This window comes from Bradyrhizobium tropiciagri, from assembly GCF_018130505.1.
Taxonomy (GTDB): Bacteria; Pseudomonadota; Alphaproteobacteria; order Rhizobiales; family Xanthobacteraceae; genus Bradyrhizobium; species Bradyrhizobium tropiciagri_B.
In genome coordinates this window covers 173,015-281,418 of record NZ_JAFCKH010000001.1, presented here as the reverse complement: position 1 = coordinate 281,418, position 108,404 = coordinate 173,015, and the positions used below count along the sequence as shown (strand labels likewise).

129 protein-coding genes, 1 pseudogene and 1 riboswitch (2 of these 131 running past the window's edge) are annotated in these 108,404 nt (G+C 62.8%); of the genes and pseudogenes, 61 read left to right on the top strand and 69 right to left on the bottom strand.

Going from position 1 to position 108,404, the window contains the following annotated elements:
• The 5 genes in view from JQ633_RS01335 to JQ633_RS01315 are tightly spaced (each overlapping or abutting the next) and all read right to left on the bottom strand, a layout consistent with a single transcriptional unit that may run on beyond the window.
• On the bottom strand, positions 1-403 hold the 5' portion of the coding sequence (locus tag JQ633_RS01335; protein ID WP_211981534.1) for a c-type cytochrome. 125 nt of this gene lie to the left of the window's left edge; only the first 403 of its 528 coding nucleotides appear in the window; its start codon is at positions 401-403; its stop codon lies beyond the left edge, outside the window.
• A complete protein-coding gene (locus tag JQ633_RS01330) occupies positions 400-930 on the bottom strand; it encodes a DUF3341 domain-containing protein (RefSeq protein WP_211981533.1) in 531 nt (176 codons plus the stop codon). The genes JQ633_RS01335 and JQ633_RS01330 overlap by 4 nt, the downstream gene beginning before the upstream one ends.
• Entirely contained in the window at positions 923-2,278 is a 1,356-nt protein-coding gene (nrfD, locus tag JQ633_RS01325) for an NrfD/PsrC family molybdoenzyme membrane anchor subunit (protein WP_211981532.1), read from the bottom strand. Before nrfD ends, JQ633_RS01330 begins: the two co-directional genes overlap by 8 nt.
• Positions 2,275-5,160: a TAT-variant-translocated molybdopterin oxidoreductase gene (locus JQ633_RS01320; RefSeq protein ID WP_283812729.1), complete on the bottom strand. Its 2,886-nt coding sequence runs from the start codon at positions 5,158-5,160 to the stop codon at positions 2,275-2,277. The genes nrfD and JQ633_RS01320 overlap by 4 nt, the downstream gene beginning before the upstream one ends.
• Positions 5,157-5,813, bottom strand: a complete 657-nt coding sequence (locus tag JQ633_RS01315; protein WP_211981530.1) for a cytochrome c3 family protein — start codon at positions 5,811-5,813, stop codon at positions 5,157-5,159. Before JQ633_RS01315 ends, JQ633_RS01320 begins: the two co-directional genes overlap by 4 nt.
• A 116-nt stretch (positions 5,814-5,929) precedes the next feature.
• On the opposite strand from JQ633_RS01315, the gene JQ633_RS01310 reads away from it, so the two are divergent.
• From JQ633_RS01310 to JQ633_RS01290, 5 genes are read left to right on the top strand one after another with little or no spacing between them, the layout of a single operon-like run.
• The gene (locus JQ633_RS01310) at positions 5,930-6,283 is read left to right on the top strand and encodes a hypothetical protein (protein WP_211981529.1); all 354 of its coding nucleotides are present in this window, start codon (positions 5,930-5,932) and stop codon (positions 6,281-6,283) included.
• Positions 6,284-6,305: 22 nt separating this feature from the next.
• Entirely contained in the window at positions 6,306-7,247 is a 942-nt protein-coding gene (locus JQ633_RS01305) for a cytochrome c oxidase subunit II (RefSeq protein ID WP_211981528.1), read from the top strand.
• Positions 7,244-8,851 carry a cytochrome c oxidase subunit I gene (gene ctaD, locus JQ633_RS01300; protein WP_211981527.1) on the top strand — a complete coding sequence of 536 codons (1,608 nt, stop codon included), beginning with the start codon at positions 7,244-7,246 and terminating at the stop codon, positions 8,849-8,851. The genes JQ633_RS01305 and ctaD overlap by 4 nt, the downstream gene beginning before the upstream one ends.
• Positions 8,844-9,488: a cytochrome c oxidase subunit 3 gene (locus JQ633_RS01295; protein ID WP_211981525.1), complete on the top strand. Its 645-nt coding sequence runs from the start codon at positions 8,844-8,846 to the stop codon at positions 9,486-9,488. Before ctaD ends, JQ633_RS01295 begins: the two co-directional genes overlap by 8 nt.
• The gene (locus JQ633_RS01290) at positions 9,485-9,766 is read left to right on the top strand and encodes a cytochrome C oxidase subunit IV family protein (RefSeq protein ID WP_211981523.1); all 282 of its coding nucleotides are present in this window, start codon (positions 9,485-9,487) and stop codon (positions 9,764-9,766) included. The genes JQ633_RS01295 and JQ633_RS01290 overlap by 4 nt, the downstream gene beginning before the upstream one ends.
• Before the next feature lie 20 nt (positions 9,767-9,786).
• Here the strand turns inward: JQ633_RS01290 and JQ633_RS01285 are convergent, their stop codons facing one another.
• The gene (locus JQ633_RS01285) at positions 9,787-9,942 is read right to left on the bottom strand and encodes a hypothetical protein (RefSeq protein ID WP_211981521.1); all 156 of its coding nucleotides are present in this window, start codon (positions 9,940-9,942) and stop codon (positions 9,787-9,789) included.
• Complete coding sequence (locus JQ633_RS01280; RefSeq protein WP_211981519.1) at positions 9,939-12,263, bottom strand: FdhF/YdeP family oxidoreductase; 2,325 nt, start codon at positions 12,261-12,263, stop codon at positions 9,939-9,941. Before JQ633_RS01280 ends, JQ633_RS01285 begins: the two co-directional genes overlap by 4 nt.
• A 110-nt stretch (positions 12,264-12,373) precedes the next feature.
• Between JQ633_RS01280 and fdhD the strand changes: the two genes are divergently transcribed.
• The 7 genes from fdhD to JQ633_RS01245 all read left to right on the top strand — a co-directional run bounded on the left by fdhD (position 12,374) and on the right by JQ633_RS01245 (position 18,501).
• A complete protein-coding gene (fdhD, locus tag JQ633_RS01275) occupies positions 12,374-13,204 on the top strand; it encodes a formate dehydrogenase accessory sulfurtransferase FdhD (RefSeq protein WP_249158677.1) in 831 nt (276 codons plus the stop codon).
• 168 nt (positions 13,205-13,372) lie between these two features.
• Positions 13,373-13,861 carry a ferritin-like domain-containing protein gene (locus JQ633_RS01270; protein ID WP_211981517.1) on the top strand — a complete coding sequence of 163 codons (489 nt, stop codon included), beginning with the start codon at positions 13,373-13,375 and terminating at the stop codon, positions 13,859-13,861.
• 11 nt (positions 13,862-13,872) lie between these two features.
• Positions 13,873-14,409, top strand: a complete 537-nt coding sequence (locus JQ633_RS01265; RefSeq protein ID WP_211981514.1) for a DUF4142 domain-containing protein — start codon at positions 13,873-13,875, stop codon at positions 14,407-14,409.
• A gap of 219 nt (positions 14,410-14,628) precedes the next feature.
• Positions 14,629-15,756, top strand: a complete 1,128-nt coding sequence (locus JQ633_RS01260; RefSeq protein WP_249158675.1) for an MFS transporter — start codon at positions 14,629-14,631, stop codon at positions 15,754-15,756.
• Positions 15,757-15,829: 73 nt separating this feature from the next.
• Complete coding sequence (locus tag JQ633_RS01255; RefSeq protein WP_211981510.1) at positions 15,830-17,077, top strand: DUF763 domain-containing protein; 1,248 nt, start codon at positions 15,830-15,832, stop codon at positions 17,075-17,077.
• 2 nt (positions 17,078-17,079) lie between these two features.
• Positions 17,080-17,832, top strand: coding sequence for a DUF72 domain-containing protein (locus JQ633_RS01250; protein ID WP_211981508.1), 753 nt, complete (start codon positions 17,080-17,082; stop codon positions 17,830-17,832).
• 51 nt (positions 17,833-17,883) lie between these two features.
• Positions 17,884-18,501 carry a flavodoxin family protein gene (locus JQ633_RS01245; protein WP_211981507.1) on the top strand — a complete coding sequence of 206 codons (618 nt, stop codon included), beginning with the start codon at positions 17,884-17,886 and terminating at the stop codon, positions 18,499-18,501.
• 991 nt (positions 18,502-19,492) lie between these two features.
• Here JQ633_RS01245 and JQ633_RS01240 read toward each other — a convergent pair.
• The 4 genes from JQ633_RS01240 to JQ633_RS01225 form a co-directional block, all read right to left on the bottom strand.
• Positions 19,493-19,693 carry a hypothetical protein gene (locus JQ633_RS01240; RefSeq protein ID WP_211981506.1) on the bottom strand — a complete coding sequence of 67 codons (201 nt, stop codon included), beginning with the start codon at positions 19,691-19,693 and terminating at the stop codon, positions 19,493-19,495.
• Between the two features lie 111 nt (positions 19,694-19,804).
• On the bottom strand, positions 19,805-20,710 hold the full coding sequence (locus JQ633_RS01235; protein ID WP_211981505.1) for a ribonuclease Z: 906 nt from the start codon (positions 20,708-20,710) through the stop codon (positions 19,805-19,807).
• Between the two features lie 758 nt (positions 20,711-21,468).
• Entirely contained in the window at positions 21,469-21,900 is a 432-nt protein-coding gene (locus tag JQ633_RS01230; RefSeq protein ID WP_211981504.1) for a pyridoxamine 5'-phosphate oxidase family protein, read from the bottom strand.
• A 169-nt stretch (positions 21,901-22,069) separates the two neighbouring features.
• Positions 22,070-23,191 carry an AI-2E family transporter gene (locus JQ633_RS01225; protein WP_349631500.1) on the bottom strand — a complete coding sequence of 374 codons (1,122 nt, stop codon included), beginning with the start codon at positions 23,189-23,191 and terminating at the stop codon, positions 22,070-22,072.
• A 363-nt stretch (positions 23,192-23,554) separates the two neighbouring features.
• On the opposite strand from JQ633_RS01225, the gene JQ633_RS01220 reads away from it, so the two are divergent.
• The 3 genes from JQ633_RS01220 to JQ633_RS01210 all read left to right on the top strand — a co-directional run bounded on the left by JQ633_RS01220 (position 23,555) and on the right by JQ633_RS01210 (position 26,080).
• Entirely contained in the window at positions 23,555-23,950 is a 396-nt protein-coding gene (locus JQ633_RS01220) for a hypothetical protein (protein ID WP_249158673.1), read from the top strand.
• On the top strand, positions 23,947-24,894 hold the full coding sequence (gene ligD / locus JQ633_RS01215) for a non-homologous end-joining DNA ligase (protein ID WP_211981502.1): 948 nt from the start codon (positions 23,947-23,949) through the stop codon (positions 24,892-24,894). The genes JQ633_RS01220 and ligD overlap by 4 nt, the downstream gene beginning before the upstream one ends.
• Before the next feature lie 88 nt (positions 24,895-24,982).
• Positions 24,983-26,080, top strand: a complete 1,098-nt coding sequence (locus JQ633_RS01210) for a DNA topoisomerase IB (protein ID WP_211981500.1) — start codon at positions 24,983-24,985, stop codon at positions 26,078-26,080.
• Here the strand turns inward: JQ633_RS01210 and JQ633_RS35050 are convergent.
• Together JQ633_RS35050 and JQ633_RS01205 are read right to left on the bottom strand one after the other, a co-directional pair.
• Entirely contained in the window at positions 26,055-26,420 is a 366-nt protein-coding gene (locus JQ633_RS35050; RefSeq protein ID WP_349631515.1) for a hypothetical protein, read from the bottom strand. The two genes, JQ633_RS01210 and JQ633_RS35050, sit on opposite strands and share 26 nt — an antisense overlap.
• A gap of 12 nt (positions 26,421-26,432) precedes the next feature.
• Entirely contained in the window at positions 26,433-27,290 is an 858-nt protein-coding gene (locus tag JQ633_RS01205) for an SDR family oxidoreductase (protein ID WP_211981499.1), read from the bottom strand.
• 227 nt (positions 27,291-27,517) lie between these two features.
• Here JQ633_RS01205 and JQ633_RS01200 point away from each other — a divergent pair, with 227 nt between their 5' ends.
• The 3 genes from JQ633_RS01200 (at position 27,518) to JQ633_RS01190 (ending at position 28,660) form a co-directional block, all read left to right on the top strand.
• Positions 27,518-28,132 (top strand): cysteine hydrolase family protein, encoded by a 615-nt coding sequence (locus tag JQ633_RS01200; RefSeq protein WP_211981497.1) that lies wholly within the window; start codon positions 27,518-27,520, stop codon positions 28,130-28,132.
• Between the two features lie 75 nt (positions 28,133-28,207).
• Positions 28,208-28,396: a hypothetical protein gene (locus JQ633_RS01195; RefSeq protein WP_211981496.1), complete on the top strand. Its 189-nt coding sequence runs from the start codon at positions 28,208-28,210 to the stop codon at positions 28,394-28,396.
• A 6-nt stretch (positions 28,397-28,402) separates the two neighbouring features.
• Positions 28,403-28,660 (top strand): SemiSWEET family sugar transporter, encoded by a 258-nt coding sequence (locus JQ633_RS01190; protein ID WP_211981495.1) that lies wholly within the window; start codon positions 28,403-28,405, stop codon positions 28,658-28,660.
• A 256-nt stretch (positions 28,661-28,916) separates the two neighbouring features.
• Here JQ633_RS01190 and JQ633_RS01185 read toward each other — a convergent pair whose 3' ends face one another.
• Entirely contained in the window at positions 28,917-31,436 is a 2,520-nt protein-coding gene (locus JQ633_RS01185) for an excinuclease ABC subunit UvrA (RefSeq protein ID WP_211981493.1), read from the bottom strand.
• 385 nt (positions 31,437-31,821) lie between these two features.
• On the opposite strand from JQ633_RS01185, the gene JQ633_RS35485 reads away from it, so the two are divergent.
• The 4 genes from JQ633_RS35485 (at position 31,822) to JQ633_RS01165 (ending at position 36,490) form a co-directional block, all read left to right on the top strand.
• A complete protein-coding gene (locus JQ633_RS35485; RefSeq protein ID WP_349631499.1) occupies positions 31,822-32,226 on the top strand; it encodes a hypothetical protein in 405 nt (134 codons plus the stop codon).
• A gap of 32 nt (positions 32,227-32,258) precedes the next feature.
• Positions 32,259-32,444, top strand: coding sequence for a hypothetical protein (locus tag JQ633_RS01175; RefSeq protein ID WP_211981491.1), 186 nt, complete (start codon positions 32,259-32,261; stop codon positions 32,442-32,444).
• A 702-nt stretch (positions 32,445-33,146) separates the two neighbouring features.
• Entirely contained in the window at positions 33,147-35,507 is a 2,361-nt protein-coding gene (locus JQ633_RS01170; RefSeq protein ID WP_211981489.1) for a hybrid sensor histidine kinase/response regulator, read from the top strand.
• 626 nt (positions 35,508-36,133) lie between these two features.
• Positions 36,134-36,490: a PRC-barrel domain-containing protein gene (locus tag JQ633_RS01165; RefSeq protein ID WP_211981487.1), complete on the top strand. Its 357-nt coding sequence runs from the start codon at positions 36,134-36,136 to the stop codon at positions 36,488-36,490.
• 744 nt (positions 36,491-37,234) lie between these two features.
• On the opposite strand, the gene JQ633_RS01160 is transcribed toward JQ633_RS01165, so the two are convergent.
• Positions 37,235-37,630: a response regulator gene (locus tag JQ633_RS01160; protein ID WP_211981485.1), complete on the bottom strand. Its 396-nt coding sequence runs from the start codon at positions 37,628-37,630 to the stop codon at positions 37,235-37,237.
• Positions 37,631-37,718: 88 nt separating this feature from the next.
• On the bottom strand, positions 37,719-37,907 hold the full coding sequence (locus JQ633_RS01155) for a hypothetical protein (RefSeq protein ID WP_211981483.1): 189 nt from the start codon (positions 37,905-37,907) through the stop codon (positions 37,719-37,721).
• A 262-nt stretch (positions 37,908-38,169) separates the two neighbouring features.
• Between JQ633_RS01155 and JQ633_RS01150 the strand changes: the two genes are divergently transcribed.
• The 3 genes from JQ633_RS01150 (at position 38,170) to JQ633_RS01140 (ending at position 39,559) form a co-directional block, all read left to right on the top strand.
• Complete coding sequence (locus tag JQ633_RS01150) at positions 38,170-38,616, top strand: hypothetical protein (RefSeq protein WP_211981481.1); 447 nt, start codon at positions 38,170-38,172, stop codon at positions 38,614-38,616.
• Between the two features lie 235 nt (positions 38,617-38,851).
• Positions 38,852-39,115 carry a hypothetical protein gene (locus JQ633_RS01145; protein WP_211981479.1) on the top strand — a complete coding sequence of 88 codons (264 nt, stop codon included), beginning with the start codon at positions 38,852-38,854 and terminating at the stop codon, positions 39,113-39,115.
• An 18-nt stretch (positions 39,116-39,133) separates the two neighbouring features.
• Complete coding sequence (locus JQ633_RS01140) at positions 39,134-39,559, top strand: hypothetical protein (RefSeq protein WP_211981477.1); 426 nt, start codon at positions 39,134-39,136, stop codon at positions 39,557-39,559.
• A gap of 1,938 nt (positions 39,560-41,497) precedes the next feature.
• On the opposite strand, the gene JQ633_RS01135 is transcribed toward JQ633_RS01140, so the two are convergent.
• The 31 genes from JQ633_RS01135 to JQ633_RS00985 all read right to left on the bottom strand — a co-directional run bounded on the left by JQ633_RS01135 (position 41,498) and on the right by JQ633_RS00985 (position 66,658).
• The gene (locus JQ633_RS01135) at positions 41,498-42,082 is read right to left on the bottom strand and encodes a DUF2939 domain-containing protein (protein ID WP_211981475.1); all 585 of its coding nucleotides are present in this window, start codon (positions 42,080-42,082) and stop codon (positions 41,498-41,500) included.
• A gap of 137 nt (positions 42,083-42,219) precedes the next feature.
• Positions 42,220-42,546: a hypothetical protein gene (locus JQ633_RS01130; RefSeq protein ID WP_211981473.1), complete on the bottom strand. Its 327-nt coding sequence runs from the start codon at positions 42,544-42,546 to the stop codon at positions 42,220-42,222.
• 12 nt (positions 42,547-42,558) lie between these two features.
• Entirely contained in the window at positions 42,559-42,927 is a 369-nt protein-coding gene (locus JQ633_RS01125; protein ID WP_249158670.1) for a hypothetical protein, read from the bottom strand.
• A gap of 14 nt (positions 42,928-42,941) precedes the next feature.
• Positions 42,942-43,430 (bottom strand): hypothetical protein, encoded by a 489-nt coding sequence (locus tag JQ633_RS01120; RefSeq protein WP_211981466.1) that lies wholly within the window; start codon positions 43,428-43,430, stop codon positions 42,942-42,944.
• The gene (locus JQ633_RS01115) at positions 43,427-44,140 is read right to left on the bottom strand and encodes a hypothetical protein (protein ID WP_211981465.1); all 714 of its coding nucleotides are present in this window, start codon (positions 44,138-44,140) and stop codon (positions 43,427-43,429) included. Before JQ633_RS01115 ends, JQ633_RS01120 begins: the two co-directional genes overlap by 4 nt.
• Positions 44,141-44,177: 37 nt before the next feature.
• On the bottom strand, positions 44,178-45,551 hold the full coding sequence (locus tag JQ633_RS01110) for a hypothetical protein (protein ID WP_211981464.1): 1,374 nt from the start codon (positions 45,549-45,551) through the stop codon (positions 44,178-44,180).
• Positions 45,548-46,078, bottom strand: coding sequence for a hypothetical protein (locus JQ633_RS01105; RefSeq protein WP_211981462.1), 531 nt, complete (start codon positions 46,076-46,078; stop codon positions 45,548-45,550). Before JQ633_RS01105 ends, JQ633_RS01110 begins: the two co-directional genes overlap by 4 nt.
• The gene (locus JQ633_RS01100) at positions 46,078-48,123 is read right to left on the bottom strand and encodes a C1q-like domain-containing protein (protein ID WP_211981461.1); all 2,046 of its coding nucleotides are present in this window, start codon (positions 48,121-48,123) and stop codon (positions 46,078-46,080) included. Before JQ633_RS01100 ends, JQ633_RS01105 begins: the two co-directional genes overlap by 1 nt.
• Positions 48,120-48,467, bottom strand: coding sequence for a hypothetical protein (locus tag JQ633_RS01095; RefSeq protein ID WP_211981460.1), 348 nt, complete (start codon positions 48,465-48,467; stop codon positions 48,120-48,122). The genes JQ633_RS01100 and JQ633_RS01095 overlap by 4 nt, the downstream gene beginning before the upstream one ends.
• The gene (locus JQ633_RS01090; protein ID WP_211981458.1) at positions 48,467-48,985 is read right to left on the bottom strand and encodes an HNH endonuclease; all 519 of its coding nucleotides are present in this window, start codon (positions 48,983-48,985) and stop codon (positions 48,467-48,469) included. The genes JQ633_RS01095 and JQ633_RS01090 overlap by 1 nt, the downstream gene beginning before the upstream one ends.
• A 4-nt stretch (positions 48,986-48,989) precedes the next feature.
• Entirely contained in the window at positions 48,990-50,117 is a 1,128-nt protein-coding gene (locus JQ633_RS01085) for a hypothetical protein (protein ID WP_211981457.1), read from the bottom strand.
• Between the two features lie 75 nt (positions 50,118-50,192).
• Positions 50,193-51,659 (bottom strand): hypothetical protein, encoded by a 1,467-nt coding sequence (locus tag JQ633_RS01080; RefSeq protein ID WP_211981455.1) that lies wholly within the window; start codon positions 51,657-51,659, stop codon positions 50,193-50,195.
• Entirely contained in the window at positions 51,644-53,173 is a 1,530-nt protein-coding gene (locus JQ633_RS01075; protein ID WP_211981453.1) for a hypothetical protein, read from the bottom strand. Before JQ633_RS01075 ends, JQ633_RS01080 begins: the two co-directional genes overlap by 16 nt.
• Complete coding sequence (locus tag JQ633_RS01070) at positions 53,173-54,015, bottom strand: hypothetical protein (protein WP_211981451.1); 843 nt, start codon at positions 54,013-54,015, stop codon at positions 53,173-53,175. Before JQ633_RS01070 ends, JQ633_RS01075 begins: the two co-directional genes overlap by 1 nt.
• A gap of 33 nt (positions 54,016-54,048) precedes the next feature.
• Positions 54,049-54,354 carry an HNH endonuclease gene (locus JQ633_RS01065; protein ID WP_211982718.1) on the bottom strand — a complete coding sequence of 102 codons (306 nt, stop codon included), beginning with the start codon at positions 54,352-54,354 and terminating at the stop codon, positions 54,049-54,051.
• Positions 54,351-54,590, bottom strand: coding sequence for a hypothetical protein (locus JQ633_RS01060; protein ID WP_211981450.1), 240 nt, complete (start codon positions 54,588-54,590; stop codon positions 54,351-54,353). Before JQ633_RS01060 ends, JQ633_RS01065 begins: the two co-directional genes overlap by 4 nt.
• Positions 54,591-54,809: a hypothetical protein gene (locus JQ633_RS01055; RefSeq protein WP_211981448.1), complete on the bottom strand. Its 219-nt coding sequence runs from the start codon at positions 54,807-54,809 to the stop codon at positions 54,591-54,593.
• Positions 54,809-56,245: a hypothetical protein gene (locus JQ633_RS01050; RefSeq protein ID WP_211981446.1), complete on the bottom strand. Its 1,437-nt coding sequence runs from the start codon at positions 56,243-56,245 to the stop codon at positions 54,809-54,811. The genes JQ633_RS01055 and JQ633_RS01050 overlap by 1 nt, the downstream gene beginning before the upstream one ends.
• Positions 56,246-56,584: a hypothetical protein gene (locus JQ633_RS01045; RefSeq protein ID WP_211981444.1), complete on the bottom strand. Its 339-nt coding sequence runs from the start codon at positions 56,582-56,584 to the stop codon at positions 56,246-56,248.
• Positions 56,584-56,889, bottom strand: coding sequence for a hypothetical protein (locus JQ633_RS01040; RefSeq protein ID WP_211981442.1), 306 nt, complete (start codon positions 56,887-56,889; stop codon positions 56,584-56,586). The genes JQ633_RS01045 and JQ633_RS01040 overlap by 1 nt, the downstream gene beginning before the upstream one ends.
• A 52-nt stretch (positions 56,890-56,941) precedes the next feature.
• A complete protein-coding gene (locus JQ633_RS01035) occupies positions 56,942-57,367 on the bottom strand; it encodes a hypothetical protein (protein ID WP_211981441.1) in 426 nt (141 codons plus the stop codon).
• Between the two features lie 59 nt (positions 57,368-57,426).
• Positions 57,427-58,623, bottom strand: a complete 1,197-nt coding sequence (locus JQ633_RS01030; protein ID WP_211981439.1) for a DUF4043 family protein — start codon at positions 58,621-58,623, stop codon at positions 57,427-57,429.
• A gap of 89 nt (positions 58,624-58,712) precedes the next feature.
• The gene (locus tag JQ633_RS01025) at positions 58,713-59,561 is read right to left on the bottom strand and encodes a hypothetical protein (RefSeq protein WP_211981438.1); all 849 of its coding nucleotides are present in this window, start codon (positions 59,559-59,561) and stop codon (positions 58,713-58,715) included.
• Positions 59,562-59,651: 90 nt separating this feature from the next.
• Complete coding sequence (locus tag JQ633_RS01020) at positions 59,652-61,646, bottom strand: cell envelope integrity protein TolA (RefSeq protein WP_211981437.1); 1,995 nt, start codon at positions 61,644-61,646, stop codon at positions 59,652-59,654.
• 75 nt (positions 61,647-61,721) lie between these two features.
• Entirely contained in the window at positions 61,722-63,989 is a 2,268-nt protein-coding gene (terL, locus tag JQ633_RS01015; protein WP_211981436.1) for a phage terminase large subunit, read from the bottom strand.
• Complete coding sequence (locus JQ633_RS01010; RefSeq protein ID WP_211981435.1) at positions 63,913-64,251, bottom strand: hypothetical protein; 339 nt, start codon at positions 64,249-64,251, stop codon at positions 63,913-63,915. The genes terL and JQ633_RS01010 overlap by 77 nt, the downstream gene beginning before the upstream one ends.
• A 62-nt stretch (positions 64,252-64,313) precedes the next feature.
• Positions 64,314-64,508, bottom strand: coding sequence for a hypothetical protein (locus JQ633_RS01005; RefSeq protein ID WP_211981434.1), 195 nt, complete (start codon positions 64,506-64,508; stop codon positions 64,314-64,316).
• On the bottom strand, positions 64,505-65,116 hold the full coding sequence (locus JQ633_RS01000; protein ID WP_211981433.1) for a transcription termination/antitermination NusG family protein: 612 nt from the start codon (positions 65,114-65,116) through the stop codon (positions 64,505-64,507). The genes JQ633_RS01005 and JQ633_RS01000 overlap by 4 nt, the downstream gene beginning before the upstream one ends.
• Positions 65,117-65,119: 3 nt before the next feature.
• Positions 65,120-65,701 carry a hypothetical protein gene (locus tag JQ633_RS00995; RefSeq protein ID WP_211981432.1) on the bottom strand — a complete coding sequence of 194 codons (582 nt, stop codon included), beginning with the start codon at positions 65,699-65,701 and terminating at the stop codon, positions 65,120-65,122.
• On the bottom strand, positions 65,625-66,356 hold the full coding sequence (locus JQ633_RS00990) for a hypothetical protein (RefSeq protein ID WP_211981430.1): 732 nt from the start codon (positions 66,354-66,356) through the stop codon (positions 65,625-65,627). The genes JQ633_RS00995 and JQ633_RS00990 overlap by 77 nt, the downstream gene beginning before the upstream one ends.
• 29 nt (positions 66,357-66,385) lie before the next feature.
• Positions 66,386-66,658, bottom strand: a complete 273-nt coding sequence (locus JQ633_RS00985) for a DUF2312 domain-containing protein (protein WP_211981429.1) — start codon at positions 66,656-66,658, stop codon at positions 66,386-66,388.
• Positions 66,659-67,077: 419 nt separating this feature from the next.
• On the opposite strand from JQ633_RS00985, the gene JQ633_RS00980 reads away from it, so the two are divergent.
• Positions 67,078-67,221 carry a hypothetical protein gene (locus tag JQ633_RS00980; protein ID WP_211981428.1) on the top strand — a complete coding sequence of 48 codons (144 nt, stop codon included), beginning with the start codon at positions 67,078-67,080 and terminating at the stop codon, positions 67,219-67,221.
• A gap of 190 nt (positions 67,222-67,411) precedes the next feature.
• Here JQ633_RS00980 and JQ633_RS00975 read toward each other — a convergent pair whose 3' ends face one another.
• The gene (locus JQ633_RS00975) at positions 67,412-67,681 is read right to left on the bottom strand and encodes a hypothetical protein (protein WP_211981427.1); all 270 of its coding nucleotides are present in this window, start codon (positions 67,679-67,681) and stop codon (positions 67,412-67,414) included.
• Between the two features lie 58 nt (positions 67,682-67,739).
• On the opposite strand from JQ633_RS00975, the gene JQ633_RS00970 reads away from it, so the two are divergent.
• Together JQ633_RS00970 and JQ633_RS00965 are read left to right on the top strand one after the other, a co-directional pair.
• Complete coding sequence (locus JQ633_RS00970; protein ID WP_211981426.1) at positions 67,740-68,108, top strand: hypothetical protein; 369 nt, start codon at positions 67,740-67,742, stop codon at positions 68,106-68,108.
• 209 nt (positions 68,109-68,317) lie between these two features.
• Entirely contained in the window at positions 68,318-68,620 is a 303-nt protein-coding gene (locus JQ633_RS00965; protein ID WP_211981425.1) for a hypothetical protein, read from the top strand.
• Between the two features lie 5 nt (positions 68,621-68,625).
• Here the strand turns inward: JQ633_RS00965 and JQ633_RS00960 are convergent, their stop codons facing one another.
• Positions 68,626-68,886, bottom strand: a complete 261-nt coding sequence (locus tag JQ633_RS00960; protein ID WP_211981424.1) for a hypothetical protein — start codon at positions 68,884-68,886, stop codon at positions 68,626-68,628.
• Positions 68,887-68,985: 99 nt separating this feature from the next.
• On the opposite strand from JQ633_RS00960, the gene JQ633_RS00955 reads away from it, so the two are divergent.
• From JQ633_RS00955 to JQ633_RS00855, 23 genes and pseudogenes are all read left to right on the top strand, one after another.
• The gene (locus tag JQ633_RS00955) at positions 68,986-69,618 is read left to right on the top strand and encodes a S24 family peptidase (RefSeq protein WP_211981422.1); all 633 of its coding nucleotides are present in this window, start codon (positions 68,986-68,988) and stop codon (positions 69,616-69,618) included.
• A complete protein-coding gene (locus JQ633_RS35580) occupies positions 69,615-69,971 on the top strand; it encodes a Rap1a/Tai family immunity protein (RefSeq protein WP_433995616.1) in 357 nt (118 codons plus the stop codon). The genes JQ633_RS00955 and JQ633_RS35580 overlap by 4 nt, the downstream gene beginning before the upstream one ends.
• 79 nt (positions 69,972-70,050) lie before the next feature.
• Positions 70,051-70,392 carry a hypothetical protein gene (locus tag JQ633_RS00950; RefSeq protein ID WP_211981420.1) on the top strand — a complete coding sequence of 114 codons (342 nt, stop codon included), beginning with the start codon at positions 70,051-70,053 and terminating at the stop codon, positions 70,390-70,392.
• A complete protein-coding gene (locus JQ633_RS00945; protein WP_211981419.1) occupies positions 70,392-70,604 on the top strand; it encodes a hypothetical protein in 213 nt (70 codons plus the stop codon). The genes JQ633_RS00950 and JQ633_RS00945 overlap by 1 nt, the downstream gene beginning before the upstream one ends.
• Complete coding sequence (locus JQ633_RS00940; RefSeq protein WP_211981416.1) at positions 70,604-70,882, top strand: hypothetical protein; 279 nt, start codon at positions 70,604-70,606, stop codon at positions 70,880-70,882. Before JQ633_RS00945 ends, JQ633_RS00940 begins: the two co-directional genes overlap by 1 nt.
• Entirely contained in the window at positions 70,882-71,589 is a 708-nt protein-coding gene (locus tag JQ633_RS00935; RefSeq protein WP_211981415.1) for a hypothetical protein, read from the top strand. Before JQ633_RS00940 ends, JQ633_RS00935 begins: the two co-directional genes overlap by 1 nt.
• Complete coding sequence (locus JQ633_RS00930; protein ID WP_211981413.1) at positions 71,589-71,984, top strand: recombination protein NinB; 396 nt, start codon at positions 71,589-71,591, stop codon at positions 71,982-71,984. The genes JQ633_RS00935 and JQ633_RS00930 overlap by 1 nt, the downstream gene beginning before the upstream one ends.
• Positions 71,981-72,367, top strand: a complete 387-nt coding sequence (locus tag JQ633_RS00925; protein WP_211981409.1) for an HNH endonuclease — start codon at positions 71,981-71,983, stop codon at positions 72,365-72,367. Before JQ633_RS00930 ends, JQ633_RS00925 begins: the two co-directional genes overlap by 4 nt.
• Positions 72,364-72,513 (top strand): hypothetical protein, encoded by a 150-nt coding sequence (locus tag JQ633_RS00920; RefSeq protein ID WP_211981408.1) that lies wholly within the window; start codon positions 72,364-72,366, stop codon positions 72,511-72,513. Before JQ633_RS00925 ends, JQ633_RS00920 begins: the two co-directional genes overlap by 4 nt.
• 33 nt (positions 72,514-72,546) lie before the next feature.
• Positions 72,547-72,990, top strand: coding sequence for a hypothetical protein (locus JQ633_RS00915; RefSeq protein ID WP_211981406.1), 444 nt, complete (start codon positions 72,547-72,549; stop codon positions 72,988-72,990).
• A 35-nt stretch (positions 72,991-73,025) separates the two neighbouring features.
• Positions 73,026-73,325, top strand: a complete 300-nt coding sequence (locus JQ633_RS00910) for a hypothetical protein (protein WP_211981405.1) — start codon at positions 73,026-73,028, stop codon at positions 73,323-73,325.
• 44 nt (positions 73,326-73,369) lie between these two features.
• On the top strand, positions 73,370-73,561 hold the full coding sequence (locus JQ633_RS00905; protein ID WP_211981403.1) for a hypothetical protein: 192 nt from the start codon (positions 73,370-73,372) through the stop codon (positions 73,559-73,561).
• On the top strand, positions 73,561-73,812 hold the full coding sequence (locus tag JQ633_RS00900; RefSeq protein ID WP_211981402.1) for a hypothetical protein: 252 nt from the start codon (positions 73,561-73,563) through the stop codon (positions 73,810-73,812). The genes JQ633_RS00905 and JQ633_RS00900 overlap by 1 nt, the downstream gene beginning before the upstream one ends.
• Positions 73,809-74,864, top strand: coding sequence for a hypothetical protein (locus JQ633_RS00895; protein ID WP_211981401.1), 1,056 nt, complete (start codon positions 73,809-73,811; stop codon positions 74,862-74,864). The genes JQ633_RS00900 and JQ633_RS00895 overlap by 4 nt, the downstream gene beginning before the upstream one ends.
• Positions 74,861-75,172: a hypothetical protein gene (locus tag JQ633_RS00890; RefSeq protein WP_211981399.1), complete on the top strand. Its 312-nt coding sequence runs from the start codon at positions 74,861-74,863 to the stop codon at positions 75,170-75,172. The genes JQ633_RS00895 and JQ633_RS00890 overlap by 4 nt, the downstream gene beginning before the upstream one ends.
• Positions 75,169-75,441 (top strand): hypothetical protein, encoded by a 273-nt coding sequence (locus JQ633_RS00885; protein ID WP_211981397.1) that lies wholly within the window; start codon positions 75,169-75,171, stop codon positions 75,439-75,441. The genes JQ633_RS00890 and JQ633_RS00885 overlap by 4 nt, the downstream gene beginning before the upstream one ends.
• Entirely contained in the window at positions 75,434-75,772 is a 339-nt protein-coding gene (locus JQ633_RS00880) for a hypothetical protein (RefSeq protein WP_211981396.1), read from the top strand. Before JQ633_RS00885 ends, JQ633_RS00880 begins: the two co-directional genes overlap by 8 nt.
• On the top strand, positions 75,769-76,023 hold the full coding sequence (locus JQ633_RS00875; protein ID WP_211981394.1) for a helix-turn-helix domain-containing protein: 255 nt from the start codon (positions 75,769-75,771) through the stop codon (positions 76,021-76,023). Before JQ633_RS00880 ends, JQ633_RS00875 begins: the two co-directional genes overlap by 4 nt.
• Before the next feature lie 40 nt (positions 76,024-76,063).
• Entirely contained in the window at positions 76,064-76,381 is a 318-nt protein-coding gene (locus JQ633_RS00870; protein ID WP_211981393.1) for a hypothetical protein, read from the top strand.
• Positions 76,309-76,899: pseudogene (locus tag JQ633_RS35575) on the top strand (DNA cytosine methyltransferase); the annotation flags it as partial. The gene JQ633_RS00870 and the pseudogene JQ633_RS35575, both read left to right, overlap by 73 nt.
• A gap of 270 nt (positions 76,900-77,169) precedes the next feature.
• Entirely contained in the window at positions 77,170-77,541 is a 372-nt protein-coding gene (locus JQ633_RS35040) for a hypothetical protein (protein ID WP_249158669.1), read from the top strand.
• Positions 77,542-77,795: 254 nt separating this feature from the next.
• Positions 77,796-78,971, top strand: coding sequence for a tyrosine-type recombinase/integrase (locus JQ633_RS00860; RefSeq protein ID WP_211981389.1), 1,176 nt, complete (start codon positions 77,796-77,798; stop codon positions 78,969-78,971).
• A gap of 392 nt (positions 78,972-79,363) precedes the next feature.
• The gene (locus JQ633_RS00855; RefSeq protein WP_211981387.1) at positions 79,364-79,561 is read left to right on the top strand and encodes a hypothetical protein; all 198 of its coding nucleotides are present in this window, start codon (positions 79,364-79,366) and stop codon (positions 79,559-79,561) included.
• Positions 79,562-79,965: 404 nt separating this feature from the next.
• On the opposite strand, the gene cobF is transcribed toward JQ633_RS00855, so the two are convergent.
• Genes cobF through cbiE form a run of 6 tightly spaced genes read right to left on the bottom strand, consistent with a single transcriptional unit; the run spans position 79,966 to position 85,077 of the window.
• Positions 79,966-80,709, bottom strand: a complete 744-nt coding sequence (gene cobF, locus JQ633_RS00850) for a precorrin-6A synthase (deacetylating) (protein ID WP_211981385.1) — start codon at positions 80,707-80,709, stop codon at positions 79,966-79,968.
• A 7-nt stretch (positions 80,710-80,716) separates the two neighbouring features.
• Entirely contained in the window at positions 80,717-81,445 is a 729-nt protein-coding gene (gene cobA / locus JQ633_RS00845; RefSeq protein WP_211981383.1) for a uroporphyrinogen-III C-methyltransferase, read from the bottom strand.
• Positions 81,442-82,752: a cobyrinate a,c-diamide synthase gene (locus JQ633_RS00840; protein WP_211981375.1), complete on the bottom strand. Its 1,311-nt coding sequence runs from the start codon at positions 82,750-82,752 to the stop codon at positions 81,442-81,444. Before JQ633_RS00840 ends, cobA begins: the two co-directional genes overlap by 4 nt.
• Positions 82,749-83,534 carry a precorrin-4 C(11)-methyltransferase gene (cobM, locus tag JQ633_RS00835; protein ID WP_211981373.1) on the bottom strand — a complete coding sequence of 262 codons (786 nt, stop codon included), beginning with the start codon at positions 83,532-83,534 and terminating at the stop codon, positions 82,749-82,751. Before cobM ends, JQ633_RS00840 begins: the two co-directional genes overlap by 4 nt.
• On the bottom strand, positions 83,531-83,899 hold the full coding sequence (locus JQ633_RS00830; protein ID WP_211981371.1) for a cobalamin biosynthesis protein: 369 nt from the start codon (positions 83,897-83,899) through the stop codon (positions 83,531-83,533). Before JQ633_RS00830 ends, cobM begins: the two co-directional genes overlap by 4 nt.
• Positions 83,896-85,077 carry a precorrin-6y C5,15-methyltransferase (decarboxylating) subunit CbiE gene (gene cbiE, locus JQ633_RS00825; RefSeq protein ID WP_211981369.1) on the bottom strand — a complete coding sequence of 394 codons (1,182 nt, stop codon included), beginning with the start codon at positions 85,075-85,077 and terminating at the stop codon, positions 83,896-83,898. The genes JQ633_RS00830 and cbiE overlap by 4 nt, the downstream gene beginning before the upstream one ends.
• On the opposite strand from cbiE, the gene JQ633_RS00820 reads away from it, so the two are divergent.
• Complete coding sequence (locus JQ633_RS00820) at positions 85,076-85,825, top strand: cobalt-precorrin-6A reductase (RefSeq protein WP_211981367.1); 750 nt, start codon at positions 85,076-85,078, stop codon at positions 85,823-85,825. The genes cbiE and JQ633_RS00820 overlap by 2 nt on opposite strands.
• On the opposite strand, the gene cobJ is transcribed toward JQ633_RS00820, so the two are convergent.
• Genes cobJ through JQ633_RS00785 form a run of 7 tightly spaced genes read right to left on the bottom strand, consistent with a single transcriptional unit; the run spans position 85,801 to position 93,701 of the window.
• Positions 85,801-86,535 carry a precorrin-3B C(17)-methyltransferase gene (cobJ, locus tag JQ633_RS00815; RefSeq protein WP_211981365.1) on the bottom strand — a complete coding sequence of 245 codons (735 nt, stop codon included), beginning with the start codon at positions 86,533-86,535 and terminating at the stop codon, positions 85,801-85,803. The genes JQ633_RS00820 and cobJ overlap by 25 nt on opposite strands.
• Positions 86,532-87,260 carry a precorrin-2 C(20)-methyltransferase gene (locus JQ633_RS00810; protein WP_211981363.1) on the bottom strand — a complete coding sequence of 243 codons (729 nt, stop codon included), beginning with the start codon at positions 87,258-87,260 and terminating at the stop codon, positions 86,532-86,534. Before JQ633_RS00810 ends, cobJ begins: the two co-directional genes overlap by 4 nt.
• A 1-nt stretch (position 87,261) precedes the next feature.
• Positions 87,262-87,891 carry a precorrin-8X methylmutase gene (locus tag JQ633_RS00805; protein ID WP_211981361.1) on the bottom strand — a complete coding sequence of 210 codons (630 nt, stop codon included), beginning with the start codon at positions 87,889-87,891 and terminating at the stop codon, positions 87,262-87,264.
• Entirely contained in the window at positions 87,891-89,054 is a 1,164-nt protein-coding gene (cobG, locus tag JQ633_RS00800; protein ID WP_211981359.1) for a precorrin-3B synthase, read from the bottom strand. The genes JQ633_RS00805 and cobG overlap by 1 nt, the downstream gene beginning before the upstream one ends.
• Complete coding sequence (gene cobN / locus JQ633_RS00795; RefSeq protein ID WP_211981357.1) at positions 89,051-92,296, bottom strand: cobaltochelatase subunit CobN; 3,246 nt, start codon at positions 92,294-92,296, stop codon at positions 89,051-89,053. Before cobN ends, cobG begins: the two co-directional genes overlap by 4 nt.
• Positions 92,296-93,330 (bottom strand): cobalamin biosynthesis protein CobW, encoded by a 1,035-nt coding sequence (gene cobW, locus JQ633_RS00790; protein ID WP_211981355.1) that lies wholly within the window; start codon positions 93,328-93,330, stop codon positions 92,296-92,298. Before cobW ends, cobN begins: the two co-directional genes overlap by 1 nt.
• The gene (locus tag JQ633_RS00785) at positions 93,327-93,701 is read right to left on the bottom strand and encodes a DUF1636 family protein (protein WP_211981353.1); all 375 of its coding nucleotides are present in this window, start codon (positions 93,699-93,701) and stop codon (positions 93,327-93,329) included. The genes cobW and JQ633_RS00785 overlap by 4 nt, the downstream gene beginning before the upstream one ends.
• A 93-nt stretch (positions 93,702-93,794) precedes the next feature.
• Positions 93,795-94,009, bottom strand: a riboswitch (cobalamin riboswitch).
• 36 nt (positions 94,010-94,045) lie between these two features.
• Here JQ633_RS00785 and cobO point away from each other — a divergent pair.
• Both cobO and JQ633_RS00775 read left to right on the top strand, forming a co-directional pair.
• On the top strand, positions 94,046-94,687 hold the full coding sequence (gene cobO, locus JQ633_RS00780) for a cob(I)yrinic acid a,c-diamide adenosyltransferase (RefSeq protein WP_211981351.1): 642 nt from the start codon (positions 94,046-94,048) through the stop codon (positions 94,685-94,687).
• Between the two features lie 7 nt (positions 94,688-94,694).
• On the top strand, positions 94,695-96,143 hold the full coding sequence (locus tag JQ633_RS00775; protein ID WP_211981343.1) for a cobyric acid synthase: 1,449 nt from the start codon (positions 94,695-94,697) through the stop codon (positions 96,141-96,143).
• A 96-nt stretch (positions 96,144-96,239) separates the two neighbouring features.
• On the opposite strand, the gene cobD is transcribed toward JQ633_RS00775, so the two are convergent.
• Positions 96,240-97,217, bottom strand: coding sequence for a threonine-phosphate decarboxylase CobD (gene cobD / locus JQ633_RS00770; protein ID WP_211981342.1), 978 nt, complete (start codon positions 97,215-97,217; stop codon positions 96,240-96,242).
• 11 nt (positions 97,218-97,228) lie between these two features.
• Positions 97,229-98,170, bottom strand: a complete 942-nt coding sequence (gene cbiB / locus JQ633_RS00765) for an adenosylcobinamide-phosphate synthase CbiB (protein WP_349631498.1) — start codon at positions 98,168-98,170, stop codon at positions 97,229-97,231.
• A gap of 127 nt (positions 98,171-98,297) precedes the next feature.
• Between cbiB and cobU the strand changes: the two genes are divergently transcribed.
• The 5 genes from cobU (at position 98,298) to JQ633_RS00740 (ending at position 100,726) form a co-directional block, all read left to right on the top strand.
• On the top strand, positions 98,298-98,801 hold the full coding sequence (gene cobU, locus JQ633_RS00760; RefSeq protein WP_211981341.1) for a bifunctional adenosylcobinamide kinase/adenosylcobinamide-phosphate guanylyltransferase: 504 nt from the start codon (positions 98,298-98,300) through the stop codon (positions 98,799-98,801).
• Positions 98,802-98,832: 31 nt separating this feature from the next.
• Positions 98,833-99,465: a 5,6-dimethylbenzimidazole synthase gene (gene bluB / locus JQ633_RS00755; protein ID WP_211981340.1), complete on the top strand. Its 633-nt coding sequence runs from the start codon at positions 98,833-98,835 to the stop codon at positions 99,463-99,465.
• Positions 99,466-99,532: 67 nt separating this feature from the next.
• Positions 99,533-99,778: a hypothetical protein gene (locus JQ633_RS00750; protein ID WP_349631497.1), complete on the top strand. Its 246-nt coding sequence runs from the start codon at positions 99,533-99,535 to the stop codon at positions 99,776-99,778.
• Entirely contained in the window at positions 99,775-99,969 is a 195-nt protein-coding gene (locus JQ633_RS00745) for a CbtB domain-containing protein (RefSeq protein WP_211981338.1), read from the top strand. The genes JQ633_RS00750 and JQ633_RS00745 overlap by 4 nt, the downstream gene beginning before the upstream one ends.
• Before the next feature lie 10 nt (positions 99,970-99,979).
• Positions 99,980-100,726 (top strand): CbtA family protein, encoded by a 747-nt coding sequence (locus JQ633_RS00740; protein WP_211981337.1) that lies wholly within the window; start codon positions 99,980-99,982, stop codon positions 100,724-100,726.
• Here the strand turns inward: JQ633_RS00740 and JQ633_RS00735 are convergent.
• Complete coding sequence (locus JQ633_RS00735; RefSeq protein WP_211981336.1) at positions 100,709-101,536, bottom strand: dienelactone hydrolase family protein; 828 nt, start codon at positions 101,534-101,536, stop codon at positions 100,709-100,711. The genes JQ633_RS00740 and JQ633_RS00735 overlap by 18 nt on opposite strands.
• 95 nt (positions 101,537-101,631) lie before the next feature.
• On the opposite strand from JQ633_RS00735, the gene JQ633_RS00730 reads away from it, so the two are divergent.
• A complete protein-coding gene (locus tag JQ633_RS00730) occupies positions 101,632-102,558 on the top strand; it encodes a GlxA family transcriptional regulator (protein WP_211981334.1) in 927 nt (308 codons plus the stop codon).
• A gap of 27 nt (positions 102,559-102,585) precedes the next feature.
• Here the strand turns inward: JQ633_RS00730 and JQ633_RS00725 are convergent, their stop codons facing one another.
• A complete protein-coding gene (locus tag JQ633_RS00725; protein ID WP_211981332.1) occupies positions 102,586-103,281 on the bottom strand; it encodes a DUF4336 domain-containing protein in 696 nt (231 codons plus the stop codon).
• A 202-nt stretch (positions 103,282-103,483) separates the two neighbouring features.
• Between JQ633_RS00725 and JQ633_RS00720 the strand changes: the two genes are divergently transcribed.
• The gene (locus JQ633_RS00720; protein ID WP_211981330.1) at positions 103,484-104,779 is read left to right on the top strand and encodes a glycosyltransferase family 87 protein; all 1,296 of its coding nucleotides are present in this window, start codon (positions 103,484-103,486) and stop codon (positions 104,777-104,779) included.
• 668 nt (positions 104,780-105,447) lie between these two features.
• Here the strand turns inward: JQ633_RS00720 and JQ633_RS00715 are convergent.
• The 3 genes in view from JQ633_RS00715 to mmsA are tightly spaced (at most 56 nt apart) and all read right to left on the bottom strand, a layout consistent with a single transcriptional unit that may run on beyond the window.
• Entirely contained in the window at positions 105,448-106,281 is an 834-nt protein-coding gene (locus JQ633_RS00715) for an inositol monophosphatase family protein (protein ID WP_211981328.1), read from the bottom strand.
• 56 nt (positions 106,282-106,337) lie between these two features.
• Positions 106,338-107,528 (bottom strand): multiple monosaccharide ABC transporter permease, encoded by a 1,191-nt coding sequence (gene mmsB, locus JQ633_RS00710; protein WP_211981320.1) that lies wholly within the window; start codon positions 107,526-107,528, stop codon positions 106,338-106,340.
• Positions 107,525-108,404 carry the 3' portion of a multiple monosaccharide ABC transporter ATP-binding protein gene (gene mmsA, locus JQ633_RS00705; protein WP_211981317.1) on the bottom strand. It continues 695 nt past the right edge of the window, so 880 of the gene's 1,575 nt are visible here — the last part of the coding sequence; its start codon lies beyond the right edge, outside the window — the gene reads right to left on this strand; its stop codon occupies positions 107,525-107,527. The genes mmsB and mmsA overlap by 4 nt, the downstream gene beginning before the upstream one ends.

Here is a 108,404-nt window from a genome sequence, read left to right as displayed (position 1 = left end):
CGCCGTAGGAAAACATCGCGCCATAGCCATTGGTGATGACATCGAAGAAGTGCTGGTCTTCCTCGTTCCGCAGCCGCTCGGCATGGTAGCTGGTCGGCGACGGCATGCCGCGCTCGACCACGAAGCCGTTGCCGTCGCCATTGGCGCCATGACACGGCGAGCAGAAGATATCGAAACGCTGCTGACCACGCTCCAGCAAAGCCGCGTTCAAGGGAGGCTTGTTACGCACCGCGGCCTGCTCAGCCAACGCGTTGCGATCCACCACGCCCGCCGGCGCCTTGCGCAGTACGCTGCCGCGAAACAGCGGCGCGCGGCCATATTCGCTGTAGCGAGGTTGCACGTCCATGTTCTGGTCGCATCCCGCGAGCAGCAAGGCCAATGCAAGAAGCCATGCCCGTGTCATGACGGTACGAGCTCTATCGACAACGCGCCCGCGTCCTGCAGGAAGACGGCCGTTCTGTCCGCATCGAACGCTGCGTCATCAGCGAGGACGCACAGGAAGAACCGATCCTTGCTGGCGCGCTCGATGTGGCGGGCGCCGAACACCGGATGATTGAGCCGCGGCAGGCCGTTCTGCCAGAGCATCGCCATAATCATCGCGAGCGCCGACACCAGGATCGTCAGCTCGAATACGACGACGGCGAACGCCGAGAGCGCGTACAGCGGCCGCCCACCGACATCGAGCGGATAATCGTAGTTTACGTAGAACTGCATGAGCAGCGCCAGCGCGGCGCCGGTCAAGCCGCCGACCAGTCCGACGACGGATATCCGGGGTGTCGGCAGGCGCAGGATCTTCGCAAGCCCCTCGATTGGAAACGGCGTGAAGGCATCGAGCTTGCGATAGCCGGCCTCGCGGGCCTTGCGTGCAGCCGCGAGCAGCGCCTCCGGATTTTCGAACTCGCCGAGCAGGCCGAATGAGCGCTTAGCCACGACGCGCCTCCTGCTCCTCGTGCAACAGCTCCTCGCTCTCGAAGATCGAGATCATGGGAATGAACCTGATGGCCAACAGGAACGGAACGAGGAACAGACCAATCGTGCCGAGATACGTCGACCAGTCCCAGAAGGTCGGAGTGAATGCCCCCCACGACGACACCACGAAGTCGCGATAGAGGCTGGTGACGAGGATCATGTACCGCTCCAGCCACATCCCGATCACGACGGAGATCGAGATCAGCAGCAGCATCCATCCGCTGCGCCGAATCGTCCGCCACCACAATCCCTGCAGCGGTACGAAATTGAAGACGATCGCTCCCCAATAAGTCCAGGCGTAGGCGCCGATGAGGCGGTCCGACAGCGTCTGCATCTCGTGCGCCCCGCCGGAGTAGAGCGCGTCGAAGACCTCGAAGAGGTATCCGTAGCCGGTCATCAGCCCGCACGCGAGCAGCACCTTGCCGAGCACATCGAGGTGATCGTCGGTGACCAGATTGCCGAGACCGAACAGGGACCGCAGCGCGATCGCGATGATCGCGACCATCGCAAAGCCCGAGAACGCCGCGCCAAGCACGAAGTAAGGCGGAAAGATCGTCGAGTGCCAGCCGGGGATCTGGCCGGCAGCGAACAGCAGCGAGACCTCGCTGTGCACGGATACCACGAGCGGCACCGCAAGGCCTGCGGTGAGCCGGTAGGCCTGCGACCAGCGCTGCCAATGCGGGGCCGAACCGCGCCAGCCTAGCGCTGTGATGCCAAAGAAGATCTGCCAGCCACGCCTCTTCGCCCGGTCGCGGGCGGCGGCAAGATCGGGTATGAGGCCGGTGTACCAGAATGCCAGCGACACCGTGAGATAGGTCAGCACCGCCCAGATGTCCCACTCCAGCGGACTGCGAAACTGCGGCCATACTCCCATCGTCGCGGGATACGGGAACATCCAGTACAGGTACCAGGGACGGCCGAGATGCAGCACCGGGTAGATGCCGGCGCAGATCACCGCAAACAGCGTCATGGTCTCGGCAAAACGATTCAGCGAATTGCGCCATTCGCTGCCGGTCAGTAACAGCAACGCCGAGATCAACGTGCCGGCATGGCCGATGCCGAGCCACCAAACATAATTGTGGATCGCGAACGCCCAGTTGACGGGGATATTGATACCCCAGATACCGACACCACGGGTGAACAACGCAGTCGTGGAGATCACGAGAAGAAGCAGCAGTCCAGATGCGACGATCATCGCGATCCACCAGCGGCGGCGCGCCGGGAAATGCAGGGGAATGCCGGTGAGCTGATCGCTGACCCGACCGAGGCTCTGATCCGGCGGCAGGATATCGGCGATGCGATCGGTCACCCCTGCCCCTCCGCCGACTTCCAGCGCGCGAGATACGTTGTGCGCGGACGCGTTCCTTGCTCTTCCAGGAGGACGTAGTGACGGCCGTCACGGCGCAGGCGAGAGACGTCGGACGCGGGATCATTGATGTCGCCGAACACGATCGCCCTGGTCGGACATGCGCTCTGGCAGGCGGTCACGATTTCGCCGTCGCGCAACGGACGGTTTTCCTTGTCGGCCGCGACATGCGCGGCCTCGATCCGTTGCGTGCAATAGGTGCACTTCTCCATCACGCCGCGCGAGCGCACCGTGACGTCGGGGTTGTGCGCAGCGTGCTCCGGCGCATCCGACGCAAGGCGATAGTCGAAGAAATTGAACCGGCGGACCTTGTACGGGCAGTAGCTCGAGCACGTCCGGGTGCCGATGCAGCGGTTATAGACCATTTGGTTGACGCCCTCGGGGCTGTGCGTTGTCGCATGGACCGGGCAACCCATCTCGCAGGGCGCCTGCTCACAATGCATGCAGGGCACCGGCTGGAAAAAGCTCCGCGGCTCCTCTACCTCGCCCGTGTAGTAGCGTGCGATGCGCAGCCAGTGCATTTCGCGGCCAACCTTAACTTCTGCACTCCCGACCACCGGCACATTGTTCTCTGCCGTGCAAGCCGCCACGCACGCGTTGCAGCCGATGCAGGAATCGAGGTCGATCACCATGCCCCAGGCGTTTGGCGCCGACGGCTTTGCCGGATAGAGGCTCGGTTGAGGCGCTTCGGCCTTTTGATGGCCGATCTCGGCGGCGGTCACCTCGCGGACGAAGTCGAACCCCTCCATGCGGTGATGCAATTGCGTGACGGCCAGCGTCTCGCTTGTGCCGAGCTTGTGTAGACTTCCCCTGGTCTGCCAGGGCTGATCGACGGGCCTCACGTCATAGGCGTTGTAGCCGAGGCCATCGCCGACACGCCCCGCTTTGCTCCGGCCGTAGCCCAGCGAGAGCGCGACGGTGTTCGCGGCCTGGCCCGGCAAGATCCACGCTGGCCCGGTAATCGAACGATCCCTGATTGTGACCTTGACGTGATCACCGTTGGCCAAACGCTTTAGTTTGGCCAACGCCGGGCTGATTGAGACCACGTTGCTCCAGGTCAACGTAGTCAGCGGTTTTGGTAGCTCCTGCAGCCAGCCATTATTGGCGAAGCTGCCGTCCCACACCGTGGGATCGGGCCGAAAGACAATGTCCAACCCGTCATCCGGGAATGGCGGTGCAACGGCGGTTGCGGCCGCTTCGATACTCGGTGCAGGACTTTTCTGCTCCGGAACATGTCCATCGCGCAGGCAACTCGTCCATTTAGTCTCGAAATCGTCGCCGAGGGTCGCGCGCCATGTGTCGCGAACCAGCGTCTCCGGCGTCGGGTCCAACTGGCCCAAGAGCAGCGCCATGACCTGATGAACGGTGCGGACGTCGTAGAACGGTGCAATGGTGGGCTGGACGATTGTGGCCGTTCCGTCGACCGACCGCGCGTCACTCCAGCTCTCCAGCGCATGCGTCAATGGCAGCTGCCATTCGCAAAGATCACCTGTCTCATCGCGATGTGTGCCGAGGTGCAGCGAGGATCTGACCTTCTGCAGAAGATCCTTGAATCCAAGCTCCCCGGGCGCGGTATAGGCCGGATTCGCCTCAATGATGACGAGCGTATCAACCGCACCGCTGCCGATATCCCTTGCCAACTCGCTCAGGGCCCCGGCATTCGCGGCACCGGGCGCAGGTTTTGCGGCCCCAATCAGGGCATTCGCGCCGAGCAACGCGTTGGTGCGTGCGACCCACGAGGCAGTTGCGTCGCTGCCGAAATGGCTGGAGGTCACAAGCGCCCGGCCGCGCGCAGATCGGCACGCATCGGCCGCACGCTCGAGCCATCGTTGTTCCGCTGGCGAAACATCCGCCGCCTCGGCACCGGCGACGCCGCATGCATGGGCGAGACCGCGCGCCATCAGCCAGACGCGCGAGGCGTCGACTGCCACGCGCGCTTCCGCCATCGCCCCGGTCGCGGACGGAACGGCTTCCGCCACGTACAGCGCAAGACCCGGCTTGTCGGCGCTACGATGCCGCGCAGCCGACCAGGCACGCGCATTGGCGACTTGCTGAGGTCCGACGCCAAGGAAATCATCGTCGAGACTAACGACGACATCGCAGTCTTCGAAGCTGGCATGCAGCTGCACCGGCTGGCCATATGCCGCCGTCGTCAAGTCAGGGCGGCGCCCGTCACCAATCGCTGCGTGCTCGTAGATGCGGGCCTTGGGAAACTCCGTGACGAGGGCTGCAATCTGGCGAGTGAGCGTCGGCGACGTCGAATGGCCGAGCAGCATTGCGAGTCCCTCACCCTCGCTTTGACTCCACCGCGCGCGGAGCAGCTCGACCTGGTGTTGAACGTCGTTCCAGGTCACCGGCTCTCCGCGGTGCGTGGGTGCTTGGGCGCGATCGGGATCATAAAGACCGAGCACCGCCGCCTGCATGAACACGTCGCTGCGCCCTTGTACCATTGGATGATCCGGGTTGCCGTCGAGCTTGGTCGGCCGCCCGGAATAGACCGTCGCGATCACCGGCTGCGCATAGCCTTCGAGGGTCACAGCCGTGGCATAGTATTTGGGAACGCCGGCGGTCGAACCTTGCGGCTGCTCGACATAGGGTAGCGCGGCGACGAACGGGCTCTTCTCGCACCCGGTCAGCCCGGCAAGTGCGAAAGATGCGCCCATCAATTTGAGGAAGGTCCGCCGCGCCGTCGGGCCCAGGGTTGCGGCGGCCGGATATTCTGCATTGACCCATGCCTCAAATGCCGGGTCACCGGACAATTCCTCGACGCTCGACCAGAGCGCAGGTCCGCGCGGAGTATTCGGCCTCGTCGCATCGCCCCTCATCTGTGGCACACATAGCAGTGCGTGAGCTGCCCGAACCGAATGCCTTCATGCGCGGTAATCTTCTCCCCGCTCGCGCTGGCGTCAGTGCCGGCCTGCCACGTCATATCGGCGATGTGATCCTTCGGCCGAAGATGCGGCACGGGATCGCGATGACAGTCGAGACAGAACTCCATCGTAAATGCCTTGGCGCGATAGGTCAGCGGCATGGCGTCTATGCGGCCGTGACAGGTCTCGCACCCCACGCCCTTCGCGATGTGAATGTCGTGGCGGAAGAACACGTAGTCTGGCAGCTTGGCTACACGCGTCCAGATGATGGGCTTGTCGTCGGCGAGGCTTTTTCTGATCGGTGCTAGCATCGTGGCATTGGTCCAGATTTGCGAATGGCAGGTCATGCAGGTCGCTGTCGGCGGTAACCCGGCCTGAGGGCTGGTCTCCGCGCCCGTATGGCAGTAGCGGCAATCAATGCCGAGCTCGCCGGCATGGTGCTTATGGCTAAACGGAACCGGCTGATGTGGACGGACATCCGTCGATGTCTCATAGGCCGAGTGCGCAAATCCGATCAGACCCACGAGACCTCCGCTCGACAGGGCAAGGCCGCCGACCATGAAGAGCCGCAGCCAGGTATCCGCCGCAGGAGTGAAAATTTGGGTCATCCGGTCGCCGGACCGCATCGGGGCACATTTTTCCCAATGCCGGCACAACGGGATCGTTCCTTATTTGGAACGTGCGCCCCACTTTCGCATTGACCTCGCGCGTTTCGGATCCCGCCATGACTGACAGCACCGATACCGGCTACGAGCGGTCCGACGTTGATCCCAAGCTAGTGGGCAGGCTGGCGCTTGGGCTTGGACTGTTCGTGGTCGCAACGCCGCTCCTCATGCCTCTCTTCTTCCCGCAGTCGATTAATCGCGGCAATCCCGTGGCGCGCCCTGCCCTCAGCTCCGAGGCGCCGCCGCTTGCGCTCGATCCGGCGAATGAGCTGCGCCGGCAACGGGAACAAGATCGCCAATTTGCCGACAGTTACGGCTGGGTCGATCGTGAGCACAATGTGGCCCGGATTCCCGTTGCCCGCGCGATGGAGCGGTTGGTGCAGACGGGATTACCGGGATGGCCCGCTCGATGACCAGCGCAGGCGCCTGAGCACGATGTGGCGCGAATGGATTCCATTCTGGAAGCCCGGGCTGTCGCCCTATGGCGGCGATGTCGATTTGCTGTTTGCGGGGCTGCTACTGGCGAGCTCCCTGGTACTCGGCTTGCTGATCTTCCTGCTGCTCTTGTTCTGTGTGCGATACCGGGCCGGCAATCCAGTCGACCGCGGCAATCATGACTCCAAGAGCTGGCACTGGGAGGTCGGCTGGACATCGGCCTCGCTGGTAATCTTTCTCCTGCTGTTCGTCTGGGGCGCCAGCGTGTTTCTCGAGATTTACCGGACGCCGCAGGGCGAGCTATCGGTCTTTGTCGTCGCCAAGCAGTGGATGTGGAAGGTCCAGCACACCGGCGGGCAGGCCGAGATCAACAGCCTACATATGCCAGTCCATCGCCCGATGCGGCTGGTGATGGCGTCGCAGGACGTCATCCATAGCTTCTTCGTTCCGGCGCTGCGTCTCAAGCACGACGTCGTGCCCGGCCGTTACCAGAGCCTCGAGATCGAGGCGGTCACGGCGGGCCACTATCATCTGTTTTGCGCTGAATATTGCGGCACCGACCATTCCGGCATGATCGGCGAGATCGTGGCGATGGAGCCGGCGGACTACGCCAAATGGCTGAACGACCAGGCACCCGCCAATTCGCTGGCCCGTGAAGGAGGCGCGCTGTTTCGCGAGTTCGGATGCAGTGGCTGCCATGGCGCCAACAGCAGCGTGCATGCACCCCCGCTGGAGGGGCTTTACGGCAAGCCGGTGCCGCTCGCGGACGGCTCCATAGTGACCGCTGACGACAAATACATCAGGGATTCGATCCTGTTGCCGCGCAGCCAGGTTGCCGCCGGATACCAGCCGCTGATGCCGTCCTTCGAAGGCAAGGTCAGTGAAGATCAGCTGTTGCGGCTCGTCGTCTACATCAAATCGCTTGCGGATCACGCGCCATGACCGAACCCGATTATCTCAATTCCTCCTACACTCTACGCTCGTGGTTCCTGACCACCGATCACAAGCGCATCGCGATCCTGTATTTCGCGAGCCTGATCGCCTTCTTCTTCATCGGCGGCGCGGCCGCCACCGCAATCCGGATCGAACTCGCCACGCCGCAGGCCGATCTCGTCTCGTCCGACACCTATAACCGGCTCTTCACCATGCACGGCGTTATCATGGTGTGGTTCTTCTTGATCCCCTCGATCCCGAACACGCTCGGCAACTTCATCGTGCCGCTGATGATCGGCGCGCGCGACCTCGCCTTCCCGCGCCTCAACCTATTGAGCTGGTACCTGTTCGTCGCCGGGGGATGTGTAACGCTGTTCGCGATCGTAGCCGGCGGCATCGACACAGGATGGACGTTCTACACGCCCTTCTCGACCCTCTATTCCAACAGCTACGTGATCATCGCGGTGACCGGAATCTTTATCGCAGGGTTCTCGTCGATCCTGACGGGCCTGAATTTCATCGTCACCATCCACCGGCTGCGCGCGCCGGGCCTGACCTGGTATCGGCTGCCGCTGTTTGTCTGGTCGCTCTATGCAACGTCGGTGATCCTCGTGCTGGCGACGCCGGTGCTCGCGATCACGCTGGTCCTGCTCGCGACCGAGCGTTTCTTCGGCGTCGGCATCTTCGATCCCAAGATCGGTGGCGATCCACTGCTGTTCCAGCACCTGTTCTGGTTCTACTCGCACCCGGCCGTCTACATCATGATTCTGCCCGGCATGGGCGTCGTTAACGAGCTGATCTCCTGCTTCTCGCGCAAGCCGGTGTTCGGCTACAAGTTCGTCGCCTGGGCGAGTCTTGCAATCGCGGCCGTCGGCTTTCTGGTCTGGGGTCACCACATGTTCGTCAGTGGCCAGTCGCTGCTCGCGAGTCTCGTGTTCTCCTTCATGAGTTTCATCGTGGCGGTCCCATCGGCGATCAAGGTGTTCAACTGGACCGCCACGCTGCACAAGGGCTCGCTCCGTTTCGACGCGCCGATGCTTTATGCGCTGGGGTTTCTCGGTCTGTTCACTATTGGTGGCCTGACCGGCCTGTTCCTCGCCTGCCTCGCCTTCGACGTGCACGCGACGGACACATATTTCGTGGTGGCGCATTTCCACTACATCATGGTCGGCGGCATGGTGACGGCGTATTTCGGCGGTTTGCATTACTGGTGGCCCAAGATCACCGGGCGGCTGTATTCAGAGTATTGGGCGCGCACCGCCGCCGTATTGATCTTCTTCGGCTTCAACCTGACATTCTTCCCGCAATTCGTACTGGGTGCCGAAGGTATGCCGCGCCGTTACCACGTCTATCCTCCCGAGTTTCAGGTGTGGAACGTGCTATCCTCCGGCGGCGCGACCATCCTGGCAGCCGCCTATCTGCTGCCGATGTTCTATCTCGGCTACTCCCTGTTCTTCGGCTCCCGTGCGCCGGCGAACCCGTGGGACGCGCCAGGGCTGGAGTGGCAGACGTCGTCTCCTCCGCCTGAGCTCAATTTCGAGTCGCAGCCCGTCGTGACACGCGCGCCGTATCAATATCGGACCGATTTTACCGCGGAGCCGCAGAATGCCTGAGGGCCGCGGCTTCGCTCCGCAATACGCCTCCGTTCAGCATCGCGATGAAGCCGCCGAGATCGGCATATGGGTATTTCTTGCAACCGAGCTGCTGCTGTTCGGCGGGCTGCTTTTTGCCTATTTTGTCTACCGGCATGCCAACCCGGCTGCGTTCGCTGCGGCCAGCCGCCACACGGACATCGTCATCGGCACCGCGAACACTGCGATCCTGCTGACTTCGAGTTTCCTCGTCGCCTGCGCAGTCGATGCCCTGCAGGCCGGCGCGCGCCGGATCTGCATTATGTTACTGATCGGCGCCATGCTGCTCGGATTGCTGTTCCTCAGCCTGAAAGCAACCGAATATGCCGGCGAGTATCACGAGCATCTCGTCCCCGGCATCAACTTCAGCTTTGCTCCGCCGCTGGCCGACGGCGCCGAACTTTTCTTCACCATCTATTTTGTCGCGACGTCGATCCACGCCATCCACATGATGATCGGTATCGCCGTGCTGGCGGCGCTTGCCATCATGTTGCGCCGTACCGCGAGCACGCGCCTGTGCGCCGCGCTCCGTACGGCAGCGTTGTATTGGCATTTTGTCGATGCGATCTGGATTGTGCTGTTCGCCCTGATCTACTTGCCCGGACGGAGCGGCGCATGATGGGCTGGCGTCCACCGCTTGTGCTCGTTGCGTCCTGGCTCGGCCTGCTTGCGCTGCTCGCGCTGACGGTCACCCTGGCCTATCTGCCGTTCGGCTCCCTCAATTCCACGGTCGCGATCGTGATTGCCGCGATCAAGGCCGCCATCATCGCGGCATTCTTCATGGAGCTGTGGGATCGCGGTCCGCGGCTCCTGATCTTTGCCGGTGCTGGGTTGTTCTGGCTCGGTCTGCTGCTGTGGCTGGGCTTGATGGACTTCATCACGCGCGCGCCGGCGTGATGTGAAGCGATGATCCCGCCTCACTCCTGCGTTGGCGGAGGCGTCGAGCCCTGCGGCTTCACCAGATCGGGCTGATCGCCCTCTGGCTTGGGCTCGGGCTTCGGCATTCCCTTCTGCCCGCCCTGCTCCTGCTGTCCTTCGAGATCGTTGTCCGTGGTCGTGACGCTTCTGCTCACTCGACCGTGGTTATGGGAATCTCATGTTCGTCCGTTAGCTCGGGCACGGGATCGCGGCTGATGCGCACCGGAACCGACTTGGCCGCCGGGACCTTGCTGCCTTCAGCGAAGTGCCAGAGCGGCACCAGGACGTTGCACTCAGGATAATACCCTACGATGCCGCCGCGCGGGATGTCGTAGGGAACGACCTGTAGTCCTCCGAGCCGACGCTCGATCCCGTCATCCGCCGCCGTCTCCAGCGTCACGAGATCACCCTGGGCGAGGTCCAGCCCGGCCATGTCGTCGGCGTTCATCAGCACGACCTCCCGGCTACCGTAGATCCCGCGAAAGCGGTCGTTCTCGTTATAGATCGTCGTGTTGAACTGGCCGTCGGCGCGGATCGTCATAAGCTCGAAAACCCCGTCGCGGATCTGAGGGGCATCGAGCGCGGATTTCGGAATGGTGAAATTGGCCTTCCCGTTGGGCGTCTTCCACTTTCGCTCGCGGGCACCCAGCGGTCGCGGAAAGCCGCCGGGCTCGAACATGCGCTTGTTGAAATCCTTGAATTGATCCGGGTAGGTCCGCTCGATGGCATCGCGCACTAGCGAATACTCACCGACCCAGGCATCCCAGTCGAGGCTTGAATTGGGCGGCAGCGTCGCCTTCGCCATCTCGGCGATGATCCGGGGTTCGGAGAGCAACCCGTCCGCAACCGGCTTGCGCTGTCCACGCGAGCCATGGATGCAGGCCGTCGAATCCTCCATCGCCACGGCTTGGGGGCCGGTCGCCTGCTGGTCGATCTCGATGCGGCCGAGGCAGGGCAACAGGTAGGTCACCTTGCCCGGCACGAGGTGGGTCCGGTTGAGTTTGGTCGCGATCTGCACTGACAGCCGCAGCTTGGTCCAAGCGGGCTCCATCAGCGATCGCTCGGGAATGCAGCGGACGAAATTGCCACCGAGGCCGACGAAGCCGCGCACCTCGCCTTTCAGGATTCCGTTGCAAGCGTCCACTGTCGTCAAACCGTCCCATTGCGGCGGCTCGAAGCCGTAGATCTCCTTGAGCTTGTCAAGCGGGACCAGCTTGGTCTTTTCGGAGATGCCGACGGTGCGCTGGCCCTGCACGTTGGAATGGCCGCGGATCGGCGAAATTCCGGCGCCGGGCTTGCCGATATTGCCGCGCAACAGTAGCAGATTGACGATCATCTTCACGGTTTCGACGCCGTGCCGGTGCTGGGTCACGCCCATGCCATAGTTTGCGATCACGGCGTTCGCGGCCATGTAGGTGCTCGCCGCCTGAAACATCGCCGCCTGGCGCAACCCGGATGTCTGTTCCAGGTCGATCCATGACTGCCTGCGACAGAACTCGGCGAAGGCGTCGAATCCCTGCGTATGCTGCTCTATGAAGCCAACGTCGAGAATGCGCGCGTGCCCGGCGGCTCGCGCCTCGTCATCCGCCTCGATCACGGCCTTGCAGATTCCGATAATGGCCGCTGCGTCACCGCCGTACCTCACCTGATGATACTCCGAGCTGATGCGGGTGCCGCCGGCCACCATCTGGACCGGGTTCTGCGGATTGGTGAAGCGCTCCAGGCCGCGCTCACGCAGCGGATTGAACGTGACGATCGGAACACCGCGCTGTGCAGCCTCCTGCAGAGGATGCAGCATCCGCGGCGCGTTGGTGGTCGTGTTGTGACCGAAGAACAGGATGCAGTCAGTCTGTTCGAAATCCTTCAGCAGCACGGTGCCGACAGGCACGCCAATCACCGGCGGCAGCGCCACCGACGTGCTTTCGTGGCACATGTTCGAGCTGTCGGGAAAGTTGTTGGTGCCGTACATCCGGCCGAACAGCTGATACATGTAGCTCGCTTCGAGCGAGGCGCGGCCGGAGGTGTAGAAGACAACGGCGCGTGGATCGAGCGCGTTCAGTTCGCGGCCGATCTCCTGGAAGGCGTCCGACCAGTTGACCGGCGCATATTTGTCCGACGCCGCGTCGTAGCGCATTGGCACCGTCAAACGTCCCTGCTCCTCGAGCGCGTGATCGGACCAGCCGCGCAGTTCTGCAAGCGTGTGCTTTGCAAAAAAGGCGGCATCGACTGTCTTATTCGTGACTTCCCAGGCTGTGGCCTTGGCGCCGTTCTCGCAAAACTCGAACGGACGGGGCTTTGCCGGCTTCGCCCAGGAACAACTCACGCACATGTAACCGTCGGCCTTGTTCTGCTTGAGCAATATTACACTGCCGAGAAGCGCCACCTCCTCCTGCGTGAGAATGCCCGCAACGGCCTTGAGCGACCCCCATCCGCCGGCCGGTCCATCATAGGGCTTCACTGTCACTTTTTGCTTCATAGCTGATCTCGTTCGGGGAGGTTTAAGGCAGAAACCAGCGCTGGCATCGGAAGTTCCTCGCGCGAAGGAACCTCGGAAGTTTCCGGGCGTCGTCCTCGCAAGGAGCATTCATGCAGCGATCCTCAATCTCCAATGATGACTTCAGTCATCTGCCAGCACCCTCCGTCGAGATGCTGCGGAGAGATCAGGATGGAATGGAGGCGCGGCGGGTTCTCGCGGAAGAGTGTCCCGTTGCGCTGGTCTATAACGGCACGACTGCCGCCGTTACGATGGCTACTCCCGCTGATCTTGACGACTTCGCGCTGGGCTTCAGCCTGACCGAGGGCATCATTGACGATGTCAATGACCTGCAATCCCTCGATATCATTCCAGGGGCGTCTGGCATCGAGCTGCGCATGTGGCTAGCCAACGGCAGCGAAGACCGATTCAAACGGCGCCGACGGCGACTGGTCGGTCCGACCGGCTGCGGCCTTTGCGGCATCGAGAGCCTTGCGGATGCCGCGCGTCCGATGCCGCTGCTGACGCTGCGGCCTGTCGCTATCCGAACTGGGCAGATCGAGGGCGCCCTGCTCGCGTTGTCAAACGCCCAGGCACTCAACCATGCGACCCACGCCACGCACGCGGCCGGATTCTTCCATCTTGATCGAGAAATGGTTGCGATCCGTGAAGATGTCGGCCGTCACAATGCTTTGGATAAACTCGCAGGGGCTCTCACCTCGGTCGGCGTTCCCGGCCACGAAGGCGCAATCGTCCTCACCAGCCGGGTCTCCATCGAGCTTGTACAAAAGGCCGCCGCCATCGGTTGTTCCATGCTAGTCGCCATGTCGGCCCCGACGGCCCTGGCGGTCCGCACCGCCGAGGCGTGCGGAATGACCTTGATTGCCGTCGCGCGCGGCAGCGCATTCGAAGTCTTCAGCCATTCGGATGCGATCAGCGGCTGAACGCCCCAGCTCCGCGAGGTGGTCGCCCTGCGTGACCGGTTGCATACGTCTCGTTCCCAGTTAGCGCTGCGCCGCATTGGCCGACCGGGACGAACGGTCGCAATTAGGAACTTGGCTATGCAGCCCATGTTGTGGGTACACAGCAACTCTCACCTACGGAGTCGACTCATGCCAGAGAAGGATCTCAGCGCCCTCTTCCTCGATACCCTGAAGGACATCTACTACGCCGAAAAGCAGATCTACAAGGCGCTGCCGAAGATGGCCAAAGCGGCCTCCTCAGATCAACTCCGCGCCGCATTCGAGAAGCACCATGACGAGACCGAAGGCCATATCGAGCGGCTTGAGCAGATCTTCGAGCTTATGGGCAAGCCTGCGCGCGGCAAGAAGTGCGATGCCATCGAGGGCATCATCGATGAAGGCAAGGAAATCATGGACGAGTACGCCGACACGCCGGCGCTCGATCCAGGACTGCTCGCCGCGGCGCAGGCGGTCGAGCACTACGAGATTTCTCGCTACGGTACATTGAAGGCATGGGCGACCAAGCTGAGCATGAAGGACGCCGTCAAGCTCATTGACCAGACCTTGGCCGAGGAAAAGAAGACAGATGAAGCGCTGAGCAAGCTTGCCATCAACGCCATCAATGCCGAGGCGGCCTAAGGAAAGCTGTGATGAAACGAGTTATTCTGGCAATCGTCATGGTCGGCGCGCTGAGTTCCAGTGCGTCGGCCCAGTCGGTCAGTGAAAAGACCGGCGTCAATTCCGTACTGGGCGTCGCGCCAAAGACCGAGGATTTTGTCAAGGAAGCCGCGACCAGCGACATGCTCGAAATCGAAGCGGCCAAGATCGCCGAGCAGAAGGGCAACGCCGACGAGAAGAAGTTCGCGGGCACCATGGTCGCGGATCACACCAAAACCAGTGCCGATCTGAAAAGCATGGTGCCCACCGGCAAGCAGAACGACATCCCGACCACGCTCGACGATAGCTCGAAGAAACAGCTCGACAAGCTGCGCGATGCCAAGCCTGAGGATTTCGCTTCCGTCTACGATCCGATGCAGGTGAGTGCGCACAAGGATGCGGTCTCCCTGTTCGAGCGCTACGCGAAGAACGGTGACGACCCCAAGCTGAAGGAGTGGGCCGGCAAGACCCTGCCTGCGCTCCGGCATCATCTCGAGATGGCTCAGGACCTGAACAAGAACCGGAAATAGCGGCCTGCAGGTTGACCCGGTCTGGCTCCTTCCCGTCGAGGAAACGGAACGGAGGGAGTTGACCGTGTCGCCTCCGATCGCTGGAACGAACCGGAGCGCCGCGTATTGCCCCGCCGTCTAAGGCAATTTGAGGTCGGTTGGATGGCGCAGGTTGATGCGACGCATCCCCAGCGGATTGAGCTTCGCCGGACAGCAGCACTGGTTGCGGTCGGAACTCTCTTGGCGGTCGCGTTCGGCCTCAGCACGCTGATGACACCGCTCTATTTGCTCTATCAGAAGGCGTTCGGCTACTCGCAGATCACGCTGACGCTGATCTACGCGGCCTATGCGATCGGCAACGTCGCCGCGCTGTTGTTGCTCGGACGCGTCTCCGATCGCGCCGGCCGGCGCGTCACGGCGCTCGGCGGGATCGCGGCTTTGATCGCTGCGACTTTCGTCTTCCTGTTCGCCCGCGGCACCATCTCCCTCTATGCCGGGCGAATCCTCAGCGGCCTAGGCATCGGCGTGGCCAGCGGGACGGCCAATGCGTGGCTCGCCGAACTGGTCGACAACAACGACCGAGGCCAGGCCGCCATCATCGGCACTAGCACCAATTTTGTCGGTCTCGGCCTTGCGGCGATGTTGTCCGGCCTGCTCGCGCAGTATGCGCCTTGGCCGCTGCATCTGTCGTTCGTCGTTTATCTCGTCATCATCTGCGTCGCAGCGGCGATGATCTGGTTCACCCGGGAGACGGTTCAGCACCCCGATCGAAGCCAGATCGAGATCAACCTGAAACTGGCGCTGCCGCAGCAAATCCGGACGGAATTTGTCGCGCCGGCGATTACTGGTTTCGGCTTGATGGCGCTGGTCGGATTCTACGCCTCGCTGATGCCGTCGATCCTGTCGCACGACCTCCACATCGAAAATCACGCGGCCGGCGGTGCGCTGCTGTTCGAGCTTGCGATGGTGGTCGCTCTGGTGATCATCGCAACCCAGAAGGTCGCCAGCCGCACAGCGATGCTATGGTCGCTCGGATTGATGATCCCAGCCGCCGCAGCCGTCGTGGTCGCACAGGTCTCCGCATCGCTCTCGGTGATGCTGGTGGCAACCGCCATCGTCGCAGTTTCCGCTGGCCTTGGTTATCGCGGCAGCCTGCAGGTAGTCAATCAGATCGCTCCCGCCGATCAGCGAGCCGCGGTGGCGTCGACCTATTTCGTCTGCTGCTTCATCGGCAACGCAGTGCCGGTCATCGGCGTCGGCGTCCTGTCAAGCCTCACCAACACGACGGTGGCCGACATCGCATTTTCGGGCATGATCGCGGCGTTTGCGGTGATCGCCCTCGTCTTCGGCACTATCTATCGACGCTGATCTCAATGTCGCCGCATTGTGCGCGCCGGAGCGTTTGCTGGTAGGCTAGTGGGCGATTCAGGACTGGAACCCGATGGCCCGACGCACCGGCAGCGCCGACCTTCCCCTCCATGGCGGACGCGTGCCGCCATGGCTGGCCCGGCGCATGGCGACGCTGGGCGCCACCATGGCCCAGGCGATCATCCAACATTACGGCCGCGACGCCTTCCTGCAACGGCTGTCGCATCCATTCTGGTTCCAGTCGTTCGGCGCTGTGATGGGCATGGACTGGCACTCATCCGGGATCACCACCAGCGTCATCGGTGCACTCAAGCGCGCGCTGGCGCCGATGCAGGGCGAGCTCGGCATCCATGTCTGCGGCGGACGCGGCAGGCACTCGCGCCGCACCCCGGAAGAACTAGTTGCGCTTGGCGATCGCATCGGCTTCGACGGAACGGCGTTGACCCGCGCCAGCCGACTGGTGGCCAAGGTCGACAGCGCCGCGGTGCAGGACGGTTTCGAGCTATACCTCCACGGCTTCTTCGTTACCGACGACGGCAAATGGACCGTGGTCCAGCAAGGCATGAACGGCGACAAGCGGCAGGCGCGCCGCTATCACTGGCATTCCGAAGGCCTGCGCAGCTTTGTCGACGAACCGCACAGCGCCATTGACGGCCCGACACAGGGCGAGATCGTCAATCTCACCGATCATCGTGCGGGCGGCTCGCGCCAGGCGCAGCTCGACCTGCTCGCCGCACTCGGGCCCGACGGCATCGCACGCGAATACGCCGAGCTGACGCAGAGCGCCACAGCGCAGCCCTATCTCTTGCATTTGATGATGCCGGCACATCACGACGTACGCTCGAGCGACGTGTTCGTCCGCCGCCTGCACGGCACGCTTGCGGCTGCGGCCGAACGCGGCCCGCTGGACTTTCCCGAACTACTGCTCACACCGGGCGTCGGCGCCCGTACCGTGGAGTCGCTGGCGATGGTCGCCGAGGTCGTGCACGGCGCACCCTATCGCTTCCGCGATCCGGCGCGGTTCTCGCTTGCCCATGGCGGCAAGGACCGCCATCCGTTTCCAGTGCCGATCAAGGTCTATGACGAAACCATCCGCGTGCTGAAATCGGCGGTGCAGTCGGCAAAGCTCGGCCGCGACGAAGAGATGCAGGCGCTGAAGCGTCTGGATGACCAGGCCCGCAGGCTGGAGCGAACGGCTAGTGGACCGTCGTTCGACGCGCTCGTGGCCAATGAGCGGTCGCGCTCACCTGATCTCGACGGCCGCTCCGTGTTCGGTTGGGAAGCAGACCTTGCCAGGCGCAACAGGCTCACCAATTCATAAGGATGGCGCGCATTCTGATCGGCACATCCGGCTGGCACTATCCGTCCTGGCGCGGCCCGTTCTTTCCAAAGGACCTACCGCTCAAGCGGCAGCTCGACTACTACGCGAACCAGTTCTGCACGACGGAGCTGAACGGCGTATTCTATCGAACGCCGACCGAGAAGGCGGTTTCCGGCTGGCGCGATGCGACTGACAAGGACTTCGTTTTCGCCTGGAAGGCCTCAAAGTTCATCACGCATTGGAAGCGCTTGTCGCACAATTCGGTCAACAGTCTTGAACTGCTGGAAGACCGTTTGTCGCTGCTGCGCAACAAGGCCGGCTCGATCCTGTTTCAGCTTCCGCCGAATTTTTCCGTCGACGCCGAACGCCTTGCGTCCTTCCTCAAGTTGCTGAAGCGGCGACGGCGCTACGCCTTCGAGTTCCGCCATCCGAGCTGGTATCAGCCGCGGATCCTGCGGCTGCTCGCCGCGCGAAACATCGCGCTGTGCATTTCCGATCATCACGACGCGCCCGCGCCCTGGAAGCGCACTGCGGATTTTGTCTACGTCCGCGGCCACGGACCGGGCGGCCGATACCGCGGGCATTACAAGGCGGCTGAACTGACCGATTGGGCGCGACGGATCAGCGGCTGGAAACGGCGGGGATGCGACGTCTACGTCTATTTCGACAACGACCAGAAGAGCGCGGCGCCGGCTGACGCCAGACGGCTGCGCGACATGCTTGGCTCGACGGAGCGCGGGCGTCCCGGCCGATAGGAACGGAACAGCATCTGGCAGCATTGGCCCCGGAGCAAAGGAACCAATGAGATGCCCTCGGATAAGCTGAAAGCCGTTGCCCTCAACTGCACCCTCAAGCACGGCAAGGATCCCTCCTCGACCGACAAGCTGCTCGCTGAAGTGCTTGCTGCGCTCGGTCGGCATGGCGTCTCCGGCGAGACCGTCCGTGTCGTCGACCTCAATATCAAGCCGGGCGTGACACCGGATGAAGGGGCCGGCGATGACTGGCCCGCCTTGCGCGACAAGGTTTTGGCATCCGACATACTGATCTTCGGAACCCCGATCTGGCTGGGCCAACCGTCCAGCGTCGCCAAGCGCGTGCTGGAGCGGATGGATGCTTTCCTGGACGAGACCGACGAGAACAGCCGCATGCCGTCCTTCGGCAAGCTGGCGATCGTCGCTGTTGTCGGGAACGAGGATGGCGCCCACCATTGCCACGCCGAGCTGTTCCAGGCGCTCAACGACGTCGGATTCACCATTCCGGCCGGCGGCGCCACTTATTGGGTCGGTGAAGCGATGGGTTCGACCGACTACAAGGATCTCAAGGTGCCTTACGATAAAACGGTACAGACCACCGCCATGCTCGCATCGAACGCGGTCCATCTCGCGCGCTTACTGAAGGCAGCCGCCTATCCAGGCATGCCCTAGACGCCGGAGCGGAGCATGCCGCTTCATCCGGGCTGGACAAACATTGCGTTCAAGGCGTTCATCCGCAAAGTGCCTCATCCGGCTCAGACGGAAGGGTGGCCGAGTGGTTTAAGGCACCGGTCTTGAAATGCGCAGGCTGGGTCGGCTATCGGGCGTTCTCCAATGCGGCCCGATATCCGGAAATCATCCAGTACTTAGTCCGGCTGGGAGCTTCGAGGAAAACGTCGTTGTAGGATGTTCAATCATGCGAGCTAGCCACTCCCTGCTGCACTTTGATTTCCCGGTGCCGTGCATCGTGCAGCATTTAGGTCGACAAATGTAGCAGCAAGGGCAACGAGAGGGAGCCTTTCAACCGCTCGCCCTGCAATCGGCGGAAGACAGCTACCAAGCGCGGTCGGCGGTAATTGTCGCCTATGGTCAGAAGCATGGTTCTGCCCGAATGAGAAAGACCTTTCTGGCCATAGCCGTCATCGGCATATTCGGTCTGCTAATTGCTTTTGCGGCGCTCGTTATCAGCCTCTAGGACTTTGTCCCAGTCGGGTTCATCGACGCCGTCTTGCTCGCCCTGACATTCACACGGCATCCCCGCCCCACACTGGCAGCCATGCGGATCCTTCGTCCATGCGAGATGGGGATGGTTCTCACAGACCCAACCGAGGCCGTGGCAGATCGGGCAGTTGGGATTGATCATGCCGCAAGTAGTAGCTTGTATCGCTTGTACGCATCAATGGCGCTATTCGCGAGCATGATCTTGCGATGCTCACCCGTTCGCGCTAGGTCATCGATACATCTGAGAAGGAAGCGGCCGGCATCGGCCGGGTCCGATATCTCACCCGAACGCTCCAGGAATTCCCATGCTATCTGGATCGCATTCTCGACGAGTATGGGATACGGCTCACTCATACCGAGAAAACGCCACACGAACTTCACAGTTCCTATGAGAAGAGCTCGCGGTGGTGCGGAGGCCTCGAAGTGAGGAGAAGCTTCAGGCCTATGTCGGTGGCTGCAGTCCCAGGGATGAAGCCCACTGATCGATATTTGCGGCCGTGTCCGCCCTCCGAGCCCGCTTAATGAGGTCTTCGCGTTCCTGACCAAGTGGCAGCTTATTCGCCTGCTCAAGGATATCAGCCGCGAACTTATTGAGCCGTTCTTGAAGGGTTTCTGTTTGTTTGAAACGACGCCGTTTCTTCATGGCGCTGCTCCCTGTTCGTGTGGGGCGGGAGCGCTGTGACGGGCGTTCTCATCACCGATAGTTACCGTGGGCCGCTCGGTGATGATGCCGTGATTTTCGAGCCGGCTGCCCTCAAACTGCGACGCGATCCAGATCGATCGCTACCCGGCTGTTCGGGAAGATATTCGTCGCCTCCGCCAGGATCTCCTCGTCCGAATAGCGTCCCGAGATGTGCGTCAGTATCAACTGCTTCACGCCATTCGCTGCGGCCAGCGACGCCGCCTCCGCCGCGGTGAGATGTCCATAATCGCGCGCCACGGCAGAGTCGCGTGCAAGGAAAGTAGCTTCTATGACCAGCAGGTCGGCCGCTCGTATGTGCTCGGCCAATCCGTCGGTTGTCTCGGTATCTCCAATCACAACCAGCTTCGTGCCCCCCTGGGGCGGCCCGAGAACGTTCTCGGGGTCAATAATTCTGCCGTCAGCCAGACGGATCGAGCGGCCTTGCGCCAAGTCCTTTCGCACGGGCCCGTCGGGAACACCGAGGGCTGCCAGGCGATCGGGGCGAACATGGCGACGTGCGGGGCTTTCGAAGACGAACGCGTAGCTGTCAGTATCGCGATGCCGGATAGGGAAGCAGCCGACTGTGAACTCGCCTTCGTCAAAAACCGGGCCCGGCGTCAGTTGCACCAGTTCCAAGCGGATCGGCGCCCTGCCCTCGCCCCAGAGTCCGGCCAGCATCCTGACCACGATATCGAGTGTCCCCGGACTGCCGTGGATGGTGACGATATCCTCGCTGCGACGCAGCCGGAACGTCGAGAAGAGGCCCGGAATCCCTAGTATGTGGTCAAGATGTCCATGAGTAAGTAGCAAGCGGTCGAGCCGTCTGAAGCCGGCGCCGCTCCGCAATAATTGCCGTTGGGTCCCCTCCCCACAATCCACTAGTATCCGATGGCTCCCGGCCTCGACGAGTAGGCCCGGATGATTGCGCTCGGCGGACGGTACACTGGCGGATGTGCCAAGGAAGGTCAGATTGAACATGATGAACCCACCTTACCCCGCAAGCAGGGAAGCCTCAAAGCTGGCCACTTCCACTGTGGGCGCCAGTCTCTCCTCCGTGCGTTTCCCGTTTATCAAATTTAGCTGCCTGGCAATGGCCCGGGCCTCGCACAATGCGCGATGTTGATCCTCAAACTCTATGCAGTAGATCCCGCAGAGCTTGCCAAGACCACAGGACTTGCGTGTGAGATATCGCCTTCACCCATGTTAGTGCGCGAAGCAGCTTCTGGATTGTACCATTCCAAGCCGATATGGCCTTCGAGGGAAACTTGCCGCACGAACCGGCTTTAGAACCGAAACAGGGCGACCTTTGGCGCGTTTTGTTTTCACTTGCGGTAACGGCGGCTGTTGGAGTCAGTGCATACTTCGCCATTCGTTTTTTGATCGGTTGAGCGGCTGGTCCCGCCGAAGAGCACGATCACCGACTGCGCGCTTGAGCACCCATTAAAAAACTGTGGCGAGTTCGTATCCCACGACCGCCACTCCGAGGCACCGCCGCCAAGGATTCACACCTCGGACAATCTCATCGACAGCCCATAGGAAGAGACCTGCTTTGAAGACGACCGTCAAAGCGCTACCAGCCTTGCCGGTCGGGGACCAGATCCACAACAGAAGGCCAGCCGCCATTACGATCCACAGGAGGAGATTGGGCGCTTGCGCGACCGTGATCGCACCCGTGACCCGATTGCGGAAAAGCCACCCCAAGAAACGGCTTCCCCTCTTCGTTCGGAGTAGTTTGCTCAGAGTACGATCTCGCCCTCTTCGCGCCCCTTCCAATACGTTAGGCGTTTAGCCTTGACCTTGATCAGGACGATGCCGGGTGTGTCCACGCCGTTATCGAACCACTTATCGAGGTCGCTGGTCCAGTGCTGCTTAAACGCCGCCTTGTCCCGAATTAGTTCGGCGGCGCCTTCGACGGCTACGTAGATCCCTTGGGAGAATAGCCCCGCCTCGGACGAGAAACCGAGCGCGACCTTCGGATTCCGCTCGATATCCGACACGGCGCGGGCTTGTTCGTAAGAGAAGTAATACGAAGCGCCGTCGTAAGCGACATCGCCGTTGTTGCTCATTGGACGGTTAGCGATCTCGCCGTTCTCGGCGTGGGTCGAAAGAATGGCTATATCAATGCCGGCCATTTCCTTCGCTATATCGGCGAGTGATCTACTGGACATTCACTTCCTCCTGTTAGGCAGGAGCAACCCATGGAACCTCACGCCGTTCCCAGCCGGAACGGTCTTGAAAAAGAAGAAATTCGCGACGCGACTGCCGGGCTAACAGATAATTGGCCACACGCGCAAAGTTTGTGCATGGCCTGCAGCAGCGCTCGAAACGCGTGGCCCTTCATACCTGTGTCGTTGGTCGGAATATCCATTCCCGCCACATTGCTAGAAGCGCCGCCATGATGACCGGCCCGACGAACAATCCGATCAGACCGAACGCAGCCAGCCCGCCGAAGATTCCGACAAACGCGAGCAGGAAAGGAAGCCTTGCCGAACCGCCGACTAGGCTCGGCCAGACAAAATGATCGCCCGCTAGCATGACGATCGAACCCCATATAAATACGGCGGCCGCGGCAATCCCGCTGCCGCCTCCCGATATCGTCACGATCGCTGCGGCGGTGAAGGCCAGCCAGGCACCGAACGGGATCATCGCAAAGGCCGTCGTGAAGATCAGGAACGTCAAAGCGTTGGGCACGCCGGCCAGGAAATAGGCAATGCCGATCGCTAGTCCCTCGCCTATGGCTACGAGCACCGTTCCGCTCACAGTCGCCCGCGTCGCATCGACCATCTTTTCCACCAAACCCTCGCCCGGTTCGCCGAAGAGACGATCACACGTTTCGAGAACGCGCCCTGCGACCGCGCGACCGCTACGCAGCAAGACGTATAGGGCGAGCAGCGCGAAGAACAACAGGAATAGCCGATGTATCAGTTGGCCGCCGAAGGTCGTGAATAAATCGGACACGTTGTCGACATTCAGCGTCTTCAGCCAGGCCGTGGCAGCCTTCGGATCGGAAAGATTGGCTCGCCACCATTGCTCCAGGCTTTCGGCGGCAATGGGCAGGCGCGCGACCCAGTCCGGCACCTCGATCCCGCCCTCGCGCGCTCTCTTCAGCCAACCCATGAGCATGTCGCTCTGCTGAGCTGTCGTATAGATGGCGAGCGAGATCGGCGTGACCAGAACTAGCGCGACGAGCACCGTGAAGATGAATGCTGCAGATGCCGATGGACCGACCATGAACCGCGTCGCGAATTTCAAGTACAGGGGCCATAGTGCGATGGCCAAGACGGTGGCCCAGATGAGAGGCAGCAGAAAGCTCGAGGCTGTCCATACGGCGAGGGCCGCCAGGACGAGCGCAAATGCCACCCTGGCATTCATGCGGGCCCCCGGCCCCAGCGGCAACGGCTTTTTTTCGTCCGCGCGATGGGCCACCACGCGCGGCCGATCTCCACTTTGCTTCTTCACCCCTGCTCCCGCAGCGTCTGACATTTGCGGCGCTTGCGTCAGAGCCACCAGGCGGTCGTAACCGAGCGCGCTCGGTCCGCTGGCGGATCAGACAACGAACTCGGGCACGCACGCCGACGGACACGGACGACGGGCACCTTGCCTGTCATGGGGACGGGTCGCTGGCTGCGCTCGCTCCGCCAAGCCTCGACCTCGGCCTCCAGATTGAAGGATTCGGTCGCCTCCTTACCAGTCCGATCGATAGTTATGCGCATATCGTCTCCTCTCAACCTCCTACGTGCCTAAAACCAGCAGAGAAGCCGGATGTTCCTCCTCCGGAACATCCGACCGTCGCGGCGGTTAATCGCCGACGGAGGGCCTTCTATGAAGCTGAGACGCACGATCGAAGGTCTTGGACCTTACCCATCGTTGCTCCTGCTGGCGGTGCCGACCGCCACCGTGGAGCCGCTGAAGCTCGCCGCGGTGGCCGTCGCGGGAAAGGGCCATTGGATAACCGGCACGGCGATGATTGTCGCCTGCTACGCATTCAGCCTTCTGGTGTTGGAGCGGCTGTTCGTGATCGTGAAGCCTAAGCTTTTAACGATCCCATGGTTCGCGAAGCTCTGGGAAGGCTTTGTTTTCATCCGGAAGCGCACATGGAAATTCCTTAGAGCTTCGATCGGCCTTCGCAGCGATAGGAAGGCGGTCGGATCGTCTTCATGGAGACGCGCAGCTCGAGCCGCCGATTCGATTCACGACCGACAGTGTCTCCGGAGATGAGCCGCAAGTCCGCGCTGCCGAAGCGCCTGCAGCCAATGCTGGCGACGCTGACCGACGCCCCGTTCGACGATTCCGATTGGGTGTTCGAGGATAAGTACGATGGCTTCCGGATGGTCTCGGAGATCCGGGACGGCAAAGTCGCGCTTTTCAGCCGCAACGGTAAGATCATCAGTCATTCGTATATTGAGGTCGCCAAGGCGCTCGAAGGCGTGAAGGGCGACGCGGTGATCGACGGCGAGCTGGTCGCCATCGGCGAAGACGGCGTTTCGCATTTTCAATTGCTGCAAAACGCATTGCGTCATGAAGCGAAGCTCCTGTACTGCGCGTTCGATCTGATGTTCATGGACGGTGAGGACCTCCGCAAGCTGCCGCTGCTCGAACGAAAGAAGCGACTCAAGGCAATCCTCCCGCGCAACAAGCTGATCGCGTTCAGCAACCACCGCGAAGGCCGAGGAAAGAAGTTCTTCGCCGAGGCCGAACTTAAGCGCCTCGAAGGCATCATGGCCAAGCGCGCCGACAGTCCGTACGCATCCGGCACCCGGACCGCCGATTGGCTGAAGGTGAAGACCGCGCAGCGGCAGGAAGTCGTCATAGCAGGCTTCACCGCGCCGAGGCGGACCCGGCCGTTCTTCGGCGCCCTGGTCCTTGCCGTGCGTGAAGAAGGGGCATGGCGGTACATCGGGCACGTCGGCACTGGCTTCAGCCACCAGACCCTGGAAGAGCTCCATGGAAAGCTCGTGAAGTTGAGGGCGGCAAAGTCGCCCTTCCCTGGCAGGGTCAAAGACGAGCACGTCACGACCTGGGTCCGGCCATCTTTGATCGCCGAGGTCAAATTTGCGGAGTGGACAAGCAAGGGCGAATTGCGCCAGGCGGTTTACCTCGGGCTTCGCTCCGACAAGAAGGCAAAGAACGTGACGCACGAACGGCTGCGGGCGCTGCGATAATGCACTCCTCAGGCTGCTGGGAACTAAAAGACCGATTAGACCTTTCCTGTCGGAAGCCTCGGTTCTCGGCGTACGGCAAGGACGAACAATGCTGCGAGAAAGTAAGAACGAAGAACTGGACCGCACGGCCGATATCGCCGCCGCCATCGCGGAGGAAGGCTTGCGATACGTAAGCGATGCGGCTCCGGGCTATCGGCGAAAGCGGGCTGGGACTTCGTTCACCTACTACGACAAAGACGGCAAGCGGATTATTGATAAGGCGGTCATCCGTCGCATCAAATCGATCGGCATCCCTCCCGCGTACGAGTTCGTCTGGATATGCCCGTCGCCCAATGGCCACATCCAGGCGACCGGATTGGACGCGCGCGGGCGTAAGCAGTACCGATATCACCCGAAATGGCGGGAGCTTCGGGAGCAGAATAAGTACGAGCATATCATGCAGTTCGCATCGGCGTTGGCGCCCCTGCGTGCCCGCGTCGTATCGGACATGAATCTGGACGGTCTCCCCCGCGATAAGGTGCTGGCGACGATCGTTAGCCTGCTCGAAAAGACGCTCATACGCGTCGGCAACGCCGAATACGCCGAGAAGAACAAATCGTATGGGCTCACCACAATGCGGCGCAAGCACGTGGCAATCGGCTCGGGGGTACTTCGCTTCGACTTCACCGGCAAGTCGGGCAAGCAATGGAAGCTTCAGGTCGAAGACAGACGCATCGCTGCCATCGTAAAGCGCTGCGCGGAGATACCGGGGCACGAACTCTTCAAGTATCTCGATGACGACGGGGCGTCCCGAACGGTGGATTCCGGCGACGTCAACGGCTATATCAAGGAAATCACGGGACAGGATTTCAGCGCCAAGGACTTTCGGACCTGGGCCGGCACAGTCCTTGCCGCCCTCGCGCTGTCTGAGTTCAAGAAATACGACAGCCAGGCAGAGGCCAAGCGGAATGTCGTCGCGGCGATCGAGAAAGTGGCAAGGCAACTCGGCAATACACCGGCCATCTGCCGCAAGAGCTATGTCCATCCCGAGATTCTGACCGCCTACATGTCCGGCGACCTCGTCAAGATGATCGACGCTAAGATCGCGCAGAAATTCAAGCGCCAATACGGCAAACTTACCTCGGACGAGATCATGGTCCTCGCCTTCCTCCACAAGCGGCTCAGAGCCCTGAAGACCGCGACATAGCGGAAGGCGCTGTCGCTCGGCCGCATCGCAGCGTCTCGCTATACCAATTCGCGTACGGGGTGCTTTTGACGGCTTGGCGGTTGTAGTCAGGAGCGCCGTCGTTCCACCAGACCGGGCCGCGCTCGCCCAAATCGCACTTCGCCTCGTCGACCCTGCGATGGGCCTCCGACTCGGCGTCGTGATCTCCCGCGCTTTTGGCATCCTTGACGGCGCGCCGTGCGTCCATCAACGCCTTCACGAGACGCGCCCTATCGCACGGCTCGATGTTCGGATTGCTCAGGCGCCAAAGCTTTCCTCTCACGACGAAGTAACGCCCATCGGGCGTCACCGGATGCCTGATGCCTGCCATGATTCAGATGAACGGCTTGCCCCCGGTTACGGCAACCGTCGTTCCGGAGGTGTAGCTCGACAAGGGATCCGCCAGCATCACATAGGCCGTGGCAAGCTCCGCAGGCTGACCAGCGCGCTTCATCGGCACTTGCTTGCCGAAGTTCTTCACCGCGGAGTCTGGCATCGTCGACGGGATGAGCGGCGTCCAGATCGGTCCGGGCGCCACGGCATTCACGCGTATACCTCTCTCGGCCAGCATCTGGGCTAGGCCGCCGGTAAAGTTCTGAATGGCACCCTTCGTCGTGGCGTAGGCAAGCAGGATCGGGTTCGGCATGTCAGAGTTTACCGAGGCCGTATTAATGATGGCGGCGCCGGGCTTCATGTGCGGTACCGCTGCCTTCGCGAGGAAGAACATCGCGTGGATGTTGACCTCGAAGGTCATGCGCCATTCCTCGTCGCTGATGTCTCCGATGTCGGCGAAAGTCGCCTGATGCGCGGCGTTGTTTACGAGGATGTCCACGCCGCCGAGATCCCGCACCGCACGGTCGACCACGGCGCGGCAATGTTCGGGCGAGCGCAAGTCGCCATCGACCAGGACGGCTTTACGGCCCTCCTTCTCTACCAGCCCTGCAACTTCCCTGGCGTCATCGATCTCGTCGAGATAAGCGATCAGGATGTCAGCCCCCTCGCGGGCGAACGCGATCGCGACCGCGCGCCCGATGCCGCTATCGCCACCAGTGATGATGGCGCGTTTGCCCTGGAGCCGTCCCGATCCCTTGTAGCTGCGTTCTCCGTGGTCCGGAATCGGATCCATCTCGGCGGTTGAGCCGGGCATCGGCTGGCGCTGTTCGGGATAGGGAGGCTTGGGATAATCGGGCATGAAGAGTGCCTTAGTTGGTCCGGACGGCCGTGCCGCCCGCGGCGTCCAGTTCTGCGATAACGGTGCTTTCCAATCGCATTCCTTTCGGCAGGCGGCCGCGGTCAACCGATCGCGGACTTGACGGTTCCTAAACCCGTCGGGTCGCGACGAGCGGGCAGCCAAGGAACGGAGCACCGGTCCGCTCGTTGGATCCAAAAATCACCCAATTGATCGAGACTGACCGAACGATGACGAAGAAAGATCTACTGCGGTTGGGACCGCCCGGCGACAACGCGATCCACCTCTGCGTCGACATGCAGCGGATGTTCGCCGAGGACACCGAGTGGAGAACGCCATGGTTCGATCGGGTTCTGCCGAATATCGTAGCCGTCACGGTAAAGCGTCCCGAACGGACGATTTTCACCCGTTTCATCCCGGCCCGTACGGCCGGCCGAAGTGCGGGCATGTGGCGGCAGTATTACGAGCGCTGGCGCTCGATGACCGTTGACCGTCTTGGCTCGGACATGGTGGATCTCGTCCCCGAGCTCGCCCAGTTCGTCCCTCCTGCCCGGACTTACGACAAACATGTCTACTCGCCGTGGACAGGATCGGACCTCCATGTACGGCTGCGGGAGAAATCGGTCGACACCATCGTGATCACTGGCGGCGAAACGGACGTCTGCGTGCTCGCCACCGCACTCGGCGCGATCGACTGGGGTTTCCGCGTGATCCTGCTGACGGACGCCCTATGCAGTTCCGCGGACGAGACCCATGACGCGATGATGGCAGTCTATCTGAACCGGTTCGGTGAGCAGGTCGAGTGCGTGACGACGGAAACGTTGTTGGACGCGTGGCCCATTTAACCCAACCGGTCGTTTAGGAACGCATCCTACTTGTCGTGGTTTGCGGTCCGGTCATTGCTTTGATGGGAGACATCCATGGGTTTCTTTACCAAAGACATCAAGACGCAGAACGACTACTTCGTGCAAACATTGCAGGACATCTATTATGCTGGGCAGCAGATTGCGAAGAAGCTCGCCGAGCATGGCGCTTGCGAATGCGAATGCCGGCTCGCCGAAAATGCAGCCGGCAACCTTCAGAAATCCAACGCCTATAGGCGCCTGTAGACCGCGATGGGCGAACTCGCTTCGTATGTCGGCGGCATCGCGGCCTTCCTGGCGTCGCTGTCCTACATTCCGCAGGTTCAGAAAGCATGGCCACGCGGATCGACGGGAGACTTGTCTCTGGGCATGCTCGCGGCGCTTACTCTCGGCCTCTCGCTTTGGGTGGTTTACGGCCTGCTGCGCCATGACTGGGTCGTCGTCGGCGCGAATGCCATCGGGACCACGCTGGCGGCCATCGTTCTGGGCTGCAAGATCCGTGACCTCTAATTCAAACCTCTGGACGGATCGACGACATCTCCCCCTTTTGGCGACACCCTGGCTCAACTGATTGCCGAAGGTAACTCTCGACAGTCTCGGCATAGCTACGCACTGCGCACCCGCCGCCAGCCCGTGCCGCCCACCCCGGACTGCGTCAGCGCACGTCCTGCCAACGCGGAGTCAGCGCTCGGCAAGCCTTCAGGACGTCCTCGCTGACGAATGTTCGTCGAGGCCGATCGGTACGCCATCTCTAACCTCGCTAAGTCTAAAGGGCTTTCATCAAAAAGCTCGCCGTCCGGCTCCCGGATGCGGCAACCTGCTTTGGCGGCCCTGACGCCACGATATGGCCACCTTCCTCGCCTGCTCCGGGTCCCACATCGAGAATCCAGTCGCTGTTCGCGGCGACCGACATGTCGTGCTCGACCAGGATCACGGTGTTGCCGGCTTCGACGAGGTCCTGAAGCTGCCTACTCAACTTCCGAACGTCGGATGGGTGCAGACCGGTCGTTGGTTCGTCGAGAACATAGAGCGTCCCGCCGCGCTGCGTCCGCTGCAGTTCAGTGGCGAGCTTGACGCGCTGCGCCTCACCTCCAGAGAGCTCGGTCGCCGACTGACCGAGCCTGATGTAGCCTAGCCCCACTTCTCGCAGCACGCCCAGCGACCGGGAAAGCGTATCGTCGCCTCCAAAGAACGCGAATGCCGCGTCGACCGTCATCGCCAACACGTCCGCGATCGACTTGTCGCGAATTTTGATCTCGAGCGTCTTCGCTTTGTAGCGAGCGCCCTTGCAGGTCGGGCATGGAGTATAGACGCTTGGAAGGAAAAGAAGTTCAACGCACACGTATCCTTCACCCTCGCAGGTCTCGCACCGTCCCTTGGCGACGTTGAACGAGAACCGGCCGGCGTCGTACCGCCTGGCGCGGGCCTGCTTCGTCGCGGCGAACAACTTGCGCACGTGATCGAGCAAGCCGGTGTAGGTCGCCAGATTGGACCGCGGCGTTCGTCCGATCGGCTTCTGGTCGACGACGACGAGCCGCTTGATCCGATCGAGTCCTTGGACGATCTCGCCGCCCAGCGTGCGCACCGTCTCCCGGAGTTCGCCTTCGTTCGGATCCGCCTCCCGGCGTTGGCCAAGCCGGTCGGCGACGGTCTCGACGAGAAACTGGCTGACCAGCGTGGATTTGCCGGAACCCGAGACGCCGGTCACGCAGGTGAGAACGCCGAGAGGGAGATCGGCATCCAAACCGTCGAGGTTGTTGCGCGTGACTCCCCGCAGCTTCAGCCAGCCATTCGGCTCGCGAACCCTTCGCGTCGACCCGGCGGATCGACCGAAAAGGAAGCGCCGCGTCTGCGACGGTTCCACTTCGACCAGTCCCGCTAGCCGCCCACTGTAGAGTATCTCACCGCCCTGCTCGCCCGCGGCGGGACCAACATCAACGATCCAGTCGGCATTGCGCACCACGTCGAGCTCGTGTTCGACGACGAAAAGCGAGTTGCCCGAGGCCTTCAGACGCTCCAGCGCCCGTAGCAACGCTTCGGTGTCCGCCGGGTGCAGGCCGGCCGACGGCTCGTCCAGCACGTAGACGACGCCGAACAGGTTCGATCTGACTTGCGTTGCGAGTCGAAGCCGCTGCAATTCGCCTGGAGACAATGTCGGCGTGCTCCGCTCGAGCGTCAGATATCCAAGGCCGAGATCCAGCAAGACCTGAAGACGGCCCGCAAGGTCTTCGACGATCCTTTGCACGACCAGCGCCATCTCGGGATGGGCCTCGTCCTGCTCGACTCGATCCATATACGGCTTGAGCAGCGCATCCAGTTTGTTCAACGGCAGACGCGACATCTCAGCGATATCCAGGCGGGCGAACTTGACGGAAAGGGGTTCCGGCTTGAGCCTCTTGCCCTTGCAGACTGGGCAGTCGTCGCTCGACAGGAATTGCGCCACGCGCCGCTTCATCATCGCGCTTTGCGTAGTGGCATAAGTTTGAAGAACGTATTTGCGAGCGCCGGTGAAGGTACCAATGTAACTCGGTTCTTCCTTCTTCTTTAGAGCCCTGCGTGTTTCGGCAGGTGTGTATCCGGCGTAAACTGGAATGGTCGGCTGCTCCTCGGTGAAGAGAATCCAGTCGCGATCTTTCTTCGGGAGTTCGCGCCACGGCCTGTCGACGTCGTAACCAAGCGACACCAAGATGTCTCTGAGGTTTTGGCCCTGCCAAGCCGACGGCCAGGCTGCAACCGCCCGCTCCCGGATTGTCAACGCGTCGTCCGGCACCAGCGTTCGTTCGTTGACCTGATGGACACGTCCGATGCCGTGACAATTGGGACAGGCGCCTTCCGGCGTGTTGGGCGAGAAGGATTCCGCATAAAGTAACTGTTGGCCGCGCGGATAGTCGCCGGCGCGTGAGTACAGCATCCTCAGCAAGTTGGACAACGTGGTGACGCTACCCACCGAGGATCTGGTCGTCGGCGATCCGCGTTGCTGCTGCAGCGCAACGGCTGGCGGCAGTCCTTCGACCACGTCGACGTCGGGAACCCGCATTTGGTGGAAAAGCCGACGCGCATATGGCGACACGGATTCGAGATACCGCCGCTGCGCCTCCGCGTATAAGGTTCCGAACGCCAGCGAGGACTTGCCGGAGCCGGAGACGCCAGTAAAGACCACAAGTTCATTGCGGGGAATGTCGAGCGAGACATCCTTGAGATTGTGTTCGCGCGCGCCTCTGACGCGAACAAAGCCGTCCCGCGCGTCGGGCAGCGGTCCTTGCGGTCTCTTTGCTTCGGCATCCATCCGGGAAGAAGCCCTTCCAGTGCTCAAGGGTTCCGTGTGGGGCCACGCAATTACAGACATCTTGCTTTGGAAGGCGCGCCAGGACGTCACCGGAGACTTCAGATGCGCTTCCACGAGCCCACACGGAGTGGACGCAAACCACCTGTTCAGATTGCCCTGAAGGACGGTCCACTGCTCAGCCGCTAGGAACGGGTCCGCCGCCGATTGGTTTCCAACTCTTTATCGAGAGAGCAAGAATGGCGGACCAGATGGGGCGCGGAGCGCTAAAGGGCGCGGCGGCAGCGGCCGCGTCTCGTCGCAGTCGCCTCGGTGGCTGGCAGAAGCGTTCGGACGGTTCGCAACCGAGTACGAAGGGACCGCGCTAAAGATTCTGAGGAGGCGCAAGATGAGCATGAAGGATTTGGTGGCGGGAACGGCCAAACGGCTCGTTGGCGAGATAGTGGGGGACGGTAAACTGGCGGACGAGGGAGCGCGCCAAGTTGGCGCCGGCACATCGGCAGCTCCTGCGGCCAAATCGGCTCCGCAAACGGCCGGGAGCCGACGGCGTCGCAGAGCGATGGCCCCGCCTACCCTCGCTGCTTCGGACCTTTCCCATGGCGACGAGGTCAAGTTTGCCAACCTGCTCGGGCGCGCCGCCTTGAAGACGTGGGCAGATCTTCCGCGCGACGCGCAGGAGCACTTGTTTGCCGCCGCGGTGGACGACGGCGTAATCGCGAACGATCTTGCCGAGTTTTTGCACGACCGTCATCCCAAGACGACCCACTCACCGAGGCCAACTAGGGTCGCCTAGCTGCCATCGAGCGCCACGAGAAGGAGACTTGGATGTCGCTGAAATCAAGCAGGCCGAGATTGCACCCGCCGAAGCCACCGAAGGATACTGAACGCGACATGCGCTCGGCCGTCGTGAAAGATGCCGACAAGAGCGAAGACAAGGATCGCGACCTCGTCCATGGCGAAGGCGGCACCCTCGGCCTCGACGACGGCGACGACTTGAACCGCGACGACTGAGCGCGACCGAGAAGGAGATACACTTGGCTGACAGATACGGCGGCGAAGTAATCATCGTGACCGGCGCAGCGTCTGGCATGGAGCGGCGACGGCCGCCGCTTCGCGCCTGAAGAAGTCAAACGCGATGTTTCTCGCCGAAATCAAGCGCGAGCGTCGTTTTGGGGCATACGCCACATGACGGTAGACATGATGCTCGAGGGAATAGTGTTGCCGTCTCGATCGACGGCAAGCATCGATTCAGCAAAGTAACCCAGCCGTCGGTGACGCTCGTCGCCGGTCAAGGCATCGAGGGCGACGCGCACTACGGTCTATTCGTCAAGCATCGGCACTTGGCGCGGCGCTTTCCTCGATCCCCCAATCTCCGTCAGGTCCACCTTATTGCGAACGAGAGGCTCAACGCGCTGCGCGTCGCAGCTACAATGTCCAAACAGGCGAACTCGGCGAGAACATTACGACGACTGGCCTCAATCTCGAGAATCGGCGGATCGGGTAGCGGCTCTAGCACCGGCCTCTTGGCCCCCAGAGGTGCTAGAGCCGTTTCTTTTGCGGAGACCGCCATGTTGGGCGGCACCTTCGCAGCCCAAGCTCAGCGCAAAATGTGGTTCCTTCGCAATTAGTCGTGCCCCGATATTTGGAACCGAAGCGATTGAGCGGTGTTTCCCAGACGGTGTCCCAACCCACTGGGGCTGGGACAGGATGCATATGGAAACCCCGAACCGCATCGAAGCCGCAACTACCGACGACCGGTACCGTCTTCTCGTCGAGGCGATCACTGATTACGCGATTTACATGTTGGATCGCGAGGGTCGCGTGAGCAGTTGGAATCCCGGCGCTAGGCGCTTCAAGGGCTATGAAGCCGATGAAATTATTGGTCGGCATTTCTCGACCTTTTACACCGACACGGACCGGTCGAAGAATGTCCCTGCGCTGGCGCTGGCGGAGGCCGAGCGCATCGGCCGATTTGAGCGCGAAGGCTGGCGCGTCCGCAAGGATGGCACGCAATTTTGGGCCCATGTTGTCATAGACGCGATCCGTTCGCCTCAAGGGGACCTTGTCGGCTTCGCCAAAATCACCCGCGACTTGACGGAGCGACGGGCCGCCGAGGAAAAGCTGCTCAAAAGCGAAGAACAGTTTCGATTGCTGGTTCAAAGCGTTTCCGATTACGCCATTTACATGCTGGATGCCGGCGGCCACGTGGCGAGTTGGAACCCCGGTGCGCAGCGCATCAAGGGCTATGCCCCTGCAGAGATCATTGGACGGCACTTCTCCAGCTTCTACACGGAAGCCGACCGCGCCGCCGGGCTTCCGCGTATCGGTCTAGAGACCGCAAGCCGAAACGGGCGGTGGGAGCACGAAGGTCAACGGGTCCGAAAGGACGGCAGTACATTCTGGGCACACGTCGTAATCGACGCCATCCGGGATGACGCCGGCGAGCTTGTCGGCTTCGCCAAGGTAACGCGGGATATCAGCGAACGCCGCGAGGCGGAAGCAGCGCTCCAGGCCGCACAGGCAACCATGATCCGTTCGCAGAAACTGGAAGCGATCGGACAACTTACCGGCGGTGTTGCTCACGACTTCAACAATTTGCTTCAGGTCATCAGCGGAAACTTGCAATTGCTGAGCAAGGATATCGCCGGCAACGTCCGGGCCGAGATGCGGGTTCAAAACGCTCTCGGAGGCGTCGCGCGCGGTTCGAAACTTGCCTCTCAATTGCTTGCCTTCGCGCGGCGACAGCCGCTGGAGCCACGAGTGGTGAACGCCGGCCGTCTCATCAAGAACATGGACGAGATGCTTCGTCGCGCACTCGGTGGGGAGATCGAAGTCGAGACGGTAGTCGCGGGTGGCCTGTGGAATAGCCTCGTTGACCCAGATCAATTGGAAAATGCGGTCTTGAACCTTGCCATCAATGCCCGCGACGCCATGAACGGCGAAGGCCGGCTGACGATTGAGGCAAGCAACGCTTTCCTCGACGACGAATACGTCCGACAGCATCATGAATTGTCTGCGGGACAATACGTGATGATCGCGGTGACCGATACGGGCACCGGGATTCCGCCGGAAATTCTAGATCGGGTCTATGAGCCATTCTTCACAACCAAGGCGGAGGACAAGGGCACGGGCCTCGGCCTGGCTATGGTTTACGGCTTTCTCAAGCAGTCCGGTGGACACGTCAAAATCTACAGCGAGGTAGGCGCCGGAACCACGGTAAAACTGTACTTCCCGCGCGAGGTTGCGAGCGAGGACACTCTGGTCGGGGCTCCGACTCGCGAGGTTCAAGGCGGAGCGGAAACCGTCCTCGTGGTCGAGGATGACGATGAAGTTCGCGAGGTTGCGGTGTCGATGCTCACCGAGCTTGGCTACCGCGTGGTCAAAGCGCGAGATGCGGCGAGCGCACTCGTCGTCGTCGACAGCGGCATCCCGATAGATCTCATCTTCACCGACGTCATGATGCCTGGCACGCTGCGCAGCCCGGACTTGGCGAGAAAAGCTAAGGAACGGTTACCCAACATCGCCGTACTTTTTACATCCGGCTATACTCAGAACGCCATCGTGCACGGCGGACGGCTCGATCCCGGGGTGGAGCTTCTGGCCAAGCCTTACACGCGTGAGGCCCTCGCGCGAAAAATCAGACACGTGTTGGCTAATCAGGCTCAACGGCGCGCCGCTCAGGGATCGCAGCACGCGGTGAACGAAAAGACCTTCAAGGACGCGACTGTGTTGCTCGTCGAAGACGATGTCCTCATCCGCCTTACGACGACGGAGATGCTGAGCGATATCGGATGCAAGGTAAAAGAGGCCAGCACGGCCCAAGAGGCTCTTAAGATCATCGATACGCATCCGGTGGACATCCTGCTTACGGATGTCGGCCTTCCCGGCGTTTCCGGTCTGCAACTTGCAAGGGACGTGCACGCCCGCCAGCTCGATCTCCGCTTGGTTCTCGCGACAGGTGACAGCGGAGTGAAATCTGAAGCCGCGCGATTGGGCGCGGTATTCATCGCGAAGCCTTATACCCCGGAGTCTCTTCGCCAAGGTTTAGAACACGCGATGAAGAAGCGTCGCTGACGTGAACACGATTGGTGAAGTGGTCGGGAGTGGCGTTGTGCATAAGCGCCGAACTTGGCTTCCCATCGGCTATCAATCACGCCACATGCTGGTTGAAATTCCGCGCTGAAGCTGGCCCGGGTCATGTCCTGCGCGGGGCTCCATTTCTGAGTACACGCCCTAGCCCGCCTTCTTGATTTTCATGCCGGTCTCGGCGTCAATCCCATAGCGTTCGAGCACCCCAACAGGAGCGCGACAGCCGGTCATTCCGGGCGCTTGCCCAGCGTGACGGGCCAGAGGCGGGCGTTGCAACGGTCCTATCCCAATCTATTGTTGCCGCTGCGGCCGCACGCTCCGTGGGCGTCGGCGCGCGCTTCACGTGCCGCTCCGCAAGCAGCGTCGAAAAACGCCAGTGAGGCTGTGCCGGGCTTTTGCCGATCGAGATTCCGCACGACATCGCGCACCAGGCCGGGGTCATCCGCAGCGACGTGATAGCGCGCTGAGGCTGTGCAACAGGTGAGACTAATCGACAGCAAGCCGGCAGGTGCTCGATACCTGGTCGATATGTTCGCTATCTTTCCGGCGCTAGGAACGAGCTCGTTAAGCCCGCGTTTGACGTTCTAATCATGCAACCCCAGGAGGGAGTAATGGCAGAACGAGAGACAGGAACTCTTATCGGCAGTGACAAGGTCGAGGGCACCGCCGTTTATGGAGCCGACCAGCAAAAAATCGGCAGCGTCGAGCGCGTCATGATTGACAAGGTTTCGGGCAAGGTCGCCTACGCTGTCCTCGGCTATGGCGGCTTCCTCGGCATCGGCGATGATCACTATCCGACTCCGTGGTCAAGCTTAACCTATGATACCAATCTTGGCGGTTACCGCACCAACATCACCAAGGACCAGTTGGACAAAGCGCCGCGCTACACGACCGACAATGACTGGAGTTGGAATCGCGAGAACGACCGGCGCGTCCATGACTACTACCAAGCCACGCCCTATTGGTAAAACGTGATCACGCGTGCTCATGAAGCCCGGCGCGCCTTCACGCGCCGGGCGCATGCGTGTCGGTGGCGGCGCTGGTTTCGCTGGCGCTGACCGTGACGTCGTGCCTGTTCCCGAATCGAGGACAACCAAGACCGTCGCCATGCCGGTCGCTCAACTGTCCGCATCCGAGCTAAGCACCCAGGCCTTCGCCGGGCGCAGTCAGTCACCAAATGACCGCCGCGCACGTTCCTATGCGCAGACGGCCCCGACGTTGGGGCTAGGGTTGACGGGATTTGCGTCGGAGAAGAAGTGAGTTGCGAGGCCGGCGCGGCGAACGTCAGTCGCGCCGCTCGTCCGCCACGACCTGCGTGCACGACCTCGCCGGCGGTCACTGCGCCGCGTGAAGGGCGGTAAGGGCGGCAAGCGGCCGGCGGCCGAGCTGAGGAGTCTTGAGGAATGCCTCGACCTCCAGTGCTCGCTGTGCCTCTCGGGCCTTCTTGAGCAATCGCTCTGCTCCCGTCCCAGCGGTAGCGCATTTGCTTTCTTACTCGCTGTGTCCGCTAATTGACGGAGCCGAAATGTCAGTGAGGTGGTCTGTTTAGCGCGATTGCGTCGTTTCTTTTCCATGGCAAATCTCGCATCCGATTTGCGAAGATCAGAACCGTGGAAACGGAAGCCATCATGCACATGGGTTAAAAACGGAAGCGTGAAATTTTTCTGTAGGGATGGAACGAAATGCCCCTGAAAAGAGCAAGCCGCCACTGCCTACTCAGGAGGAGGAGCGGGCGCTTGGTTGAGCAACTGAGAAACTGCCGTCACGGCCTGCGCCGGCGCGAATGGCTTAGTCAACAGCATGCTCTTCGGCACTCCGTGAGAGGGCCAATCATCAGCCGAATCGCCCGTCATATAGACGATCGGGATTTCTGGATTGATTTCTCTGGCGCGCTTGGCAACGTCCCATCCCGTGACCGTGCCGGTCAGGTTCACATCGGTCAAAAGCGCTCGGTAGTTTATTGCACCACTGTTTAGCAGGGCGATGGCTGCCTCGCCCGAAGCGACGATCTGCGTTTGAAAGCCGCCCTCTTCTAAGGCGTCGCGAACAATATCCTGAACAAGAGGATCATCCTCGACAATGAGGATCTGTAATAAAGCGTCCTGCACCGCCCGAGCACTCCCAACCGCACCATTGCGATAAATCTGGTAAGTACAAAAGTGAACTTAAGTTCCCCGACGAGGAAGAAAATGGTTCCTACCCTGGGTCGGGATTTGTTGGCTGAAAAGTCGCGATTTTGCGCGCTCCCTCCCAAAGCTCAACCGCCTGACCGATGGCGAGTTTTCGTGCCTGGAGCTTCGCGTCATCGTCATCAATACATTCAAGGTCTAGGCGGCCGATGATGTGGCCATCTTCCCCGAGGATGTATGCTTTGTAGTTTCGCATCGCCGAAGCGCCCGGACTTTACCGACATAAGAAATTTAGAGCCGGTCAAGGCGTTTAGTCTAGTTAGGACAAACTGTCATTCTCACCAACCACCGCCTCGCGCAAAGACATCGGCCGTCTCGTCGCGATGGTCGCCCCGCTGGCTGTTCTGACATTGCGCGGCTTCCAGGCGTATTGACCAAATCCTAGCTCGATGCCGGACCGTGCCGACAAGCCCTAGCGGCTTTCCGACCGTTAGATTCAGCGCGATCATGGGGCCACCATGGCCCCGAAACACCACCCGACGCCCCTTTCTGGGGGCGACCGTAAGGCGCTCAAAAAGGAGCTCTCGCGGGCGCGGGCGGTGACCACGATCCTCGCCCAGCGCGCTGCGGAGAAGCGCGCTGCCGGTGAGGCACTGATCCGGGAGGCTGACAACCTATCCTGCCAGAGCTGGAACGAGCGCATGTGGTCGGACGGCGGCCCAGTGGACCCGTCCCCCTCGATCGACCAGGCAATCAACGGCGGTTATTCCTGGCTCGAGATCCGCTGCTCCCGCTGCAAGACGCCGCGGGCGGTTGACCTTGCCGCCCTGCCCCATGTCGCGACCACCTGCATTCACGACCTCGTCGGCCGGCTGCGCTGCGAGGAATGCCGCAAGGCTGGCAAGCGGCCGGCGGCCGAGCTGCTGCAGCTTTGGCAGCGCTGTCCGGTCGGCGATCCGCCATGACCGAGCCCAAGATCACCCTCGGCGAAATGCGGTCCACCGGCGTCCGCGGCCTGCTGGTCTATTGCTCGGACCACCGCTGCAGCCATTCCGTTGAGTTGGCGCCGGCCGAGGTTGATCAGTGGCCCGCTAGCGTCAGGCTCTCCGATCTGGAGCCCAAGTTCACCTGCAAGGCTTGCGGGCGCCGCGGCGCCGATGTACGGCCGCACTTCCCACATGCGAGGATGGGAGCACGGTGATGAAGATGAAGGTTGACCGCCCCTATTCCGATCCTGACAAAGCAGCCCGCCGACTCATGGAGCACGCGCGGGCGTTCGAGCCTATACAGGACGGCCGGATCTACATCGAAAAGATCAACTACCCGATGATCTACCAAGACAAGGCCACGCCGGCCGAATATTGGGCTGGCCTACAATACGCGATCGGCGAGGGCTGGCTCGAGTATCACGAGAGCGGAACCTTCGTGCGGATGAAGCAGGCTGGCGCCGACCTGTTCGCTTAGCGCCCAGCGAGGATCATTATGAACACGCACGATTGCCGCAAGGCCGTGAAACTGTCCAGCGTCCCGGAGGACTCGAAACGTCGCATCATCACCTTTCTCAACGCCGTTGAGAGGTCGCCGAATGACGCGGACATCGACATCCGGATCGGCCGGACCGACAGCGAGCCCGCGATCCTGGTTTTGTGCGAGGATACCGAGCATGCGCTACTGGTGAGCGAAGCCCGAATGATTGCGGGGATGTTGGAGGCATCGATAAACACCCCCCCCGAAAACTCGGAGGATCGGACGCTCCACAGCGTCATCATGGATCTGCGCGTCCGCTGCGATGCGGCCGAGCGCGCTTATCGCGCGTCGATCGAGACCATTGCCATGAACAGGCTCGTTCTTGCCGGCGTCGGCGTCATGTCGTTCATGATGCTGGTGATTGCAGTTGCGATGCGCTGAGCCTGTTAGGATTTCCGATTGCTTGATTCGCAGATATGAGGCTTAGGGAATGAATATCGCGCCGAGCACCAGAGATGCGACCGCCATAATCAGAAAGGCGACGATCAGTGTCCAATCCCTGCACTCTTCCGTCATGACAGGACATCCAAAACGAAAGGCCCCAGCGCCCCGGGGACAGCACTGAGGCCGTTGATAGTCCCGCTCCTGGCAGATCAGTGTCTTCTTCACTGCTTGCCACTTGTTCCCGACAAGAAAAGACCCCAGGCGAGAGGGGACCAAACGCTGGGGTCAAGTTGTTCCACTTGGGTCGTCGTATCGACGTCGCTGTCAGACGACGCCGACATCAAGAAAATCAATAGGCACGGCGAGCGTTCCTATGTGCGGACGGCCCCTGCGCTACTTGATCCAAAAGAAACAGCCCCAGCACCCCGCTAAGCGGTGCTGAGGCCGTCTCTATTGCGACCACCAAAAATATGGTCTCTGGGTCTGAAAATTTTGCCTTAATGAAAAAGCCGCCTGCCCAGTGTCTCGATGATTCCAGAAGCATTTGGAATTCGCAATTCACAAATGTGAATCAAAATTAATAATTTTTCTCGAGTGCCTCGAAACGAAAAGCGACCCGGAGCGGTGAGGCTCCGGGACTAGTAAGCAGAGTGCAGTCGGAAAAATGCCGGGCTGTGCGAGCACCCGACAACAGCACGCTAACACGGGCATCGGGGATTGCCACTTTTTCCCGACACCGTAATAGCACGGATGTGTACTCCCGATGACGTCGGCTACGAGGGAGTGACCGGCCTTATTGGGGACCTTTCGATGCCGATCAACGAGGGCAAACCTTTGGCAGCTACAGATGACAAACAGTTCCTTTGCCCGATTTGCGGTGTGGTCGCACTGACCCTTTCCGCGGCGGCGGCCCCGTTTGCGTCTCGTGCAATCTCTGAGCTTGTCTGCCAGAATGGCCACCGGCTCCGTATCTCGGCCGAGGGCAAGGTAGTAGTTCGGCGATAACCGCGGGCTGGACTAAAAGCCCGGAGTTCTCCGTGGGTGAACAAAGTTCCGGAAGCTGCGGGTCACAGAATCACGGCGCAAACCCCGAATACTAGGGTCAGTAAGAGCAGGTACAGGACGGCGCGCGATGTGCGTTCGGTCATGACCTACCTTGCAATTGCCAGAGCAGCGCCCGGCCTGCTCCAATTCGATTTTCAATTCAAAACATAAAAATCCCAGCGCCCCGGGGAAGGCGGCGCTGGGATGTTCGGCGAACGAAACGAAGCTTGGCAGGATCCGTGCATTCACCAAGGTCCCTAATCCACGAGCGGCCTGTTTGTTCCCGCCGCCAACTCTACTCCGCGGCCGCGCGACGCGGTTGACAAGCGACTCCAAAGAGCGTCCGATGCGAATCTCAGTGCTCCAAGCTGGGAAACTACCGCAATAAGGCGAGACCTCATCCTCGGCCCCCAACCGCGAGGTCTCGCCCGCGGCAGAAGCGCCTCCCGGTCAAGCAGATCGACACTCTGCAAGAACGCTTCTCCTAAGAGGCGAAGCGCCTGCGGGAGGAAGCTGGAAAGCTGCCCCTCCACAGGGAAAGCGCTGTTGAAGAGGGATCGGCAGGCCGAGACGGGCGCGCATATGAGCAAGTGGCTGGGCTCGTCGGGGCTTCAGTCGCCAACCTAGCGGCTTCAAAATTCGTCGCCTCAAGGGAACGAATGTTCACTTTAGCACTTAAGGCTTCGATTGAGGCTTTAGCTAGAACGACGATGCTTCATCAACTAGAATGACGATGCTTCATCAAGAAGAGATGCCGGCGCAGCAAACCCAGTCACAGGGCCCCAGGTGCCCTACCTGCGCGGCGCTCCCCAAGGTCAAAAACCGGACGCGCCTTCAATCGAGTGAAGGACTCGTTCTCATGAAAGACCGCGCCTTCCTTAATTCGAAGCCTCAGCCTCTTGTCCCCCTGCTGCTGACAAGCTCTTGAGCAAGTTGCTGCACAGCAGCCTCCGGCAACACAAGGCCGGATAGCTTCCAACCGGATCTCTCAAAGTGCATATTAAAGCCCCCATCCTTCTCCGTTTGCCCGAGGAGGACTAGGAATTCTACGGGTTTGACGATCGATATGCGCTGGAATGTCTTGAAGGTCATCGACGTGTCGATATCGGTAAGTCGCCCCATATTCGCGCCAGAACTTCCGGCGCGGATGACACCTTTGTTCAATATCGAGGTCAGGTTGTCCTCAGTGAGCAGTTTCGCGATCATGGCATCAGCTACTGATGCGCCATAAGTGTTCGCCGCCAGTCGTTCCAAAGGTTTTATGGGACGTTCACGGCCGAGCTGCTTGAGATAGGCCGCGACAACTTGATCGACCAATGACCTTCGTAAACGGTCCGTGTCAGTACGGGCGAGGACGCCAGCGCCATCACCGGCGCGGGCGGCCTCCACCAAACCGCTCAACGACACAACCGCCGACGTGAGGTAAGCACTTAACCCAATCACAATCCCTAGGGTGACTCCCAAGAACCATCGCATTGAATGAACCCTTGCAGCCTTCTGGTCTTGATGGACTTAAGGCGAAAACTCGAAAGGTCCAAGCAACCTGATCGCAGATCGTTCCCTCGGGAAAAGAGCCGAATGCCGCCAAGGTCCGGAAAAGGCGGCGGGTTCCCCTAACGACTGTACTCGCCATCAACGTTCGCGCGGCGAGGAGATTGGATGAAGCCATTGCCACGTCGAAGGTCCGCGATCTCCTTGTTGGCTACTTCGATCAGCCCTTCAACGGCCACAACGCGCTGATCCACCAACGCTACAAGCTTCTCGGTCGCGTTCTGCTTCTCGATGGCGCTGGCGATGATTTTCAGCGTCTCCTCAATCGCCTTCACTCGATATTCGAGCATGTCGAGAGCCCCGAATTTGTACCATCCCCCGATGAAGCCAAGGATAGCCAGGCCCACAAGGATGAGATTGCCGGCGTTGATCGTCGGATCGAAGGTCATTCCAATTCCCGCCTATCGCTTGATGATGCGCGCCACGTTTTCAAACGTCCGCTTGCCGAAGTAGAAGGCCATCACCATGCCAGCCCATGTGCTGACATCGCCGCCGAGTGCGTCCGTCGTGCCGAGCCCGAGCACCTTGTCCCAGATGACGCATTTCGCGTAGAAGATCAGCGTCACGTAGAACGCGAGCTTCTCCGGCTCCCACGGGTGCCCGATCTCGGCCGTTTTCAATCTCTGCTGTTCCTGGATTTCGACGGTCTGGACCGCCATCTCCTTGGCGGCGAGATCGGCCGCAATCTGCTTGTCGCTGGTCGTCGCTTGCAGATGCGCGTTGTACGCATCCAGCAGCCCCTTGATGACGGGGCCGCCGATGAACGACATGATGAGCTGCCACATCAGCTTTTCGCCTCTGCGACAGCCTGCACCGCCTGCTCTTTGGCGGCCTCAGCCTTCGCCATCGCTTGCGCGGCGGCCGGCGTCACCTGAGCATCAGGCACAGCGACGAGTTCAAGCGGCTTGGTGGTCGTCTTGCGGAGCCGATTGATCAGCAGCCCGATGATGCCGATGAAGGCGCTCATGGACAGGCTGCGCAAGTCCTGCGGGATCTGGGCCCAATCGAAGAACCGCGTCGTCAGTGGCGTGATGTCCAAGCTGTGGATGAACATCGCCGCGCCGTCGTAGAAGGTGACAAAGAGGCCACCAACCCAGAGCAGCCGACCCATCAGGATCGTTTCGCTCTTCTTGAACAGCGCGAGTTCGATGGGATCGACCCAGGCGAAGAACGACTGCGCCCAAGGCTGTTTCTTCAGCCAAGGGCGCAGGACGAGCGCGTAGAGCACGCCGATGAGAGCGACGACGGCAAACACCAAGAGAAAGACGGTCATTTTGATTTTCCAAAGATTGCGGCGAGAATGGTTGCGATGAACGCGCCGAGCGAGCCCGGCGCGGGATTGGTGACGGATGGTGTTGAAGGTTTCGGAGGCGGGACGGTCGGCGCTGGAGCCGACGGCGCAGGGGCATGGTCGCCATCGAATGAGATCGACGGATCGAGCTTCATCATGGCGAGCAAGAGCCCGGCGCAACCGAGTTGCTGATCGACCACGTTGGGGTCGTACACGCCATCGCGGACGTATTTGCCGGAGACGTACTGATCGGTACCGGCCCAAATATACGGCGACGGGCGCCCCTTGTTGGCGTATCCCAACCCGTTGTACTGCTCGAGCATCGTGAGCGTGCCGCCGATCGACCAATCCTTGTTGCGGGCTGCACGCGGCGCGCAGTTCACCAAGGCATCGATTGCAGCCTCTTCCCACGACTTGAACGGCCCCCTGCCCGCCGGCACATGCGTTGAGACTTGGTTCCACGGGTCGCCCTGAGCCAAAGAGCCGCCCCAATCCTGCGAGGACTCCCGCTCGTGCGCGACCGCAATAAAGGCCCACGGCACGCCTGTCTTGGCCTCTACGGCCTGGTAGCGCGGCTTGGCCTTTGCCGGATCGACGAGGCGCGCGGCGACCTTCTCGAATGAAATCCGAGTGATCTTTGCAGCCGCCCAGCGACGTTCGTTCGCGGCCTTGAGGGCAACGAGATCGGTCATGATATCTCCAAAGAAAAAGCCGCCCGAAGGCGGCTGGTTATCGAGCTCGGCGAGCCCTGCCGAATGCGGTTGCCGTAGCGGTTGAGGTGGTGAACGCCGACTGCGCAACGCAGAAGGCGCTCCCGGAAGACGCAAGAGAGAAGCGCACCGGAGGCGACGACGCAGTGAAACCGCCGTTCGGAACGATCGTGCTGCCCGATCCGAAATTGTAGGAATTCTGCGTGCCAAGGCCGCCCAGCGTGTTGGTCGTGGCAGACGTTGATACGACCAAATTCTGCAGCACCGTTGTTGCCGCGTACTGGTACACGACCGTGCACGACACGTCCCAGTCGCCCGCCGTCAACGGCACCGTTACGATGGTCAACGGCGTGTTCGTCGTAAGCGCCTGAGGCGTCGTCTGCTGTGCCGTGACATACTCGCCGACCTCGCCGGCCGCCCCGTTGTCGTTCGTCGCGGTCCCATTCATGTGCCCGTTGGTGCGGGCAGCGGGCAGAGTGCCGGACGTGAGCTGCGTTGCGTTCAGGGCCGTCAGGTTCGTGCCGACGCCCGCCGACGGCGTACCGATGTCCCCGCCCTGGAAATAGGCCGCCCCGGTACCCGTCTCATCCGTCAGAGCCGCGCGGAGGTTGGCGCTGGAAGGCGTGCCGAGCCACGTAGAAACACCCGTGCCAAAGCCGGAGATCGCCGCGAGGGCGATCTGCTGATAGTTCGGGGCCGAAGTGCCGTTGCTGACGAGGGGCAAGCCACTATTGCCGCCAAGCCCGGCAACGCAGCCCAGCGGCGACGCGCCAATCAACACGCAGTTGGCGGTGAAGGACGTCTGTCCGGTGCCACCATTGCCGACAGGAAGCGTGCCGGTGACGCCCGTGGTCAGCGGCAGGCCGGTCAGGTTGGTTGCAGTCCCGGAGGCTGGCGTGCCGAGCGCGCCTCCAACAAAGTAGGCCGCGCCCGTACCAACCTCATCGGTGAGTGCTGCGCGGAGGTTCGCGCTGCTGGGGGTCGCGAGGAAGGTCGCGACGCCGGTACCGAGCCCTGTCACGCTCCCGATCGCAGGCGTGCAGGTTGTGGCCGACGCCGCCGTGATCAGACCCTTGGCGTTGACCGTGAACGCCGGGCATTGGGTCGCCGAGCCGAACGAGCCCACATTTGCGTTGACCGTGCCGAGCGTGACGGCGCCGGCCGCCGAAAGCGTGGCGTCGCCTGTGATGGTCCGGCAGATCGGATCAGCAGCAGCCTGCCCCACGGCGAGCTGCGCCGAGCCGCAGAGCAGCGACGTGTAGCCGGTCGTGCCCGGCCCCTTGCCGAGCGCGAAGGCATGGTTGGTGACGGTGCCGGCGTTCTGCGCCGACGCCGAGGACATAAAAAAAGCCGCCCACAAGGCGGCGACAAGCAGACGATGAAGCATTTTCATAGAGCGTATCCGACTCCTGCGACAGGCCTCAAGAACACACTTCCCCCGTCACCCGCGATCTTCCAACTCGTGAGACCGCCGGGGAACTTGTCAGAGCCCGTCAGTTGAATGGTGATATTGTTTGTGCCGGCGTCGCCCTTCCAATCCGAGATCAGCACCGGCACAGTCTTGTCGTCCGCCAAGCCCATCTGAAGCGTGATCGGCGCGCCAACCGCCTGATCGACCCTGACGACGCCGGTAGCATTCTGGATGACGACCGGCCCCGGCCCCGTAATGTGCTGCTCGATGCTGAACGACGCGCCAACGATGTCCGCAACGCTCAGCGCCGCATAGGCCCCCGTCACCTCATCGAACACAGCAATGATCGCGGTCGTCGGGTCGGTGATCGGCGTTGCCACCAGCTTGGTATAGTCAACGCCGATCGTGAAAACGCCTGCTTCCTTCGTGATGGTCAGGAAATTCTCGGCCTCGACCTTGGCCGGGAAGTTGACCAGCGCCTTCAGCTTGACCTTGGGATTGACAGCCATCAGACCATCGACTCGATTTCGAGGAAGTTGTAGAGCGCGCCGGCAACATTGTTGCGGCCCGTGCCTGTGACCGAACCATTGATCTGGAAGCGATCCCCGGCGATTGCGTTGATCGTGAAATCAAACGCGACCGTTGCAGTCGCAAGGTCCGTTGTGATCCAAGTGCGTGACTCCCTGACCGCTGAACCGGCCCCGATGTTGATGAGCTGAAGAACTACTCCGGTCGCGCCGGCTGCGGTCGGGACGCCAATCTGACCCTTGAACTTGTACTGTCCCGAATATGGTACTGTGAAAATGCCCGTCGTGGTGTCATAGGCCGCGTGCGTGTCGCGGGCTTCAGTGTCGAAGATCACAACGCCGGAAATGGCCGAGGCCGCTGTTTTTGTCGCTTCGACTACGCACTTCAAGATCGGGGACGACGCCAGTACGACGTTGAAGAGGTTCGATGCCTGCCCTTCCGCATAAATCGGGAGCTGGTCAAAACCGGAAGAGAAAAGCGTGACGTTGTTGTGCGGCGGGCTATCCCGCTGGATCTGCCAATCCGTCCCAGTGATGCGACCATAATTGATCGCATCGGCATTGCCGAACGAAAAGATCGTTATGGCGGTTACCGTGGATTCCCAAAGCCGGACGACCGTCTGTTTGATATCGAAGAGGGTGCACTCTTGATTGATGTCGCCGCCGACAATGAAATGGACCGGCGGACGCGCAACGTATCCAGCGGGAACAGGCGCGGTCGATCCGCTCCAACGATCGGCACTATTCGCCGTGGATGCGTAGAGGTGCCCAATCGACCTGTTGCCTTCCATCCTGAGGGCATGCACGCGCGTAAAGCGAAAATTGAAGTTCTGGTTCTCCTGCACTTCATTGTGCATGAGGACAGGAACCTGCGACGGACCTTCTGCGGTATCGAAGCGAATGCCGCCGGACCCATCGCCGAACGTTCCATTGTTCTGCAGGTTGCACTGCTCGATGATGGACTGCCCGGTGGTCAGATAGATGCCGCCTCCCGCGTTGCCGGTGAGGAAGGCCCGCCGGATGTGGTAGGCGCCGGGCGATTGCCCTTGGGAGAACTCAATCGGCCAGTTGTTGCAACCCGTGGCGAACACCTCGTCAACATCCACAGCGTAGCACTGATAGACATCGGAGAGCCCGGGATCGATGTCTGGCTGAAATTGCGCGAGCACAATGCGCGGGCCACCCAGCGCCGAGATGCGATGGATCGTGACCTGGTAGGCTGCCACGAGCTCGATCGCCGCAATGTTGGAAAGGCCGGCGCTGTCCTGGACGACCGTAAAGTTGAAGAACTCCGAATTCTCGGTGTACTTGCGCGCGACGGTGTTTTGCTTGAGCGAGAACAGCGAGACATTCGAATTGAGCACCTTGAAGATGGTGCCCACGTTCAAATTTCCGAACGTCATGCCGGTCCCGTGCCAGCGCATGCCCGGAACAAAGCCATCTGTCGTGCTGCTCTTGTGAACGATCGCGGCAGACGAGCAATAAAGACCCGGTGGCACCGTGACGACCATGCCCTTCTCAGCAGCCGCGTCGGCCGCCGCCTGCAGATAGGGGTGCAGGTCGTCAGTTGACGTATAATCGAAGATCGCCGCCCACTTCTCCTCCGGGATGAAATCGAGAACGCTAATGCTCTCCTCAAAGATCGATTGAAGCGTCCGCGGAAGCGAACCCGCCCACGGCGGCGTGTAGACAATGCCGGTGGTCGCCTCCAGCGTCTCGCCGGTGAAGGTGAGGCCGTCGCCGATAGCGAGCGCGCCCGTGTGGCCGCCAAGGCTTGCGACGCCGGGGCTTGCCTGCAGCGCGAACGGCACCTTGGCGAAGTCCTGCCGCTCCTCATTCCAGATGAGGTTGTACGAATTTGGCATGTCCTGCGCCGGCACGGTCGGCGTGATCTGGAACTTCTCGTAATCCAGATCGAGATAGAACTTCCCGCCCTCCTTCGTGACGTCGATACCTGTTCGACCGATCACGCTCGCAGGAAAGTTGGCGAGTGCCTTCAGCTTGACCTCAGGGACTTGACTGCTCATGGCGTGTTGCCGTCCACAATCGGGAGGGGGCCGACGCTGAGTTGCGAAGCCTGCTCGGGATCAGCGGTTTGCCACATCAAGAATCCGGTCTCATACGTGCCTGGGTAGAGACATCGCATTTCGTCCTTGGTGAAGGACCATTGGAACAGGCCAGTCCCGATCACCACGAACTTCTCGTTGTCGGTTGATGCGAGAAGGCGCTGGCACCCGTCGCGATCCCTGATTGCGAACTCAAACGAGAGGTCGGAGAGATCAAGCAACTCGTTCGTGTTCGCGTCCATGATCGCGCCGACGAATGTCCAGCTTTCGCGGTTCGATCGGGGCGCAAAGCTTATCTGGTACATCAGGCAGCCCTCGCGAATTCCTGGTGGAGCTTCGCGCGCATCTCGCGCGAGTGCTTCACGGCCTGACCGAAACAATGGAAGTGCCTGATGTAGTATTTACTGCCGCTATGGCCGATCGAGACGCGCCAAATCGATCCATCGTTCCACTGTTTGACGCGGAAGACACCCTTCACACCAGAGCGATTTCGTGAGCACAAGCGGCGATTTTGATTGTTCTGCGACGACGTAGCTAAACGTAGATTGCAGAGGCGGTTATCGGAGCGATCACCATTGATGTGATCGACTTCACCTGCGGGGTGCTCGCCGTAATACAGAGCCCATGCGATACGATGAACCGAATGGATCTTGCCGCCGAACGCTACTTGCCGATAGCCGATGCTGTTCGAGTAGCCGGCTTCTTCCCCGACTGCGCAATGTTTCGTTGCAACACGTCGGATCAGCCGCCCCTCATGTGGCTCTATTGAAAAAGCCTCCCGCAGGATTTCCACGGGAGGCAACAGGTGTTTGGTTTTGCTCATGTTCTTACAATTTTATATAGCTCGTGACAAAGATCGTCGGCTGGACGATCGAGAACGGCGTGCTTGTGCCGCCCTGCGCCGTGCCGATGAAGGAGCCCGAAGGCGTCGCCGTCGAACTGGCCGAAGATGAAGCCGTCCCCGTAATCGAGCCGGTCGATTGGATATGCGCGACGGTCACGCCGGCTGCTGCGACACCGCCAACCGCGCCGCCTGCCGCCGCAGAAAGCGGGGTCGCGTCCGAAGCGTTGCTCGCAACGAAGTTGGTCGAGTTCACTGTGGCAGAGCCCCCGGTGATCGTCGTGGTGACGCTGGTGGATACGCTGGTCGAGAGAGAAAGCGAGCCGGCCGGCGTGAAGGGCGGCAGGTTGAGCGTGCTCAGCGTCGCCTGCTGCCCCGAGAGACTGACGGCGCCGATCCCGGTCCCGTTCATCGTCGCCGTCGTCAGGCGACCGGCGGCCGAGTTGCCCATGTCGTCGAAGCTGGCGAGAACGCGACCGCGGAAGTCCGGAAGCGCGATCGTCTTGTTGGCTGCGAAGTCCAAGGCGGCAGAGGCCCCTCGGCCACCCGAGACGGCCAGACCCAGGTCCGTGGTCCAGAGGTACGAGAACAGGGCCGCCGTGTCCGCGTTGGCGCGCTCAGTGGCGCCCGAGGTCGCATTCCCGATGGTGCGGCCGTTGGCCCGCACCCAGCCGGAAATGACCGATGTCCCATAAGCAGACTTAATATCACCTGTGGCCGCGATCGTCGTAGGATCGACCGAGCCGCCCCCGCCGCCCCCGCCGCTGGAGGGGCCGACAACCAGCAGATTGTCCTGAGAGAAGATCTGAACGCCTACACTGGTCGTCAGGCGCAGCTTGATCGAGCCGTCCGCGACGAACCACTGCGGGAGCCGGCCACCGGCATCGCACGTCAGCGGGTTCGGCAGGGCGATCGTGAGGGCCGTGTCAGAATAGGCCGACTGAGGGGTTGAAACCGTGCCGGCCCGGATCACATACAGCTTGCAGCCGGGCGCCACCTTCCCCGTCAAGTCGAACTGTGGGGTCAGCGAAAAGCCGGGGACAGTACCCGCGGCATTTGCTATGGTGACGAACGAAAAAAGCGCCGCGAGCGCGACGCCGAGCCGTTTGAGCATATGAGATTTCCTCGATCTTACATCGATTTGAAGCGGGTCACCTTCGGCATCTTCTGCCTGCTGGCGATCTACTTCCTATTTTCGCCTTGGAACTTCTTGGTCGTCTTCTGCGGGGCTTTGGCCTGGTACGGCGAGCGACCGCAGAAGGCTGCCGATGGACGATTCAATCCCAGTCCCTTGAAGATTGCTCGATAGGTTGCGGGCAGCGACCACAGCGCCCGCGTAAGCACTCGGTGACTGCTGATCACGGTACTTTGCGATCGCCTCGCCGAATTTCTCAACCGAGCTAGCGAGCGGGGCGCGCATCCTGACCGCGGTCGAAAGACCTTCGGCTTGTCGCATGGTTAAACCGTTCGACAACAGCTTAAGGGCGAAACCCACCGCCGGAGCGAGGCCGGCAGAGGGGATGCCGGTGACGACCGCACCGAGCCCGCCCCCGCCACCCAGTACATTGCCGGCAGTGCGCAGCGCGTTCTGAAGCCTTGTTCCCTGCGCGATCTTCCTCGCCTGTTCGATCTCACTGGCATTGAGGCCGCGTGCCTCCCGTTCGTCAATCGCCACTCTCCCCATTTGGGAACGAATTCGGTTTTCAAGGTTCATTCCCGAATTCGAAGTGTCGGCCTGCATCTCGGCCTTGACGATCTTCTTGTCCAGCTTTTCAGCCTGCTTGGCCGCGCTCCAATTTCCGCGGGCCTCCTCGAGCTTTGCCGCAGCGGCAGCGGCGTCGCCGCCGATGATATCCGATCGCGCAATGTTCGGAATGAAGTCGTCGAGATGGTCAATCGCAAAGCTGGCAGCGGCGCGCTCGGTCGGATCGTTGGATCCAGCCAACTTCCCAAGCGTTTTGCGCAGGCTGTTGATATTCTGGCCAGTGACGACGGAGCCTTCCGGCGCTTTCTCGATACGCTGCAGCAGCTGGAACGTCTTCGGTGCCACAATATCGTCGAAGCCCTCCTGATTGAGGGCTTGCTGGGTGCGCGTCGAATAGGTCGTGTATGCGCTCGGCTTCACCTCAAGCCCAAGCACCTCCGGCGACTTATAGGCCGCCTCGGAAGCTGCCTTCAGCTCCTGGACGGATGGCGTAGTCACTGTAGGCGCTTTTGGCGTGCCAGCCCGAGCACCGGCCATGGCGAGATCTACGTCACCTTTGGCCGTTTCGTACATCTTCTGCGGGTCGTCTTTCGCAGCGATGTCAGGGGCGATCAGTTCGCCCACCTTGTGCTGCAGGTCGGCCATCGGATGCCCGATCAGTGACCGCGCGGCGCCAGTCACCGGAGACATGGCCAATTCGGGGACGGCGAGCACGGCGCGGCCGGTCGTCATCAAACCCTCGATCGGACCCTGCCCTCCCCTGTTTCGGAGGGCAGCGATCTTGTCGATCGCCGATCCGGCGGCGCTCTTGATTTCACCTGGAACGTCGGCAATCGCGGCCGGCAACATCGACGATTGCTGCTGCGGAGCTCCTACAGCCACGGCTCCCCAATCTGCCGGGCTCTCAGCGGGCGTTGCGCCCCAGTCGGCGGGGTTCAGGGTTTCCGCCATTGCTTCCCATCCGGACCAACGAAGGTTGCACCCGAGGGCAGCTTGTCATAGTCCGCCCTTGAGGAAATTGCCGCGGTCGATCCACTAGGCTTTTTGTAGTCGCCAGGGGCAGTTACGAGGAACGAATCTCGCGCCGGCTTAAGAGCCTCGTTTGCCCCGACGATCTTGTCCACGAACTGATTATGCTGAACGATCTTCGCGCGCGCGGCTTTCTCGCCGATATCGAGGATCCGGCGCATGCTGCTCTCGTCAAGCGTGATGTTGCCGCCGGCCATGGCAGAGGCAAACTTGCGGTCGCTATCCGAGATCGCGGTTCCGCTGCCAAACGCCTTCACCATCGACGCCACACGCTGCCCGATCGCTGCGCCATAACTTTCAGTATTGGCGACCTTGGAGTTATCGCCGCCGAGCATGGCGTAGATTTTCCCGAGGGCCAGCTTCTTGTCCGCAAGCGTGCCGGAGAAGACGCCGCCCTGTGCGTCCAGTTGCTCGCGCGCTGCATGGATGCTGTTGATGTCGTCCCTCGCTGCGCTAGCCTTCTCTTGGGACTGATCGACCCTCGGCAGCAGGCTCTTGGTCATGATATCGCGCTGCGCTGTATTTTCGTCAGATCGGTTCTGATAGTCCTGCAGCGATAGGCCAGATGCCGCCGCGTTTTTCATGTCCTGCGTCGGCTGAAGCGCGTCCTGAATTGCCTTGATCCGGGTCTCATAGCTCTTGGCGACTTCAGGAGCGAGTAAGCCGGACGCAACCCTTCGGGACAAAAGGTCAAGCTGCTGCTGCGGCGTTCGGCCGGCCGGGACCAGGCCGCCAAGCGTCGGGTCGGTCGGCGCGGCCTGTGCAGGGGCTGCGGGAGCTGCTGGCGGCTGCGGGACCGGCCGCGGCTGGTTATCCGCTGCGCTTCGCCTGACCGCCTCCGCAACGATCTGCTGCACGCGGGGGGTCATGTCCGGCCGAACCGTGGCGTTGGGATCAAGGCGGGTCGCAGCCGACACCTGCGCAATAATGGGCCCAGCCAATTCGTCGGGGACACCAGCGCCTGAGACCAAACCTACGATGCTGCCTGGCTGATCGCCGCGCGGCGCTGTGGGTGCTGGGTTAGCGACGGCCGGACGGCCCCCCGCCGCCGCGCCACCGGAAATGGACGGCGCGACAGGAACGGATGCGGCGCGATTAGCCGATGGCGGCAACGGCGCAGGCTGCGGACTACCAGCCGATGGGAAGTCGGACTGCGCCATGTCCGCCCCATACTTCAGCCGCTGCTGCTCCAGTCCCATTTTTGTGGCGGCCAGCCCTTCATTGATCGCGCCCTTCTTAAAGAAGGTGCCCGCAATCGCTCCGAAATCCGGCTGGCCGCTCGCATCGGTCGGTACGCCGTCACGGAAAGCCCGGCGCGTGTCGAAGTCCGCACGCTGCTTGCTGGCGTCAAAAAACGCCTTGACCGGATCGAAGTTTGAAAAATCGGCGCGGGTGCTACCGCCTGCGCCCGAGATGATGCTGTCGATGTCGGCCATTACATGAATGCTCCGAATAGACTGGCGCCCGTCTTGATGGCTCCCAGAACATTATTGCCGACGTTGTAGTTGTTCATCGTGGCGGCGGCGTTCGATGCGCCCTGCCCGGTATAGTTCGCGTTCGCGGCCTGCCCTTGGCCCTGATACGAGGTGTTCAGGCCAGCGCCGAGCGTGTTGCTGTTCGCGTTGAGCCCAGCACCCAAAGCACCAAAGTTCGAATTCACTGCATTGCCCTGCGCGTCGAACGACTGGTTGAGCGCGTTGCCCTGCCCGGTCGCGACATTCGCCGCGCCCGTGATCGCGTTTGCATTGGCGCCCAAGTACGGCGAGAGGCCCTGCAGATAATTGGCGTACTGCTGGCCGGCGAGCCCGCTGGCGTACTTCATCGCGTCCGTGTCGGCATTTCCGCTGCTGAGATTGCCGGCCGCCGCATGCTGCCGCGAGAGAGCCTGCAGACCTTGGTCGAGCGAGAAGCCATAGGCGCCGTACTGCGGGCTCGACTGGAAGTTCTGTGTGGCTCGCTCCAAGCCCGCGGCGCCGTTCGCGCCGCTTGCATCTGCATAGGCGCTGGATCCTGCACCCGTCGAATTGATCAGGCCTTGGTACAAATTTGCCGCCTGTCCATAGCCCTGATTGAGCGCATCGCGGCCCATTCCATAGGACGTGCCGAGATAATTGTTGCCGTTCCCGATGTTGGTGGTGAGCGCGTCCGAGCCCTGCCCGATCGAGCTGGAAAGCGATTGCCGGCCGAGCCCGTACTGATCGGAGAGCGCGTCATAGCCCTGCTGAAGGCCAGCATTGCGCTGCGCAGCCGCCTGCTCGGCACTGTCGTTGCTGAACAAATCAAAATAAGCCCATGTGGGCAGTCCTCCTTATCAAGCCATGCGCGCGAACTCGGCATGATCTCTCATGCGAGCCGACGCGATGACACTTGCAGCCTCATTAATTGAGGCATATCGACCGAGACGAACGCTTACGCCGTTAGTGGTGAGCACAGCGCGCCACTTCTTGTGCCGAGCGTCCCAATGGACGCCCTTCACTCCGCTGGAATTATCGCGGCGCAATTTGCTGTTCTGAATGTTCGGGCCATTGGCCGCCTCGCGGAGGTTCCTCCAGCGATTGTTGAGCCTATCCGTGTCTTCGTGATCGATGATGTCGGCCGGATCACTGCCGGTCATCATTTCCAGATGACACGGTGCGCCAAGTAGTAGGACTTGCCGATGCCGACAACGAGATATCCCGTTTTGCCAATCGTACCAGCAACCTTGCCGGCACATCTGTTATTAAAGCCGATGTTGCTGCGCGACGTGGCAGGCAGCCACTTCCAGATCAGCACGCCGCTATCCGGATCATAGGACAGCAGCTCGCTCAGCCGCGCCAGCGAAGGCAGCGGCTTGATATCGGAACGGCGCCCCATCTAGTTCGCTCCTGGCTTCAGCTTCTTCGCCGTGCCGTCGTAGACAAGCACTTGCCCGCTGGTGATCGGCGTCGAATTGTCCACGTCAGGCATGTCGAGCACGCCGAACTGGCTACGGCGGAACAAGTACGCAAAGAACTCATCCCACGCCTGGCTGATCGTCCGGCCGTCCGCCTCAAGCAGCGGCGTCGATTTGTCGGGTTTCGGAACAAGCCGCATCAGCGCCTCAACTGCGTGTCTTGGGACGCACCGAGAAAAGCCACGTACACGGGGTCACTCACCCTCAACCGCCAGCGGCGTCCTTGCGTGCCCGTCATGCCCGTCCGTAGCATCGTGATGCGCTGCGGCTCGGCCTGCCGACCCAACTTGCGGACGAATTCCTGGCTCCAGCTGATCCCGCCATTGTCCGACCACGAAATGCCGACGCTCGGGTCAGTCCCGATCGGATCCTGTCCTTCCGCCTGCCCCACGCCGGTCACGAAATTGAAGTCAGCCCGCGCGACGCGCGTCCGGTTCGGGAAGTTCGCAACCGGCCCGCTTTCCAGCGTGAACGCGAGCGGCGAGCCGATCTCGTCAAAGGCGTTCGGATTGACGTAGATCAGCTGCCCGGCCGTCGTGTCGCCTGCGATCCATTTGCCAAAGGCCGAAATGCCGCCGATCGCGCGCCAGCGCGCCGCGCCATAGCTTGCCCGCTCATTCCACTTCTGGCTGCCGAGATCGAATTCCCAGGTGAACGCCGGACACGACAGCACCCACTTCGGATGCCCCTGCGAGATGTAAACCGAGGCCTCAAGCGTCGTCTTGTCGGTCACCCCGGCAATCAGGCGATCCAAATCCGGCGGCGATATCTTCAGCGGATTCGGCGTGCCATTGGCCTGCACCACGCTGAAATCATCAGCCACCCAGATCAGCGCCGATGCAAAACCGTCGTCATGCCCGGCAATCGCGTAAGGGCTCAGCAAGCCGCGCTGCAGCACGTAGGAGCGCGAGAGCGGGAAGCCGGTCGGGTTGGCCGTGTTCGAGTAGACCTCGCCGAAGTTCGGCCCCAGCGCGAACAGCTGGCCGTTGAAAGGAACACTTCGCGTCAAGCCGCCCGGCTTTGACTGCGCCGTCGTCTTGTTCAGCGTGTTGAACGTGGTCGCGTTCTGATCCGACGCCTGCAACGTTCCATCGCCATAAGTGGCGATGAAATACGAGTCCATGAACGCGATCGAGTTCGGCGCGCCCCAGGCCGAAAGGAAAGAAACCGCCGAAGTGCTCACTGCAAACAAGCCCGTAGCCGGCGCGCAGCACACCACATCGGGCGTTGGCGTCTTGTTGTTGCGCGCCCAGAAGACCTTTTCCGTCCCGTTGAGCGTCCCGGTCAGGGTGGTCTCAACGCCGCCGGATGTGAATATCGAGGCCCTGTTGTTCCACGCGGCATAAAGCGAGCTCGAAACCAGCATGCCGCCGCGGAAGCCTGTGAAGGCCGATGCGCCGAACAGCGACAGGCCCGGCGATTTGCGCCAAACGACCTGCGGCGGCGCGTAGCCCTTCTGTGCCCCGATATCCTTGCCCAGCGGCTCAGCGTAGCAGTTGATCAGGCGGCCCGCGCTCTCATGCCCCGAGGAGCCCGGCGACGAGCTGAGCGGGAACGGGATGTTGACCTGCGTCACCTAGAAGTAATCCACGATTTGCGGGCCGTAGCCCGGCGTCTGCCTGGTCAGCACGCGGATACGATTGCGCAGTTGCAGCGCGGCCCCCTCGTCCGACTTGGCGCCAAACTCCTCGGCAGCGGCATTCGCAACCAGCTTGCTGAACGTGATGAACAGGCTGTCGTCCAAATCGTCGGGATCGGCGATGTAGGTCGCGCCGTCCGCGTTGATCTCGGCCACCTCGGCGTCAATATAACCGTCGAGCGTGGTTGCGTCCTCGTCGGACATGCTCGAGCCGACCTCGCCACCGATCAGGATGGCGAGGGCCTTGGCTTGGATGTCGGCTCGAGTTTTGGGCATCAGGCGTTCTTCGCGCCCTGTCCGGCCGCCGCCTGCGCTTCGGCCTCTTTCTTGGCCGCATCAGCCGCTGCCTGCTCGGCTGCCGCCTTCTCGGCATTGCTCGGCCGGCCGCGCTTCTTCTTCTCGCCGTCATCCTCGCCGACTTCGATATCGAAGTGAGGATTGCCCGGCAGCTTGTTGATCAGATGGCCGTGGTCATCCGAATTCAGTTCGACTTCCTGGCCATCGTAGAAGGTGACGCCACCCATCTCGACGACTTTGTTATCGCCTTTCGGCGCGTTGTACGTTGCCTTTGCAGTGCGCATATCATCCTCCATTGATCTGCCCGCCCATCAAACGCGACAGGCGGGCAAAGGGTTACGGGTTGGCCATGAAGCCTTCGAGGTACACGGTAATCGTGCCCGCAGCCGCGGTCGCAGCGTTGGCCGCCGGCTGAAGCAGGATGTCCGTGTCCGCGGTGAACTGGTAATACGAACCAGTCGTCGCGATCGTGCTGGTGGACGTGCCGGCCTGACCGATATTCGAGGCCGACAGCAGCCGGGCTGCGCTGCCGGAATCGCCGATGTTGAGCGTGAGCGTCGGCGAACCATTGGTGTCCATGTCGGTCGCTGATGCGAACAGGCCCTGGGCGACGAAACCAGCAGGCACGCGGAACAAGGCCACCTGGTTGGTGGTGACGAGATCGGCCGCCAGAATGTTGACCGTGCCGCCGAACACTTTTTTGGTGCGGGCAAAGCCCTGAGGACCAGCCTGCGGCTGGGAGTAACCGATACGAAGAGCCATTTGGCCTCTCCTATGTCTGGGAAAAGGAAAGAGCGGCCCGAAGGCCGCTCAGGGATGGATTAGGAGTTCGCGACGCCGGAGACGAAGCCGGTCACCATGCCCCAATCGACGAGATCGCCGACCGTGGCACCCGACACGTTCTGCGGAGCCTTGGCGACCTTGCCGACACCATACTGCGCCTCGATGCCCATGCCGGTGATGAAGTCGTAGTCTCCATCTTCCAGCTGGGTGGGACGCGGCATCTGGCCAGTGGCGTAGCCAAGAGCGGCCTGACCGCACATGAAGAACGGCTCGACGTCGATACCGCCGTTGCCTACCCCCTTCAGGAGCAGCCGCTGCGTGATCTCCGGGATTTCCTTGTAGAGGATGCCGTTGTACTTCATGGCACCGCCGGTGAAGATCGGGTTGACCTTGGCGCCCCCGTTTTCACGGGCCTGCGCATCACGGTTCGCCTGATACATCACAGGATCGGCCTGAAGGTCACGGAAGCCCCGCGAGCCGAGGAAGCAGACGTAGAGTTCCTCGTCCATTTCGGGCAGCTGATAGGGAGTGATCTTCGGCCGACCGTTGTAGACGCCCGGGTTGTTCGGATCGACGCCCGACTGCTTCGCCTGGTCCTTCGCGAGGTTGCCGACTGCCGCGGTCATCTTGTCGTTGGTCGAATCCACGTTGGCGACCGCGGTCGCAAAGGTGGTCGAGTAGTTCGACATCTGCGAGCCGAACACCACGCGGTCATAGTTCGCGGTGACCCAGCTGTTCTTGTTGCCGGTGGTGGCGGCCGACCACCTGATGCCGTTCACGCGGTTGCCCGGTGCGCTGAAGCGGTTGGCCTGGATGGTCGCAGTCGGGATCGAGAGGAGCGCGTCCACGAGATCGTCGCGAACGATCCGCTTGCCCCATCCGCTGAGCAACGACCGCGCGGTGGACCGCACGTTGAAGCTCGACTCCTTGTTGCTGGCGCGGTTGTTGGCGACAGCGTTACGAGCCCAGTCAGCCCACAGCGGGAAGCCGTAGCTGTCCATCTGCTCTTCGTTGCCGCGCAGCGTGCCGGCGCCGACGCCGCTGCCCGAGAGCTGCGTGACGAGCGGAACGCGCAGTTCCTTGCCATCGGCCTCCAGCTCAGCGAAGCGGATGATGACGTTGGTCGGCGCCGAGCCCATGAAGGGGTCGAACCGGGACTTCCGCAGGAAGTCGGAAATGATACTCCGGCGAAATTTGACGAGTTCGTTGTTCGGGTGGTTCGTAGTGAGGGCCATCTAAGGCAACTCCTGTCTTGCTGGCCATCACCCGCCCAATAAAAAACCCGCCTCGAAAGGCGGGTGGTTTTTCTTGGATGTCGGGTCGATTAGCCGGCGATTTCGTTGAAAAGCTCGAAATCGGATTTCTCTTCCGAGGCGTCCGATCGGAGCGCGGAATTGGCGCGGGAGGCGCCGTTCAGCGTTGGGGGCAACTCAACCTTGGGCCGACCATTGTTCGACTGCTGCTGGCCCTGCTCCCGCCAAGCCTCCATAGCGAGCTTGCGGAATTCGGGATCCTTCAGAGCTTCTTCCCGGAGCCGCTGCTTGTAGGCAGTCAAGTCGTTGCCGACCTCGGCGCGGTCCTTCTGCTCCTTGTGCCAGGTGAGAAGCGTCTTGCCGGGATCACGAGACGCCTGCATGCGAGCGCGCAGGGAAACATCCCCGTTGCGCATCGCCTGAACCGACGCCTGAAATGCCTCGTCGAACGCCTGCGGGTTGCTATCCCTAGCAGCCTGCATGCTCTCCTCGCGGCGCTCGTTGAGAATGTCCTGCTTGATCTCTTCGCGGACAGCCTTGGCATAGCCTTCAGGATCGAGAAGCGGATCGGGACGATTGTCCTTCTGCTGCTGCTCTTGCCGCTCGGGCTGCCGCTGCTGCTGTTGACCGCGCTGCTGCCATTCAAGCCGTTCGGCTTCAAGGGCCTTCACGCGATCGGCGAGCTGCCGGCGCTCCTCGTTGACCTCGCGCAGTCGCCAAGACGGAATGTGCGGGGCATTGTCGTCAACCTGCTGCCGGTCATTGGCTTCGGCCTGCTGCTGGTCCGACGCTGCCTGCGTATCCGCCTGCTGCTCCTGCTGGTCAACCTGCTGTTCCGTCTGCTGGTCGGCCTGTTCGCCACCCTCTTCCGTCACAGCCTGATCAAACAGTTCAGTCTCGCTAAGCTCCTGGTCGTTCATGGTCTTCCCTTCGCGTTTCGTGCGATGACGTGATGCCCTCTATCGCTCAGGCATGCGTGAGTGAGCCAATATCGCCGGCTCGTGCGATCTCTAGGCGTTGGCGCGCTGCGGCCTCTGCCGCGCCAGCTTGGCGTCTTGGGCCGCCTTGTCCTTGGCGAGGTCCATGGACTGCGCGTGCTGCTCCTGCTGCATTCGCGCGGCGTTCGCAGCCTTGATGCGCTCGATCTCGATGTCGGCTGCAGCCTTCATTCGCTGAATTTCGATGTCATTAGCCGCCTTCATGCGCTCAAGCTGAGCATCCATCGCGGCCTGCTGCTCGTTCATCTGCTGTTGGCGTGCCTGCAGCGCCATATCCTGCTGTGCCTGAGCCGCTGCGCGCGCGTCCTCGCGCTGAGCGGTCTGCGCTTCGAGCTGCGCCTTCTGCTGAAGCGCCATCACCTTCGGATCAGGGGGCGGCGGGGCGTTCATCTTCGCGTTGATCTTGTCCAACATCGGCTTTTTGACCGAGTTGGGCAGCGGCGACAGTTCGATCGCGATATCCGGGAATTGCTGCAGGAACTGCGGGCCGAGTGATTGCAGGATCATCATCGCATCACCCTGCATATTCACTGCATCCGGGCCCTCATCGATGATGATATCCACGTCGAGCGAGCCGATATCGTTCACGATGGCCGGCCGGCCGAATTGATCGATCTGCAGCTTGTTGATCTGGAAGAACTGCGCGACGTTCATGTCGTCGGTGACACGAATCCAGCGCTCGGCTGTCCAATAGCGCTGGATGATGTTCCATATGTCCCGATAGACGCGGATTTTCCAGTTCTTGTAGGCCGACAGATACGGTCCGAGCTCGGCGATGCCAGCCTGCTGCAACAGCTGAATGGCGCGGCCAGAGCTATCCTCGAGCCCCTGCCCGATCAGCGCCGGATTAGGCCCGAAATTCTCGATCTCGTTCTTGGCCTCCTGGAGCATTTCCAGCTGGCCCTTGAAATCGGTCTTCGTGCTGTCGTCGGGCTCCATCTTGAGGCCAGGATTGACCTCAACCCACCCGTCCGGCTTCGCCCATTCGCGGCGCGCGACCTCGATATCATCGACCGCGCCCTTTTCGGACACGACGCGGCGGCTGTTGAGCAGGTGCAGCGCCTTGGAGCGCCGATGATTCACCTCGTCCTGCGGGCTCTTCAGGTTTCGCACAAACCCATAGCGGTCGCCATCGTGGTCCACGTTCGCCGAGAACATGCGATACCGCGGGAACGTCTTGCCGCGCTCGTCAATGAACGGTGAAACGCCCTCCATCAGCTTCAAGGAGCCGATGTAAAGGCACCACTTCCATTTCCCGCCCTGGATATACCAATGATCGACCAAGCGGCACTTCCGCTCCGTCGTGTTGATCCAGTTCCGCTCGCGGTCGTTGTCATTGACGGTCGTCAGGTCAGTCCCGGTCTCCATCAGGCCGTCGATCTCTTTGGCCTTGTTCGGGACGATTTCTTTGGCGAGCTCGATATCGACCCATTTGGCTACGCCGAGATAGCGTGCGTCCGTGAATCCCTCATCGAAGGACCGCGGATCATAGAAAAACCCGTCGCCGTAAGCGATATGTAGCTCAAGCGACGGGTCTTTTTCGTCTCCGGGGACAAGATCGTATTCGATGCCTGCGATGCCATCGATGCCGCCAGCCCGCGCAATACGCGCTGACTTAGATTTCCAATCGTTGTTGTCGAGCACAAAGCGCAGGGTGGCCGTCGCCAATTCGGCGCCTTCATCGTGCTTTGGCGTGCGCGGGTATGCCTTCGGATCCTGCCTCAGTCGCTCCACCAAGCCCACAACCGCATCGATCTTTCGGACTATCCGGTTCGAGGTGACAACCGGCTGCTTCCGACGGCGCAGCTGCTCAATCTCGTGCTTGGTCCACTGGTCGCCGTGATAGTAATGGCGCGAGTCCACCATCTCCCGAGCTTCAGCGTCCTTCGATGCGGCATAGTCGTTATACTGACGACGCAGCCGCTCGACGCTGAAATAGTCCTCAGGCTTGCCCTGATCGATCGTCGGGGCAGCGCGCTGGGGAATGACCGCGGGGAGAGTTTCCATGCTACTTCGGCTTACCCGGTCGGCCGCAATACCAGCCGTAGTCGTAAGGGCTGGGCGGAATGGGGTTCTGATCGCTCATATGCTTGCCTTCCAATCGCCTGATGCTGCGGACTCGCGCATCGCGCGGTAGCCCGTTGCGTTCTTTGGTTTCTCTGGCTCAGCGGGCACCGCGCCCAAGGACATCTTGTTGAGCAGCTGACCAACCAATCCCAGCGCATCAACCTGGTCGTCATGCTTGCCCGCTGGGAAGGCCAGCAATTCGCTCCGCAGCGCGGGATACCAATCAGCCTTGGTCGGGACGTAGAGCCCTTCCTGCGCCATCCGGCCGCGAATAGACTGCGCCCTGATCGCCTTGTCGCCGCGCGTCGGAAACTGCTCCCGGAACACGTAGGCCTGCAGCTCGCGCTGGCGCCGATCGAGGAAAGGACCAACGCCGGACTTGATCTGCCCTTGCTCTTCGGCCCAGCCGAGCGGCTTCCACTTACGCACCAGCCGACAGAACGCCTCAACCCATTCGTCCGACGCCGCCTGCTTCCGCCAGAGGTCCAGCAAGAACATCCGGCCTTCGGGATCAAGCCCGACGACAGCATGCACCGTGTAGTCGCCGCCGTCCGCCGTCACCGCGTAGTCCGAGCCGCCGTAGATTCGCATGAGCTTTGGATCCGGCGCGATGTCGTATGGCTTCAGCCACTCAACCTTGAAATAATCCCCGTCCTCAGGCGCTGGCCGCTGCTGGTAGAGCGCTGACCAATCCCGAGGGCCGACTGCGCGCCGCTTGCGCGACAGCGCCTCCTCGTCTTCCCAATCGGGCCAGAGCGGTTGTCCTGGCACTCGCCCGAGCGGGTCATCCTCTTCGGCGATGGCAGGGAGCGAGATCACGTCCCAGCTATCGCCGCCGGCCTTCATGTCCTCGAGCAGCCGGCCCGCGAGATCGTCCTCATGCCAGCGCGTGTTGTGGCTTACCAGCCCATTGGCAATGAAGTTTTCAGTGCCGGCGATCTGGACATCAAAGACTTCGTCAACTCCGGCCGGAGTGATTTCAACAATCTCGTCCAGAATGAAGTCTGAGGTATTCGGCGACTGCCAAAGCTGTTTCCGCCGTTTTTGCATATCCAACTGCGAGGTTGCAGTCGTTGCACAAGAGGCCGCGAACAGCATCGCGGTCGTGGCAGTGATCGACGCATAACTTACCGCCCCAATGGGCGCGCACATTCTTGCCGGGAGGCTGTTTGCAGACAGCGCAGACACCGCCCTGCGAAGCGAATAAGCGATCAAACTCTTCAGCTGTGACACCATAGCGGTGCTTGAGGTGCGCAGCGCGCCGAGACTTTGCATTGACAGAAGGCGGCCGAACGCCGTCCGACCAACGCTTTTTATTGTAGTGGGAAGCGCAATATCCTCGGCAGACGACGGGCTTGTCACATCCCTCGCAAGCGCAAGTTTTGCCCTTCCATTTTCCCCATTGACCCGGAACATTGCGTGGCCCGGGCGCAAGTCTCTCGTTCGTATCCACTTCTGCTTCCCGTCTTCAAAAACGAGGAACGGATGCCTCTCGTTTGATTTGACGATTCTACCAGAAGTCGTCTTGATCTCAAACACGCGATCAAGACCATTGCTGCACCAATTCACAACAGACGAGCTTGCAAGAGCGCCGTTCGCGAAGGTCGCGACACGATGCCCAACACTGATGTCCCGCAGTGGCCGCTCTGTGCCATCCGCCATCAAGACCAGCGTATCGCCCGTCATGCATTGGATCAGAACGATCCGTCCGCCCGGCTTAAGTCGAGTGTAAAGGTCTGATTTGTACCAATCCCATGTTTTGTCACGGATGGTCTCTGAATCAGCATCTTCTCGGCTACGGATCGGATCGTCGATGACAACCAGGTCAGCTCGTCGTCCTGCCACAGCTCCGCCGACGCCGGCCGCGAAATACTCGCCTCCAGAATCAGTCTCCCACCGTCCGGCAGCTTGGCTATCAGGCGCAAGACCAACTCCAAGGATCAAACGGTGTTCGGCGAGCAGGTTGCGAACTCGCCTGCCCCACTTCTCGGCTAGCTCCGCAGTATGCGACGCAGCAATGACGCAGTGAGCAGGATGCTGAGCAAAATACCAAGGGGCGTAGAGAATGCTCGAATACGTCGATTTCGCCGCGCCAGGTGGCATAAAAACAGCCAGCCGATCGCTCGCGCCAAGTGCGACCTGCTCCAGCTTCGATATCAGCAGCCTGTGATGCGCCGCCGGCTCAAAGCCCGCGTACTGACACCAGCTAGTTAAGCTGCGTCTTATCGACCGGCGCCTCAGAAGTTCCTTCGCTGCTTCCTGCGGCGATATTCGCAAGTTCATCGTCGGTTACTTCGCTGGCATTCTTCACACCGATACTGCCCGAATGCTCGACCGCGGCGAGCCGCGCATGCACGTAGGGCGCCGCAGCCTTCGCGGCCTCGAATTTGACCTCATCGAAGGCCATCGTTCCCTCAAGAAGCCCCTGGAAGTAGCCGAGCGGCGTGGTGCCAGAGGCGAGGATCAGATCGGCTGCCTCTCTCGTCTTTTTCGTCGCGGCGCCCTTCTTGCGACCGGCGCCTGCTCGTCGTCCACCATGACCCATTTGATATCTTGAAAGGCTTGATTGAGATTCAAGCGGACACAAGCCGCCCGGCGGGTGAAACTTCAAACCGGCCGAGATGATAATTCGCTGATTTGTTCGCGCTTGTCTGGTACCTCTTTGGGAATATCAACGAGCATGTCGGCGAGAACTTGAATTGATCGCTTCCAAGCCTGCTTGTATTTCTCGTTGCCCTCAAGGGCTGTGATGCGGCGCATCGCTTCGATCAGTGTTCGATTGCGGATATCAGCCTCGTTCATGCCGCCCTCACGTTGCTGACGTGCAGCTTGCCATACTGGTTCTCGCCATGCAGCTTGAACACGATGGTCTTCTCGGTGCGGCCTTCCTTGGCCGTGACCGTTGCCAGCCGATCGGCGAACTCGCCCTCCATCAGCTTGATGCGGGCGCCGATGGGGACGGTTCCCTTGGTCTCATCCCATTCGCCGGCCATCTGACGGATGCGCATGCTGGCGATCCATTCCGACGAGAACGGCGCCGGCTGGATGCTCATGCCGCGGGCGGTCTGCTGCCATGACGACAGAATGGCTTCGATGCCGTTGACCGCGCGTACTGCGTAGAAAGACTGCTGATCGTTCTTCGGATCGATCTCAACGAAGATGTACCGGCCGAGCAGCGGCTTATCCTTCGCCTGCTTGACGCGGGCGTGGGTTACCCAGCGCCTGACCTTCGGGTAGAAGGTGCGATAGCCGATCTCATGAAGCCCTAGCGCCGCACGCGCCTGGCAATTCGGGTTTGTGACCGCGCAATACCACCGCGAAGTCGGACTAATCGGGAATTCCTCTCGCTGATCCTCGATCAAATCCACAAAGCCGACAACCTGGCCGATTTCGTAAACTGCCCCGTTCATTTCCTACTCCGCTGCCTGCTTCGCCGCCTGTCGCAATTCGTCCTGCTGAGCAATGAGGCGCCGCGCTTCGATGCTCAAAGCCAACTTCGATGCCGGCGCGGGCGCGCCCGCCTCGTTGTATTCGGCTCTTACGCGCGCTTGTTCCCGATCCATTGCGGCGCGGTTTTCCTCCCGCTTTTCGTCCTGCGTCTTCTCAGGCTGCACCTTATCGAGGCCCCAATTCTCCCCGAAACGGGCTTTCAACTGTTCGAGCGTTGGCTTCTCGCCGCGGTCCATGCGCTCGCGGGCTTCCATCTGCTCCTTGATGCGCTTCAGCCGCAGCTCACCTTGGATGATGGGTTCATGAGCCCGCGCACAAGCGTCGGAGACCTCTTTGACGGTAGGAAGCCAGCCCTTGCCGTTGGAAGGCAAGCCCGTCACGGGATGGGTCACCTCGGTGATCACCTGCTCCGGATAGCGAGCGAGGACCGCCGTCACCGCAGCGACGTAGACCTTCGGATCGTTGGCGTCACCCGTGCGATAGCAGCCGAACAGGAGTTCCGCCCTCTCCGCTGCGTAGCTCGTCAGCGCCTCTTGGCGGGCCATCGAAGCTGGCAAGTCGTTCGCGGAGATCCTTAGCGGCTTCAGTGATCCCGTTCTTCGGTCGTCCATTTTCGGCTCCTTTCAGCCGCGCAGCTATCCAGGCAGAGGGGTCAACAACTCGATTTCGTTCGGCTTCCTCGATCAATCCAAGGACTGTGATTGCGTCGTCGCCGGCCGCTTTCAGGCACTTGCCGACGAAGGAGCGGCAAGCATCTGGCCCCTTGCCGGTCATCGATGACAGCTTGGCGAGCCCATCGCGGAACAACCTCATTCGCGGATCGTCCGGCGCTGAAGCGCCCGAAGCTCTTGCTTCGGAAACATCTGTTTCTGTCTCTGTATCTGGGGGCGTTTCTGAAACGCCGGATGAAACGGTTCCTTTGCGTTGCCTGAAACGTTTCACTCGCGGAGTTGAAACGTCCGACTTGTATTGCCGGCCGTTCCAATTGTGAGGCGTGAAACCCGTTTCAGTCTTGTCGAGCAGACCAGCGCCATGCAACTGCGCAAGAACCTGGGCGGCCTTGGTCGGCGCGATCCTCAAGGTGAACGCAATGTCCTTCAGCGGAGGCAGGATGCCATCGTGCGCCGAGGCAATGCACATGAGATTGAACCACGCACGGAACAGCGAATCCGAGATGAGCTGCAGCTTCGGATCGTTCACCGCTTCGTTATATGCCCGCCACCAGTGGTTCACAGCATCCCCAAGGCGTGCATGTAGGTATCCAGAACGGCTTCCTGCTGCTCGCGTTCGTTCGCGTCCTGCTTGCGCAGCCGAATTATGGTGCGCAGTGCCTTGACGTCGAAGCCGTTTCCCTTGCTTTCGGTGTAGACGTCCCGAATGTCATCGGAGATCGTCTTCTTCTCCTCCTCAAGCCGCTCAATGCGCTCGATGATGGTTTTCAACTGTTCCTTGGAGAACCGCGCCGCGGCCTCACTGTTATGTCCGATATTCGGTTCGCTCATGCGCGCCCTCGGTTGGTGATGCTGCAGGAACGCGGTTTGGCTCTACTGGAGCGGAATTGCCTCGCCACTCGACGATCGAATGGTTCGGCGTGTCGAAATCAGGCATGACGTACATCCAGCCGAGATCCCACCAAGCCGGCATGCCTTCGGTCGGGATGCTCCTACGGATCGTGGTCACGACGTTCTGTTCTCCTTGCGGAGCTGGCGCGTCATCAGATTGACCAAGCGATGGGTCAGGACGATCTTACGGCGCGATCGCGGCTTTGCGCTTTGAATCTTCGCAAGCGTTTCGAAATACTGCTTTGCGATAGTCTTCATCATCCCACCTTTGGCAGCGTGATCGGCATGCGGTACCAGTGAGCATTCATGTTTGTGCGCCCGCTCCAACGCTCGTAAGGATGACAAAGGATGGCTTGCTGATGGACCTTCGTCTCAATGCCAATCCGGCGATGCAACGGCGCGAATGGTCCGTCATCAACACTGCCAAAGCGGATACCCTGAACGATGCGCGGGATCCCTTTCATCTCGCGACGCTTCATGAATACACCAAACGAGTTTTCTGACTATCCGTGGATTTGGGATGTGAACGAATGTGGATAAGCCGGTTCGCGATCTGATGCTCAGGGACGCCAAGCATCTCAGCGATGTCGAACGTGTCGAAGCCCTCTCTCCAAAGGACCAGGATCTTGCAATCCTCGGGATTGCCACGTTGCTGCCTTCTCAGCTCAATCAGGAGTGCGTCCTCCAGCATTTCTAATCCTCACCCATGCCAGCCTGATCTTGACGACCAGCTTCTTGCCGATTGCTTTCAATAACCTCATGCGCATTTCCCATCAGAAGGCGAAGGCGCGCCTCATCGAGTTCGTTTTCCTGTTCGACGCGGCTGCACAATGCCTCGTATTGCGCCCTGATATTTTCGTAGATTGTCGCGCGAGGTTCTTTCGCCTCGTATCCCTTGATCAGTTTGCGGAGCCATCCAGGAGACGCGCCAACTGCGGCGGCGACAGCCTTGTAGGCCGCCATGCGCGATCCGGTCTTTCGCTCGGCTCTCTCGACAAGGGCATGTGCGCGGTCCCGCGTCATGCTGGTGATTGCGGCCGAGGTGATCACTTTCGATCTCCGGACATTTTTTGCTCTCACTTGGACAATCCCATGCTGTTTGTTGATCGGCATGGGTACGCATCACGACAACGATAATGAGCCTGAAACTTGGTCACCGATTGGCTTGGCGGCACTGGTGATCCTGAACAGGCTCAGGAACAATCAAGCGATCCTACGTCTGAACGAAAAAGCAGATGAACAGCGCGACGGCGAACCCGACGCCGACAGAGCACAAGAAGAGAAACGCGAGGCTCAGCGCGATTATGTCCTTCACCGTCTCCGATCCATCGAGGCGTTCGAGCGGACGGCTAAAGGGCTTGAGGGATTCCGCGGGAAGCGGAGGAAGTAGTTCGGCGCCAGTATTGCGTGCGCCGTGACGCGAGAGCGGGCGCTCCCCAGTGCCCCCAGTGAGGCCCGCTCTCGCGGTCTGAATCCCGAAGTGACGGGTCATGTGGCCCTCCAGGCATTGACAAAAGCTCGGCAAGAACGAAGAAATCGGCCCGATTGCCGCGCAACCATAGGCTGTTGGGCTGCGGCGCTTTTCAGGGAGCAGAGATCATGGCTAACGTTAAGCCCGCGATGACCATTGCCGGCGAGATCGTTGAAGTATCCGGCGGCGATAGCGCCCCGATTATATTCTTCGATACCGTTCCCGCTGGACAAACACCCCAAGGCATGATTGGCGCTACCCTGGTCGCCGTAACCGCAGCACCCGGCGCTGAGGGAGGCGTAATTCTGCAGGCCCGCACCGTAGCTGTCCTTAGAACCACAGTTCAGGGCGCTCAGAGCTTGATTTCGTCTCTTCAGAACGGGCTGCTCGCGCTTGCGCCTGTCGAAAATCCGGAAGGCAAAGCGAATTGAACGCATCACGCGACCCCCTGTTGTTCCGAAACGCGGGGGCGATCGATGTCAGCTGGCCAATCCGACCCGGACGGCCAGTTCGCAGAAAACCAATGCAAGACCTCATCGTATTTGCGTGCCGTGAAGGTCTTGTCGTCCTTTGGAAGATTGGTGAAGAACCGCCAATCGCCAGCAGCTAGACGGCCGAGCGTGGAAAGGCCAATTTCCCGCTTTGCCGCATAGAGCGCCGCGCACGTCAGAAGGTTCGTTCGGAGTTCATTTTCCATGGCGCCGACTGTTCTAGTCGGAAACTTCCGACTTTGCAAGCAAGAAAAGTCGGAAACATCCCATTCGCCTTCTGTGGCGGAAAGTCGGATAAATCCGCCATGGCGAATAATGAATTACGTCAAAGGGTTGAGCGCAGGCTACGGGAAATCGGGCTCGGCGCGGTTGAGGCCGCCCAGCGCGTCCCCGGCCTGGAGCGAAATTACATCCGCGATTTGCTCGACGAGAGAAAGCGGGGCTTTACCCAAGCCAAGCTTCCGCTAGTAGCGGAGGCTCTTGAATGGACCGTACAAGAGGTTTTGGGCTCGGCGGCGCCTAAAAAAGAGCGCGCGGCCCCCAAGATGCAAACCGTGCCGCTTCTGGATACCGTCGCTGCCGGAAAGCTAAGGGCGCCCTCCTCCCAAATTCCCGTTGAGGATGTGCCGCTCTTAGCCTTCGCGGATCTCGGCCGCGGCGACTTTTTCGCCTTAACCGTAGAAGGCGATTCCATGGATCGGATATCTCCGGATGGCTCAACGATCGTGGTCAACCAGGCCGATCGAACGCTGGTTTCTGGTAAGCCCTACGTCATTTCGCAGCGCGGCGAGGCCAGTTTTAAGCTTTGGCGGGCGGATCCTCCGCGCTTTGCCCCATACTCAACGAACCCCTCCCATGAGCCTGTTTTTGTAAAGACCAAGGAAGACGCCGAGCGGATGGTCGTCGGCCGGGTCAAGCGAACGGTCTTGGACCTATGAATTTTCAAGGGATCTTTGCAGCGTCTGTTTGGGTGCTTGTCTCCTCTGTTCCCTCACTCGCAGAAGAAGACTTCGCGAGCGGCAATTTCATGCTCCAGCATTGCCAGCACTTCATTGACCGTAGCAACAACTGGGACGCGTGGGACGGCGAATGCTCCGGTGCGATCTCAACCTTGACATTTTTAGGTTCGGCGCTCCCGCCTGGATACAAAGTCTGTGCGCCGAAGGGCGTCACGAAGCTGCAGGCAGCCCGAGTAGTGGTCAACTACATGCTTAAAAACCCTCAGACTTTGCAGGATCCATTTAGGGTTTTGGCCATGCAGGCACTGACCGAGGCGTGGCCCTGCAAATAAAAATCGGATTTTTCCGACTTTTCGATTGACGGTCGGATTTTTCCGACTATGATGCTCCCATCAGATCGGGAGCACGGCAATGGCCACCTTCAACTACACCTTCGAAGAACTTCCCCTCGTCATCGCTAACGGCATCCCCGCCGGCCTGATCAACGGCCAAGCCGAGATCATCTATTCCCGTGCTGGCGATTGGGCCGCCTCCAACATCACTCTCGAAGGCTTCGGCGAGCGCGTCAACGGCGTGCGCCAGTGGCCGCAGGTTCAGGCTCCCGCTTCGATCGCGGAGATCGTCCGTGGGCGCCTTCACACGGAATGGGCCTCCAAGGTCCGGGCCGCGGTGATCGAGGCGATCAGCGAGGATCGCGAAAGCGAAGCCGATGACCGTGCCGATGCGCGCCGCGCGGCGATGGAGCTGGTCTGATGGCCCTGCACCAGATCAACGGCGTCAAGGTCCACACCTCGTTCGATTACCCGCCGATCCCGGTTCGCAACATGGACTGGTCCGCCGTCACCGATGACTACGACTGCGATTGCGATCAGGACGGATTCTTCTCAACCCACCCTGTGGGCCACGGCGCAACGGAAGAAGCGGCGATCGCCGACCTCATGGCGCAGATCGAGGAGAACGCGTGATGTCAGTCATGTCCGAACTCGATTTCGACCGCCAGATCGTCGAGAACGTCCGCCGCACTCTGGAAGAGCCGCCGATGTCTCCCGCCGAGGAGATGGAAGCGAAGGTTGATTTCATCGTCCGCGAACTCGACGAGCTTTGCGCGATGGCGAACAACCCCGAAACCGTCGATCTCGTCGAGAGCCAGAAGGTCGCCTTCGGCCAGATCGCCGTTCGCATCCAGCTCATCATGGGCTTTCTCCTCGCCCGCAACCCGCCCTCGTTCAGGATTGTACGCTAATGGGTAAGCCGTCAAAAGCCGTCATGGAATTCATGGCGAGGTATAGCGTCGATAGCGACGAGATTTGGGAAGTTCATGGCTCTACCTGGGTCGTGAAGCACAAGGCCCTTGAGCGCGTTGCTGCCGAGGTTGGTATCGTCTGGGACCGGCCCGAACTGAAGGTCTGCGACATGGCGGCGGGGCTCGTCGCTGTGCTCATCAGCGGCAAGCTCGGTGATCACGTTGAGTATTCGTTCGGCGAAGCCAGCCCGAAGAACAACAAGAACGCGTATCCCATTGCGATGGCTGAAAAGCGCGCCAAGGATCGCGTCATCCTGAAGCTGCTCGCCTCTCACGGCGATCTCTACTCCGAGGAGGAGGCTGACGACTTCAAGCGGCCGAACCCGCATGTCACCCGCCCCACGGATATTCTGCCGCCCGCTGAGTATGACCAGCACGGCGAGATCATCGAGAACATCCCGCACGCGCCCCCCGCCCAGAAGCTTCGCGTCGCCGATCAGCGACCGCTGTTCGCCGCGATCCAGAAAGAGGCACACGCTTTCTCGGACTCAGCCAAGTTTCTCGCGTGGATGAAGGACGAAAACACCATCGCTCGCGTGGCCGACTTCAAGGCCGACTGGCAAGAGATGTTCCGGGGTGTTTGCAAGGAGCATCTTGCGGAACTGCGCAAGCAAGAAGCTGGCGATGACATGAGGATGGCCGGCTGATGTCCCGCGCTCAGCTCACCCTCTCCGATCAGGCTGTCCGAGCTCGGGCAGTCCACTGGATCGAGAAGGCGCCGCAAGGCACCCGCGTCATCTTCAAGGACGCCAAGCGCACGCAGGCGCAGAACGATCGCATGTGGGCGGCTCTGACCGATATCGCCTCTCAGGTGCAGTGGCATGGCCTCAAGCTGTCCACCGAGGACTGGAAGCTTCTGTTCATGGACGCGCTCAACCAGGAAATGCGGCTGGTGCCCAACATCAACGGCAACGGCTTTGTGAACCTTGGCCGCTCCTCCTCGAACCTGAGCAAGGCCGAGTTTTCGGGCCTCATCGATCTCATCCATGCCTTCGGCGCCAACCACAACGTCACCTTCCACGATCCGGAGAGCCGGTCATGAGGAGTGAGTTCAACACCAAGACGCGCCGCGCCGCTTATGAGCGCTCGGAGGGACTGTGCGAAGGGATTTTGGCAAGCGGCGAGCGCTGCAACGCCAACCTGAAGCACAAGCGGTATCACTTCGACCATATCGTGCCCGATGCGATCGGCGGCGACACAAGCTTGCAGAATTGCGCTCTGCTCTGCGTCGAGTGTCACAAGGCCAAGACGATCAAGATCGATATCCCGGTCATCGCGAAGTCGAAGCGCGTTGCTGACAACTACCGCGGCATCTCCGCGCGCGCTCCAAAGATGCGTTCGCAAGGCTTTCGCCGCTCGGCGCCACAGAACACCGCAACCAGGCCGATCCGCAAATGGTTGCCGGCAGTGGAGATCGACCGATGATCACCCCCACCTACGCGCAGTCCTTCGGCGGCCCTCAAGGCACAGGCGCGATGCCGATGTCGTTCGCGGAGCATTGGCCGAGTTTGATTTTGATCGGGTTGGCGCTCGCCGTGGTTTGGCTGCTGCTACCCCGCCGTCTTGGATGAGGCGTTGCGACAAGAATTACCCGGAGAAAACAAATGCTTGCACAGAATTTCAAGTCCGCTGACGAACTCAAAATCTCCGAGGCGCAGAAGGACGCGCTGATCAAGACGCTGGTGCTTCTCGAGACTGGGAAGCTCATTCACGCCTCGCCCGATGATGAGGATTTCTTCATCAACAATTCCTGGGAAGAAGCCGGCCTCAAACCCCGCTTCGATGGTCGGTTCAACCTCGGAACATGGGCGGCTACGGCAAACTGCGGAACAGTCGCCTGCATCGGTGGCACTGCAGAGGCAATCTCAGGCGTGAGATTTCATGGCTGGATGGATCGGCTGGACGGCCTGCGCGATCTCTTCACTCCGCAGTGCTTGAGCTTCAGGGAATGGTCAAAGGTCACTCCCACTGAGGCCGCAACCGCACTTCGCAGCTACCTAACGACCGGCGACGCGCGCTGGGATTTGGCCGTCGCGTCTTCTGTTTAGTCACACAGCCACAAAGCAACATAGCGGGGACCAAAATGTTCGTTGAAAACGGCTACCTGACCACCGAAACGAAGGCCGATCCGTTTACGCTGGAGAGCTTGATCGCCTGGCTGGAGACGCAGCCGTCGAACACCGAATACGACTGGATCAACTGCGATGCCTGCCTGTGTGGTCAATACGTTCGGGCAATTACGGGAAACGACTTCCCCTCCGGAGTGACGATCTACGCGCACATGTTCGCCGACCATGTCGAATATGGCGACGTCGCCTCTGAGCGCCCCTGGACGTTCGGCGCCGCTCTTGATCGCGCCCGGAAGGCTTTGGCCGCGCGCTGAGCTATCCCCACACTCCTCCGCGAACAACTCATACAAGGCGACCGATGACGATGTACGAATTCATGGGCCAGCATCCCGTTCTGACGTTCTTCCTCGCGATGATCGCGGCATCGGTCGCTTGCTATCCCTTCAGGCTCGCCAATCGCTGGATCAGACATCGCAACATCGTCGCGCAGGGATGGCCGCCGGCGCACCTCGACGCTGATGGCGATCCAATCGAGAAGGACGAGGACTAATGATCCGCCTCGCCCAAGTCGGCTTCGTCGCCATGACCGCCATCTTCCTGGCGCTGACGGTCTACTGGTACCCGGTCCCGTCGATTGCCGCGGCGTGCCTTGCGATCTGCGTCGCGGCCGGAATGCTCAACGCCGGCACTGCTACAGGACTGGCGAGCGGCGCGGGCTGCATCGGCGCCGTCGTCATCATCTTGGGCGGCCTCTATCTCCTCACCTACTTGCTATTTTGCGCTGGAGGGCGCTGCGCATGAGTGAACGTGAAGAGCTATTGGCCCGCGCCGCCCAAGACTTCATTGACAAGGTTGACCGCGGCGAGGCGCGCAGCTCGAAGAGCTACCGGCAATTCAAGGATGCTCTTGGCGCAGCCCCTGCCCAAGGTGTGGCACCTAGCGGCATAGAGATTGAACGCGAGCGCTGCGAGAAGATCGCAAGGAACCGGGCGGTTAAGCTGCGCGCCCAAGCAAAGCAGATGAAGAGCGCGCCGCCGAGGGCGAATTATTTCGCTCGCGCCATGGAGGCGTCAGTCATTGCCGACGCTATCCGGGCACTAAAGAGTTCTGACGGCAGCGAAGCCGCGGACGGCGCTATAGGTGCTGGTGGTCTCACGGACCAGCCCCGTAAATGCGAACCGTCACAGCCGGAGGGTGAGACTACCCGGCTTGCCAGCCCAGCGCCTGGCCCGTCAGTTTCTACAGGATCGTCAGGCCGCTTTACGCTCGGACCACCCGTGGAGGTCCGTAAGGTTGAGGACGTGATCGATGAGATCGTGATCCGCGGCAGCGACGTCCATATCGAGCAGATGTCGAATGACAATTGGTATATGGGCGTCGAAGCTTCTGACGGCTCGCACTGGCAGTTTTGGTTTGGCGCTAAAAACCGAAAATCACACGTTGAATTCCGACGGCATTTTGAGGTGACGCCAGCGGCATCGAACGGTCGTCCGCACTCCGGACAGAGGGGTGGCGATATCTGCAAGTGGATCGATGACCAGATCGCGGAAGCATCTGGCATGCAGAAGGCGTCGTTTCAGGCAGGCAAGGATTTGCAGGGCGAGCGCTGGCATGCGCGTCAGTGCGCTCTCTACGAAGTTAGATTGAAGGTTTGTGGGGCCGAGTCCAACCGGCATAGCGGCGCAGTTGGATCTGAGAAGCGCGCCGAGCAGAGCAGCCCAGGAGGCGACCATGAAGTAGCGTCAGCAATTCCCCATGAAAACAGAGAGAACGGGGCTGGCCGGGATGAACCCACGCCCGGTCAGTCCTCATGTGCTCCATCTCCGGGTGCAAACGCGGAGGTTAAGCGATGAGCTTGGCCTTCGAGCAGGAATTCGACGCGCTGATGACGCGCATCCATCAAGCCAAATCCAACCCGACACAGTGGAATGCGTATCAGGTTGAGGCGAACATTCGCCAGTTGGTCGAGGACGAGTGCGCGCGACGGCTCGCGGCGGAGGGCGCGCGGGAATATGTCAACCGCGCGATTGCATCCTACGACGGCGATCCGGCCGACAACCAATTCCAGCGCGGACATCTTGCCGCCCTGGAGATGGTTCGGGACGAAGCCTTCCCGCCCGTCTCATCGACGGGTGGGACCAATGGGAGCAGCGCAACATGAGACTAAGCAAAGCTCGCGCTCGAAGCCTTCTGTTGGAAAACGCTAATTGCCACGCGACGACGGGATACGATTCCGAGACGCGCCAGTTGACCTATGCGCTCAACTGTTACGGCTCGTGGGAGCAAGGGAAAGGTCACTCGGCTGAATACAAAGTCGAGATGACGAAGATCGAGATGATGCTTCGCGTCGTTCAGGACTGGATGAAGATCCTGCACGACCACGAGGCGCGCTTGGCGCAGCACCCTCCGCAAGAGTTGCGCCATGACTGACGCACAGCTCCTCAAATTCGTCACCGGATTCCGCCGCGGCATCGTCGGCCGAGGCAAGAGCGACTACATGTGCTTCGCAGTCTGCGCGCCGCTGGTCACGTTGTTGAACATGCACGGCGTGCCAAGCACCCTGCGCGAAGGCACCATCAAATTCGATATCGGATCGATCAACCATTTCTGGATCGAGTTGGCGGATGGGCGCGTCGTCGATCCAACCGCCGATCAATTCAACCGCTTCTTTGGGCGCGCACTTCCGAAGGTCTACCTCGGAGCCGCTGACGCCGTCTTACACGCAGTGGTTCACGAGGAGCAATCAGGAGAAGCGCGTTGACTACCCTGAAAGACGATTGGAAAAAGCCGAGATCCAAAGGCAACCATCTGACCGATGCGGAGATCGCTCAGATCAAGGAAGCCTACAAGGCCGGCCGCACATCTCGCGACATTGCGAGAGAGCTGAAGTGTGCGAGCCGCACGACAAGCAAATACTATGGCTTCTTCGAAGCCGAGGGCGTCAAGAAGCACTCGGAAAGCCGGCCGACACCTCCCGGCCCGCGCTTCTACAAGTCCAGCTTCGAGCTTTAGTCATGACGCAACACATTTCCGAGGAGAGCGAGGTAGGCGAATGAAGCCATGCCTCAAGCAGATGACCGAATGCGTCATCATTCGCTCCGATGGGCGGCGCTACTACGCGACCAATCAGTGCGCCGTGGATGGCCTAGATACCTGCCCCCGCGTCACCGCTGGGTGCGAGACGGGGACCGGATATGAGCTCTGCGGCTCGACCCACGCTGAAGCTAACGCCGCAGCTCTGGCGGCCAATAGCGCGGATATTCCGGGTCACGCCTTCCTGAAGGGCCACACTTGGCTGTGCAAGCCTTGCCAGGATGCCCTCCGCGCGGTGAACGTCAATACGTTCCATATCGTCGAGAGGCTTCCGTGAATGTGGCTTTACGTTCCGATAGCCTCAACCTCATCAGCCTTTGCACCGGAGGCGGAGGACTCGACCTCGGCGTCGAGTTGGCAATCCCAACTGCTCGCTCAGTCGTGTGCATGGAGAGGGAAGCAATCGCAGTCGCGAGACTGGCAACGGCGATGGAAGAAGGCCTTATGGCTCCAGCGCCTATATGGTCTGATGTCAGAACCTTCAACGGCCGCCCATGGCGTGGAATTGTGGATGGCCTCATTGGCGGCATCCCGTGCCAGCCTCACTCCGTTGCAGGCCAGCAGCTCGGAGAGGAAGACGAACGCGACCTCTGGTCAGCGGCCCGCCGGATCATTGTTCAGGCCCGGCCATGGTTCGTCCTCATCGAGAACGTCGAAGGCATGCTCCACACTGGTGGACTTGAACGGCTGTGTCGGAACCTTCGACGCCTTTGTTTCGAGGTTGAGGTTGGACTATTCAGTGCGTCAGAATGTGGCGCGACGCACCAGCGCAACCGCGTTTTCGTCCTCGCCGTGGCCGAGGCCGAAAGCACTATCTGGTGGCCCCAATTCGAAGCGATCCGAACGGGGAGCCGGCGGCCCGGACCTTCAGGAAGTAGCCATCATCTGGAGTACTCCAAGGGCCAGCGACGCGGAGAAGGGCGGGCCGAACCAATCCTTCGGAGCGGGCGGCATTCCGTTGCCGGCGCAGGCAACGGCCTGGGCAACCCCCACCTTGAACGGCAACCACAACCGCAAGGGGCTATCGGAGAGCAGCGGGGACGGCCTGAGCACGATGGCGGTGCAGTGGCCGACACCGACATCCTTGAGCTTCGACGGGAGCCATCAGCCGGGCAATTCGCGGTCGATGAATGCAACGCTAGACGCAGCCTCTTCCCTCCGGCGCCAAATGACATCGACGGATGGCGCGACATCCTCGAATTCTGGCCGGAGTTTGAACCAGCGGTTCGTCGGATGGCTGATGGGATGGTTGGACGGGTGGACCAGCTTCGAATGCTCGGCAACGGAGTTGTCCCGCTTCAAGCGGCGTATGCGGTTCGCACTCTCGCAACTCGCCTTGCACGACGCGCCGCCGGCGCAAAACGACTTGTTCGCATGATGGAGCTCGGCGAGATGGTTTCAGTCTTCTCACAAGACGTCGGAGTAGTTGACCGCTGAAAAATGCGTGTGCGTAAGCACTTTAAATTTTGGGTTGTGCGTAATTTCGGTTAAAATGGAAGCATGACAAAGCCACTCACGATGCTGGAAGCTGCAACCGAGTTGGGAATGTCCGAACGGTGGCTGCGCGGCTGGCTGGCGCAATATCCTGTGGATGCCAAGGGCGTCCCCTTTTACACTCCGATGGGCCGGCGGAAAGAGTTTGACCCGACCGATATTGAGCGCATCCGCACGCGCATCAGGGAGATTGAACAATGCCGCTTAGGCTCTACCGGCGCCCAGGAAGCAAAATCTGGCATTACCGCGGAACAGTTGGGCCGGCTGGCAAGAGGCAAAGGCTTAGGGAGTCCTGCTTCACCACGGACAAGGACATCGCCGCGCGCCAGATTGCCGAAATCGAAAAGCGTTACTGGGACGGTCATTTCGATGGTCCCGCCGCCATCCTGACATTCGAGCAGGCGTGCATTCAGTTTCTGGCAGACGGCAAGCCCTGCATGGTTGGCACCCTCGATGTGGTGCAGGCCGCACGGGACTATTTCAAGAAAGAGAAGATCGTCTACGTCAAGGACATCACGTCGAAGAAGATACGCGCCATGGCGGACGAGCTTTATGGTCACTGCACCGGAGCTTCCAAAAACCGCTTGGCGGTCTCGCCGGTTCAGTCAGTCATCAACCATTGCGCCGAGAACGACCTTTGCTCTTTCATCCGAGTGAAGCGGTTCCCGCAAATCCACAAGGAGAAGGAGCCGGCGACGCTCCGTTGGGTGCAAGACTTCCGCGCGGCCACGAAGCCCCATCTCGGCGCCTACGCCCTGTTCATGTTCCTGACCGGCGCACGGCCCAGCGAGGGCCTTGCGATCGACCGCGAGAAGGATCTGAACCTTCAGGCTGCAGAGGCCACGATCCGGATGACGAAGGTGGAAAAGGACAAGCTGGTCACCGTGACGCGGACGCCTCACCTGCCCGCAATCCTGGTGGCGGCGCTCGCCAACCTTGATCCGGTCCCCACCCGGCCGCTGTTCGTCTACCGCAAGTACGGCGACATGATTGAGACGTGGCGGGGCGCCGTGGAGCGCGCGAAGCTGCCGGTCCTGACGCCGCACTGCTGCCGGCACGGCTTCGCCACCGAGCTGCTACGGCGCGGCGTGGACGTCTGGACGGTGGCATGGCTGGGTGGCTGGGCGAGCGCCAAGCAGGTGCTGGAGACCTACGGGCACGCCGTAAAGCGGCGGTCGATCACCGACGTGTTGGCCTCGCCCGCCATGCGGGCGGCGTTCGATGACGTGACCCACAACGCGCTTGAGATCACGAAGATGCTTTCCGGCTATTCCGACGAGCAATTGCGCGCCGAACTGGCCCGCAGATCGGTGACACAGAACCGACACGACGAAGACGATGCATTCCGTCAAGTAACTGGCAGAACACGGTAATCTGAAGTTACTTCCTTCTCCGGCCGTGAACATAGTTCCGGTCGGACCGCGTTCGTGTACGACAGTGATGAAGGCCTTGGCCTCTACCGCACGGTAGCGTGCGTTGGCCTTTTCCGGATCGACGAGCCGTCGTGAATGAAATGCGGGGCGATCTTGGCAGCCGCCCAACGACGTTCATTCGCAGCCTCGAGGGCAACGAGGTCAGTCATGACTTCTCCAACGGAAAAAAGCCGCCTGTAGGCGGCCTGGGTCAAAAGTTGTGAAGTGCAACCTCTTGCACTGAGAGGTTGCCGAGACTAAATTCCGGGTTGCAGATTGACTACCGGAATACCTAGGATGGAACTAATCTCCTGTTTGAAGGAAATGCCTCTCCTCGCAGGAGGCGTTTAGAAGTGCCGAATTGGCTGCAGATCGTCTTGATCGTCGGCATCTTCATCGTGTTCTACGCTTACCATTATCGCTCCAAGCGAAACGGCAAGTGGCACTCTGATGGTTCAGAGCGGATGCGCCGCTACGTCAACGGCAAGTGGGAATACAGGCCCACCACCAAGAACGAGCACGACGAGCACATTGGCCGTTCGAGCTGGTGAAGAGATTCACGGATCGGGTGCATTTTCGTCATGGTACGGTGGTTTCACGTATAAACCATGACCGGTATTGCCGTGATGACCTATCTCGCCATCCGGGCGTGTTCGCGAAACGACCACTGGCATCTGCACTCGCCATTTCTTGGCAACAGTCCTCCCCGACGCCGCTTGCGAATGGCGCTTGGCAGTACCGAGAGCTCACGCCAAGCGAAGTAGAAGAATACCGACAGAACTACCGATCATGAGAGCGCGATCTAGACCACGCGCATAATGCGGTTGACGATCATGGTCGGCTGAACGTTTCGATGCGTTGCGCCGGAACCAGCATTTGCGTTGTTGATGCCGGTACCTGCGGCGGCGCTCTGCGAAACGACGCTCGAGCTGTTCGACGGCAACAGGCTCGTCGCCTACCGCCTGAGGATGTAGCTGTCCATGATCCAGCCATGCCGTTCGCGCGCCTCACGGCGTGCGGCGACGATGCGATGGCCGATCTCGGCGAGTTCGCCCGCCATGATGATCTGGTCGGGCATGCCGAGATAGGCGCCCCACCAGATCTGCAAGCCCTCGGGATCCAGCGTCTGAAAAGCCGCGCCGCCGTCGAGCATCACGACGATGGTGTCGACGCCGGCCGGCCAACCGTTCTCGCGCAGCAGCCGGCCCGTCGTCACCAGGAACGGCTCGCCGATCTCGTTCAGCGGCAGCGCATGCGCCGCGCACAGCGCCTGGATCGAGGTGATGCCGGGGATCACCTCGATCGCCGGCAGCGGGTCGAGCCGGCGCGCAATCCGCAGGCTCGAATCGTAGAGTGACGGATCGCCCCAGATCATCAACGCGACGCGTCCCTCGCCGCCGAGATGATTTGCGATCTCGCGCGACCATACCGCCGCGACCGCATCGTGCCAATCGTCGACGCCCTTGCGATAATCCGGGTCGTCGGCGTCGCGCACCGGCAAGTCGAACTCCGCAATGCGCGTGCGTGCGCTGGTGAGCACGTCGGCGCAAATGCTTCGCCGCAGCTCGGCGAGGTCAGACTTTGCGGTGCCCTTGCGCGGGATCAGGATCAGGTCCGCCGCGTTGATGGCGCCGATCGCGGCCTGCGTGAGCTGCTGCGGATCGCCGCAGCCGATGCCGATCAGCGACAGCATCAGCATGACCGCCTCACCGGTGATCCGGCGCCAGCGCGCCGAACATGATGATCGCGGCCGTCGTCGCGGCGGGCGCGTCCGCAAGCTGCGCGGCGAGCTCGGCGATCGTGGTGCGAACCAGCTGCTGATCGGCATGGCCGAGCTGCTCGGCCAGCACGGCTTGCGTATCAGGAGACAGGCCGTGCGCGATCAGCTGCGCGGCCAGCGCCGGGAAGGTACGGCGGCCCATATAGACCACCGTCGTCGCCTCGGGATCGGCGAGCGCCGCCCAGTTGAGGTCTGCCGGCAAGCCGCCAGTCACGTCGGCGCCGGTCACGAACTGGACCCGGCGTGAGGTCAGGCGCCGTGTCAGCGGGATACCGGCCTGCGCGGCCGCGACGCAGGCCGAGGTGACGCCCGGAATGATCTCGTAGCCGATGCCGGCCGCGCGCAGCGCCTCGATCTCCTCCTCCAGCCGCCCGAAGATTCCCGCATCGCCGGATTTCAACCGCACCACGCGCACGCCGGTCGCGGCATAGTCGACCAGCAGCCGGTTGACATGCTGCTGTCGCGCCGACGGACGGCCGGCGCGCTTGCCGACCGCGACGAGATTGGCGCCGGCGCGGGCGAGATCGAGGATCGCGCCCGAGGCAAGGTCGTCGTAGAGCACCACATCGGCGTCGCGCAGCCGCGCGGCGCCCTTCAGCGTCAGCATTTCGGGATCGCCGGGACCCGCCGAGACGAAGGAGACAAAGCCGCTCACCGGTCCTCCGCAATCAGATGGAAGAATGTACCCGTCGCAAGACCGCACCGTGAGCCGGTCTCAGCGACCACAGCCCCGGTCGCGTCGCGAACGATGGCGAGCGGCGTGTCGGGCTGTGCGACGATGGTCGAATAGTGGAATTCGTGGCCGCGCAGCCGCGCGCCCGCGGCGTACCCGGGCATCGGCGCCGCAAGCTCGGCGAGCCGGTAGCCGAGATGCATGCGGCGCTTGGCATAGCTGGTCTCGAGGCCGAGCAATCCCGCCATCTCATGGCGCACACCGTCGGCATCGGTCAGCGCGCTGCCGAGCACCATGTAGCCGCCGCATTCGCCATGCACAGGCCGCGTCGCGGCGAAGCCGCGCAGCGCGCCGAGAAAACGCGAATTGGCGGCAAGCCGGCCGGCATGCAGCTCGGGATAGCCGCCGGGCAGCCAGCACACGTCGGCGCTCGGATCTGGACCTTCATCGGCGAGCGGCGAGAACGTCACGATCTCGGCGCCGGCATTGCGCCAGCCTTCCAGCATGTGCGGATAGACGAACGAGAATGCAGCATCGCGCGCCAGCGCGATGCGCTGTCCGGGCGGCGTGACGTCGAAACCGCGCGCGACCGGGTGCGGCGACCAGGCGCGTGCCGATTGCAGCACCGCATCGAGATCGACATGCTCGGCAACGAAGCGCGCGGCCTCCGCGATCAGACCGTCGACCTCGGCCTGCTCCTCCGCCTGCACCAAGCCGAGATGGCGCTTCGGCAAGGCGATCTCGGCGTGGCGCGGCAGCGCGCCGAACACCGCGATATCGGCGTCCGTCATCGCACGGCGCACCAGATCCTCGTGCCGCGGACTGGCGACGCGGTTGAGAACGACACCGGCAAGCGTCACGCCGACGCGGAAATCGCGCAGTCCCGCGGCGACCGCCGCCGCGGTTTGCGCCTGACCGGAGGGATCGATCACCAGCAGCACCGGCCATCCCATCATCTCAGCAACGTCGGCGGTGGCGCCGGTGCCCGACGCGCCGCGCGCGGCGACACCGTCGAACAGGCCCATCGAGCCCTCGGCGAGCACGAGGTCGGCATCGGCGCCACGGCCTGCCAATCGCGCGATCCCATCGCGCGGCATCGCCCAGCTGTCGAGATTGACCGACGCACGCCCCGTCGCGACCGCATGGAAGGCAGGATCGATATAGTCGGGCCCGCTCTTGAAGCACTGCACGCGCAGCCCGCGATTGCGATACGCACGGGCGAGCGCCAGCGTCAGCGTGGTCTTGCCGGCGCCGGAGGCCGGCGCTGAGATCATGAGGCCCGCCGTCATTGCGATCCATCCGGAAAGCGCGGTGTGGGGCCCACGGGACGATAGCGGCGGTCGTAATCGGCCGCATAGAGCCGGCTCTCGGAGAACTGCTCCGCGCCGAGCGTCTTGCCGACCAGGATCAGCGCGGTGCGTTCGAGGCCGGGGCCTACTGCCGCATCGAGCGTTGCCAGCGTGGCACGCACGATGCGCTGATCCGGCCAACTCGCGCGCCAGACGATCGCGACCGGGCAATCCGGCCCGTAATGCGGCGTCAGCTCGGCAACGACCTTGTCAAGCAAATGGATCGACAGATGAATCGCGAGCGTCGCACCGGTCGCGGCGAAGGCCGCGAGCGTCTCGCCGTCGGGCATCGCGCTCGCCCTGCCCGGCGTGCGCGTCAGCACCACCGATTGCGCGAGACCGGGCAAGGTCAGCTCGGCCTCGAGCGCTGCCGCGGCGGCCGAGAACGCGGGCACGCCGGGCGTGACCGAACAGGGAATCGCGAGCGCGCGCAGCCGGCGCAGCTGCTCGCCCATCGCCGACCAGATCGAGAGATCGCCGGAATGCAGCCGCGCGACGTCCTTGCCTTCCGCATGCGCCGCCGCGATCTCGGCGATGATGTCGTCAAGCGACAGCGGCGCGGTGTTGATGATGCGCGCACCCGGCGGGCAATGCGCCAGAACGCCTTCCGGGACCAGCGAGCCGGCATAGAGGCAGACCGGGCACGCGGCGATCAGATCGCGGCCGCGCAAGGTCAGGAGATCGGCGGCGCCGGGTCCCGCTCCGATGAAGTGCACCGTCATTCGCCGTCTCCTTCCGCGATCGCCGCGGTGGCCATCCGGTCCTGCGACACGGCCCGGGCCGAGATCAACCGTGCGCTGCGGCCTGCGGCGGCAAGCGCGGCGGCCTCGGCGATCGAGCCCGTTCCGAACATGGCATCAATCAGCTCGGACTGCGTCACTGTCTCGATTCCGGCCAACCTCGCGGCCGCAACGCCGCGGATCGGCAATCCCAAGTCGCGTGCCAGCGAGGTCAGCGCCGGCGCATCGGCCTTGTCGTTCACCGTCGCGATTGCCGCAACGCCGTCGGTCCCGCCGGCCGCGACAAGCGCGTCACGCAGCGATGCGGCGCTGGCATCGCGCCTGAATCCCACACCCGCGACCTTCATCGCACCGCGCTCCATTGTACCACCGGCCGCGCCGCCTTCCACGAACGGTACCGCCCCAGCGCGTCGGCGTGAGCGATCTCGACCCGCATCAGCTCGCCGCCATGGCGCTGCTGCAGATCGGAGAGCAGCGCCTCGGTTTCCAGCGTCACCGCATGCGCAACCAGCCGCGTGCCCGGCGCGATGCGCGACCAGACGGCGTCGAACATGTCGGCATCCAGACCTCCGCCGATGAACACTGCATCCGGCGTCGCAAGGCCCGATAGCGCGCCGGGCGCCGCCCCCTCGACCACGGAGATTCGGTGTGTCAGGCCGAAGCTTGCGGCATTGCTGCGGATGTTGGCGACGCGATCGGCGCGCGCCTCGATCGCGATCGCCGTCCCGCCGCACAACGCCCATTCGATCGAGATCGAGCCGGAACCGGCGCCGATATCCCACAGCCTTTCGCCGGAGCGCGGCGCAAGCGCCGACAGCGCAAGCGCGCGGATCGGCCGTTTCGTCAGCTGCCCGTCATGCGCAAAGAGCGCGTCGGGAAGGCCCGAACTACGCGCAAGTCCTGCCGCGCCCCGCGCCTCCAGCGCGACCGCGACCAGATCGTTGTCCGGGTCCGCCGCGTAGCCGTCGGCGCGATACTGCGCGATGTGTTCGCGCGGGCCGCCGATGGCAGAGAGTGTCCACATCGGTGAAGCATCCCAGCCGCGCTCACTGAGCCATTGCGCGAGATCACGCGCCGCCCTGCCGTCGCGCAGCAGGCAGATGATCCGCACGCCGCGCGCCAGATGCGGCACCAGCCGCTCGAACGGCGCGGCATGCAGGCCAAGGCAGACAACGTTTTCAAGGCGCCATCCCAGACGTGCGGCGGCGAGCGAGAATGTCGACGGCGCGGGATGTGCTATCCATTCGCCGCGTTCCAGCTTCTCGGCGAGAGTGCCGCCGGCGCCATGCCAGAACGGATCGCCGGAGGCGAGCACTGCGGTGGGCCGGCCACGGCAAGCCAGCACGACCTCGGCATCGAACGGCACCGGCCAGGTGCGGCCGCGATCGCCGATGCCGGCCAGCGCGAGATGCCGTTCGCCGCCGAACACCGTCTCGGCTTCACCAAGCGCCTTTCGGCTTGCATCGGAGAGGCCGGCGAGGCCATCTTCGCCGATGCCGATGATGGACAACCACGGATTACCCATGACGCGCGCCCTGATCCTGGGCGGAACCGCCGACGCCAATCTGCTCGCGGCGGCGATTGCGCGCGCGGGGATCGATGCGGTGTATTCCTATGGCGGACGCACCCGCGCGCCTGCGGGCCAGCCGCTGCCGACGCGCATCGGCGGCTTCGGCGGCGTCAGTGGCCTTGCCGACTATCTGCGCCGCGAGCGCATCACCCATGTGGTCGACGCGACCCATCCGTTCGCGGCCGAGATGAGCCGCAATGCGATCGACGCGTGCGCGCAAGCCAGAACGCCGCTGATCGCGCTCGAGCGTGCGCCATGGCTCAAAGCTTCCGGCGACAACTGGATCGAGGTCGCGGACGTCATGTCCGCCGTAGCCGCATTGCCGAAGCACCGAGCCACCGTGTTCCTCGCGATCGGCCGCCAGCACATCGCGCCGTTCGGCGCGTTGCCGCAGCATGCCTACACGCTGCGCTTCGTCGATCCACCCGAGGAAACGCTGCCTCTGCCCGATGCGGATGTCATCGTGTCGCGCGGGCCGTTCACGCTCGACGGCGAACTTGCGATGATGCGCGCGCGCGGCATCGCATGGATCGTCGCCCGCAATTCCGGCGGCACCGGCGCGCGCGCCAAGATCGATGCCGCGCGCGAGCTCGAACTTCCCGTCATCATGATCAATCGGCCGCAGCTGCCCCACCGAGCGCAGGTGCAGAGCGTCACTGACGTGATGCAATGGCTCGGTCATCGGACCTGCCTCGGCGCATAGACCCAGCGGCCGGCCCGGCGCGTCGCGGAATTGCAGACGATCACCAGCGTCCGCATGTCGGCCATTTCGGGCCGCGCCTCGCGCAGCACGACGGTTTCGATCCGCTGGTCGGGCGTGCTGACCGCCCGCGCGAACAGCGTGAGGCGCTCGCCACACCCCGCTTCGCGCAGGATCTCGAGCGCGCGGGCAAATCCCTCGGGCCGGCTCGCCGAGCGCGGATTGTACATCGCGATCGCGAAGTCGGCCTCCGCCGCGAGCCGCAGGCGCTGCTCGATCACCGGCCATGGCTTCAGATTGTCGGAGAGGTTGATCGCGCAAAAGTCATGGCCGAGCGGCGCACCGGCGCTCGCCGCCGCTGCCAGCATCGCGGTCACGCCGGGCAGAACGCGGATCGGCAGATCGTGCCATTGCGGGGCCTGCTCGAGCGCCTCGAACACGGCGGAGGCCATCGCGAAGACCCCAGGATCGCCGGAAGACACCACGACGACGTCGCGTCCTTCGGACGCCAGCCGCAGCGCCTCGCCGGCACGCTGCAGCTCGCCGCGATTGTCGGATGGATGCAGCGTCAGCCCGTCGCGCGGGCGAACTCGTGCGACATACGGCGCGTAGCCGATGATATCGGTCGCAGCCGCGAGCGCGGCGGAGACTTCCGGCGTGATCATGGCCTCGTCGCCCGGTCCCAGCCCGGCGATGGTCAGCGTGCCGGTCATTCGGCCGCCTCCGCTCGGCCGCGCCCGTGCACGAGCACGATCGCAAAGTACGGACACTCGGCCTCGCCGAGTTCGGCGAGCCGGGCGACGCGTTCGCCCGGCATGGTGCCACGCTCGACCAGCCAGGCATCGTCGAGACGGCCGGCGGATGCGAGCGCACGGCGCACCTTCGCAAGGTTACGCCCGGTCTTCATCACGACCAGCGCGTCGGAGCCGCGCATCCGCCGCTCAAGCTCCGCCTCCGGCAGCGTGCCCATCAGCACGGTGGTGACGTCGTCGCCGAGCGCGATCGGCCGGCCGACCGCATTCCAGCACCCGGCCATGCCGGGGATGCCGGCAATGACCTCGATCTCGACGCGCTCCTGCAGCCGCGCGTGCAGATGCATGAACGAGCCGTAGAAATAGGGATCGCCCTCGCAGAGCACGACGATGTCGATCGCACCGGCCATCCGGGCGAGGCGCTCCGCCCATTCGTCGTAGAAGCCCGCGAGCAGCCGCGCGTATTCCGGATCGTCGAAGGCGATCTCCGTGGTGACCGGATATTCCATCGGATATTCGCTGACGTCGGCGGCGAGCAGCCCGTCGACGATACGGCGTGCCTGTCCGGGACGTCCCTTCTTGCGGAAATACGCGACATGCCTGGCGGCGCGGATGGTGCGGTCGGCGCGCACGCTCATCAGGTCTGGATCGCCTGGGCCGAGGCCGCAGCAGATGATGCGTCCCATGCTATTCGCTCCGGCTCGCCAGCGCGTTGACGGCGGCGACCGTGATCGCCGAGCCGCCGAGACGTCCTTCGACGGTCAGCGCCGGCGCCGGCAAGGCGGCCAGCAACGCCGCCTTGGATTCGGCGGCGCCGACGAAGCCGACCGGACAGCCGATGATCGCCGCCGGCCGCGGGCAATCGCCCTGCTCCAGCATGTTGAGCAGATGGAACAGCGCGGTCGGCGCATTGCCGATCGCAACGACCGCCCCATCCAAATGGGGCCGCCACAGTTCGAGCGCCGCCGCGGAACGGGTGTTGCGCATGGATTGCGCGAGCGCCAGCACGGCCGGATCGCCGAGCGTGCAAATCACCGCATTGCCGGCCGGCAGCCGCGCGCGCGTGATTCCCTCCGACACCATGCGGGCGTCGCAAAGGATCGGCGCGCCGCCCTGCAAGGCTGCACGCGCACGCGCAGCCATGCCCGGCGTAAAGCGGATATGCGCTTCGAGCCCCACCATGCCCGCCGCATGGATCATGCGCACTGCAACCGGCTCCTCGTCGGGCGTAAAGCGAGCAAGATCGGCCTCGGCGCGAATCGTGGCAAAGGACTGCCGGTAGATGGCCGCACCGTCGGTCTCGTAGACGTGAGGCATCAGCGCCCTCCCGTCAGAACGGAGGGATTGATGACGATGGCGGCGCCGCTCAATCCGCGCATCACAGGTGTATCGCGCGTCGAGCCGTGGCGGACGAGATCGAAACCATCGCGCGTCGCGACAAGCGTGATCTCGGCCGAGCCGGGATGGGCACAGCCCTTGGCACAGCCGGAGACGTGCAACCGGGCACCCGATGGAATATGCGGCGCAAGCGCCGTTGCCAGCGCACGCGTATCGGCATGCGCCTTGCCACAGCGCGGCGCTCCACTGCAGGCGATCACGCGCAGCGCCGGATCATCGGCTTGCGTGATCAGGCCGGCGCCGGCGGGCATCGCGCGCATCCCCTCGGCCAGCAGCATCCGCCATGGCGTCACGCGCAGGGCGTCTGCACAAGCGGCGAGATGATTGAGCGTTTGATGCTGCATCTGCCCAAATGCGACCGCGACCAGCGCACCTTCAGGACAAAGCCCGGGAGCCGGATCAGCCGATCGGCGCGCTGGTGCCGCATCGCCACAGAGCGCGTCCGGCAAGGTTGCACCTGAGGCAAGGTGCGTCGCCATCCGCCGCCTTTCTCCCTCGGCGCCACCGGACGCGACGAACCATTCGGCCAGCGCGAGCCCAACCGGCACCGCTTCGCTGCGCGTGACCGCGCGGCCAAGCGGTGCGCCATCGGCGCGCACCAGCAGGCCGCCCGCGCTATCGCGCTCGATCCGAACATCGGCGGAGGCACCCGCCAGCACGCGTTCGCGGCCGTCGTCGACGGCAAAGCCGAACTTGGTCGGGAGATCGAGAGCCGCGCCGGCCAGCGCCTTTTCGAGCTCGGCCGCAAGAGCCCGGCTCTCATCGCCGGCGGTCCAATACGGCGTCACCAACACATTGCGCCGCGCTTCGCTGTCAGGATTGGCATCGAGCAGTCCAAGCCGATCGAGGCCATCGATCAGCGGCAGATAGCTCTCCTCGCCGACCCCGCGAATCTGCAGATTGGCGCGGCTGGTCAGATCGATCAGGCCGTTGCCGTAGCGCCTCGCCAGTTCGGCCAGTCCTGTCGCCTGCGCCGCATCCAGCCGTCCGCAATGCGGGCGTACGCGCACCACGAGCCCGTCGCCCGACCGCATCGGCCGCAGCGCGCCGGGACACCAGCCCCTGATTGCTACCGCGCTCATGAGGCCTCCTGCAGCGCCGCCGCGATCGAATTGCGCCGCGTCTGCCAGAGCGAGGCCTCATGCAATCGGGCGAAGCAGGTCTCCATCGCGGCGAGCGCCGCCGGATTCTCGCGCGCCATGAACGCGCGAACGTCGTCATCCGCTAATGTCGCATCGTAATAGAGATCGAACAGATGCGGCGGCACCGCACCGGCAAGATGCGCGAACGCCGCCATGTGCTCGAGCGTCGCAGTAATCTCGGCGGCACCGCGAAAACCGTGGCGCATCATGCCTGCGATCCAGGCTGGATTGGCGGCGCGGGCGCGCACCACGCGCGAGATCTCCTCGGTCAGCGCGCGTGCATGCGGCTGGTCCGGCCGCGTCGCATCGAGGTGATAGAGCGACGGCACCTTCGCGCCGAGACGCCGGGCCGCCGCCGCGATGCCGGCCTCATGCGAGGCGTAATCTGCAGCCAGCAGCAGATCGGTCTCCGGCAAGTCCTGGGTGTGGACGAAACTGTCGGCCGCAACGAGCCGCGCCTCGATGCCGGCACGGTCGGGCCGCATCTCGCCGTCCGATGCAAAGGCCCAGGACGATGCGGACAGCCACGCTTCCCCCGCCGCATCGCGCGAGTCCTGGGTGAAGACATCGGGCATCGAGGCGATGCCGACGCCATATTCGCCGGGACGCGGCCCGAACACGCGCGCAACGCGCTGGAGATAGGGATTCTCGTCCGCTTCCTCGCTGCGTTCGGACAGCGCCGCAGCGGCGGCCTCGAACAATTGCGCAAGGCCGGAAAACACGTCGCGGAACAGGCCCGACACGCGCAGCGTCACATCGATGCGAGGGCGGCCAAGCTCCGCAGGCGCGATGATGTCGTAACCCGACACCCGGCCCGAGCCGTGATCCCAGCGCGGCGCGATGCCGGCGAGATGCAGCGCCATCGCAAAGTCCTCGCCGGCGGTGCGCATCGTAGATGAGCCCCAGAGATCGACGACGAGCCCCTTCGGCCAGTCGCCGTGATCCTGCAGATGACGGCGCAGCAGCTCCTCGGCGAGCCTGACGCCTTGCGCATGCGCCGACGGCGTCGGCACGGCGCGTGGATCGACGGCGAACAGATTGCGCCCGGTCGGCAGCACATCGCTGCGCCCGCGATAGGGCGACCCCGAAGGCCCCGGCGCCACGCGCCGGCCGCAGAGCGCATCACGCAGCGCTGCCCTCTCCGCCTCGCCGCAAGCACCCTGCCCGAACACGTGCAGGCCGTCGCCGAACTGGCTCTCCTTGAGATCGCAGACGAAGCGGTCGATCTGCGGGATCGCTTCGGCCGCGGAGATCGATGCGGCGAGGCCGAGATCGTCCTCCAGCCCGGCGATGCGCGCCTCGTCGCGAATATCGGCGATCAGGCGCCGGCGCCGCGCCGGATCGAGCCCGTCGGCGGTCGAATATTCGTCCAGCAATTGCTCGAGCCGACGCAAGGCTTCAGGCAACGCCGCCTGCGCCAGCGGCGGCGGCAGATGGCCGATTGTGACCGCGCCAATCCGCCGCTTGGCCTGCGCCGCCTCGCCGGGATCGTTGACGATGAAGGGATAGATGACGGGCAAATCGCCGATCAGCGCCTCCGGCCAGCAGCTCGACGACAGCGCGACCGACTTGCCGGGCAGCCATTCCAGCGTGCCATGCGCTCCCATGTGGACGACCGCGTCGCTGCCCTGCTGCCTGAGCCACAAATAGAACGCAACATAGGCATGGCGCGGCGTGCGCGAGAGATCGTGATAGTCGGCATCGCGCCGCGCGGCGTCGCCGCGTTCCGGCTGGACCGCAATGATGGACTTGCCGCAGCGGATCGCGGCGAAGTGAAACGCACCGTCGCGGTAAGCAGGATCGTCCTCCGGCGCGCCCCAGGTGGCGGAGAGATCGTCCCGTAGCTGTTGCGGAAGGCTGGACAGTGCCGCGCGGTAGTCGGTCGCGCTCCACGCCAGCGTCCGGCGCAGAAGCGCGTCGCCCATGTGCTCGACCCGTTCGACGTCAAAGCCGGACGCATAGAGATCGCCCAGCATCACATCGACCGAGGCAAGCGCATCGAGCCCGACGGCATGCGCGATCTGATGCGGCCGTCCCGGATAGTTCGAGAGCACGATGGCAAGCTGCTTGTCATGCGCCGGCTTGCCGGCAAGCCGATGCCAGGCTGCCACGCGCGATGCCACCTCAGCGACGCGCTCGCCATCCGGCTTGTGCGCTTGGTGCGCGAACTGCAGATCGGGATCGCGCTCGGTTGTCGACTTGAAGCTGACGACGCCCGCGAACAGGCGGCCGTCGACCTCCGGCAGCACCACGTGCATCGCCAGATCGCCAGGCGAAAGCCCGCGCAGCGACTCGGCCCAATCCTCGCGCCGCGCGGTGGACAATGCGACCTGGAACACCGGGCATGGTGCGAGATCGAAAGGCGTCGTGCCGTCGTCTCCGACCGCGGAGAATGCGGTCGCATTGACGATGACCGCAGGGGGACATTGTGCAAAGTGCGCGCGGAACCAATCGGCCACGCCCGCGGCCTTCAGCGATGTGACGAACACACCGCATGCAGCAAAGCCCTTGCCGCGCAGCGCCTCGATCAGCGCATCGACCGGCGCCGTGTCACCCGCTGCGAGATAGGAGCGATAAAAGGTCACCAGCGCCAGCGGGCGGCCATCCGATTCGGGCGGCCGGACGACACCAAGCCGCGGATCGTAGCAGCCGATCTCGGGAAGATCGATCTCGCCGGTGACCGGCCCGGCGTAGAGACCCGATGCCAGCGCCAGTTGCGCGATCACGGCCTGCGCGGCGACCGGCCCGCCCTTGTCGCACAGCGCCTTCAGCCGCCGCAGCGTCGAGACCGGCAATGCCGAGAATTCGTCGAGCCGCAGATCGTCGCGGCCGTCGGCCGGCAGCACGACGAGCGCGATGTTGCGCTCCTTCGCCAGCCGATACAGCGCCGCCAGCCCGTAGGACCAGTATGGCTCGCCGCCGATCAGCCGCACCAGAATGCCGCGCGCGTACGAGGCCATCCGCTCGATGTAGGTGTCAACCGACAGCGGGTGGCGCAGCTCCGCGAGATTGGCGAGCCGCAGCGACGGCAATGCGTTGCGTCCGCGCCGCCAGCCGGCCGCGAACGCCGCGAGATCGCTGTCGGAAAACGAAAGCACCACGAGATCGGCCGGATCCTGGCCGAGGTCCCTTGGCGTCGCGGTCTCCTCGAGACCGCGGCTCTCGCGGAAGACGACGTGCATCAGACACCAAGCCGTGCCCGGATCGCGGCCTCATCGATATCGCCATGCTCGCCGATCACGACCAGCTTCGATTGCCGCGGACGCGCGCCCCACGGCGTGTCGAACTGATGCCGCACCCGCTCGCCGACCGACTGCACCAGCAGCCGCATCGGCTTGCCTGCGACCGCGATGTAGCCCTTGGCGCGCAACACGTTCTGCTCGCGCGCCAGACCCTTGATCGACGCGACCAGCGTCTCGACATCGGCGATTTCGGGCAGATCGATCACCACGGAATTGAAATCATTGTGCTCGTGCTCGTCCTCGCCGTCGTGGTGCGACGGTCGCGACGCGAGGTCATCCTCCGCCGCGGCCTCCAGCCCGAGGATCAGGCGCGCATCGATGGCGCCGTCGACGACCGGCAGCATCGGCACCTGCCGCGGCATCTCGGCCTCAATCACGAGCTTTGCTGCATCAAGCCCCTGCGCGCCCGCGAGGTCTGCCTTGGTCAGCAGCACGATATCGGCGCACGCGATCTGGTCTTCGAAAACTTCGGACAGCGGCGTTTCATGGTCGAGATTGTCGTCCGCTGCGCGCTGTGCGTCCACCGCAGCCGGATCGGGCGCGAAGCGGCCGGCCGCGACGGCCTCCGCATCGGCAAGTGCGATCACACCGTCGACGGTGATCCGCGAGCGGATCTCGGGCCAATCGAACGCCTTCAGCAACGGTTTCGGCAGCGCCAGCCCCGATGTCTCGATCACGATGTGATCCGGCTTCACCGGGCGCGCCAGCAATTGCTCCATCGCCGGAATGAAATCATCGGCGACGGTGCAGCAGATGCAGCCATTGGCGAGCTCGACGATGTTCTCGGTCGGGCAATTGGCATCGGCGCAGGACTTCAGGATCTCGCCATCGACGCCTTCGCTGCCGAACTCGTTCACGAGTACCGCCAGCTTGCGGCCGTTGGCGTTCCTGATCAGATGCTGGATCAGCGTCGTCTTGCCCGATCCGAGAAAACCGGTGACGACGGTGACCGGCACCTTTGCGAGCGTGTTCATTCTGCGGCCTCCGGCACGGCGGATAGAGGGGGGATGCGGGCAAGCGATTGCTTGCGGAAGATTTCCGGGCGACTGCGCCACGGCACGATGCCGTCGGCCGCCGCCGCATAGGCCGCGCTGCCTGCGATCACATCCGCAGCATTGGCCGCGGACAGCCGGCCATAGACATAGGACCAGCGCCCCGGCGCGCTGAGCGCGACCGAGCAGCCCTGGCTGCAGGCGGACAGGCATTCGACCGGAACCAGGTTGACGCCGTCAGGCACACCAGCCTCGGCGATCGCGGCGTGCAGCAGCGCGCCGGGCGCGGCTTCGCCTTCGGCCAGGGTCTGGCCGGCGCGGCAGGTGATGCAGACATGAAGCGTAACGTTCATCGCCCTATCCCAGATTGAACGGCGGGAGGCGATGAGGCACGCGAACCGGTGGACAAAGGTTCGCACCCCGTCGCGGAACACCCCGTCCGCCGGTTCTCAAAATCTGCGCTGGCAGGTCTCCCGGCTTGCGGAGCAGGGTTTCATCCCTTCGATGCCCGCCTTCCCGATCCCGTCAGGGAATCAGTGGCTTTGGACATCTCTCCGGTCACGGTCGCGGGGGCGGCTACGCTTCGGACCCGATGTCACGGGCCCTATCGCATTCCCTCTTCGCCTGTCATAGGACAGGAACCAACGCAGGCCCACCATTCGTCCAAGGCACGGACTTGTCAAGCCAAAGGAACGTCATGACCTCTGAAGCAAACGCCGGCGCAGACGAGACGGTCGACACCGAGGCGCGCCACGCCGCCAAGATGGCGAAGAAGAAGGTCGCGCGCGACAAGATCATGGCGACCAAGAGTGGCGAAAAAGGACTGATCATCGTTCATACCGGCGCCGGCAAGGGAAAATCATCCTCCGCCTTCGGCATGATCGTGCGCTGCGTGGCGCATGGCTTCCCCTGCGCGGTGGTGCAGTTCATCAAGGGCGCCTGGGATACCGGCGAGCGCCGTCTGCTCACCGGGCATTTCGGCGATCTCTGCCAGTTCCACGCGATGGGCGAAGGCTTCACCTGGGAGACACAGGACCGCGCCCGCGACGTCGCCGCGGCACAGGCCGGCTGGGAGAAGGCCAAGGAGCTGATCGCAGATCCGGGTCTGCGCATGGTCGTGCTCGACGAGATCAACATCGCGCTGCGCTACGATTACCTCGCGATCGCCGATGTCGTCGATTTCCTGACCACGTCAAAGCCGCCGATGACGCATGTCGTGCTGACCGGGCGCAACGCCAAGGACGAGTTGATCGAGATCGCCGATCTCGTCACCGAGATGACACTGGTGAAGCATCCGTTCCGCTCCGGCATCAAGGCCCAGCCGGGCGTCGAGTTCTGAGCGGATCATGGCGCGCGCATTGATGATCCAGGGTGCGGGCTCGGACGTCGGCAAGTCGCTGATCGTCGCCGGGCTCGCGCGCGCCGCGAGGCGCCGCGGCTTGCGCGTGCTGCCATTCAAGCCGCAGAACATGTCGAACAATGCTGCGGTGACCGTCGACGGCGGCGAGATCGGCCGCGCGCAGGCGCTGCAGGCGCTCGCCGCCGGCGTCGAGCCGCACACCGACATGAACCCGGTGCTGCTGAAGCCGGAGAGCGATGTCGGCGCCCAGATCATCGTGCACGGCAGACGCGTCGCCACGGCGCGCGCACGGGAATATGCGGCGATCAAACCCACTTTGATGGGCGCGGTGCTGGAGAGCTTTGCGCGGCTGAAAGACCGCGCCGATCTGGTGCTGGTCGAAGGCGCCGGCAGTCCCGCCGAGGTCAATCTGCGCAAGTCCGACATCGCCAATATGGGCTTTGCCCGCAAGGCCGATGTGCCGGTGGTGCTGGTCGGCGATATCGACCGCGGCGGCGTGATCGCGCAACTGGTCGGCATCAAGACGGTGATCGATCCCGAGGATGCCGCGATGATCCGCGGCTTCGTCATCAACAAGTTCCGCGGCGATCCGACGCTGTTCGACGACGGCTACCGGCTGATCGAGGCGCGCACCGACTGGCGCGGCTTCGGCGTGCTGCCCTGGTTCGCGCGTGCCGGCGAGCTCCCGGCCGAGGATGCGCTCGGGCTCGGTGAGGCGCGCAGGCCCGGCCAGTGCAAGATCGCGTTCCTCGCGCTGTCGCGGATCGCCAACTTCGACGATCTCGATCCGCTCAAGCTCGAGCCGGGTGTCGACCTCGTGATGGTGCGTCCCGGCGAGGCGATCCCGGGCGATGCAAGACTCGTCATCCTGCCCGGCTCGAAATCGACGCGTGGCGATCTCGCCTTCCTGCGCGCGCAGGGCTGGGACATCGATCTGCTGGCGCATCACCGCCGCGGCGGCCATGTGCTCGGTCTGTGCGGCGGCTACCAGATGCTCGGTCAAAGCGTCGCCGATCCCGACGGGATCGAGGGCCCCGCCGGGGAAACGCGCGGGCTGGGGTTGCTCGATGTTGCGACGGTCATGACCGAGCAGAAAACGCTGACGCGTGTCGTCGCCGTCCATGCCGCCACCGATCAGCCGATCAGCGCCTACGAAATCCATATCGGGCGCACCGACGGCCCGGACCGGGCGCGGCCGTTCGCGCGTATCGATGGCGAGCCGGAGGGTGCTGCTTCGGCCGACGGGCGCGTTCACGGCAGCTATCTGCACGGACTGTTTACGTCGGACGATTTTCGAAAGGCCTTCCTTGCGAAGCTCGACATCCCTGCCGCGGACCAGCCATACGGCGCGAGGGTCGAGAGCGCGCTCGATGCGCTCGCCGATCACATCGAAGCCCATCTCGATGTCGACGGGCTGTTCGCACTCGCGCGTTGAACGAAGCTTCGTAGGGTGGGCAAAGCGGAGCGTGCCCACCCTATCTTGCACGGCTGGTGAAGGTGGGCACGGCGCCAAGAGGCGCCTTTGCCCACCCTACGCAATCTGTTCGCGCGCGAGCACCGCCGCAAGCCGCGACCATTCGCTTTCGTCGCCGGGCAAGCCAAGGCGCAGCCATCCAGCCCTTTGCCCGAACACGCGCGACCAGATGTGGCCGCGCGCAAGCATCTCCTGCGCGGCCAGCGCGTCGCCGGTCTCGTAGAGCCGAAACAGCGGCGTGCCTCCGACAAGCGACCAGCCCTGTGGTCGCGCCATCGCATCAAGCCTCACAGCATCGCGTGCCAAACGCGCTGTTGTCGCCCTCGCCCAGTCGTCATCGCGCAAGGCACGCCGTCCGATCGCGATCGCCGGGCCCGATACCGGCCATGGGCCCGCCATCGCCGCCAGCGCGGCGACATCTGCCGTGCTGCCGAGTGCAAAGCCGAGCCGCAGCCCGGCAAGCCCGTAGAACTTTCCGAACGATCGCAGGATCACGAGTCCCGGCCGCCCGGCCTCCGATGCAAGCGACACATCCGGTACGGCATCGGCAAAGCTCTCGTCGATCACCAGCCGGCCGACGCGCGGCAGCAGCGCGAGCAATTCGCCCCGGTCGTGGCGCATTCCATCCGGATTGTTCGGATTGACGACCACGGCGAGATCGGCGCCTGCAAGCGCGGCGAGATCGGAGACCTCCGCAACGTCCCAGCCGGAGGCGGACAGCACCGCGGCATATTCATTGTAGGTCGGCGCAAGGATGCGCGCACGGCCGCGGCCTGCCAGACGCGGCAGCAATTGTATCGCGGCCTGCGCCCCCGCCAGCGCCACGATCGGCGCGGTGGTGCCATAAGCATGCCGCGCGGCCTCGTGGAGCGATTCAATATCGGATTGTGACGGCAGCGCGCTCCAGCCGCTCGGCCCGACGTCCAGCACGGGATAAGGCACCCGGTTGATCCCCGTCGACAGGTCGATCCAGTCTTCCGTGCCGCCGCCGAAGTGTTGCCGGGCAACATCGAGATTTCCGCCGTGCTCCTGCATGTCCCGCCCTCCTACAGCAACGCAAGAACGACGAACATCCCGGCCAGCAGCAGCATCGCGCGGCGATAGAGCTTCAGCCCGTTGCCGATATCGGCGGCGTCCGGATCGCGCGCGCCCTCGTTCAGCCACGGCTCGTCCGCCGTGCGGCCGTGATAGATGCGCGGGCCGCTGAGCCGCACGCCGAGCCCGCCTGCCATCGCGGCTTCCGGCCAACCGGCATTCGGCGAGCGATGCTTTTGCGCATCGCGCAGCATGCACGACCACGCATCCGAGCGCCGCGAGGCAAGCAGCATGAACAGCAAGCCGGTCAGCCGCGCCGGGAGCAGATTGGCGAGATCGTCGATGCGCGCGGCGGCCCAGCCGAAGGCCTCGTGCCGCTCGCTCCGATGGCCGATCATGGAGTCCAGCGTGTTGATTGCCTTGTAGCCGACGATGCCGGGCAGCCCCAACAGCGCGCCCCAGAACACCGGCGCCACGATGCCGTCGGAGGCGTTTTCGGCCAGGCTCTCGATCGCCGCGCGCGCGATGCCGGCATCATCGAGTGTTGCGGGATCGCGACCCACGATCTGCGACACCGCGGAACGCGCGCCGACGATGTCACCCACTGCCAGTGGAGCGGCGACCGCCGCCACATGGTCATGCAGCGAGCGCAACGCAACCAGCGGCCACGCCAGAATTCCCAGCAAGATCACTCGCGCCCATCCCGAACCGAGCGCGACCTGGATGGCCCAGGCGAATGCGACCGCCAAGGCAATCACGAAAAGCGCTCCGGCAATACCGGCCGCGCGACGCAGCACAGGCGGATCAGAACTCCGGTTCCAGGCGGTATCGATCGCGCTGATCAAGCGGCCGAGCCAGGTCACGGGATGCCCGACACGCGCAAACAGCCAGTTCGGCCAGCCGATCAGGGCATCCAGCGCCATCGCCACTGCCATCGCTCCCGCAAACACCACGCACACATCTCCCGCCGCGATCCCCCTGATGCGCAAGACCCCGGCCGAGCGCAAGCCCCTCGCGGAAGGATTTCGGCTTTGTCTTTCGCCGCGATTGCGGCTAGTGCGGACGCAACAGGAGATCACGATGACCGTCATTCTGGTCACGGGCGGAGCGCGATCGGGAAAAAGCCGCCGCGCCGAGGTTCTTGCGCGCGGCGTTTCCGGACAGCCGGTCTATGTCGCAACGGCGGAAGCGCTCGATGCGGAGATGGACGAACGCATCGCCGGCCACCGCGCGCGGCGCGGCAACGACTGGATCGAACGCGAAGTGCCGCTCGACCTCGTCGAGGCGCTGGCTGCAACCGATGGCGGCGGCGCGCGGCTGGTCGATTGCCTCACGCTGTGGCTATCAAACCTGCTGCATGCGGAGCGCGACTGGTCGCAGGAGGTCATGCGCCTCGCAAACGCGCTGCCGCGCCAGCAAAGCCCGGTGATCCTGGTCACCAATGAGGTCGGCCTCGGCATCGTGCCCGACAACGCGCTGGCGCGCGCGTTTCGCGACGCCGCGGGTATCATGAACCAGACCATCGCTGGTGTTGCCGACTCAGTGGAATTCGTGGTGGCCGGCTTGCCGATGAAGCTGAAATGAGCGTCACTGTGCTGCAGACGAGTCGAGGCTGATGGTCGCATTCGACGAGGCGTTCCGCCGGCAACTGCACGAGCTGTTCGTGTGGCGCCGCGACGTGCGGCGCTTCCGGACCGACTCGCTGCCGGCGGGCACCATCGAGCGGCTGATCGAGATCGCCTGTCTGTCGCCGTCGGTCGGCCTGAGCCAGCCCTGGCGCTTCGTCGTCGTCGAGGACCCGGCACGACGCCGCGCCGTGATCGAGGACTTCAAGACCTGCAATGCCGATGCGCTGCGCTCCTATTCGGGCGAGCGCGCCGCGAAATACGCCGCGCTGAAACTGTCGGGCCTCGCGGAGGCGCCCGGTCACCTCGCGGTATTCGCCGACACGAGCGGCGCGATCGGCTCCGGCCTCGGCCGCGCCACGATGCCCGAAACCATCGACTATTCCGTGGTGGCGGCGATCTGCTCGATGTGGCTCGCGGCGCGCGCCGAAGGCATCGGGCTCGGCTGGGTCTCGATCCTCAATCCGGCGCGGATCCACGACATCCTCGATGTACCGCAGTCCTGGAAATTCATCGGCTATCTCTGCATCGGCTATCCCGAGGCGGAGTGTGACCGGCCCGAGCTCGAACAGGCCAAATGGGAATCGCGGCGGGGTTCGGGTGACTTCACCATCCGACGCTAGCCCGCCGCCGGCCCCCGATCGCGGCGGCGCGGAGTGGCGCGCCGACATCGCCTCACTGGTCTTCCCGGTGGCCGGACACGGTGCCATCTGCGCCGTCCACCGCGGCGCCTTCCGGACGCTGCTTGCGGCGGACCCGACGCCGGAGGACTGCCTTGCTTATTTCCAACGCTTTGAAATTGCATTCGAAGCGGCGGCGCGCGCCAAGATCGCACGCAAGCAGATCGCGATCGGCACCAATCTGCATCTTACCAGTCGCGACATCGCCCGAAAGCTGCTAGAAGCCGGTCAAATCGGAAGTGGAGAACTGCCATGAGCCAGGCCCAGATCACAGAATCGCAAGTCACGCATCTGCCCGTCGCCGGACAGGTCGGACGGCTTGCCCAGTCGCTGATGGCGATGACCCTCGGCCTGTTCATCGTCGGCGTGGTCGGCTTCTCGCATATCGACGTGATCCACAATGCCGCGCACGACGTGCGCCATTCCAACGCGTTCCCCTGCCACTGATCATCGAGGCATGAGCACGTTTCGCGCGATCGTATTCTCGTCGGTCGTTGCCGGGTTCATCGTCGGCCTTGTCGTCACCGCGGCCCAGCAATTCGGCACCGTCCCCCTGATCCTGAAGGCCGAGGTCTACGAGAAGGCGGCCGAGCACCGCCACGACGCCGCGATCGCGCCGCGAGTGATCCTCGTCCACGATCACGCCGAGCAGGATCACGGCGCGCAGGCCTGGGAGCCGCGCGACGGGCTGGAGCGTAATCTGTACACCGCGGGCGCAAACATCCTGACCGCGATCGGCTTCGCGCTGCTGCTCGGCGGCTTCCTGTCGTTGCGTAGCGGCGCCACCGGTGAGCGGCCGTCCTGGCATCAGGGCCTGATGTGGGGGCTCGCCGGCTTTGCCGTCTTTACGATCGCCCCCGGACTCGGGTTGCCGCCCGAACTGCCGGGCGTGCCGGTGGCTCCGCTGCTGTCACGTCAGATCTGGTGGGTGATCGCGGTGTCGGCCACGGCCGCCGGCCTCGGGCTGATCGTGTTCCGCCGCTCGATGCCGGCCGCGATCGCCGGTGTGGTTCTGATCATGCTGCCGCATTTGATCGGCGCGCCCGAGCTGGAGCACATCGAGACCAATGTGCCCTCGTCGCTGTCGCATCAGTTCGTGGTCGCGGTCACGGTGACCAGCCTGATCTTCTGGTCGCTGCTGGGCAGCCTAACCAGCGCCGCCTTCGCCTGGTTCGATCGCCCGGCCTCAGCCGTTCGCGGCTGACAATCTCCGTTTGAAGAACGCCAGGATCTCATCGCGCGCCGCGATCGTCGGTTGGCCGGCCTCGTCGATCAGATGCACGGTCACGACGCTGTGCGGCGTCGTGACGAAATTCGCGAAGAACGGCGGCGCATCGCCGTTCGCCGCGCCGTCGGGGAGCACCCGCCCGACGAAGCGGTCACCGAGCGCCTCGGCATAGGCGGCGAAGCGCTGCGCCATGCAGAACTTGTCGCCTTCGAAGCGATAGGCCAGCACGGTCAGGTCCTCGCGCTCCAGCCGCGCGCGGACCGCCTTGATCTCGTCGGGCGCGATCTCGATGCCGGCCGGATCGTTCAACGGCAAGGACGGCTGCGACAGCACCGGCGCCAGCATCGACGGCTCCAGCATCATGGTCAGCGCGAAATTGCCGGTGAAGCACATTCCGATGGCGCCGACGCCGGGCCCGCCGCATTCGCCATGCGCAAATCGCGCGAGCGAACGCAGCCACTGCGTCACCGGGCTGGACTGGTTCGCAGCCATGGCACGAAACTCCGCGCTGACGCAGGCGCGCTGGAACACCGCGGCCCCCTCTTCGGCGCTCGCCACCGCTCCGTCGCGGCCGAACAATGACGGCATGTAGACTGTGAAGCCGGCGTCGCGCACCCAGCGGGCGAAGCGCGCGACATGCGGGCTGATGCCCGGCATCTCCGCCATCACGATGACCGCAGGACCTTGGCCTGCGACGTAAACCGTCTTGCCGACGCCATCGAGCGTGATCTCGCGGCGCGCGAGATCCTCCAGCGGATCGTCCTTGGTCATCGGGCGGTTCGGCATCTGATGGTTCTCCTGACGCATCTCGCCGACGAAAGTTGCGATTCTCCGTCCACCCGGCTAGTGTCAAAAATGACATTAACCGTGGATTTCCTGACATGACCAAGGTTGCGGTGGTCGAGATCGAGGGCTGCCTCGCGTCAGGCGCCGCCATCACCCACGACGTGTTGGCCATCGCCAACCGGATCAGTGCCTCCAAGCGAGCTCGCTTCGAGGTGACGACGTTGCGATACGGCCGGCGGCGACGCGGCGGCAGCCTGCGCGGCGCCGATCTCGTGATCGTTCCCGGCCTCGGATCGGCATCCGCCGACGAACTGGCGCGGAAACTCGCAACGCCTGCGTGTCTGCGTGCGCGTGACATGCTCGCTGCAGCGTTCGCTGACGGCGCCATGCTCGCCGCGTCCTGCGCCAGCAGCTTCCTATTGGCGGAAACCGGATTGCTCGACGGCCGGCGCGCGACCACGACTTGGTGGTTCGCGCCGCTGTTCCGGCAACGCTATCCGAAGGTCGAGTTGCAGACCGAACGCATGGTGATCGCCGACTGGCCGATCGCAACCGCCGGCGCCGCGATGGCACAAATGGATTTGATGCTCGCGGTGGTGACCCGCTTCGGCAGCCCCGGCTTGGCCAAGGGCTGCGCCAACTATTTGTTGCTGGACGAGCGGCATTCCCAGGCGCCGTTCATGGCGATCAACTATCTCGCCAGCCAGGACCCCAAGGTCGCTCGGGCCGAGAAATGGGTGCGCAGCAATATCGCGCGCGACTTCACGATCAAGGATGTCGCCGGCGCCGTCGCACTGACGCCGCGAACATTCGCCAGGCGGCTGGAATCCACCTGCGGCGTCTCGCCGATCCAGTTCGTGCAGCGGATCAGGATCGAGACGGCGCGCACGCTGCTCGAGACCACGCGCCTCTCGGTCGAGCAGATCGCGCGCGACGTCGGCTACGCCGAACCCTCGACGCTGCGCCGCCTGATCCGGCGCGACACACGGCATTCGCCGCGGCATTTCCGGTCCGCGACGTAGAGCGGTGCGATTGGGTTCAGCTCCGTATCACTTCATCAACCAGCCGAAGGCGCGGCGCAGGAAGGCCGGCGCGGCGGCACCGACAGGCGTCCCGTGCGCCATCAGCACCTTCTGCGCAGGCCACGCGAGGACACGCTGCATGGCCTCGCGCGCGGCGCGGCGATCGGTGAAGGCGAGACGGAATTTGCGCGGCACCGAAGGTTCGGGTCCGACCATGAGATCAAGTCTCGCGATCATCGCTCGCCAGCCCGAGATCATTTCGGATGGGATCTGTTGCAGCAGGTCGGTGAACAGCACCGTCCCACTCGCGATGTGAAAGAACACCGCCTCCGTGGTGATCACATTGCCGCGCATCAAAACCTGATCGATCTGTCCAGCCCAGTCGGGGCTCGGCTTATCGCCGAGATCGGCGTCGAAGGCGATGTCGGCGCGCCGCTTGCGCAAACCCGGCGGCGCGTACAGCGCGGCCTCGGGATAGGCGCGCTTCCACTCCTGCAGGAACAGGTGATGCAGTGAATTGGGCGCCACCAGGTGCCGCACCCGGCCGAGCCCATCGACCGCCGTCCGCAGTTCGCCGGTGAGCCGGACCGGTGACCAGATGAAGAGCGTGCCATCCGCCAGCCTGATGACGGCCATCCGGGTCGGATAATGAAATCCCGCGGCAGCGACATTCGGCCCTTCCGCGATCCAGATATCGCGGCCGAATTCGTGCAAACTTGCCATGTCGGATGATCCATTCACTCCCGTCGGCCGTGCCGGGCCGCCGGTTCGAATTTCTTTACCATAAGTTGCGTGACAGCCCGTGCATGGATGCCCCGTGAGTTCCGCTCGCGTCGAGGCGGCCGCAGCCCGGATCCGCCCTTGTCGCGCAATTGCACCGATCGGATTTACCCGGCCTTAGACGATCTGCCCGCAATGTTCCGCCGTGCACGACACGATTGACATCAAGCGGCCGACAATGCCGGAGCTGGATCGCGCGAAGCGCGCGCCGGGCCTCGCCGGCGATGCCGCGCGCCCGCCGATGGCCGTGCATGGCGCCGCCAGCGCGCCGGCGACCACCGCAATGGCGGTGCTGCGCGAGGCCAATTGGCTCACGCATGACCGGGTCATCGCCTTCACCCGCGTCTTCCTCGTCCTGATGATCGGCTGCATCGCAAGCATCCCGTGGACCATCCCGACGATGGCGGTCGGCCACGACTTCGCTGCGTTCTGGACCGCCGCGCGCCTCGCGCTCGAAGGACGCGCCGCCGATGCTTATGGGGACGCCGGCCGCGCCGCGGTTGCCGCCCTGCTCGGTCAGAAGACCTTTGCGCCGTTCTTCTATCCGCCGACCGCGCTGTTGTTCTGTCTTCCCTTCGCGCTCTTGCCATTTGCGACGGCGGCGGCGCTCTGGATCGCCGCGACCGGCGCCGCCTATGTCGCCGCGGTCAGGGCCGTGCTCAAGGGCGGATCGATCGTCGCCGCGCTCGCCTTCCCCGCCGCCTGGGTGTGCGCGCTGTTCGGCCAGAACTCGCTGTTCTCGGCAGCCTTGCTCGGCGGAGCGGCCGTGATGCTGGATCGCGCCCCGATCGCCGCCGGCGCGCTGCTCGGCTGCCTCACCTACAAGCCGCAGGTCGCACTGCTTGTGCCGCTGGTGCTGCTCGTGACGCGACGCTGGCGCGCGCTCGCCGCCGCGGTCACAACGACGCTGCTGCTGATGCTGGCCGCAACCGCGCTGTTCGGGATCGATCCCTGGATCGGCTTCATCCGCGTGTTGCCCGAGGCCAGCGCCTGGAACATCGGCGGCGCGCCCGGCTTCGACAAATTCGCAAGTCCCTATGCCGCCGTCCGGCTGCTCGGCGGATCCGGCGACCTCGCCTGGATCGCGCAGCTCATCGCGGCCGCGGGCGCAGTCGTCCTCCTCGCCGCAACCTTGCGGACGCGCCCCGGCGGCGCGGCCGAGATCGCGCTGATGGTGGCGGCGACCGGCCTGTGCGTGCCGTTCTTCGGCAATTACGAGATGGTGATCCTGGCGATCCCGGGCGCCTGGCTGATCTCGCAGGCGATCGCGCAGGGCTGGCTGCCCTACGAACGCATCGCGCTCGCCGCACTCTATCTGACGCCGTTCGCCATGGTGCCCGCGAGCAGCCATGACGTGCCGCTCGGGCCGATCGCGATCGCAGCCCTGATCGCGCTGCTCGTCCGGCGCATCAGGTTTCACCGCCGTCATCGCCCGGCTTGACCGGACGATCCAGTACGCCGCGGCTCATCGGATCAACAATGACTGCCTCTGGAATACTGGATCACCCGGTCAAGCCGTGCGATGACACCGCGTTGTGTGGCGCGCGATGTGCCACACACTCGCTGTCGTCCCTACGAGCACATCCCCACCCACCACTGTCATCGCCCGGCTCGACCGGGCGATCCAGTACGCCGCGGCTTCTCGGCTCAACAATGACTGCCTCTGGAATACTGAATCACCCGGTCAAGCCGGGTGATGACACCGCGTTGTTTGGTGGGCGATGTGCCACACACTCGCTGTTGTCCCTGCGAACTACATCCCCACCCACCACTGTCATCGCCCGGCTCGACCGGGCGATCCAGTACGCCGCGGTTTATCGGCTCAACAATGACTGCCTCTGGAATACTGGATCACCCGGTCAAGCCGGGTGACGACACCGCGTTGTTCGGTGGGCGATGTGCCGCACGCTCGCTGTTGTCCCAGCGACTACATCCCCACCCACCACTGTCATCGCCCGGCTCGACCGGGCGATCCAGTACGGCGCGGCTTATCGGCTCAACAATGACTGCCTCTGGAATACTGGATCACCCGGTCAAGCCGGGTGACGACACCGCGTTGTTTGGTGGGCGATCGCGCAACAAATTCGCTGTCGTAGCGGCAGCCCTGCTCTAACCACCCGGCGTCAGGATCGCCTGCTTCACCGCGTGCCAGCTCTCCTCGTCCGGCGCGCACAGCAGGCCGCCGGTCAGATTGACCGGCCGGTACGGCGAGCCGTCGAAATGCGCGCTGTAGCCGCCGGCCTCACGGTGCAACAGCCAGCCGGCGGCGTGGTCCCACGGCATCAGCTTGTTGTAGAACAGGAGGTGGCAGTGGCCCGATGCCGCCATGCGGTATTCATGCGCGGCGCAGCGCAGCCACGCGCTCATGCCGAGCCTCGAAATGTTGCCGGCCACCATCGTGCGCAGATGTTCGGGCAGGAAGTTGATGCCGATGATCGCATCCATCTGCTTGACCGGCACCGGCGGCGCGACCTTCAGGTCATGGCGCTTGCCGTCCGGCGTCGCCAGCCAGGCGCCCTCGCCGCGCAGCGCAAACGCCGTGTCGTTGCAGACGGGATCGTGGATCGCGCCGAACACGATCTCGCCGCGCATCGTGGCGGCGACCATGGTGCCGAACAACGGCAGGCCGGAGGTGAAATTCCGCGTGCCGTCGATCGGATCGATGATGAAGGCGAGCTCCGCGGTTCCGATCTGATCGAGCGCCGCCGGATCGCGCGCCGTGCCCTCCTCGCCGATCACGGCGGCATGCGGGAACGCGCGCAGCAGCGCCGCCGAGATAGCGTGCTCGGCGGCCTCGTCCGCTTCGGTGACCACGTCGAAGGCGGAGGTCTTGGTGCGGACCTCGATCTCCCGCACCCGGCGGAACCGCGGCATGATCTCGGTCACGGCCGCTTCAGCGATGATGTTCCCGATGTTGGCCGCATCGGCATGGGACAGTTTCACGCGCGCTCTCCTGCGTTGATTCGAATTCTTACCGCAGAAATGTGACCGCGCGGCCGTCAGCGGCGCTGGTTGTAGACATCGATGCAGACGGCGCCGAGCAGCACGAGGCCCTTGATCACCTGCTGGTAATCGATGCCGATGCCGAGGATCGACATGCCGTTGTTCATCACGCCCATGATCATGGCGCCGACCACCGCGCCGCCGACCCGGCCGACGCCGCCATAGGCCGAGGCGCCGCCGATGAAGCAGGCGGCGATCACATCGAGCTCGAAGCCGAGCCCGGCCTTCGGCGTCGCGGTGTTGAGCCGCGCCGCGAACACCAGCCCGGCCAGCGCCGCCAGCACGCCCATATTGACGAAGGTGAAGAAGGTCAGCCGCTCGGCCTTGACGCCCGACAATTTCGCCGCCTTGGCATTGCCGCCGACCGCATAGATCTGCCGCCCGATCACGGTGCGCCGGGTGACGAAGCCGTAGAGCGCGATCAGCGCCGTCATGATCACGAGCACATTGGGCAAGCCGCGATGCGAGGCGATCAGATAGGTGAAGTAGAGCACCGCGCCGGCCAGCGCGACGCTCTTGGCGACGAAGAAGGCGTAGGGCTCGACCTCGATGCCGTGCGACGCTTCACGGGCCCGGCTCTTGGCGCTCGCCAGCACAAGAAAGAACGCCAGCGCGATGCCGATCAGCAGCGAGGTCGGATAGAGCGTGCCGGCGCTTGGGAACAGCTCGGGAATGTAGCCCGACGACAGTTTCTGGAAGGTCGGCGGGAACGGCCCGACCGACTTGCCCTGCAGCACCGCGAGCGCAAGGCCCTTGAACACCAGCATGCCGGCCAGCGTCACGATGAAGGACGGAATGCCGAAATAGGCCACCCAATAGCCCTGCGCCGCGCCGATCGCGGCACCAACGATCAGGCAGCCGACGAACGCAAAGGGATAACTGACGTGGTATTGCACCATCAGCACCGCCGCGACCGCGCCGACGAAGCCCGCGACCGAGCCGACCGACAGGTCGATATGCCCGGTGACGATCACCAGCAGCATGCCGAGCGCCATGATCACGATGTAGCTGTTCTGCAGCACGAGATTGGTGAGGTTGAGCGGCTGCAGCAGCGTGCCGTCGGTCATGATCTCGAAGAACAGCATGATGGCGGCCAGCGACAGCAGCATGCCGTAATTGCGCAGATTGTTCTTGATGAAGCCGGTGTGCTTGGGAGTCTCCGGCAGTGATACCGTCTTGTCGGTCATCGCACCGCTCCCTGCATCGGCACCGCGCCGGCACCGGATCCAGGCATCCTGACATTGCGCATGATGGCCCGCATGATGTTCTCCTGCGTCGCGTCGTCCTTCGCGAACTCGCCGACGAAGGCGCCGTCATTCATGACGCAGATCCGGTCGCAGATGCCGAGCAGCTCGGGCATTTCCGACGAGATCACCACGACGCCCTTGCCGGCCTCCGCGAGCTCGTTGATGATACAGTAAATCTCGTACTTCGCCCCGACGTCGATGCCGCGGGTCGGCTCGTCCAGCAGCAGCACCTTCGGGTCGGTCATCAGCCATTTCGACAGCACCACCTTCTGCTGGTTGCCGCCCGAGAGCTGGCCGGTTTCCTGGTAGACGTCGGAGCAGCGGATCCGCATCCGGTTGCGGTAGTCGCTCGCGGCCTTCAACTCGACGAGGTCGTCGATCACGCCGCGCGCGGAGACCCGGCGCAGGCTCGACAGCGTCACGTTCTTGCGGACGTCGTCGGCCAGAATCAGCCCGAGCTGCTTGCGGTCCTCGGTGACATAGGCCAGGCCGGCATCGATCGCGGCCGCGACGCTCGAGAGATCAGGCTCGCGGCCGTCGAGGCGGACCTTGCCGGAGATGTTGTAGCCCCAGGACTGGCCGAACAGGCTCATCGCGAACTCGGTGCGGCCGGCGCCCATCAGGCCGGCAATGCCGACCACCTCGCCGCGGCGCACCGTGAAGTCGACATTCTTGATCACCTGCCGCGCCGTATGCAGCGGATGATGCACCGACCAGTCTTTCACCGTCAGCACCGGCTCGCCGATCTCGACCTTGCGTTCCGGAAAGCGGTGCGCCAGATCGCGGTTGACCATGCTCCGGATGATGCGGTCCTCC

What these genes read in the sequence shown, in the direction of transcription:
- JQ633_RS01320 (WP_283812729.1), bottom strand. Translation starts at nt 5,160, where the DNA reads ATGAGGGGCGATGCGACGAGGCCGAATACTCCGCGCGGACCTGCGCTC.
- JQ633_RS01315 (WP_211981530.1), bottom strand. Translation starts at nt 5,813, where the DNA reads ATGACCCAAATTTTCACTCCTGCGGCGGATACCTGGCTGCGGCTCTTC.
- JQ633_RS01310 (WP_211981529.1), top strand. Translation starts at nt 5,930, where the DNA reads ATGACTGACAGCACCGATACCGGCTACGAGCGGTCCGACGTTGATCCC.
- JQ633_RS01305 (WP_211981528.1), top strand. Translation starts at nt 6,306, where the DNA reads ATGTGGCGCGAATGGATTCCATTCTGGAAGCCCGGGCTGTCGCCCTAT.
- ctaD (WP_211981527.1), top strand. Translation starts at nt 7,244, where the DNA reads ATGACCGAACCCGATTATCTCAATTCCTCCTACACTCTACGCTCGTGG.
- JQ633_RS01295 (WP_211981525.1), top strand. Translation starts at nt 8,844, where the DNA reads ATGCCTGAGGGCCGCGGCTTCGCTCCGCAATACGCCTCCGTTCAGCAT.
- JQ633_RS01290 (WP_211981523.1), top strand. Translation starts at nt 9,485, where the DNA reads ATGATGGGCTGGCGTCCACCGCTTGTGCTCGTTGCGTCCTGGCTCGGC.
- JQ633_RS01280 (WP_211981519.1), bottom strand. Translation starts at nt 12,263, where the DNA reads ATGAAGCAAAAAGTGACAGTGAAGCCCTATGATGGACCGGCCGGCGGA.
- fdhD (WP_249158677.1), top strand. Translation starts at nt 12,374, where the DNA reads ATGCAGCGATCCTCAATCTCCAATGATGACTTCAGTCATCTGCCAGCA.
- JQ633_RS01270 (WP_211981517.1), top strand. Translation starts at nt 13,373, where the DNA reads ATGCCAGAGAAGGATCTCAGCGCCCTCTTCCTCGATACCCTGAAGGAC.
- JQ633_RS01265 (WP_211981514.1), top strand. Translation starts at nt 13,873, where the DNA reads ATGAAACGAGTTATTCTGGCAATCGTCATGGTCGGCGCGCTGAGTTCC.
- JQ633_RS01255 (WP_211981510.1), top strand. Translation starts at nt 15,830, where the DNA reads ATGGCCCGACGCACCGGCAGCGCCGACCTTCCCCTCCATGGCGGACGC.
- JQ633_RS01250 (WP_211981508.1), top strand. Translation starts at nt 17,080, where the DNA reads ATGGCGCGCATTCTGATCGGCACATCCGGCTGGCACTATCCGTCCTGG.
- JQ633_RS01245 (WP_211981507.1), top strand. Translation starts at nt 17,884, where the DNA reads ATGCCCTCGGATAAGCTGAAAGCCGTTGCCCTCAACTGCACCCTCAAG.
- JQ633_RS01240 (WP_211981506.1), bottom strand. Translation starts at nt 19,693, where the DNA reads ATGAAGAAACGGCGTCGTTTCAAACAAACAGAAACCCTTCAAGAACGG.
- JQ633_RS01235 (WP_211981505.1), bottom strand. Translation starts at nt 20,710, where the DNA reads ATGTTCAATCTGACCTTCCTTGGCACATCCGCCAGTGTACCGTCCGCC.
- JQ633_RS01230 (WP_211981504.1), bottom strand. Translation starts at nt 21,900, where the DNA reads ATGTCCAGTAGATCACTCGCCGATATAGCGAAGGAAATGGCCGGCATT.
- JQ633_RS01220 (WP_249158673.1), top strand. Translation starts at nt 23,555, where the DNA reads ATGAAGCTGAGACGCACGATCGAAGGTCTTGGACCTTACCCATCGTTG.
- ligD (WP_211981502.1), top strand. Translation starts at nt 23,947, where the DNA reads ATGAGCCGCAAGTCCGCGCTGCCGAAGCGCCTGCAGCCAATGCTGGCG.
- JQ633_RS01210 (WP_211981500.1), top strand. Translation starts at nt 24,983, where the DNA reads ATGCTGCGAGAAAGTAAGAACGAAGAACTGGACCGCACGGCCGATATC.
- JQ633_RS01205 (WP_211981499.1), bottom strand. Translation starts at nt 27,290, where the DNA reads ATGCCCGATTATCCCAAGCCTCCCTATCCCGAACAGCGCCAGCCGATG.
- JQ633_RS01200 (WP_211981497.1), top strand. Translation starts at nt 27,518, where the DNA reads ATGACGAAGAAAGATCTACTGCGGTTGGGACCGCCCGGCGACAACGCG.
- JQ633_RS01195 (WP_211981496.1), top strand. Translation starts at nt 28,208, where the DNA reads ATGGGTTTCTTTACCAAAGACATCAAGACGCAGAACGACTACTTCGTG.
- JQ633_RS01190 (WP_211981495.1), top strand. Translation starts at nt 28,403, where the DNA reads ATGGGCGAACTCGCTTCGTATGTCGGCGGCATCGCGGCCTTCCTGGCG.
- JQ633_RS01185 (WP_211981493.1), bottom strand. Translation starts at nt 31,436, where the DNA reads ATGGATGCCGAAGCAAAGAGACCGCAAGGACCGCTGCCCGACGCGCGG.
- JQ633_RS35485 (WP_349631499.1), top strand. Translation starts at nt 31,822, where the DNA reads ATGAGCATGAAGGATTTGGTGGCGGGAACGGCCAAACGGCTCGTTGGC.
- JQ633_RS01175 (WP_211981491.1), top strand. Translation starts at nt 32,259, where the DNA reads ATGTCGCTGAAATCAAGCAGGCCGAGATTGCACCCGCCGAAGCCACCG.
- JQ633_RS01170 (WP_211981489.1), top strand. Translation starts at nt 33,147, where the DNA reads ATGGAAACCCCGAACCGCATCGAAGCCGCAACTACCGACGACCGGTAC.
- JQ633_RS01165 (WP_211981487.1), top strand. Translation starts at nt 36,134, where the DNA reads ATGGCAGAACGAGAGACAGGAACTCTTATCGGCAGTGACAAGGTCGAG.
- JQ633_RS01155 (WP_211981483.1), bottom strand. Translation starts at nt 37,907, where the DNA reads ATGCGAAACTACAAAGCATACATCCTCGGGGAAGATGGCCACATCATC.
- JQ633_RS01150 (WP_211981481.1), top strand. Translation starts at nt 38,170, where the DNA reads ATGGCCCCGAAACACCACCCGACGCCCCTTTCTGGGGGCGACCGTAAG.
- JQ633_RS01145 (WP_211981479.1), top strand. Translation starts at nt 38,852, where the DNA reads ATGAAGATGAAGGTTGACCGCCCCTATTCCGATCCTGACAAAGCAGCC.
- JQ633_RS01140 (WP_211981477.1), top strand. Translation starts at nt 39,134, where the DNA reads ATGAACACGCACGATTGCCGCAAGGCCGTGAAACTGTCCAGCGTCCCG.
- JQ633_RS01135 (WP_211981475.1), bottom strand. Translation starts at nt 42,082, where the DNA reads ATGCGATGGTTCTTGGGAGTCACCCTAGGGATTGTGATTGGGTTAAGT.
- JQ633_RS01130 (WP_211981473.1), bottom strand. Translation starts at nt 42,546, where the DNA reads ATGACCTTCGATCCGACGATCAACGCCGGCAATCTCATCCTTGTGGGC.
- JQ633_RS01125 (WP_249158670.1), bottom strand. Translation starts at nt 42,927, where the DNA reads ATGTCGTTCATCGGCGGCCCCGTCATCAAGGGGCTGCTGGATGCGTAC.
- JQ633_RS01120 (WP_211981466.1), bottom strand. Translation starts at nt 43,430, where the DNA reads ATGACCGTCTTTCTCTTGGTGTTTGCCGTCGTCGCTCTCATCGGCGTG.
- JQ633_RS01115 (WP_211981465.1), bottom strand. Translation starts at nt 44,140, where the DNA reads ATGACCGATCTCGTTGCCCTCAAGGCCGCGAACGAACGTCGCTGGGCG.
- JQ633_RS01110 (WP_211981464.1), bottom strand. Translation starts at nt 45,551, where the DNA reads ATGAAAATGCTTCATCGTCTGCTTGTCGCCGCCTTGTGGGCGGCTTTT.
- JQ633_RS01105 (WP_211981462.1), bottom strand. Translation starts at nt 46,078, where the DNA reads ATGGCTGTCAATCCCAAGGTCAAGCTGAAGGCGCTGGTCAACTTCCCG.
- JQ633_RS01100 (WP_211981461.1), bottom strand. Translation starts at nt 48,123, where the DNA reads ATGAGCAGTCAAGTCCCTGAGGTCAAGCTGAAGGCACTCGCCAACTTT.
- JQ633_RS01095 (WP_211981460.1), bottom strand. Translation starts at nt 48,467, where the DNA reads ATGTACCAGATAAGCTTTGCGCCCCGATCGAACCGCGAAAGCTGGACA.
- JQ633_RS01090 (WP_211981458.1), bottom strand. Translation starts at nt 48,985, where the DNA reads ATGAGCAAAACCAAACACCTGTTGCCTCCCGTGGAAATCCTGCGGGAG.
- JQ633_RS01085 (WP_211981457.1), bottom strand. Translation starts at nt 50,117, where the DNA reads ATGCTCAAACGGCTCGGCGTCGCGCTCGCGGCGCTTTTTTCGTTCGTC.
- JQ633_RS01080 (WP_211981455.1), bottom strand. Translation starts at nt 51,659, where the DNA reads ATGGCGGAAACCCTGAACCCCGCCGACTGGGGCGCAACGCCCGCTGAG.
- JQ633_RS01075 (WP_211981453.1), bottom strand. Translation starts at nt 53,173, where the DNA reads ATGGCCGACATCGACAGCATCATCTCGGGCGCAGGCGGTAGCACCCGC.
- JQ633_RS01065 (WP_211982718.1), bottom strand. Translation starts at nt 54,354, where the DNA reads ATGATGACCGGCAGTGATCCGGCCGACATCATCGATCACGAAGACACG.
- JQ633_RS01060 (WP_211981450.1), bottom strand. Translation starts at nt 54,590, where the DNA reads ATGGGGCGCCGTTCCGATATCAAGCCGCTGCCTTCGCTGGCGCGGCTG.
- JQ633_RS01055 (WP_211981448.1), bottom strand. Translation starts at nt 54,809, where the DNA reads ATGCGGCTTGTTCCGAAACCCGACAAATCGACGCCGCTGCTTGAGGCG.
- JQ633_RS01045 (WP_211981444.1), bottom strand. Translation starts at nt 56,584, where the DNA reads ATGCCCAAAACTCGAGCCGACATCCAAGCCAAGGCCCTCGCCATCCTG.
- JQ633_RS01040 (WP_211981442.1), bottom strand. Translation starts at nt 56,889, where the DNA reads ATGCGCACTGCAAAGGCAACGTACAACGCGCCGAAAGGCGATAACAAA.
- JQ633_RS01035 (WP_211981441.1), bottom strand. Translation starts at nt 57,367, where the DNA reads ATGGCTCTTCGTATCGGTTACTCCCAGCCGCAGGCTGGTCCTCAGGGC.
- JQ633_RS01030 (WP_211981439.1), bottom strand. Translation starts at nt 58,623, where the DNA reads ATGGCCCTCACTACGAACCACCCGAACAACGAACTCGTCAAATTTCGC.
- JQ633_RS01025 (WP_211981438.1), bottom strand. Translation starts at nt 59,561, where the DNA reads ATGAACGACCAGGAGCTTAGCGAGACTGAACTGTTTGATCAGGCTGTG.
- JQ633_RS01020 (WP_211981437.1), bottom strand. Translation starts at nt 61,646, where the DNA reads ATGGAAACTCTCCCCGCGGTCATTCCCCAGCGCGCTGCCCCGACGATC.
- terL (WP_211981436.1), bottom strand. Translation starts at nt 63,989, where the DNA reads ATGAACTTGCGAATATCGCCGCAGGAAGCAGCGAAGGAACTTCTGAGG.
- JQ633_RS01010 (WP_211981435.1), bottom strand. Translation starts at nt 64,251, where the DNA reads ATGGGTCATGGTGGACGACGAGCAGGCGCCGGTCGCAAGAAGGGCGCC.
- JQ633_RS01005 (WP_211981434.1), bottom strand. Translation starts at nt 64,508, where the DNA reads ATGAACGAGGCTGATATCCGCAATCGAACACTGATCGAAGCGATGCGC.
- JQ633_RS01000 (WP_211981433.1), bottom strand. Translation starts at nt 65,116, where the DNA reads ATGAACGGGGCAGTTTACGAAATCGGCCAGGTTGTCGGCTTTGTGGAT.
- JQ633_RS00995 (WP_211981432.1), bottom strand. Translation starts at nt 65,701, where the DNA reads ATGGCCCGCCAAGAGGCGCTGACGAGCTACGCAGCGGAGAGGGCGGAA.
- JQ633_RS00985 (WP_211981429.1), bottom strand. Translation starts at nt 66,658, where the DNA reads ATGAGCGAACCGAATATCGGACATAACAGTGAGGCCGCGGCGCGGTTC.
- JQ633_RS00980 (WP_211981428.1), top strand. Translation starts at nt 67,078, where the DNA reads ATGGACCTTCGTCTCAATGCCAATCCGGCGATGCAACGGCGCGAATGG.
- JQ633_RS00975 (WP_211981427.1), bottom strand. Translation starts at nt 67,681, where the DNA reads ATGGCGGCCTACAAGGCTGTCGCCGCCGCAGTTGGCGCGTCTCCTGGA.
- JQ633_RS00970 (WP_211981426.1), top strand. Translation starts at nt 67,740, where the DNA reads ATGCTGGTGATTGCGGCCGAGGTGATCACTTTCGATCTCCGGACATTT.
- JQ633_RS00965 (WP_211981425.1), top strand. Translation starts at nt 68,318, where the DNA reads ATGGCTAACGTTAAGCCCGCGATGACCATTGCCGGCGAGATCGTTGAA.
- JQ633_RS00960 (WP_211981424.1), bottom strand. Translation starts at nt 68,886, where the DNA reads ATGGAAAATGAACTCCGAACGAACCTTCTGACGTGCGCGGCGCTCTAT.
- JQ633_RS00955 (WP_211981422.1), top strand. Translation starts at nt 68,986, where the DNA reads ATGGCGAATAATGAATTACGTCAAAGGGTTGAGCGCAGGCTACGGGAA.
- JQ633_RS35580 (WP_433995616.1), top strand. Translation starts at nt 69,615, where the DNA reads ATGAATTTTCAAGGGATCTTTGCAGCGTCTGTTTGGGTGCTTGTCTCC.
- JQ633_RS00950 (WP_211981420.1), top strand. Translation starts at nt 70,051, where the DNA reads ATGGCCACCTTCAACTACACCTTCGAAGAACTTCCCCTCGTCATCGCT.
- JQ633_RS00945 (WP_211981419.1), top strand. Translation starts at nt 70,392, where the DNA reads ATGGCCCTGCACCAGATCAACGGCGTCAAGGTCCACACCTCGTTCGAT.
- JQ633_RS00940 (WP_211981416.1), top strand. Translation starts at nt 70,604, where the DNA reads ATGTCAGTCATGTCCGAACTCGATTTCGACCGCCAGATCGTCGAGAAC.
- JQ633_RS00935 (WP_211981415.1), top strand. Translation starts at nt 70,882, where the DNA reads ATGGGTAAGCCGTCAAAAGCCGTCATGGAATTCATGGCGAGGTATAGC.
- JQ633_RS00930 (WP_211981413.1), top strand. Translation starts at nt 71,589, where the DNA reads ATGTCCCGCGCTCAGCTCACCCTCTCCGATCAGGCTGTCCGAGCTCGG.
- JQ633_RS00925 (WP_211981409.1), top strand. Translation starts at nt 71,981, where the DNA reads ATGAGGAGTGAGTTCAACACCAAGACGCGCCGCGCCGCTTATGAGCGC.
- JQ633_RS00920 (WP_211981408.1), top strand. Translation starts at nt 72,364, where the DNA reads ATGATCACCCCCACCTACGCGCAGTCCTTCGGCGGCCCTCAAGGCACA.
- JQ633_RS00915 (WP_211981406.1), top strand. Translation starts at nt 72,547, where the DNA reads ATGCTTGCACAGAATTTCAAGTCCGCTGACGAACTCAAAATCTCCGAG.
- JQ633_RS00910 (WP_211981405.1), top strand. Translation starts at nt 73,026, where the DNA reads ATGTTCGTTGAAAACGGCTACCTGACCACCGAAACGAAGGCCGATCCG.
- JQ633_RS00905 (WP_211981403.1), top strand. Translation starts at nt 73,370, where the DNA reads ATGACGATGTACGAATTCATGGGCCAGCATCCCGTTCTGACGTTCTTC.
- JQ633_RS00900 (WP_211981402.1), top strand. Translation starts at nt 73,561, where the DNA reads ATGATCCGCCTCGCCCAAGTCGGCTTCGTCGCCATGACCGCCATCTTC.
- JQ633_RS00895 (WP_211981401.1), top strand. Translation starts at nt 73,809, where the DNA reads ATGAGTGAACGTGAAGAGCTATTGGCCCGCGCCGCCCAAGACTTCATT.
- JQ633_RS00890 (WP_211981399.1), top strand. Translation starts at nt 74,861, where the DNA reads ATGAGCTTGGCCTTCGAGCAGGAATTCGACGCGCTGATGACGCGCATC.
- JQ633_RS00885 (WP_211981397.1), top strand. Translation starts at nt 75,169, where the DNA reads ATGAGACTAAGCAAAGCTCGCGCTCGAAGCCTTCTGTTGGAAAACGCT.
- JQ633_RS00880 (WP_211981396.1), top strand. Translation starts at nt 75,434, where the DNA reads ATGACTGACGCACAGCTCCTCAAATTCGTCACCGGATTCCGCCGCGGC.
- JQ633_RS00870 (WP_211981393.1), top strand. Translation starts at nt 76,064, where the DNA reads ATGAAGCCATGCCTCAAGCAGATGACCGAATGCGTCATCATTCGCTCC.
- JQ633_RS00860 (WP_211981389.1), top strand. Translation starts at nt 77,796, where the DNA reads ATGCCGCTTAGGCTCTACCGGCGCCCAGGAAGCAAAATCTGGCATTAC.
- cobF (WP_211981385.1), bottom strand. Translation starts at nt 80,709, where the DNA reads ATGCTGATGCTGTCGCTGATCGGCATCGGCTGCGGCGATCCGCAGCAG.
- JQ633_RS00840 (WP_211981375.1), bottom strand. Translation starts at nt 82,752, where the DNA reads ATGACGGCGGGCCTCATGATCTCAGCGCCGGCCTCCGGCGCCGGCAAG.
- cobM (WP_211981373.1), bottom strand. Translation starts at nt 83,534, where the DNA reads ATGACGGTGCACTTCATCGGAGCGGGACCCGGCGCCGCCGATCTCCTG.
- JQ633_RS00830 (WP_211981371.1), bottom strand. Translation starts at nt 83,899, where the DNA reads ATGAAGGTCGCGGGTGTGGGATTCAGGCGCGATGCCAGCGCCGCATCG.
- JQ633_RS00820 (WP_211981367.1), top strand. Translation starts at nt 85,076, where the DNA reads ATGACGCGCGCCCTGATCCTGGGCGGAACCGCCGACGCCAATCTGCTC.
- cbiE (WP_211981369.1), bottom strand. Translation starts at nt 85,077, where the DNA reads ATGGGTAATCCGTGGTTGTCCATCATCGGCATCGGCGAAGATGGCCTC.
- cobJ (WP_211981365.1), bottom strand. Translation starts at nt 86,535, where the DNA reads ATGACCGGCACGCTGACCATCGCCGGGCTGGGACCGGGCGACGAGGCC.
- JQ633_RS00810 (WP_211981363.1), bottom strand. Translation starts at nt 87,260, where the DNA reads ATGGGACGCATCATCTGCTGCGGCCTCGGCCCAGGCGATCCAGACCTG.
- JQ633_RS00805 (WP_211981361.1), bottom strand. Translation starts at nt 87,891, where the DNA reads ATGCCTCACGTCTACGAGACCGACGGTGCGGCCATCTACCGGCAGTCC.
- cobG (WP_211981359.1), bottom strand. Translation starts at nt 89,054, where the DNA reads ATGAGCGCGGTAGCAATCAGGGGCTGGTGTCCCGGCGCGCTGCGGCCG.
- cobN (WP_211981357.1), bottom strand. Translation starts at nt 92,296, where the DNA reads ATGCACGTCGTCTTCCGCGAGAGCCGCGGTCTCGAGGAGACCGCGACG.
- cobW (WP_211981355.1), bottom strand. Translation starts at nt 93,330, where the DNA reads ATGAACACGCTCGCAAAGGTGCCGGTCACCGTCGTCACCGGTTTTCTC.
- JQ633_RS00785 (WP_211981353.1), bottom strand. Translation starts at nt 93,701, where the DNA reads ATGAACGTTACGCTTCATGTCTGCATCACCTGCCGCGCCGGCCAGACC.
- cobO (WP_211981351.1), top strand. Translation starts at nt 94,046, where the DNA reads ATGACCTCTGAAGCAAACGCCGGCGCAGACGAGACGGTCGACACCGAG.
- JQ633_RS00775 (WP_211981343.1), top strand. Translation starts at nt 94,695, where the DNA reads ATGGCGCGCGCATTGATGATCCAGGGTGCGGGCTCGGACGTCGGCAAG.
- cobD (WP_211981342.1), bottom strand. Translation starts at nt 97,217, where the DNA reads ATGCAGGAGCACGGCGGAAATCTCGATGTTGCCCGGCAACACTTCGGC.
- cobU (WP_211981341.1), top strand. Translation starts at nt 98,298, where the DNA reads ATGACCGTCATTCTGGTCACGGGCGGAGCGCGATCGGGAAAAAGCCGC.
- bluB (WP_211981340.1), top strand. Translation starts at nt 98,833, where the DNA reads ATGGTCGCATTCGACGAGGCGTTCCGCCGGCAACTGCACGAGCTGTTC.
- JQ633_RS00745 (WP_211981338.1), top strand. Translation starts at nt 99,775, where the DNA reads ATGAGCCAGGCCCAGATCACAGAATCGCAAGTCACGCATCTGCCCGTC.
- JQ633_RS00740 (WP_211981337.1), top strand. Translation starts at nt 99,980, where the DNA reads ATGAGCACGTTTCGCGCGATCGTATTCTCGTCGGTCGTTGCCGGGTTC.
- JQ633_RS00735 (WP_211981336.1), bottom strand. Translation starts at nt 101,536, where the DNA reads ATGCCGAACCGCCCGATGACCAAGGACGATCCGCTGGAGGATCTCGCG.
- JQ633_RS00730 (WP_211981334.1), top strand. Translation starts at nt 101,632, where the DNA reads ATGACCAAGGTTGCGGTGGTCGAGATCGAGGGCTGCCTCGCGTCAGGC.
- JQ633_RS00725 (WP_211981332.1), bottom strand. Translation starts at nt 103,281, where the DNA reads ATGGCAAGTTTGCACGAATTCGGCCGCGATATCTGGATCGCGGAAGGG.
- mmsB (WP_211981320.1), bottom strand. Translation starts at nt 107,528, where the DNA reads ATGACCGACAAGACGGTATCACTGCCGGAGACTCCCAAGCACACCGGC.